Annotated in this window: 107 protein-coding genes, 3 tRNA genes, 1 other RNA gene, 2 pseudogenes and 1 riboswitch (1 of these 114 cut by a window edge); of the genes and pseudogenes, 78 read left to right on the forward strand and 35 right to left on the reverse strand. The window is 55.0% G+C overall.

Translation table 11 applies throughout. The features are described 5' to 3' along the window. Window positions 1-169 precede the first annotated feature (169 nt). The 41 genes from LHF31_RS11045 (at window position 170) to LHF31_RS11245 (ending at window position 46,619) form a co-directional block, all read left to right on the forward strand. Window positions 170-592, forward strand: coding sequence for a single-stranded DNA-binding protein (locus LHF31_RS11045; RefSeq protein ID WP_298008017.1), 423 nt, complete (start codon window positions 170-172; stop codon window positions 590-592). A 23-nt stretch (window positions 593-615) separates the two neighbouring features. Next, window positions 616-1,281 (forward strand): haloacid dehalogenase, encoded by a 666-nt coding sequence (locus tag LHF31_RS11050; protein WP_298008019.1) that lies wholly within the window; start codon window positions 616-618, stop codon window positions 1,279-1,281. Further along, window positions 1,253-1,498, forward strand: a complete 246-nt coding sequence (locus LHF31_RS11055; protein ID WP_298008021.1) for a hypothetical protein — start codon at window positions 1,253-1,255, stop codon at window positions 1,496-1,498. The genes LHF31_RS11050 and LHF31_RS11055 overlap by 29 nt, the downstream gene beginning before the upstream one ends. A 13-nt stretch (window positions 1,499-1,511) precedes the next feature. Continuing rightward, a complete protein-coding gene (cas4, locus tag LHF31_RS11060) occupies window positions 1,512-2,027 on the forward strand; it encodes a CRISPR-associated protein Cas4 (RefSeq protein WP_298008023.1) in 516 nt (171 codons plus the stop codon). Continuing rightward, a complete protein-coding gene (locus LHF31_RS11065; protein ID WP_298008025.1) occupies window positions 1,930-3,234 on the forward strand; it encodes an LCP family protein in 1,305 nt (434 codons plus the stop codon). Before cas4 ends, LHF31_RS11065 begins: the two co-directional genes overlap by 98 nt. A gap of 236 nt (window positions 3,235-3,470) precedes the next feature. After that, window positions 3,471-4,757: a Glu/Leu/Phe/Val dehydrogenase gene (locus tag LHF31_RS11070; protein WP_298008027.1), complete on the forward strand. Its 1,287-nt coding sequence runs from the start codon at window positions 3,471-3,473 to the stop codon at window positions 4,755-4,757. 155 nt (window positions 4,758-4,912) lie between these two features. Beyond that, window positions 4,913-5,416: a winged helix-turn-helix transcriptional regulator gene (locus LHF31_RS11075; RefSeq protein WP_303774225.1), complete on the forward strand. Its 504-nt coding sequence runs from the start codon at window positions 4,913-4,915 to the stop codon at window positions 5,414-5,416. Next, window positions 5,406-6,368 (forward strand): GDP-L-fucose synthase, encoded by a 963-nt coding sequence (locus tag LHF31_RS11080; RefSeq protein ID WP_298009335.1) that lies wholly within the window; start codon window positions 5,406-5,408, stop codon window positions 6,366-6,368. Before LHF31_RS11075 ends, LHF31_RS11080 begins: the two co-directional genes overlap by 11 nt. 36 nt (window positions 6,369-6,404) lie before the next feature. Beyond that, window positions 6,405-7,262 carry an ABC transporter permease gene (locus LHF31_RS11085; protein ID WP_298009338.1) on the forward strand — a complete coding sequence of 286 codons (858 nt, stop codon included), beginning with the start codon at window positions 6,405-6,407 and terminating at the stop codon, window positions 7,260-7,262. 1 nt (window position 7,263) lies between these two features. Then, window positions 7,264-8,520, forward strand: a complete 1,257-nt coding sequence (locus LHF31_RS11090) for an ABC transporter ATP-binding protein (RefSeq protein WP_298009341.1) — start codon at window positions 7,264-7,266, stop codon at window positions 8,518-8,520. Beyond that, on the forward strand, window positions 8,517-10,133 hold the full coding sequence (locus LHF31_RS11095) for a hypothetical protein (protein ID WP_298009344.1): 1,617 nt from the start codon (window positions 8,517-8,519) through the stop codon (window positions 10,131-10,133). The genes LHF31_RS11090 and LHF31_RS11095 overlap by 4 nt, the downstream gene beginning before the upstream one ends. Then, complete coding sequence (locus LHF31_RS11100; protein WP_298009346.1) at window positions 10,130-10,993, forward strand: class I SAM-dependent methyltransferase; 864 nt, start codon at window positions 10,130-10,132, stop codon at window positions 10,991-10,993. Before LHF31_RS11095 ends, LHF31_RS11100 begins: the two co-directional genes overlap by 4 nt. Before the next feature lie 4 nt (window positions 10,994-10,997). Further along, complete coding sequence (pseB, locus tag LHF31_RS11105) at window positions 10,998-12,005, forward strand: UDP-N-acetylglucosamine 4,6-dehydratase (inverting) (RefSeq protein WP_298009349.1); 1,008 nt, start codon at window positions 10,998-11,000, stop codon at window positions 12,003-12,005. A gap of 6 nt (window positions 12,006-12,011) precedes the next feature. Beyond that, window positions 12,012-12,947: an SDR family oxidoreductase gene (locus LHF31_RS11110; RefSeq protein ID WP_298009353.1), complete on the forward strand. Its 936-nt coding sequence runs from the start codon at window positions 12,012-12,014 to the stop codon at window positions 12,945-12,947. A 35-nt stretch (window positions 12,948-12,982) separates the two neighbouring features. Beyond that, window positions 12,983-14,050 carry an N-acetylneuraminate synthase family protein gene (locus tag LHF31_RS11115; protein WP_298009356.1) on the forward strand — a complete coding sequence of 356 codons (1,068 nt, stop codon included), beginning with the start codon at window positions 12,983-12,985 and terminating at the stop codon, window positions 14,048-14,050. Next, complete coding sequence (locus LHF31_RS11120) at window positions 14,051-15,193, forward strand: glycosyltransferase family 4 protein (RefSeq protein ID WP_298009359.1); 1,143 nt, start codon at window positions 14,051-14,053, stop codon at window positions 15,191-15,193. Further along, window positions 15,190-15,951, forward strand: a complete 762-nt coding sequence (locus LHF31_RS11125) for a glycosyltransferase family protein (RefSeq protein ID WP_298009362.1) — start codon at window positions 15,190-15,192, stop codon at window positions 15,949-15,951. The genes LHF31_RS11120 and LHF31_RS11125 overlap by 4 nt, the downstream gene beginning before the upstream one ends. A 7-nt stretch (window positions 15,952-15,958) precedes the next feature. Next, window positions 15,959-16,867 (forward strand): hypothetical protein, encoded by a 909-nt coding sequence (locus LHF31_RS11130; RefSeq protein ID WP_298009365.1) that lies wholly within the window; start codon window positions 15,959-15,961, stop codon window positions 16,865-16,867. A 3-nt stretch (window positions 16,868-16,870) separates the two neighbouring features. Next, window positions 16,871-17,827, forward strand: coding sequence for a glycosyltransferase family A protein (locus LHF31_RS11135; RefSeq protein WP_298009368.1), 957 nt, complete (start codon window positions 16,871-16,873; stop codon window positions 17,825-17,827). Further along, window positions 17,817-19,262, forward strand: coding sequence for a hypothetical protein (locus LHF31_RS11140; RefSeq protein WP_303774226.1), 1,446 nt, complete (start codon window positions 17,817-17,819; stop codon window positions 19,260-19,262). Before LHF31_RS11135 ends, LHF31_RS11140 begins: the two co-directional genes overlap by 11 nt. Further along, window positions 19,259-20,230, forward strand: a complete 972-nt coding sequence (locus LHF31_RS11145; RefSeq protein ID WP_298009375.1) for a Gfo/Idh/MocA family protein — start codon at window positions 19,259-19,261, stop codon at window positions 20,228-20,230. Before LHF31_RS11140 ends, LHF31_RS11145 begins: the two co-directional genes overlap by 4 nt. Before the next feature lie 27 nt (window positions 20,231-20,257). Continuing rightward, window positions 20,258-20,992 carry a hypothetical protein gene (locus LHF31_RS11150; RefSeq protein WP_303774227.1) on the forward strand — a complete coding sequence of 245 codons (735 nt, stop codon included), beginning with the start codon at window positions 20,258-20,260 and terminating at the stop codon, window positions 20,990-20,992. Window positions 20,993-21,006: 14 nt separating this feature from the next. Then, entirely contained in the window at window positions 21,007-21,741 is a 735-nt protein-coding gene (locus LHF31_RS11155) for a hypothetical protein (protein WP_298008243.1), read from the forward strand. A gap of 10 nt (window positions 21,742-21,751) precedes the next feature. Continuing rightward, window positions 21,752-22,576, forward strand: a complete 825-nt coding sequence (locus LHF31_RS11160; protein ID WP_298008241.1) for an SDR family oxidoreductase — start codon at window positions 21,752-21,754, stop codon at window positions 22,574-22,576. Further along, entirely contained in the window at window positions 22,570-23,805 is a 1,236-nt protein-coding gene (locus tag LHF31_RS11165) for an acylneuraminate cytidylyltransferase (protein ID WP_298008240.1), read from the forward strand. Before LHF31_RS11160 ends, LHF31_RS11165 begins: the two co-directional genes overlap by 7 nt. Window positions 23,806-23,824: 19 nt before the next feature. Next, window positions 23,825-24,697 carry an N-acetylneuraminate synthase family protein gene (locus LHF31_RS11170; protein ID WP_298008238.1) on the forward strand — a complete coding sequence of 291 codons (873 nt, stop codon included), beginning with the start codon at window positions 23,825-23,827 and terminating at the stop codon, window positions 24,695-24,697. A gap of 13 nt (window positions 24,698-24,710) precedes the next feature. Further along, complete coding sequence (locus LHF31_RS11175; RefSeq protein WP_298008237.1) at window positions 24,711-26,321, forward strand: hypothetical protein; 1,611 nt, start codon at window positions 24,711-24,713, stop codon at window positions 26,319-26,321. A 2-nt stretch (window positions 26,322-26,323) separates the two neighbouring features. Next, on the forward strand, window positions 26,324-27,019 hold the full coding sequence (locus tag LHF31_RS11180) for an acylneuraminate cytidylyltransferase family protein (RefSeq protein WP_298008235.1): 696 nt from the start codon (window positions 26,324-26,326) through the stop codon (window positions 27,017-27,019). Between the two features lie 8 nt (window positions 27,020-27,027). Next, entirely contained in the window at window positions 27,028-27,996 is a 969-nt protein-coding gene (locus LHF31_RS11185; RefSeq protein ID WP_298008234.1) for a phosphoglycerate dehydrogenase, read from the forward strand. A gap of 8 nt (window positions 27,997-28,004) precedes the next feature. Further along, entirely contained in the window at window positions 28,005-29,654 is a 1,650-nt protein-coding gene (locus tag LHF31_RS11190) for a hypothetical protein (RefSeq protein WP_298008232.1), read from the forward strand. Beyond that, window positions 29,632-30,408 (forward strand): SDR family NAD(P)-dependent oxidoreductase, encoded by a 777-nt coding sequence (locus tag LHF31_RS11195; RefSeq protein ID WP_298008229.1) that lies wholly within the window; start codon window positions 29,632-29,634, stop codon window positions 30,406-30,408. The genes LHF31_RS11190 and LHF31_RS11195 overlap by 23 nt, the downstream gene beginning before the upstream one ends. 11 nt (window positions 30,409-30,419) lie before the next feature. Then, window positions 30,420-31,223, forward strand: coding sequence for a 6-hydroxymethylpterin diphosphokinase MptE-like protein (locus LHF31_RS11200; RefSeq protein WP_298008227.1), 804 nt, complete (start codon window positions 30,420-30,422; stop codon window positions 31,221-31,223). Window positions 31,224-31,236: 13 nt separating this feature from the next. Next, window positions 31,237-32,172, forward strand: a complete 936-nt coding sequence (locus LHF31_RS11205; RefSeq protein ID WP_298008225.1) for a glycosyltransferase family 2 protein — start codon at window positions 31,237-31,239, stop codon at window positions 32,170-32,172. A gap of 2 nt (window positions 32,173-32,174) precedes the next feature. Next, window positions 32,175-33,674 carry a glycosyltransferase family 39 protein gene (locus tag LHF31_RS11210; protein ID WP_298008223.1) on the forward strand — a complete coding sequence of 500 codons (1,500 nt, stop codon included), beginning with the start codon at window positions 32,175-32,177 and terminating at the stop codon, window positions 33,672-33,674. A 22-nt stretch (window positions 33,675-33,696) separates the two neighbouring features. Next, the gene (locus LHF31_RS11215; RefSeq protein ID WP_303774228.1) at window positions 33,697-35,205 is read left to right on the forward strand and encodes a glycosyltransferase family 39 protein; all 1,509 of its coding nucleotides are present in this window, start codon (window positions 33,697-33,699) and stop codon (window positions 35,203-35,205) included. Then, a complete protein-coding gene (locus LHF31_RS11220) occupies window positions 35,206-36,633 on the forward strand; it encodes a DUF6056 family protein (RefSeq protein ID WP_298005541.1) in 1,428 nt (475 codons plus the stop codon). A gap of 9 nt (window positions 36,634-36,642) precedes the next feature. Then, on the forward strand, window positions 36,643-37,416 hold the full coding sequence (locus LHF31_RS11225; RefSeq protein WP_298005539.1) for a glycosyltransferase family 2 protein: 774 nt from the start codon (window positions 36,643-36,645) through the stop codon (window positions 37,414-37,416). Between the two features lie 122 nt (window positions 37,417-37,538). Continuing rightward, entirely contained in the window at window positions 37,539-38,441 is a 903-nt protein-coding gene (locus LHF31_RS11230; RefSeq protein WP_298005537.1) for a response regulator, read from the forward strand. Window positions 38,442-38,471: 30 nt separating this feature from the next. After that, window positions 38,472-45,431 carry a GAF domain-containing protein gene (locus tag LHF31_RS11235; RefSeq protein ID WP_303774229.1) on the forward strand — a complete coding sequence of 2,320 codons (6,960 nt, stop codon included), beginning with the start codon at window positions 38,472-38,474 and terminating at the stop codon, window positions 45,429-45,431. Window positions 45,432-45,440: 9 nt separating this feature from the next. Beyond that, complete coding sequence (locus LHF31_RS11240) at window positions 45,441-45,821, forward strand: response regulator transcription factor (protein WP_298003930.1); 381 nt, start codon at window positions 45,441-45,443, stop codon at window positions 45,819-45,821. 9 nt (window positions 45,822-45,830) lie between these two features. After that, entirely contained in the window at window positions 45,831-46,619 is a 789-nt protein-coding gene (locus tag LHF31_RS11245) for an alpha/beta fold hydrolase (protein ID WP_298003932.1), read from the forward strand. A gap of 78 nt (window positions 46,620-46,697) precedes the next feature. Here the strand turns inward: LHF31_RS11245 and LHF31_RS11250 are convergent, their stop codons facing one another. The 5 genes from LHF31_RS11250 to LHF31_RS11270 form a co-directional block, all read right to left on the reverse strand. Then, entirely contained in the window at window positions 46,698-47,516 is an 819-nt protein-coding gene (locus tag LHF31_RS11250; RefSeq protein WP_303774230.1) for an ABC transporter ATP-binding protein, read from the reverse strand. Next, window positions 47,509-48,516, reverse strand: a complete 1,008-nt coding sequence (locus LHF31_RS11255) for an ABC transporter ATP-binding protein (protein ID WP_303774231.1) — start codon at window positions 48,514-48,516, stop codon at window positions 47,509-47,511. Before LHF31_RS11255 ends, LHF31_RS11250 begins: the two co-directional genes overlap by 8 nt. An 8-nt stretch (window positions 48,517-48,524) precedes the next feature. Then, window positions 48,525-49,775 carry an ABC transporter permease gene (locus tag LHF31_RS11260; RefSeq protein WP_298007135.1) on the reverse strand — a complete coding sequence of 417 codons (1,251 nt, stop codon included), beginning with the start codon at window positions 49,773-49,775 and terminating at the stop codon, window positions 48,525-48,527. 2 nt (window positions 49,776-49,777) lie between these two features. Next, complete coding sequence (locus tag LHF31_RS11265) at window positions 49,778-50,797, reverse strand: ABC transporter permease (protein WP_298007138.1); 1,020 nt, start codon at window positions 50,795-50,797, stop codon at window positions 49,778-49,780. Window positions 50,798-50,911: 114 nt separating this feature from the next. Further along, window positions 50,912-52,828, reverse strand: coding sequence for an ABC transporter substrate-binding protein (locus tag LHF31_RS11270; protein WP_298007140.1), 1,917 nt, complete (start codon window positions 52,826-52,828; stop codon window positions 50,912-50,914). Window positions 52,829-53,330: 502 nt separating this feature from the next. After that, a riboswitch (TPP riboswitch) is annotated at window positions 53,331-53,444 on the forward strand. Between the two features lie 39 nt (window positions 53,445-53,483). Between LHF31_RS11270 and LHF31_RS11275 the strand changes: the two genes are divergently transcribed. The 6 genes from LHF31_RS11275 to LHF31_RS11300 all read left to right on the forward strand — a co-directional run bounded on the left by LHF31_RS11275 (window position 53,484) and on the right by LHF31_RS11300 (window position 59,452). Continuing rightward, complete coding sequence (locus tag LHF31_RS11275) at window positions 53,484-54,143, forward strand: thiamine diphosphokinase (protein ID WP_298007142.1); 660 nt, start codon at window positions 53,484-53,486, stop codon at window positions 54,141-54,143. Further along, window positions 54,143-55,222, forward strand: a complete 1,080-nt coding sequence (locus LHF31_RS11280; protein WP_303774232.1) for a thiamine ABC transporter substrate binding subunit — start codon at window positions 54,143-54,145, stop codon at window positions 55,220-55,222. The genes LHF31_RS11275 and LHF31_RS11280 overlap by 1 nt, the downstream gene beginning before the upstream one ends. Continuing rightward, window positions 55,219-56,910: an iron ABC transporter permease gene (locus LHF31_RS11285; protein WP_298007148.1), complete on the forward strand. Its 1,692-nt coding sequence runs from the start codon at window positions 55,219-55,221 to the stop codon at window positions 56,908-56,910. Before LHF31_RS11280 ends, LHF31_RS11285 begins: the two co-directional genes overlap by 4 nt. A 221-nt stretch (window positions 56,911-57,131) precedes the next feature. Then, the gene (locus LHF31_RS11290) at window positions 57,132-57,611 is read left to right on the forward strand and encodes a DUF2089 domain-containing protein (protein ID WP_298007150.1); all 480 of its coding nucleotides are present in this window, start codon (window positions 57,132-57,134) and stop codon (window positions 57,609-57,611) included. Between the two features lie 14 nt (window positions 57,612-57,625). After that, entirely contained in the window at window positions 57,626-58,045 is a 420-nt protein-coding gene (locus LHF31_RS11295; RefSeq protein ID WP_298007153.1) for a hypothetical protein, read from the forward strand. A gap of 126 nt (window positions 58,046-58,171) precedes the next feature. Continuing rightward, window positions 58,172-59,452 carry an MFS transporter gene (locus LHF31_RS11300; protein ID WP_298007155.1) on the forward strand — a complete coding sequence of 427 codons (1,281 nt, stop codon included), beginning with the start codon at window positions 58,172-58,174 and terminating at the stop codon, window positions 59,450-59,452. Window positions 59,453-59,511: 59 nt separating this feature from the next. On the opposite strand, the gene LHF31_RS11305 is transcribed toward LHF31_RS11300, so the two are convergent. From LHF31_RS11305 to LHF31_RS11325, 5 genes are read right to left on the reverse strand one after another with little or no spacing between them, the layout of a single operon-like run. Further along, the gene (locus LHF31_RS11305; protein WP_298007158.1) at window positions 59,512-60,789 is read right to left on the reverse strand and encodes a DapH/DapD/GlmU-related protein; all 1,278 of its coding nucleotides are present in this window, start codon (window positions 60,787-60,789) and stop codon (window positions 59,512-59,514) included. A 10-nt stretch (window positions 60,790-60,799) separates the two neighbouring features. Then, entirely contained in the window at window positions 60,800-61,354 is a 555-nt protein-coding gene (locus LHF31_RS11310; RefSeq protein ID WP_298007161.1) for a 4-vinyl reductase, read from the reverse strand. Window positions 61,355-61,358: 4 nt separating this feature from the next. Next, window positions 61,359-62,171: an alpha/beta fold hydrolase gene (locus tag LHF31_RS11315; protein ID WP_298007164.1), complete on the reverse strand. Its 813-nt coding sequence runs from the start codon at window positions 62,169-62,171 to the stop codon at window positions 61,359-61,361. Window positions 62,172-62,193: 22 nt separating this feature from the next. Continuing rightward, window positions 62,194-62,733, reverse strand: coding sequence for an ATP/GTP-binding protein (locus LHF31_RS11320; protein WP_298007167.1), 540 nt, complete (start codon window positions 62,731-62,733; stop codon window positions 62,194-62,196). Window positions 62,734-62,772: 39 nt separating this feature from the next. Next, window positions 62,773-63,603 carry a DUF4388 domain-containing protein gene (locus LHF31_RS11325; protein ID WP_303774233.1) on the reverse strand — a complete coding sequence of 277 codons (831 nt, stop codon included), beginning with the start codon at window positions 63,601-63,603 and terminating at the stop codon, window positions 62,773-62,775. A 163-nt stretch (window positions 63,604-63,766) separates the two neighbouring features. Here LHF31_RS11325 and LHF31_RS11330 point away from each other — a divergent pair, with 163 nt between their 5' ends. After that, window positions 63,767-64,654 (forward strand): homocysteine S-methyltransferase family protein, encoded by an 888-nt coding sequence (locus LHF31_RS11330; protein ID WP_298007174.1) that lies wholly within the window; start codon window positions 63,767-63,769, stop codon window positions 64,652-64,654. Between the two features lies 1 nt (window position 64,655). Here the strand turns inward: LHF31_RS11330 and LHF31_RS11335 are convergent, their stop codons facing one another. Beyond that, window positions 64,656-65,345 (reverse strand): response regulator transcription factor, encoded by a 690-nt coding sequence (locus LHF31_RS11335; protein WP_303774234.1) that lies wholly within the window; start codon window positions 65,343-65,345, stop codon window positions 64,656-64,658. Between the two features lie 225 nt (window positions 65,346-65,570). Next, complete coding sequence (locus LHF31_RS11340; protein WP_303774235.1) at window positions 65,571-66,029, reverse strand: MarR family winged helix-turn-helix transcriptional regulator; 459 nt, start codon at window positions 66,027-66,029, stop codon at window positions 65,571-65,573. 86 nt (window positions 66,030-66,115) lie between these two features. Between LHF31_RS11340 and LHF31_RS11345 the strand changes: the two genes are divergently transcribed. From LHF31_RS11345 to LHF31_RS11365, 5 genes are all read left to right on the forward strand, one after another. Further along, window positions 66,116-66,598 carry a cupin domain-containing protein gene (locus tag LHF31_RS11345; RefSeq protein WP_298002553.1) on the forward strand — a complete coding sequence of 161 codons (483 nt, stop codon included), beginning with the start codon at window positions 66,116-66,118 and terminating at the stop codon, window positions 66,596-66,598. A gap of 129 nt (window positions 66,599-66,727) precedes the next feature. Continuing rightward, a complete protein-coding gene (locus LHF31_RS11350; RefSeq protein ID WP_298002551.1) occupies window positions 66,728-67,333 on the forward strand; it encodes a bifunctional nuclease family protein in 606 nt (201 codons plus the stop codon). Window positions 67,334-67,453: 120 nt separating this feature from the next. After that, the gene (dnaB, locus tag LHF31_RS11355) at window positions 67,454-68,827 is read left to right on the forward strand and encodes a replicative DNA helicase (protein ID WP_303774236.1); all 1,374 of its coding nucleotides are present in this window, start codon (window positions 67,454-67,456) and stop codon (window positions 68,825-68,827) included. 4 nt (window positions 68,828-68,831) lie between these two features. Then, a complete protein-coding gene (locus LHF31_RS11360) occupies window positions 68,832-69,518 on the forward strand; it encodes a DnaD domain-containing protein (RefSeq protein ID WP_298002546.1) in 687 nt (228 codons plus the stop codon). A gap of 64 nt (window positions 69,519-69,582) precedes the next feature. Further along, window positions 69,583-70,863: an ATP-binding protein gene (locus LHF31_RS11365; protein ID WP_298002543.1), complete on the forward strand. Its 1,281-nt coding sequence runs from the start codon at window positions 69,583-69,585 to the stop codon at window positions 70,861-70,863. Here LHF31_RS11365 and LHF31_RS11370 read toward each other — a convergent pair. Continuing rightward, window positions 70,860-71,891 carry a D-2-hydroxyacid dehydrogenase gene (locus LHF31_RS11370; protein ID WP_303774237.1) on the reverse strand — a complete coding sequence of 344 codons (1,032 nt, stop codon included), beginning with the start codon at window positions 71,889-71,891 and terminating at the stop codon, window positions 70,860-70,862. The genes LHF31_RS11365 and LHF31_RS11370 overlap by 4 nt on opposite strands. A 223-nt stretch (window positions 71,892-72,114) precedes the next feature. On the opposite strand from LHF31_RS11370, the gene LHF31_RS11375 reads away from it, so the two are divergent. The 3 genes from LHF31_RS11375 (at window position 72,115) to LHF31_RS11385 (ending at window position 75,157) form a co-directional block, all read left to right on the forward strand. After that, on the forward strand, window positions 72,115-73,623 hold the full coding sequence (locus LHF31_RS11375) for an ATP-binding protein (protein ID WP_303774238.1): 1,509 nt from the start codon (window positions 72,115-72,117) through the stop codon (window positions 73,621-73,623). A gap of 114 nt (window positions 73,624-73,737) precedes the next feature. Next, on the forward strand, window positions 73,738-74,187 hold the full coding sequence (locus LHF31_RS11380) for a DUF3592 domain-containing protein (protein ID WP_298010492.1): 450 nt from the start codon (window positions 73,738-73,740) through the stop codon (window positions 74,185-74,187). Between the two features lie 250 nt (window positions 74,188-74,437). Beyond that, window positions 74,438-75,157 carry a carbon-nitrogen hydrolase family protein gene (locus LHF31_RS11385; RefSeq protein ID WP_298010494.1) on the forward strand — a complete coding sequence of 240 codons (720 nt, stop codon included), beginning with the start codon at window positions 74,438-74,440 and terminating at the stop codon, window positions 75,155-75,157. Here LHF31_RS11385 and LHF31_RS11390 read toward each other — a convergent pair. From LHF31_RS11390 to LHF31_RS11405, 4 genes are all read right to left on the reverse strand, one after another. Next, window positions 75,151-76,005, reverse strand: a complete 855-nt coding sequence (locus tag LHF31_RS11390) for an ABC transporter permease (protein WP_298010497.1) — start codon at window positions 76,003-76,005, stop codon at window positions 75,151-75,153. The genes LHF31_RS11385 and LHF31_RS11390 overlap by 7 nt on opposite strands. A 15-nt stretch (window positions 76,006-76,020) precedes the next feature. After that, window positions 76,021-76,860, reverse strand: a complete 840-nt coding sequence (locus tag LHF31_RS11395) for an ABC transporter permease (RefSeq protein WP_298010510.1) — start codon at window positions 76,858-76,860, stop codon at window positions 76,021-76,023. Continuing rightward, window positions 76,844-77,866 carry an ATP-binding cassette domain-containing protein gene (locus LHF31_RS11400; RefSeq protein ID WP_298010500.1) on the reverse strand — a complete coding sequence of 341 codons (1,023 nt, stop codon included), beginning with the start codon at window positions 77,864-77,866 and terminating at the stop codon, window positions 76,844-76,846. The genes LHF31_RS11395 and LHF31_RS11400 overlap by 17 nt, the downstream gene beginning before the upstream one ends. 136 nt (window positions 77,867-78,002) lie before the next feature. Beyond that, entirely contained in the window at window positions 78,003-79,718 is a 1,716-nt protein-coding gene (locus tag LHF31_RS11405; protein WP_298010504.1) for a hypothetical protein, read from the reverse strand. A 136-nt stretch (window positions 79,719-79,854) separates the two neighbouring features. Between LHF31_RS11405 and LHF31_RS11410 the strand changes: the two genes are divergently transcribed. Beyond that, window positions 79,855-80,898 (forward strand): Gfo/Idh/MocA family protein, encoded by a 1,044-nt coding sequence (locus LHF31_RS11410; RefSeq protein WP_303774239.1) that lies wholly within the window; start codon window positions 79,855-79,857, stop codon window positions 80,896-80,898. 80 nt (window positions 80,899-80,978) lie between these two features. Here LHF31_RS11410 and LHF31_RS11415 read toward each other — a convergent pair whose 3' ends face one another. The 3 genes from LHF31_RS11415 to LHF31_RS11425 all read right to left on the reverse strand — a co-directional run bounded on the left by LHF31_RS11415 (window position 80,979) and on the right by LHF31_RS11425 (window position 84,041). Continuing rightward, window positions 80,979-82,481, reverse strand: coding sequence for a carboxypeptidase M32 (locus LHF31_RS11415; RefSeq protein WP_303774240.1), 1,503 nt, complete (start codon window positions 82,479-82,481; stop codon window positions 80,979-80,981). Window positions 82,482-82,559: 78 nt separating this feature from the next. After that, on the reverse strand, window positions 82,560-83,504 hold the full coding sequence (locus tag LHF31_RS11420; RefSeq protein WP_303774241.1) for a hydroxyacid dehydrogenase: 945 nt from the start codon (window positions 83,502-83,504) through the stop codon (window positions 82,560-82,562). A gap of 90 nt (window positions 83,505-83,594) precedes the next feature. After that, on the reverse strand, window positions 83,595-84,041 hold the full coding sequence (locus tag LHF31_RS11425; protein WP_298004594.1) for an RpiB/LacA/LacB family sugar-phosphate isomerase: 447 nt from the start codon (window positions 84,039-84,041) through the stop codon (window positions 83,595-83,597). Between the two features lie 58 nt (window positions 84,042-84,099). Here LHF31_RS11425 and LHF31_RS11430 point away from each other — a divergent pair, with 58 nt between their 5' ends. From LHF31_RS11430 to LHF31_RS11450, 5 genes are all read left to right on the forward strand, one after another. Beyond that, the gene (locus tag LHF31_RS11430; protein ID WP_298004591.1) at window positions 84,100-84,480 is read left to right on the forward strand and encodes a hypothetical protein; all 381 of its coding nucleotides are present in this window, start codon (window positions 84,100-84,102) and stop codon (window positions 84,478-84,480) included. Between the two features lie 8 nt (window positions 84,481-84,488). Beyond that, the gene (locus LHF31_RS11435) at window positions 84,489-84,911 is read left to right on the forward strand and encodes a thioesterase family protein (RefSeq protein WP_298004589.1); all 423 of its coding nucleotides are present in this window, start codon (window positions 84,489-84,491) and stop codon (window positions 84,909-84,911) included. 15 nt (window positions 84,912-84,926) lie between these two features. After that, window positions 84,927-85,973, forward strand: a complete 1,047-nt coding sequence (locus tag LHF31_RS11440; protein ID WP_303774242.1) for a M42 family metallopeptidase — start codon at window positions 84,927-84,929, stop codon at window positions 85,971-85,973. 73 nt (window positions 85,974-86,046) lie between these two features. Continuing rightward, a tRNA-Ser gene (locus LHF31_RS11445) sits at window positions 86,047-86,131 on the forward strand. Between the two features lie 16 nt (window positions 86,132-86,147). Further along, window positions 86,148-86,242: transfer RNA gene (locus LHF31_RS11450), tRNA-Ser, on the forward strand. A 250-nt stretch (window positions 86,243-86,492) separates the two neighbouring features. Here LHF31_RS11450 and LHF31_RS11455 read toward each other — a convergent pair. Continuing rightward, window positions 86,493-87,410: an aldo/keto reductase family oxidoreductase gene (locus LHF31_RS11455; protein ID WP_298004584.1), complete on the reverse strand. Its 918-nt coding sequence runs from the start codon at window positions 87,408-87,410 to the stop codon at window positions 86,493-86,495. Between the two features lie 121 nt (window positions 87,411-87,531). Between LHF31_RS11455 and LHF31_RS11460 the strand changes: the two genes are divergently transcribed. Then, a tRNA-Lys gene (locus LHF31_RS11460) sits at window positions 87,532-87,603 on the forward strand. A 128-nt stretch (window positions 87,604-87,731) separates the two neighbouring features. On the opposite strand, the gene LHF31_RS11465 is transcribed toward LHF31_RS11460, so the two are convergent. Both LHF31_RS11465 and LHF31_RS11470 read right to left on the reverse strand, forming a co-directional pair. Next, entirely contained in the window at window positions 87,732-89,150 is a 1,419-nt protein-coding gene (locus LHF31_RS11465) for a LysM peptidoglycan-binding domain-containing protein (RefSeq protein ID WP_298004581.1), read from the reverse strand. A gap of 39 nt (window positions 89,151-89,189) precedes the next feature. Continuing rightward, window positions 89,190-90,065: a C39 family peptidase gene (locus tag LHF31_RS11470; protein WP_298004579.1), complete on the reverse strand. Its 876-nt coding sequence runs from the start codon at window positions 90,063-90,065 to the stop codon at window positions 89,190-89,192. Between the two features lie 269 nt (window positions 90,066-90,334). Between LHF31_RS11470 and hisG the strand changes: the two genes are divergently transcribed. The 9 genes and pseudogenes from hisG to hisIE all read left to right on the forward strand — a co-directional run bounded on the left by hisG (window position 90,335) and on the right by hisIE (window position 97,671). After that, window positions 90,335-91,351, forward strand: coding sequence for an ATP phosphoribosyltransferase (gene hisG / locus LHF31_RS11475; protein WP_298004576.1), 1,017 nt, complete (start codon window positions 90,335-90,337; stop codon window positions 91,349-91,351). A gap of 11 nt (window positions 91,352-91,362) precedes the next feature. Then, a complete protein-coding gene (gene hisD / locus LHF31_RS11480) occupies window positions 91,363-92,685 on the forward strand; it encodes a histidinol dehydrogenase (protein ID WP_298004574.1) in 1,323 nt (440 codons plus the stop codon). Next, the gene (gene hisC / locus LHF31_RS11485) at window positions 92,679-93,779 is read left to right on the forward strand and encodes a histidinol-phosphate transaminase (protein ID WP_298004571.1); all 1,101 of its coding nucleotides are present in this window, start codon (window positions 92,679-92,681) and stop codon (window positions 93,777-93,779) included. The genes hisD and hisC overlap by 7 nt, the downstream gene beginning before the upstream one ends. A 12-nt stretch (window positions 93,780-93,791) precedes the next feature. After that, window positions 93,792-94,262 (forward strand): annotated as a pseudogene (locus LHF31_RS14680) (DJ-1/PfpI family protein); the annotation flags it as partial. A 48-nt stretch (window positions 94,263-94,310) separates the two neighbouring features. Further along, window positions 94,311-94,934, forward strand: a complete 624-nt coding sequence (gene hisB / locus LHF31_RS14685; protein WP_363324756.1) for an imidazoleglycerol-phosphate dehydratase HisB — start codon at window positions 94,311-94,313, stop codon at window positions 94,932-94,934. 14 nt (window positions 94,935-94,948) lie between these two features. Continuing rightward, complete coding sequence (gene hisH / locus LHF31_RS11495; protein WP_298004566.1) at window positions 94,949-95,557, forward strand: imidazole glycerol phosphate synthase subunit HisH; 609 nt, start codon at window positions 94,949-94,951, stop codon at window positions 95,555-95,557. Next, the gene (hisA, locus tag LHF31_RS11500) at window positions 95,554-96,303 is read left to right on the forward strand and encodes a 1-(5-phosphoribosyl)-5-[(5-phosphoribosylamino)methylideneamino]imidazole-4-carboxamide isomerase (protein WP_298004564.1); all 750 of its coding nucleotides are present in this window, start codon (window positions 95,554-95,556) and stop codon (window positions 96,301-96,303) included. Before hisH ends, hisA begins: the two co-directional genes overlap by 4 nt. Further along, window positions 96,297-97,076, forward strand: coding sequence for an imidazole glycerol phosphate synthase subunit HisF (gene hisF / locus LHF31_RS11505; protein WP_298004560.1), 780 nt, complete (start codon window positions 96,297-96,299; stop codon window positions 97,074-97,076). The genes hisA and hisF overlap by 7 nt, the downstream gene beginning before the upstream one ends. Continuing rightward, window positions 97,073-97,671, forward strand: a pseudogene (gene hisIE, locus LHF31_RS14690) (bifunctional phosphoribosyl-AMP cyclohydrolase/phosphoribosyl-ATP diphosphatase HisIE). The gene hisF and the pseudogene hisIE overlap by 4 nt, the downstream one beginning before the upstream one ends. Window positions 97,672-97,693: 22 nt before the next feature. On the opposite strand, the gene ssrS reads toward hisIE, so the two are convergent. The 3 genes from ssrS to LHF31_RS11530 all read right to left on the reverse strand — a co-directional run bounded on the left by ssrS (window position 97,694) and on the right by LHF31_RS11530 (window position 99,137). Beyond that, window positions 97,694-97,869, reverse strand: a non-coding RNA gene (ssrS, locus tag LHF31_RS11520) — 6S RNA. A gap of 55 nt (window positions 97,870-97,924) precedes the next feature. After that, window positions 97,925-98,146, reverse strand: a complete 222-nt coding sequence (locus LHF31_RS11525) for a YtxH domain-containing protein (protein ID WP_298004550.1) — start codon at window positions 98,144-98,146, stop codon at window positions 97,925-97,927. Window positions 98,147-98,165: 19 nt separating this feature from the next. Continuing rightward, the gene (locus LHF31_RS11530) at window positions 98,166-99,137 is read right to left on the reverse strand and encodes a phosphatase PAP2 family protein (RefSeq protein WP_298004547.1); all 972 of its coding nucleotides are present in this window, start codon (window positions 99,135-99,137) and stop codon (window positions 98,166-98,168) included. Between the two features lie 69 nt (window positions 99,138-99,206). Between LHF31_RS11530 and LHF31_RS11535 the strand changes: the two genes are divergently transcribed. Genes LHF31_RS11535 through LHF31_RS11545 form a run of 3 tightly spaced genes read left to right on the forward strand, consistent with a single transcriptional unit; the run spans window position 99,207 to window position 103,878 of the window. Beyond that, window positions 99,207-101,525, forward strand: a complete 2,319-nt coding sequence (locus LHF31_RS11535; protein WP_298004544.1) for a transglutaminase domain-containing protein — start codon at window positions 99,207-99,209, stop codon at window positions 101,523-101,525. Window positions 101,526-101,541: 16 nt separating this feature from the next. Continuing rightward, entirely contained in the window at window positions 101,542-103,257 is a 1,716-nt protein-coding gene (locus LHF31_RS11540) for an adenylate/guanylate cyclase domain-containing protein (protein ID WP_298004540.1), read from the forward strand. Between the two features lie 9 nt (window positions 103,258-103,266). Then, window positions 103,267-103,878 carry a PHP domain-containing protein gene (locus tag LHF31_RS11545; RefSeq protein WP_298004537.1) on the forward strand — a complete coding sequence of 204 codons (612 nt, stop codon included), beginning with the start codon at window positions 103,267-103,269 and terminating at the stop codon, window positions 103,876-103,878. Between the two features lie 25 nt (window positions 103,879-103,903). Here the strand turns inward: LHF31_RS11545 and LHF31_RS11550 are convergent, their stop codons facing one another. Beyond that, window positions 103,904-104,407, reverse strand: coding sequence for a DUF456 domain-containing protein (locus LHF31_RS11550; protein ID WP_298004534.1), 504 nt, complete (start codon window positions 104,405-104,407; stop codon window positions 103,904-103,906). Between the two features lie 4 nt (window positions 104,408-104,411). After that, a complete protein-coding gene (serS, locus tag LHF31_RS11555; protein ID WP_303774243.1) occupies window positions 104,412-105,686 on the reverse strand; it encodes a serine--tRNA ligase in 1,275 nt (424 codons plus the stop codon). Between the two features lie 338 nt (window positions 105,687-106,024). Here serS and LHF31_RS11560 point away from each other — a divergent pair, with 338 nt between their 5' ends. Both LHF31_RS11560 and LHF31_RS11565 read left to right on the forward strand, forming a co-directional pair. Beyond that, entirely contained in the window at window positions 106,025-107,083 is a 1,059-nt protein-coding gene (locus LHF31_RS11560; RefSeq protein ID WP_298006253.1) for an ABC transporter ATP-binding protein, read from the forward strand. After that, the gene (locus LHF31_RS11565) at window positions 107,080-107,553 is read left to right on the forward strand and encodes a DUF402 domain-containing protein (RefSeq protein WP_298006256.1); all 474 of its coding nucleotides are present in this window, start codon (window positions 107,080-107,082) and stop codon (window positions 107,551-107,553) included. The genes LHF31_RS11560 and LHF31_RS11565 overlap by 4 nt, the downstream gene beginning before the upstream one ends. Window positions 107,554-107,595: 42 nt before the next feature. Here the strand turns inward: LHF31_RS11565 and LHF31_RS11570 are convergent, their stop codons facing one another. The 6 genes from LHF31_RS11570 to LHF31_RS11595 form a co-directional block, all read right to left on the reverse strand. After that, window positions 107,596-107,976 (reverse strand): hypothetical protein, encoded by a 381-nt coding sequence (locus LHF31_RS11570; protein WP_298006259.1) that lies wholly within the window; start codon window positions 107,974-107,976, stop codon window positions 107,596-107,598. Between the two features lie 20 nt (window positions 107,977-107,996). Further along, window positions 107,997-108,563 (reverse strand): DUF4126 domain-containing protein, encoded by a 567-nt coding sequence (locus LHF31_RS11575; RefSeq protein ID WP_298006262.1) that lies wholly within the window; start codon window positions 108,561-108,563, stop codon window positions 107,997-107,999. An 86-nt stretch (window positions 108,564-108,649) separates the two neighbouring features. After that, the gene (locus LHF31_RS11580) at window positions 108,650-109,678 is read right to left on the reverse strand and encodes a hypothetical protein (RefSeq protein WP_298006265.1); all 1,029 of its coding nucleotides are present in this window, start codon (window positions 109,676-109,678) and stop codon (window positions 108,650-108,652) included. A 26-nt stretch (window positions 109,679-109,704) separates the two neighbouring features. Beyond that, complete coding sequence (locus LHF31_RS11585) at window positions 109,705-110,460, reverse strand: PHP domain-containing protein (RefSeq protein WP_298006269.1); 756 nt, start codon at window positions 110,458-110,460, stop codon at window positions 109,705-109,707. Window positions 110,461-110,593: 133 nt separating this feature from the next. After that, window positions 110,594-111,520, reverse strand: a complete 927-nt coding sequence (locus tag LHF31_RS11590) for a 1-acyl-sn-glycerol-3-phosphate acyltransferase (RefSeq protein WP_298006272.1) — start codon at window positions 111,518-111,520, stop codon at window positions 110,594-110,596. Between the two features lie 115 nt (window positions 111,521-111,635). Next, window positions 111,636-112,427, reverse strand: coding sequence for a DUF2085 domain-containing protein (locus LHF31_RS11595; RefSeq protein WP_298006275.1), 792 nt, complete (start codon window positions 112,425-112,427; stop codon window positions 111,636-111,638). Between the two features lie 106 nt (window positions 112,428-112,533). On the opposite strand from LHF31_RS11595, the gene LHF31_RS11600 reads away from it, so the two are divergent. Beyond that, window positions 112,534-113,808 carry a DUF3048 domain-containing protein gene (locus LHF31_RS11600; protein WP_298006277.1) on the forward strand — a complete coding sequence of 425 codons (1,275 nt, stop codon included), beginning with the start codon at window positions 112,534-112,536 and terminating at the stop codon, window positions 113,806-113,808. Window positions 113,809-113,889: 81 nt separating this feature from the next. Here the strand turns inward: LHF31_RS11600 and LHF31_RS11605 are convergent, their stop codons facing one another. After that, window positions 113,890-114,880, reverse strand: the 3' portion of a protein-coding gene (locus LHF31_RS11605) for a DUF362 domain-containing protein (RefSeq protein ID WP_298006280.1). 173 nt of this gene lie beyond the right edge of the window; only the last 991 of its 1,164 coding nucleotides appear in the window; its start codon lies beyond the right edge, outside the window — the gene reads right to left on this strand; the stop codon is at window positions 113,890-113,892.

Raw genomic sequence — 114,880 nt, forward strand, 5'->3', positions numbered from 1 at the left:
TGGGGGGCGACCCCCTGGGAGAGTAGGTCATCGCCAAAAGACTTTTTCTTTTTAATTCAACCCGCGCTGATCGGTAAATTCCATCTGAATCATCGAACACGTTTTCAATAATTTCCTCTATAATTAATGACAGAAGTTCTCAACCTTTGGGTAGAAAGGTGTTTGTGCTATGACGTTCCATACGATCATCATTGTGGGTAATGTGGGGCGCGAACCTGAAATGCGCTATACCCCCTCCGGACAACCGGTTACCAGTTTTTCTCTGGCTTCAAGTCGTTCCTACACCACTCAACAGGGCGATAAAGTGGAGGAAACCATCTGGTTCCGGGTTTCCGCTTTTGGGAAGTTAGCCGAAACCTGCAATCAGTTCCTCCACAAAGGCAGTAAAGTGCTGGTAGAAGGGCGTCTCACCCCCGATAAAAACGGCTCGCCGCGCGTCTGGACGCGCCAGGATGGGACGGCAGGATCTTCTTACGAGGTTACTGCGACAACTGTGCGCTTCCTCAGCGCTCGAGGAGAAACGGGTGGTGAAGGAACAGGAGATTTGGCGATTCCCGATGTGGGTGACATGGGAGAGGATATCCCGTTCTAGGGGGAGGAGCCGTTCAAAAGCCCATGAATACTCTTCCTGAAATTGCCGAGCGCATTCATCAGGCGCTGGAAGCGCGCACGCGCGCCCGCGATCAGGCATTGAACCAGACGCGCGCCTTAACCCGCCATGCCGCTCACGCTATTCGCGCTGCCCATCGCGAGGAATGGGACATTGCTGGAGAGCAACTGGATCAGGCGCGCCATCTGGTGCGTCAGTTACAGCAAGACCTGGCGCCTTACCCCGAACTGTATTACGCCGGTTACACTCAGGACGCCATTAAGGAATTTGCAGAAGCCAGCATCACCTGTGCGATTATTCAAAATCACCCCCTTCCTTCGCCCGAAGAACTGGGCGTAGAAGAGGTAACCTATCTCAATGGTCTGGCAGAATCTGCGGGCGAACTGCGTCGCCGCTGTCTGGATATCCTCCGCCAGGGCTATTCTCAGGAAGCCGAGCGCCTGCTCTCTTGCATGGATGATATCTATGATGTCCTGGTTACCATGGATTATCCCGATGCAGTCACCAATGGATTGCGTCGTCAGACCGATGTCACCCGCAGTCTGCTGGAGCGGACGCGAGGAGACATTACCTTAAGCCAGCGCGAACAGCATCTGGAGCAGGTGATTCGCGAAGCCATTCAACGCCTGGAAGTCTCACCGCATGACTCGCAGGACGATTCGCGCCTCTGAAATCGGTGCTTATCTGTACTGTCGCCGGGCGTGGTGGTATCGCTTACAGGGGGTTGAACCGGAAAATCGCGAAGCCCTCGGCGAGGGCACGGCATATCACCTTCGACACGGAAAAGAAGTCTGGCTTGCCAGTTTGATACGGCTGGCAGGCTGGATTTTCTTAAGCGGCGCGCTGGTTTTTCTCGTGGTGGGGTTGACCCTGTACCTGCTTCCCTGAAAGGATCATTTTCATGCAGTGGATGGGGCTTGGGCTTCTGCTTTTGCTGCTGGCGGCGTTCTTGCTGTTCTGGTCTCGCCAGCGTTTGCAGTCTGCAGGGTTGCCGTTGGGCAGGATTGTCTCCACCGATACTGCCGGATGGCGTCCGCTGGAAAAGCCGCTCTACGACCCGGAAACCGGATTGACCGGCAAGCCCGATTATGTCGTTAAAGTGGGGGGAGCGCTGGTGCCGGTAGAAGTCAAAAGCGGTTGGGCGCCTGCCGAGCCGTATGACAGTCATATCTTTCAATTAGCCGCTTACTGTCTGCTTCTTGCGCGTACTTCTGGCAAGCGTCCCCCCTATGGATTGATTCATTACCGCAACCGCACTTTTGCTGTGGACTACACCCCCGCGCTGGAGGAAGCCCTGCTTGCCGTGGTTGAAGAAATGCATGCCGATCAACGTCGAACTGCCGTTCACCGCTCGCACGATGAACCGGCACGGTGTGCGCGGTGTGGCTTTCGTTCCGTGTGCGATCAGCGCCTGTAAGCCCGATTTTGATGGTATGCTTAACCCCATGAAACGTTTATGGCGAGCCGTGTGGATTGGCTTGCTTTGCCTGATAGCGTTGAGTGCCTGCACTGCCGGTGCAGAACCATCGGTGGGCAGGACTGCCAGTGTCTTGACCCCCACGAGGGAATTTCCTCTGAACCCAACTTCTACGCCTTCGCTTACTCCTCTGCCGCCGCGAACCACCGCGTTTCCCACACCACGTTTTACGTCTGTGACACCTGTCCCTCCACCCGTAGAATCTCTAGAATTGCCCGATGAGGTTATCGTCTATCTGCTGGCAGGGATGGATCGCACTCAGCCCTTTGTGGGACGAACAGATGCACTCCAACTGATTTTTCTTCATCCCCGCTTTGCCAAAGTTGCCCTGATCTCTCTTGCTCCCGATTTGTTCGTCTATCTGCCCGGGTACTCGATGCAGCGCCTTTCGGCGGCGTACCCACTGGGTGGAATGCGTCTGCTTCGGGAAACGCTGGCGTACAATTTGGGCGTCACGGTGGACGAATGGGCGGTGATGCGCATGGATGACTTTGCCTTCCTCGTGGACGAACTGGGGGGCATCGAAGTGCCTGTCCTGGAAGCCGTTCCGGGCGTGTGTGGAGATCGCATTTATCCGGGGCAGGTGTTCATGAATGGCGAACTGGCGTTATGTTATGCCCGATTGCGACAGCAGGAAAAGGAAACGGCTCGGGGGTTGCGTCAGCAGGCGCTGCTGGAACAAATCCTGCTCCGTCTGGCGCAGGGGGGAAATCTGGTGCGTTTGCCGGGCATTTTTGAGGTCATGGCTCCACGGCTGGAAACCAGCCTGAGCCGTGAAGACGTAGTCAGTCGCGGTGCTCTGGCATTGCGCTTGAGCGATACCCGTCGGCTGGGATATTTTCAAATCGGGGAGAATGCAGCCCGTGTGTGGGAGATTCTGGATAATCCCCGTACCACCGTTTTCCTGCCCGATGAAGAAGCCGTAAGGCGGGTGCTGGAGCAGGCTGTGGCATTTGTCAGCCGCCCGGAGGCATTTTCAGAACGGATTGCCACGCTGGAGTTTGAACTGACCATCTCTCCTACCCCGACGCCATTGCCTACCGATACGCCCATTCCACCCAGCACGTCTACGCCTCTCCCCACGGCAACCCGCACACCGACGCCGGTGGTGATTACGCCCACGAATACTCCCACTTTAGCGCCCTGACGAATTTCCCCCCAGAGCGGGAGGCTCATCATACCGGAGATGGATTTTCTTCGCTTGTTTCCCGGTGGAAAATTTGTTATCTTATACTTGTAAATCGTGGCGGGATGGAGAAGCCTGTGAGCAATCAACCCCACATAAACTGGCAAAACAAGCGGGCACAGTCCGTGGTGCCCGCTTATTTTTTTGCCCGCCGAATCCCATCTAATCCCTATTCTCATTTGTAGAGGAGTGTCCGCATGTCAGGAATGATCAATGAATTTGAAATGGCTCAGCGTCAGTTCGATCATGTTGCGAGTCTGATGCACCTCGACCCACAGGTGGCTGAATTCCTGCGCTGGCCCATGCGCGAGTTTCATTTCCGCATTCCCGTGCGCATGGATGACGGCACCATCCGCACCTTCCAGGGGTTCCGCGTTCAGCACAATGATGCCCGCGGTCCCAATAAGGGCGGCATTCGTTTTCACCCTGCTGAGACTATTGATACCGTGCGTGCGCTTGCCTTCTGGATGACGTGGAAGTGTGCCGTCGCTGATCTGCCGCTGGGCGGCGGAAAAGGCGGCGTGGTGATTGACCCGGCAACCCTCTCGACCGCTGAGAAGGAACGTCTGTGCCGTGGGTATGTAGATATCATGTGGCGCAACCTTGGTCCCCGCACTGATGTCCCTGCTCCCGATGTGGGCACCACCCCGCAAATGATGGGCTGGATGATGGATGAGTACTCCAAACTGGCGGGGCAGTACACCCCGGGTGTGATCACCGGCAAGCCGCTGGGAGGCGGCGGTTCGGCAGGACGCACCGAAGCCACCGGTTACGGTGTCATCTACACCGTGCGCGAAGCCATGAAGATGCTGGGTATTGAACCGCAGGGCACGATTGCAGCCATTCAGGGCTTTGGCAATGTGGCGCAATATGCCGCTATTGGCTTCGTGGAAATGCTTGGCGGTAAAGTTGCCTGTGTTTCGTACTGGGACCGCGAAGACCGCTGCGCTTACACCGTCTCGAAGCCGGGCGGCATTGATCCTCACTTCCTGATGTCCATTACTGATCAATATGGCACCGTTGACAAGAACAAAGCCGTTGCCGCGGGGTATCAGATTGAAGATGGCGATGCCTGGATCACCAAAGAAGCCGATGTGCTCATCCCCGCAGCGCTCTCCGGCACAATCAATGCCGAGACGGTCAAGGGCGTGCATGATCGCGTCAAAATTGTGGCAGAGGGCGCCAATGGACCCACCACTCCGGAAGCGGATGAGGTCTTCAAAGCCCGCAACATTTTTGTCATTCCCGATTTCCTCTGCAATGCTGGCGGCGTGACGGTTTCATACTTTGAGAGCGTCCAGAATGATATGAACTACTACTGGACGAAGGAAGAGGTGCTTACCCGTCTGGATACCAAGATCACCACAGCCTTCCACGGTGTGGTGGAGATGGCGAAAAAACAGGGCGTCTTCATGCGCGATGCCGCTTATATGGTAGCAATTGACAAGGTTGTCAAAGCCATGCAATTGCGCGGCTGGGTCTAAATCTTCAGGCTGAAAGGTCAAAGCGCCTGCCCATCCGGCAGGCGTTTTCTATTTTCCGATTCTCTTAAGGAGATCTTAAAGTGAATCGGATGGTTGCGCCTTGACCGCCTCACGGTTGGGGGTTATAATTCAACCACTGAATTTTGGATTTTCCTATGACCCTTCAGCCAGAAGCCGAGCGCGATCTCATCATTCTTGAACACATTGAACAAAACCCTGATGCCACACAGGCCACACTGGCGGCTCAACTGGGCGTTGCGGTCGGGACGATTAACTGGCATCTCAAACGGTTGATCGAAAAGGGGTATGTCAAAGTGCGCCGCGCCGAGCGGCGCAAATTGCGTTATATCATTACGCCGGAAGGGATTGCCCTGCGTGCCCGCCTGACGATGGATTACATCCAGACTTCTTTCCGCCTGTACCGTCTGGTGCGTCAACGCACCATGGAAGTCCTTGCGCAGGTGGAGGAACGTGGCGTTCGGGCAGTCCGTGTGCTGGGAGAAGGGGATGTGGCTGAGGTGTGCCGGCTGACCTGTCTGGAACGCGGTGTGCAGGTTGTAGAAGACGAGCTTGCGCCTGCGCTCACCATACAGGGGCTGAAAATTGTGCTGACGGGCGATGGATTTGACCGCAATGAGGAGGAAAACCATGCAAGTTGATTCGTTCTGGCAGGGCAAGCGGGTGTGCGTCACCGGTGGGGCAGGTTTTCTGGGACAGTTCGTGCAGAAAAAACTGCGCGAGCGGGGTGTCTCTCAGGAAAACATCTTTGTTCCCCATTATCCGGAGTACGATCTGGTCAAACCAGAGGATGTCCGCCGTGTGTTGGATGACTCCCGCCCGGATGTCATCATTCACCTTGCTGCCCATGTGGGCGGCATTGGCGCAAACCGGGAACATCCCGCCGAGTTCTTCTACGATAACCTGATGATGGGCGTGCAGTTGATGCACGAAGCCTGGAAGCAGGGCGTGAGCAAGTTCGTTGCAATTGGCACTGTGTGCGCTTATCCAAAATTCACGCCTGTGCCTTTCAAGGAAGATGACCTGTGGAATGGTTACCCGGAAGAGACCAATGCTCCTTATGGGCTTGCCAAGAAAATGTTGCTGGTGATGGCGCAGGCATACCGCCAGCAATATGGCTTCAATGCCATCTTCCTTCTGCCAGTAAACCTGTATGGTCCGGGAGATAATTTTGACCTGCAATCCTCTCACGTCATTCCGGCGATGATTCGTAAGTTCATCGAAGCCCAAGAAGCCGGGAAGAATGAGGTGGTGCTGTGGGGCGATGGTTCCCCCACCCGTGAGTTCCTCTATGTGGAGGATGCCGCTGAAGGCATCGTTCGGGCAACCGAAGCCTACGATGGCGCCGATCCGGTCAATCTGGGTTCTGGCTACGAGATTCGCATCCGCGATCTGGCAGAATTGATTGCCCGCCTGACAGGCTACTCGGGAAACATTGTCTGGGACACCACCAAGCCCAACGGTCAACCGCGCCGTGCACTCGATACCACCCGCGCGGAACGCTATTTTGGCTTCCGCGCCCGCACAAACTTTGAGGAAGGGCTGAAGCAGACCATTGACTGGTACCGCCAGAACCGCCACAAGATTGCTTAAGAAGAACCGTACCGGTAATTTGCCGGTGGAGCGAACATGACGACCGTCAAGAATCCATCCTATCCCATCACCTACCTGCGTCCCGCCAGTGGCTGGATGCCGCTGGATCTTGCTGCTCTGTGGGAATATCGTGAGTTGATTTATTTCCTTACCTGGCGGGATATCCGTGTGCGTTACAAGCAAGCCCTGCTGGGAGTGGGGTGGGCAATTCTTCAGCCGGTCTTTCACATGGTGCTGTTTACGGTCATCTTTGGACGCCTTGCCGGGCTGAAGCCCGATGCCGGCATTCCTGAGCAACTCTATCCCATCTTTTCCTTTGCAGCGTTGTTGCCCATGCAGTTGTTCCAGCAAGCCCTGCAGCGTTCCAGCATCAGTCTGGTACAGAACGCCAACCTGCTGACCAAAATTTATTTCCCGCGGCTGATCATTCCCCTTTCAGCGGTGGGTGCGGCGCTGGTAGATTTTTTCTTTGCCATGCTGGTGTTGGGCGGGCTGATGGTGGCGTATCAGGTGCCGGTGACTCCCCGCCTGCTCTGGCTCATTCCGTTGACCTTGCTGGCGGTGCTGGCGGCGCTGGCAATCGGGTTGTGGCTTTCAGCGCTGAATGTGCAGTACCGGGATGTTCAGCATATGATCCCGTTCCTCATTCAGGCATGGATGTATGCCTCTCCGGTAGCCTATTCCATTGATGTGATTCCGCAGTCGGGTATCTGGCGCTGGGTGTATGCGCTCAATCCCATGGCGGGGGTCATTCAGGGGTATCGTTGGGCATTGCTGGATGCCACCCCGCCGGCGGGGTTCCTGTGGGTTTCGGTTGCAGTGGTAGCCGTTTTGCTGATTTCCGGGTTGTATTACTTCCGCGCCATGGAGCGCACCTTTGCGGATATGGTGTAAGATGAGCGATTGGGCAATTCGAGTTGAGCGATTGGGAAAACAATACCGCATTGGAACACTGAACAGTCAGCGTTACCAGACACTGCGCGACGCGATTACCGGTGTGTTCGATCGTTCTGCGCGCTCGGCTGTTTCCGGGCGTATCTGGGCATTGAAGGATGTGTCCTTTGAAGTGCGTCAGGGACAGGTGCTTGGAATCATCGGGCGCAATGGCGCGGGCAAGAGCACCCTGCTCAAAATCCTCTCGCGGGTCACCCAGCCCACCGAGGGTTTTGGAGAAATCCGCGGGCGGGTTGGCTCTTTGCTGGAAGTAGGTACCGGCTTTCATCCTGAACTGACCGGGCGGGAGAATATTTACCTGAACGGCGCCATCCTGGGCATGAAACGGCGCGAAATCGAGCGCAAGTTTGATGAGATTGTGGAGTTCGCCGAAGTCGGCGCTTTCATTGATACCCCCGTAAAGCGCTACTCCAGCGGGATGTATCTGCGTCTGGCGTTTGCTGTGGCTGCACATCTCGAACCGGAGATTCTGGTGGTGGATGAAGTGCTGGCGGTGGGTGATGCCGAGTTTCAGCGCAAATGCCTGGGAAAGATGAGCGATGTGGCTCAGGAAGGGCGCACGGTGCTTTTCGTCAGCCACAACATGAGCGCCATTCTGCGCCTGACACAGGAAGCGCTGGTGATCGAAAAAGGTCGTTTGAAGTTGCGTGCGCCTACTGCCGAAGCCGTGGATTACTACCTCTCGCAGGGGTATTCGCAGGAAGGGCAACGCACCTGGGATGCCGATGAAATCCCGCCCGAGGCGGCGCCTTTCCGCCCTCGTGCTGTGCGTGTACTCAGCGCAGAAGGCAGGGTGACCGATACAGTGCGATCTACTGAGCCCTTCCATATTGAAGTGGAGTACGCTCTGGATGCGCCTATCACCGGCTTGCGGGTGGGCATTTACCTGATGAGTATGCGCGGGGAGTACATCTTCACCTCTTTCGATACCGATGATCCCCAGCGCTTTGAGCGTTACCCGGTGCGGCAGCCCGGGGTGTATGTCAGCCGGTGTACTGTCCCGGCAGACTGGTTGAATGAAGGGCGTTACGCCGTGGGAATCAATGCCAGTTCCTTCCGGGTGCGCCGCTATTTTCAGGATGATCAGGCATTAAGTTTTATGGTGGATGCTACCGGCGCTCCCGGCACGCAGTGGACGGAAGCACGGTTGGGTCCATTGCGTCCGCGTCTGGACTGGAAAATTGAGGTGAAAGCATGAAAGCGGCAGGCAAGCAAGTCATCAAACACTTTTTGGGGCAGATTCCATTCACTGCCGAACTGTACTGGCTCTTGCGTCAGAATGGCAAGCCTATTCGCACGCGCTTTAGCCTGAAGCACCTGCAAACTGAACTGCCCGAGATGGTGCGTCAGGCGGAAGCCATGCATCGGGTAGTGGGAACCAGCAAGAACGTCTTTATTTTTGCCACCCTCCATTACTGGATTGAACACACGGCTTTGTTAGGAATGGCGCTGGCGGCGCAGGGGCATCGGGTGACTCTCGGCTTTTTGCCTTATGCGGAGTGGCAGGAACCCATTAACCTGTTCGATTTGCGTCGGCAAAATGCCTATGCCCGTAAGGTGTTAAGCGGTGCAGAGCCCTGGCTCCATCCGGTTTCTTTCCTGAACACCCGCCCGACGGTGGTACGCCTGCCCGATGAAGTCATGGATGCAGTACGTCTGGTATCCAATTACGATGCTCAGTACACCCTGCAGGTGGAAGAGGTTGATCTGGAGAGCGACATTTACAAACTGCGCCTGGAGCGCAATACCGAAGCCGCCCGCACGCTGTACCCTTACCTCAAAGCCAACCGTCCGGATGTCATCATCGTTCCGAACGGGACCATTCAGGAACTGGGCGTAGCCTACCGGATTGCCCGTATCCTGAACATTCCTGTGGTCACGTATGAATTTGGCGATCAGCGTCAGCGGATCTGGCTGGCGCAAAATGCCGAGGTCATGCGGCAGGAAACCGATGCGCTCTGGGCAGCCCATCAGGGCGCTTCGCTGACCCCGGAGCAACTGGAGCGGATGCGGGCGCTGTTCATGGCGCGTCAGCGTGGGGCGTTGTGGGAAAACTTTGCCCGTCAGTGGCAGGGCACACCGGCACAGGGCGGCAATACCATCCGCCAGCAATTGCATCTGGACGAACGACCTCTGGCGCTTCTGGCAACGAATGTGCTGGGCGATAGTCTTACCCTGGGACGTCAGGTCTTTTCCCAGAGCATGGCGGAATGGATCGAGCGCACGGTGCAGTACTTTGCCGGACGTCCCGATGTGCAACTGGTCATTCGTATTCACCCCGGCGAGGTGCTTACCCATGGGCAGTCCATGATGGACGTGGTCAAGCGCGTTCTACCGCGCCTGCCGGAACACATCCGCCTGATTGGACCGAAAGAAAAGATCAATACCTACGATCTGGTCGAGGTGGCGGATGTAGGGCTGGTTTATACCACCACCGTAGGCATGGAAATGGCGATGTGTGGCTTGCCGGTCATTGTCAGCGGGCAAACACACTACCGCGGCAGAGGTTTTACCTTCGATCCCGATTCGTGGGTGAGTTACTACAAACTGCTGGGACAAATTTTAAGCAAACCCTCCGCGTTCCGTCTCAGCCGCCAGCAGGTGGAAAGCGCCTGGGAGTACGCTTACCGCTTCTTCTTCGATTACCCCCGTCCTTTCCCGTGGCATCTGGTGCGCGCATGGGAAGATTACAAAGCCCGCCCGCTTCAAAGCGTGTTGAGCGATGAAGGACTGGCGCAGTACGGCGATACCTTCCGCTATCTGGTGGGTGATGAAATCAACTGGGAACGCATCCTTCAGGAGAATGCATGAGCGGAGAACCGGTTCGTCAACAGGTGCGATCATTCTACGATGAAATTGGCTGGCAGAAGGAAGCCGATGGGCTGTATCAGAACGCCCGCTACGAGGATTTGCGTCCGGTTTCGGCGGAGTATATTCACCGCTGTCATCTGCGTGTCAATCGTCACCTCGCGCCTGAAGGGCGTTATCTGCTGGATGCCGGTTCAGGTCCGGTACAATATCCTGAATATCTCACCTACTCGCAGGGCTACCAGTACCGTGTCTGCGCCGATTTGTCCATCGTTGCCCTGCAGGAAGCCCGCCGCCGTCTGGGCAACCATGCGCTGTGCGTGGTGGCAGATGTAGCGCATCTCCCCTTTGCCCCGGAAGCCTTTGATGGCGTGGTTTCTCTGCACACCCTGCATCATTTGCCGCTGGAGGAACAGCCCGGTGCGTATCAGGAACTGTTCCGCGTGTTGAAGAGCGGGAAGAAGGGTGTGGTGGTCAACGGATGGACAGACTCGCCACTGATGAGACGCTGGGCGCCGCTGGTCACACTGGCGGAGCGTCTGGGGACATGGCTGGCGCGTCTGCGCGGACGGGCTGTGTCCGCAGAAAAGAAACCCGGAGCCACTCCCTCCCGTCCAACCGGGACGTTCGTGCGCAAACTGGATGCCGCCTGGCTCCGGGAACATCTGGAGGGCAAAATTCCTTACGAAATTTATGTCTGGCGCAGTGTCAGTGTGCGCTGGTTACGGGCTTTGATACACCCCATCACGGCGGGAAAATGGTGGCTCAAATGGCTGTACTGGCTGGAAGAGCGGAATCCGCGCTGGTATGGGGAAAACGGACAGTATCCGATGATCGTGATTTCGAAAGAACGCAGGAGTTAAGCGCATGGACTGGAGTCAAAAAGTTGTCCTGATTACCGGTGGTACCGGTTCCTTTGGCAAGAAATTCGTTGAAATCATGTTGAATGAGTATCATCCCGCCAAGTTGATTATTTACAGTCGGGATGAACTGAAACAGCATGAGATGCGACAGGCGGGGTTCGATCACCCTTCCTTGCGTTACTTCCTCGGCGATGTACGCGACAAAGACCGTCTGCGGCGCGCTTTTGAAGGGGTGAACATTGTGGTGCATGCCGCTGCACTCAAACAGGTGCCCGCCTGCGAGTACAACCCCATGGAAGCCATCAAGACCAACATCCTCGGTAGCAGCAATGTAGTAGACGCCGCTCTGGATACCGGTGTGGAGAAAGTGCTGGCGCTCAGCACCGATAAAGCCGTCAATCCGGTCAACCTGTATGGCGCAACCAAACTGGCGGCGGAGAAACTCATCATCCAGTCGAACGCCTATGCGGGTGGTAAGGTGACCCGCCTCTCATGTGTACGTTACGGCAACGTGGTTGGAAGCCGGGGGAGTGTGGTGCCGGTTTTCCTCAAACAGCGCGAGAACGGCAAAGTCACCGTCACCGATGAACGCATGACCCGTTTCTGGCTGACGCTGGAGCAGGGGGTGCGCTTTGTCATTCGCAGTATTGAACAAATGCGCGGTGGCGAAGTCTTTGTTCCCAAGATTCCCAGCATGTCCATTATGGATCTGGCGCGGGCAGTGGCGCCGGAGAATGACATTGAAATCATCGGGATTCGACCCGGTGAAAAACTGCACGAGGTGCTGGTTTCTGAAGATGAAGCCCGCCATACGGTGGAACTGGAGGATATGTTCGTGGTCATGCCTGCCGAAGCCATCTGGTTTGGGCTGGACTGGCATGATAAGGGCAAACCTCTGCCCGACGGCTTCCGTTATGCCAGCAATAACAATTCCGAGTGGCTGACCATCGAACAGATTCGCGAGATGATTCGCCCCATTGAAGAAGCCCACCGTAAAGGCACGCTGGAGTAGAAACGAATGGGAGAACGGCGTATACGTCTGCTGGTGACGGGAGCGAGCGGTTTGCTGGGCATCAACCTGTGCCTCGATGCAGTGGCTGATTTCGAGGTCACCGGGGTGGTGAACAGCCGCCGTCTGGCAGGCGCGCCGTTTCCTCAAATCCAGGTAGATTTCACACAGCCTGGTTCTGCGGCGAAGATCATTGAGGATATTTGCCCGCAATGGGTGGTGCATTGTGCTGCGCTGGCAGATCTGGACGCCTGCGAGAAAAATCCGGACCTTTCGACACGCCTGAATGCCCATCTGCCCGGAGAGGTGGCAGAAGCCTGCCGAAAGGTGGGAGCGCGCCTGGCACATATTTCCACCGATGCCGTGTTCGACGGCGAACGCGGCGGTTACAGCGAAGAAGACCAGCCCAACCCGCAAAGTGTTTACGCCCGCGATAAATGGCTGGGAGAGCAGGCGGTTCTGCAAGCCAATCCGCAGGCGATTGTGGCACGGGTGAATTTCTATGGGTGGAGTTTACTGGGTCAGCGCAGTCTGGCGGAAAAATTTTTCTATACCCTATCGGCGGGCAGGGGCATGATGGGCTTTACCGATGTGTATTTCTGCCCGCTGGTTAACCGGCACCTTGCACATATTTTGCTGGAAATGCTGGAGAAAGGGTTGGAAGGACTGTACCACGTCTTCAGCAGAGAATGCCAGAGCAAATATGCCTTTGGGGTGGCGCTGGCGAGACGCTTTGGACTGGATGCCGGGCTGATTCGTCCCGTGTCTGTACAGGAAGCCGGTCTTTCAGCGCGCCGCTCTCCCAATCTGACGATGCGTGTAGATAAAATTGAGGCGGCGTTAGGGCATCCCATGCCCGGGCAGGAAGAGGAACTGGAAGCGTTCTATCGTCTGTATCAGGAGGGCTACCCTCAACGATTGCGGACGATGGTTGCTGTGGAGTAAGGTCTAGGTTTGCAGGCTGGAAAGGAGAGTTTCACATGGATATTCAAATTGGCAATCGTCTGGTTGGTTTGAAGCACCCCACCTATTTCATCGCCGATATCGCCGCTAATCACGATGGGAGTCTGGAACGGGCAAAGCAGTTGATTCGCCTGGCAAAAGAAGCCGGAGCGGATGCCGCAAAGTTTCAGAATTTCCGTGCCCCAAAAATTGTTTCGGATTACGGTTTCAAGTCTCTGGGCGGGCAGAAGTCACATCAAGCCACGTGGCGAAAGAGTGTCTTCGAGGTCTATCAGGATGCGTCTATCCCCTTTGAATGGACGTATGAACTGAAAGCCGTATGCGATGAAGTGGGTATTGACTATTTCTCTTCGCCCTATGACTTTGAAGCCACCGATTTCCTTGTGCCTTACATGCCTGCCATCAAAATCGGTTCTGGAGAAATCACCTGGCATGAAGCGCTGGAACACATCGCCCGCAAGGGATTGCCCGTCATCCTCGCGACCGGCGCGTCTGACATTGGCGAAGTTGCCGCGGCAGTGCGTCTGATTCTCTCGATTAACCCGCAACTGGTGTTGATGCAGTGCAATACCAATTACACAGCCAGTCTGGAGAACTTCAACCATGTGCATCTGAACGTGCTCAAAACCTACGGGTTGATGTTCCCGGACGTGGTGCTGGGACTGTCCGATCACACCCCCGGACATGCTGCCGTGCTGGGTGCGGTGGCGCTGGGTGCACGGGTCATTGAAAAACACTTTACCGATGACAACAACCGCGAAGGTCCCGACCATAAGTTTGCCATGAACCCCGATACCTGGGCGCAAATGGTGGAGAACACCCGTCAGTTGGAACGGGCACTGGGCTCGGCGGACAAATTCGTTGCCGAAAACGAGCAGGAAACGGTGGTATTGCAACGGCGGTGCCTGCGCGCGGCGCGGGATCTGCCTGCCGGAACGGTCATCACCCGTGAGGATCTGGACGTTCTGCGTCCGGCGCCCCGTGATGCCATCATACCCTATGACATTCCGCGCGTGCTGGGCAAACGGCTGATTGTGGATAAAGTTGCCGGGCAGGAACTGCGCTGGACCGATCTGGGAGAGTAAATGCGCGTATTGTACTTCACCCGCGCCTACACCCCCCATGATCACCGCTTTCTTTCAGCACTGGCTGAAAGCGGACAGGAGGTGTTTTACCTGCCGCTGGAAAATGATGGCAAAGTGCTGGAAGACCGCCCGCTTCCCCCGCAGGTGGAGCGTCTCCACTGGCGGAGTGGGACGGGACGTTTCCGCTGGCGGGATGCGCCGGCGCGGGTGCTGGAATTGCGTCGTATGCTCCGCGCGTTAAAGCCGGATGTGGTTCACGCAGGTCCGGTGCAAACCTGTGCCTTTCTGTCGGCGCTGGCAGGGGTACACCCGCTGGTGACCATGTCCTGGGGTTCGGATTTGCTCAGAGATGCTTACTCCAGCGGGTGGATGAAACAGGTGACCCGTTTTACCCTGCGCGCCAGCGATGTGCTGGTGGGCGATTGTCTTGCTGTCCGTGATGCCGCTGTGGAGTTTGGCTTTTCTCCTGAGAATGTGGTGCTCTTCCCCTGGGGTGTGGATCTGAATCGCTTCAAGCCTGCCGAAACGCCCTCTGCCCTGCGCGAGCGGCTGGGCTGGCAGGATGCCTTTGTGGTGCTGTCCCTGCGTTCATGGGAGCCAATCTACGGGGTGGAGACGGTGGTGGAAGCCTTTGCGCAAGCCATCCAGGAAGAACCGCGTCTGCGTCTGATTTTGCTGGGGCAGGGTTCGCTGGCGGGGCGCATTCAACAGCGCCTGCATCAGAAACAACTTCATGATGTGGTGTATCTGGGCGGACAGGTCAATCAGGAGGATTTACCACGCTTTTATCAGGCGGCAGATTTGTACGTCAGCGCTTCTCACTCCGATGGCTCTTCGGTCTCGTTGATGGAAGCGCTGGCAAGTGGATTGCCCGTGCTGGTTTCGGACATCCCCGGCAATCGCGAGTGGGTTGTGCCGGGTGAGGTGGGCTGGCTCTTCCCCGTTGACGATGCATACACGCTGGCACAGGGCATTTTGCGGGCAGTGCGTGAGCCGCAAACGTTAGCAGAAATGCGCCTCCGCGCCCGCCACCTTGCCGAAGAACGCGCCGACTGGCGGAAAAACTTCCCGAAACTGCTGGATGCCTATTGCATGGCACTTCGGCGGGTGGGAAAAATGGTGGAGGAAAAGCAAACCGCATGAGCAACACAGTCATCATCATTCAAGCCCGTATGACATCCAGCCGGCTGCCCGGTAAAGTCCTGCTGGATTTGGGCGGACAACCCGCGCTGATGTGGTGTGTGGAACGCTGTAAGCAAGCCCGCTCCGCACAGCGGGTGGTGGTAGCCACCACGACCAATGAATCAGATGAACCTGTGGTAGAACTGTGCCATCAACGTGGCTGGGAGGTCTTCCGCGGCAGTGAATTCGATGTGCTGGATCGTTTTGTGCAGGCGGCGCGTTGGGCAAATGCAGATGTGGTGGTGCGCGTGACCGCCGATTGTCCGCTGATTGACCCTGCCGAAGTGGATCGGGTGGTGGATGCCTTTTTTGCCACCGGCGCCGATTTTGCTGCCAATCGCCTGCCGCCTCCGTGGAAGCGCACCACGCCCGTGGGGCTGGATACTGAAGTGTGCAGGATGACCGCACTGGAACGGGCATGGCGTGAAGCCACCCGGAAATTCGAGCGCGAACACGTCATGCCTTACCTGTATGATGAGCCAGGGCGCTTCCGCGTCCATATTGCCGACTGGGAGCGGGACTTAAGCCATCACCGCTGGACGCTGGATACCCCTGAAGATTACCAGTTCCTGCGCGAGGTTGTCCGCCGGCTGGATCATCGCATGGATGTGCGCTGGCAGGATGTGCTGGCTTTGCTGGAAGCCGAACCTGAATTAATGCAGATCAATGCAGGTGTGCGCCATAAGTCTGGTCTGGAACACGATGCCCGCATGAAATGAGTGTCCGATGAGTCTGATTACCATTTTCACTGCTCCCAAACCCTTTACCGACCCACACATTGCGCTGATTCAGCACAATGCCATCCGTTCCTGGCTGGCGCTGGGTGAGCAGGTAGAGGTCATTCTGCTCGGCGAGGAAGAAGGTCTGGCGGAAGCGGCGGCGCTGTATGGCGTCAGGCATCTTCCGCAGGTGCAACGTACCCCTGCCGGCACGCCGCTGGTCTCGTCCATGTTTGCACTGGCGCGGGAACATTCCACCAGTCCTCTGTTGTGTTGCGTGAATGCCGATATTCTGCTCACCCCTGACCTGCTCACGGTCGGGCAGACCATGCTGGAACGATATGCGCGCTTTTTAGTGGTAGGGCAACGCTGGGATCTGGATGTGCGCGAACCGCTGGATTTTTCTTCAGGTTGGGCGGGGCGCCTGCGTCAGCGTGTTCAGCAGGAAGGCAAGTTGCACAAAGCCACCGGTTCGGATTACTTTCTCTTCCCGCGCGGATGCTTTACGGATATGCCCGCGTTTGCCATTGGACGGGCAGGCTGGGACAACTGGATGATCTACTCCGGGCGCGCTCAGGGCTTTCCGGTGGTAGATGCCACTCATGACCTGTTCATTGTTCATCAGAATCACGATTACCGCCACCTTCCCGGCGGACAGCCCCACTATAAACACCCGGAGACGCTGGAGAACGTGCGTCTTGCCGGTGGCAGACGAGCCATTTTTGAACTCCCTGATGTCAGCCATCGGCTGGTAAATGGGAAACTGGTACGTCCGCCGTTGACCTGGCAACGCTTCTGGCGTGAGGTGGAGGTTTTCCCGCTGGTAAAATGGCATTCGTACCCACTGGCGGTAGGGATGTACTTCTTGCTCCACCCGAAAAAAGCCTACCGCGAGTATCGTGAAGGGAGACTATAAAGCATGCGTATTGGACAGAATCCTGCCAAATTTGTCAAAGAGGTAGCACGCCCGGAGCGTATTACCGTGGCGGTCTTGAACTACATTCCCTTTCTGAGTGGGTTTTACGCCGAAGCGCTGGATGTGCTCAAGGTATGCCTGGAGAGTGCTCGCAACGATCCGGGACTGCCCTTTGACTTAATGGTGTTCGACAATGCTTCCTGCGAAGAAGTGCGACAGTATTTGCTGGACGAGCATCAGGCAGGACGCATTCAGTATCTGTTCCTCTCCGAGAAAAATCTGGGCAAGGGTGGCGCGTGGAACATCATTCTCGCTGGCGCGCCGGGGGAAATCATTGCATACGCCGATAGCGATGTGCTCTTCTTGCCAGGATGGCTCAAACGGTCGGTTGAATTACTGGAAACCTATCCCCGCGTAGGGATGGTTACAGCGCGTCCTTTCCGCACCCGTGAAGAATACATGACTGCCACACTGGAATGGGCTCAACGCACGCCTGAAGTTCAGGTGGAAGAGGGACAACTCATTCCATGGGAAGTTTTTCTGGAATTTGACCTGAGTCTGGGGCAGAGTGAAGAAGAAATCCGCCGGCGCTATGAAAGCACCCGGGATGTGCGCCTGACCTACCACGGCGTACCTGCATTTGCGGGCGCTTCACACTGGCAGTTCACGGCGTGGAAGACTACTTTACAGAACTTCCTGCCCTTCAGCATGGATCGTCCCATGGGACAGGTCAAACAACTGGATGAGCGCATGAATGCGGCTGGCTTCCTGCGCCTGATGACTCCCGAACCGCTGGCAATGAACATGAGCAATACCCTGCGCGGTGTTCAACGGGCGGGTTCTGCACCGGTATCCCAGCCGGTTCGCAGGAAAGTTTCCGCTCTGCTGGAATTCCCACCAGTTAAAAAAGGGTTGCTCTCACTCTACGATTCCATTTTCCGCTGGTATTATGACCGATAAAACGATTTTCATCTCTGCCGATCACGGGCTTTCGATTGTCTATTTTCTGCAAACGGATGTCCTGCCCACGTTGCTGGAAAGCGGCGCTCGTGTAGTCGTCCTGACCGATGACGGTATCCGCGATCAGATTGCCGCCAGGTTTGCCCAGCCCAATCTGATAATCGAGGGGTTGCGCTTCCGTCAGTGCCGCGAGTATTTTGAGAAAAAGGATCACTCTCTGCAGTACTGGGTGCATTTCCTGCGCTGGATGGGTGGTTCCAATCGCATTAACACCAACGCCATGGACGGGCATCTGCGCCAGATGGGACATGAGGCATCGCCACGCGCCAAACGTCTCATGCCTGTCATCCGCGGCTTGACTTACCTTCTGCGCCGTTCCCGGCTTGCCCGGCAGGCTCTGGTCAACTTTCAGCGCCGCTACACGCCCAATATCTATGCCGATTTATTTGAGAAGTATCAGCCGTCGCTGGTGGTTGCCAGTACCCCGGGCTGGCGCTGGGATCGTTACCTGCTCCGCGAAGCCGCCGCGCGCGGTATTCTTACCGCGGCAGTGATTGTCGGCTGGGACAACCCGTCCAGTTACCGGTTGCCAGGTGCACCGGTGGATTGGATCACCTGCTGGAGCGAGATTCAAAAGCAGGAACTGGTGCTGGGTTCGGATTGGAAGCCCGAACGGGTTCATGTGGGTGGCATTCCTTCTTATGATGGTTATTTCCGTGGCACGTGGAAAATGTCCCGTGAGGAATACTTCCGCCTGCATGGGCTGGATCCGAACCGGAAACTGCTTTCTTATGCCTGTTCGTTTGTCACCTTCTCACCCAACTTTGCCAATATCCGTGCGCTGGCTGAACTGGTGAATCAGGATGCCCTGGCAGAACCGGTGCAGTTACTCATCCGCCTGCACCCCAATCATTTCCAGCCGGGGTCGTTGTACGAGCAGGAAGCCAACCGCGTTCGAGAACTGATACGCGACATGCCCCATGTGCATCTGGTGGAGCCGGTGCCGCTGGGCGGAGAACTGGGGTATTATTCCGGCGAGGATATGCCCGAAAAAGCCTCCATGATGGCGTATTCGGATGTCTTTCTGACGGTGTATTCCACCATGGTGGTGGAAACCGCCATTCACGACCGACCCATTGTCAGTGTGTGTATTGACGAGCCGGGCGGATGGAACACGCCGGGCAAATTTTCGCTTTCTTTGCAGGAAATTGGGGAATGGCCCACTCACCTGCGTTTCCGTGCTGCGGGGGCGGGCAGGGTGGCATACAACGCCGGGCAGTTGAAAGAAATCCTTAATCTGTATCTGCGTGCGCCCGAAACCGATTCTGCCCAGCGCCGTCAGTTTATTCAAGATGAATGTACCTTTACCGATGGTTCGGCTGGACGGCGCACGGGGGAGTTTCTTTGCAGGTTGTTGGAAAGAGGTGAGGCATGAAAGTCCTGATTGCCGGCTTTGGTTCAATTGGCAGACGCCACCTGCGCAATCTGCGCGCGCTGGGTGTAGAGGATATTCTGCTTTTGCGGTCGCACCGCAGTACCCTGCCTGATGATGAAATTGCCGGGTTGCCTGTCGAAACCGACATCCATGCAGCGCTGGCGCACCGCCCGGATGCTGTGATTGTTGCCAATCCCACGGCACTGCATTTGCAGGTTGCCATTCCCGCCGCGGAGCAGGGGTGCTCCATTCTCATGGAAAAGCCCATTGCGGACTCCACCGAAGAGATTCCTGCCCTGCGGCAGGCGCTGGAAAGCGGTGGGGGGCAGTTGCTGGTGGGCTTTCAGTTCCGATTTCATCCCACGTTACAGAAGGCGGCGCAGTTACTGGCGGATGGGGCAATTGGACGGGTGGTCTCGGTGCGTTCACACTGGGGAGAGTACCTGCCCAACTGGCATCCATGGGAAGATTATCGCCAGAGTTATGCTGCGCGTCCTGAACTGGGCGGCGGGGTGATTCTCACCCTGTGCCATCCATTTGATTATCTGCGCTGGCTGGCGGGAGAGTATGTGATTGCCTGGGCGGGAGGTGGTACTCTGGGCGATCTGGAATTACAGGTTGAGGATTGTGCCGAAATCGGGTTGAGATTCCACAGCGGCGCGGTGGGCACTCTGCATCTGGATTACCTGCAGCAACCCCCCAGCCACACACTGGAAATCATTGGTACGATGGGGACATTGCAGTGGGATAATTCAGATGCCACCCTGCGGGTCTTTCGTGCGGGCGAGAGCGACTGGCAGGTCTTCCATGCGCCGGAAGGGTTTGAGCGCAACTGGCTCTTCCTGGAGGAAATGCGCCATTTCCTGGCAGTTGCTCGCCGGGAGGTGGTGCCGGTGTGCACGCTGGAAGACGGCGTGCGCGCACTTCAACTGGCGCTGGCGGCGCGTGAAGCCCTGAAAGCAATATAATAGCCTGCCGAAAAGGAGAGACTCGGTATGAAACATGTACGACTTCGTGGGTGGATGGGACTGCTGATGCTGGCAATGCTGTGGTTAAGTGCCTGTGTTTCGCCTGCACCGACAGCCACGCCTGCCCCTCTGCCCACCGATACCCCTCAACCTACGGTGACGGTCCCCCCTACCGCTACTCTCACGCTCACCCCAACCACCACCACAACGCCAACGTTGACCCTGACCCCGACGCTGACCCCTACCCTGGCGCCGTCCTTTGAGCAGGCGAAGGTCATTGAATTGCGTCTGGGGGTTGGCGGATATCAGATGGTTGTGGTGGTGCCTTCTCTCCATGTACCATATAACCTGATTCTGGGCGGAATTCAATTTACCTGTACATTTGATGAGAAGTATGCGGAGCGTTTGTTCTGTTTCGGGCTGGCAAAGCCACCGCTGGATCAATCGCTCACTCTGGCTTTCCTGGACCCCGAAACGGGAAAAGTGGTTTATCAGGGTAAAATCATTCTCGATTCGCGTGCCTTGCCCACGCCGGTGCCTTCTGGATACAGTCAGTATGATTGCCCGGACCGCGGCAAGAACGTTACCTGTGAAATGGAGTGTCGTATAGCACCGGATGGCAATCCCTGTGTGGTTGCCACCTGTTTCGATGCCTGTGGCCCTTACTACTCGGTTCACACCTGTCCGGAGAATGTTTCTCAGTGGACGCTGTGTGATGATAATCTCTGGCGGGAGATGAAATCCCGCTATAACATCCCATAAAAAGGTAGTTGGCAATGAAGAAGTTGTGGGTGATGTTTGTTTTGATTGTGCTCTTCCTGCAAGCCTGTCAGCCTCAGGCAGTGGCAGTGCCTTCTCCGCAGTCGCCAGAACCAGCGGCAACGCTTCGTCCTTCGGCAACTGTTCTCCCTTCGGCTACGGCAACATGGACGCCTACCATGACGCAAACACCCACCCTGACCCCCACCGTTACGCAGATTCCCACTGCCACGCCGGTGGCACAGTTTGAAGATTTGAAAATCCTGGTCCTGGAAAACAAACTGGGCGGCTGGAGTATGCAATGGGTTCTCCCGGGTGTGCAGGTGCCGCTGAAAATGATGCTGGACAACCGCGAATACACCTGCTCGGTGGATGCGAAATATCCCGATCGGTTGTTCTGTCAGGGACTGGCTCAGCCCGCGCTGGATCGTCCGTTGACGCTGGTTTTTCTGAATCCGGAATCCGGTGTAGAGATATACCGTACGAGTTTTATCATTCCAGCGGCGCTGATGTCCCCTCCTACTCCAGTGGGATATGCTCAAACCAATTGCCCTGACCGGGGAAAGAAGGTATCCTGTGAAACAGAATGCCGGATTGCCCCGGATGGCACGCCCTGCATTGTAGCAACCTGTGTGGATGCCTGCGGTCCGTATTTCTCGGTGCATTCCTGCCCCGACGACATGCCGCTCCCCTCGCCTTCATGTAATGCTGAACAGTGGGCGGCGATGAAAAAGAAGTACCAGATTCCGTAAAAGAGGAAGCATGAGCGATATCTTTGAAAAGTTCAGTCTAAAAGGACGCGCTGCCATTGTGACCGGCGGCGCAGGCTTGCTGGGTGTGGAATTCTGCCGCACGCTTGGACAGGCAGGCGCTGCAGTGCTGGTGGCAGACCTGAACGCGGAAGCGGCGTATCAGACGGCAGAAAGCCTTCGCGCCGAAGGCTTGACGGCTTTGCACGCTGCTGTGGATGTCACCCAGCCCGAGTCGGTGCAGGCGATGGTGGAAGCCTGCGTTGAGGAATTTGGATCGCTGGATATCATCGTCAATTCTGCCGCCATGGATCCCAAATTTGACGCTTCGCAGGCGGGCAGGCATACCAATGCCTTTGAGGATTATCCACTGGAGATGTGGAAGCAAGCCCTTGATGTCAACCTGACGGGGGTTTTCCTGTGCTGTCAGGCGGCAGCGCGCCAGATGGTGGCGCAGGGTGGGCGCGGTTCGATTATTAATATTTGCTCGACATACGGTCTGGTGCCCCCCGATCAGCGCATCTACGAAAAGCCCGGTCATCCTAAACAGTTCAAACCCGCTTTTTATACCGCCACCAAAGCCGGCGTGTTGGGGTTGACCAGGTACATTGCTGCTTATTACGCTGGTACGCAGATTCGGGCAAACTGTCTGACTCCTGGCGGCGTGTACAATCATCACGATGAGACTTTTGTGCGCAATTACTCCTATCGCACCATCATGGGGCGCATGGCACAGCGCGATGAGATGAACGGCGCTTTGCTCTTCCTTGCCTCCGATGCTTCTTCTTACATGACCGGCGGTAACGTCATCGTGGATGGGGGGTGGACAGTATGGTAAGCGCAAAGCCCGAAGTCCTGGCGATTATCCCGGCGCGGGGTGGTTCTAAAGGCATCCCCCGTAAGAATATCAAATTGTTCGCCGGACACCCTCTGATTGCGTATTCCATTGCCGCAGGCGTGCAGGCAGAGAGCGTCACCCGTGTGATTGTCTCCACCGACGACGAAGAGATTGCCGCGGTAGCGCGACAGTACGGTGCGGAGGTGCCCTTCCTGCGCCCTGCAGAACTGGCACAGGATCAGACGCTGGATTTACCAGTTTTTCAGCATGCTTTGCGCTGGCTGGAAGAACGCGAAGGGTACCGCCCTGAGGTGGTAGTGCAATTACGTCCTACATCACCGGTTCGCCCGCCTGCGCTGGTGGATGAAGCCGTGCGCATCTTGCTGGAGCACCCCGAAGCCGATTCGGTGCGCGGGGTGGTTCCGGCGGGGCAGAATCCGCATAAGATGTGGCGTATTGACCCGCAAACCGGAGTGATGAAAAATCTGCTGGATGTGCCGGGGGTAGATGAGCCTTACAATGCGCCGCGTCAGATTCTTCCGCCGGTGTACTGGCAAACCGGACACATAGATGCCATTCGCCCGCGTGCCATCCATGCTGGCTCAATGAGCGGAAAAATCATCCTGCCGGTGATGGTGGATCCGGCGTACACGGTGGATATTGACACCCCCAAGGACTGGGCGCGTTCGGAATGGCTGGTGTGGTACAGTGACCTGGAGATTGTCTATCCCGGACGCAGGCGCCGACCACTCCCTCAACGGGTGGATCTGGTGGTGCTGGACTTTGACGGCGTGATGACCGATAACCGGGTCTGGGTAAACGAAGAAGGGCGTGAAATGGTCGCTGCCAATCGTTCGGATAGTTTAGGGCTTGCCTACCTGCGCCGGGAGGGGGTGAAGGTGGTAGTGCTTTCGACCGAAACCAATCCGGTGGTGGCGGCGCGCTGTCGCAAGTTGAACCTTCCGGTATATCAGGGTGTGAATGACAAAGCCGCGGCATTGCCCGGAATTTTGCAGGAGATGGGGGTATCTCCCGAGCATACCATTTACGTTGGCAACGACAGCAATGATGTTCCCTGTTTCCCGCTGGTTGCCTGTGCGCTGGTGGTGGAAGATGCGCAAACGGCGGCACGGCGGGCGGCAGATATTATTCTGACCCGCAGGGGTGGTCACGGCGCGGTGCGGGAAGTCTGTGATATCCTGCTTCAGCGTATGGGAAAGTTTGTATAAATTCAAAGAGGAGTGAAAAATGGCACGAGAAGTAAAAATCGGCAACCGCATGATCGGAGATGGACATCCTACCTACATCGCGGCTGAAATTGGCATCAACCACAATGGCGACCTGGACATTGCCAAGCGCATGATTCTGGAAGCCAAACGCGCCGGAGTGGATTCGGTTAAATTCCAGAAGCGCACCCCGGAGATCTGTGTGCCGCGCGATCAATGGGATATCATGCGCGAAACGCCATGGGGCTACATCAGTTACATTGAATACCGCCGCAAGATGGAATTCGGTCTGGAAGAGTACAGAGAAATTGACCGGTACTGCAAAGAGGTGGGCATTGACTGGTTTGCTTCGGTATGGGATGAGCCTTCGGTGGACTTTCTGGAGCAGTTCGATCCCATTGCGTACAAAGTGCCTTCGGCGGCGCTGACTGACCATGGCTTACTGCGTAAACTGCGTGACATTGGGCGTCCGGTGATCCTCTCAACCGGTATGTCCACCATGGAACAGATTCGTGCCGCGGTGAGCCTGCTGGACATGGATAAACTGGTCATCACCCATGCCACCAGCACTTATCCCTGTGACCCGGAAGAGTTAAACCTGCGCGTCATCGAAAAACTGCGCGCCGAATTCCCCTGCCCGATTGGTTATTCTGGACACGAAGTGGGCTTGATTCCTTCGGTGGTGGCGGTGGCGCTGGGCGCCTGCCTGGTGGAGCGTCACATTACACTGGATCGCGCCATGTGGGGGTCGGATCAGGCGGCTTCGGTTGAGCCACAGGGTTTTGAGCGCCTTGTGAAATACATCCGGGTGACCGAGGCGGCGCTGGGCGATGGCGTCAAACGGGTTTACCCGAGCGAACTGTCCTCGTTGAAGAAACTGCGCCGCTTCCAGTAAGGGAGAGACAGAGTTGAAACGTCTGGTGAAACGCATTGAACACGGCTTGCGCCGCCGCTGGGTGCACGGTCAGGCAAATCTACGCCTGACTGCGCTGGATGAGGCGGTGCGCCGTGCTTCTCCGCGGGACATCGCCACTGCGCCGGTGGTGTTTTTCAATGCTTCTACCCGTCTTCAGGGGTTGAGTCTAAACGCCGGTTTCCAGCGGGTCACTGCCTGGGCGATGCAGATGGCGGGGGTGCCGGTAGTGCATTTTGTCTGTCAGGGGGGGATGAGCCGCTGTGTGTTAGGCACTCAGCCTGATAACCCATCGGCGCTTCCCCCTTGCGCGGAATGTATTGCCCAGTCCCGCGCAGTCTATGCTCACAGTGATGCGCGCTGGTTTTTACCCGCCCCAGAGGAAGCGCTGGCACGGGTGCTTGTCGGTTTGAGCCTGCCAGAGTTGATGAGTTTTGAGTGGCAGGAAGTTCCCCTGGGCGCGCTGTGTCTCCCGGGGTTGCGCTGGGCGTTGCGTCGTCACCATTTGATTGATGACGAGCCTACCCGTTTCCTGTACCGTGAGTATATCCTCTCCGCGTACCGGGTGGCGCAGGCATTCCGCGCTCTGCTGGATGAAGTTCAACCGCAGGCGGTAGTGGTGTTTAATGGGATGTTTTATCCGGAGGCAACCGCCCGCTTTGTGGCGCGTCAGCGTGGCTTGCGGGTTATCTCTCATGAAGTGGGATTGCGTCCGTTTACGGCGTTCTTCACTACCGGTGATGCGACTGCCTATCCCATTGATATCCCCGCGGATTTTTCCTTATCTTCGGAGCAGGAACAGCGCCTGGATGCCTACCTGGAACAGCGACTGCAGGGCAACTTCACCATGGCAGGGGTGCGTTTCTGGCCCCACATGCGCGGGCTGGAGGCGGACATGCTGGAAAAAATTGCCCGTTTCCGTCAGATGGTGCCTGTCTTCACCAACGTGATTTTTGACACCAGCCAGCCGCACTCCAACGTGCTTTTCTCGAACATGTTTGAGTGGCTGGATCGGGTGCTGGAGGTGATCCAGCGACACCCGGAGACGCTTTTTGTCATTCGCGCCCACCCGGACGAGTCCCGCCCGGGAAAAGCCTCGCGGGAAAGTGTGGCACAGTGGGTTGAAGCGTGCGGTGTGAGGCAACTGCCCAATGTCCATTTTGTGGATTCGCACGAGTACATCAGTTCGTATGAGTTGATTCAGCGCGGGAAGTTTGTTGCTCTCTACAATTCCACCATTGGACTGGAAGCCTCATTGATGGGTGCGCCGGTGCTGTGCGCCGGGCGGGCGCGTTTCACCCAGATCCCTACTGTGTTTTTCCCCGCTTCGGCAGAGGAATACCTTTATCAGATGGAGGACTTCCTGCAAGCCGAGTCCATTGCAGTCCCACCGGAGTTCCGCCAGAACGCCCGCCGCTTCCTTTACTATCAACTTTACAAGGTCTCTTTGCCGTTCGATGAGTTTCTTGAGGAAGACGGTATCTGGAACGGCTATGTGCGCATCAAAGACCTGCCGCCGCAAGCCTTTGATCCCCGTCAATCGGCGGTGTTGCAGGTCATCGTCAACGGGATTTTACACGATACCCCCTTTGTGCTGGAAGGATGAACATGACGACAGGATTAAATCGGGTTGTGGCACTGGTGCCCATGCGGCATCACTCTGAGCGCGTACCGGGAAAAAACTATCGCCCACTGGCGGGCAAGCCGTTGTACCGCCACATTCTGGATACTCTGCTGGCGGTTCCCGAAATTGCCGAGGTGGTCATTGATACCGATAGCCCGGTGATTCTGGACGGGCTTGCCCGTGATTACCCGCAGGTGCGCGCCATTGAGCGTCCCATCCATCTGCGGGATGGCGCGATTCCCATGAACGAAATTCTCATGCATGACACTTCGCTGGTGCCTGCCGATTTGTACCTGCAAACGCACAGCACCAATCCGCTTCTGCGTGCGGAGACGCTCTCCCACGCTATTCGTACCCTGCGCGGTGTTTATCCGGCGTATGACTCGCTCTTTGGCGTGACGCGCCTGCAGGTGCGCCTGTGGGATCAGTTAACCCGCCCGATTAATCACAATCCCGCCATTCTTTTGCGCACCCAGGATTTGCCGCCGGTGTACATGGAAAATTCCTGCGTGTACCTGTTCACCCGGCAAACGCTGGAACAGCGCCGAAACCGTCTTGGCGAGCGTCCTTACATGTTTGAAATTCCTCAGGATGAGGCCTGGGACATTGATGAAGAAAGCACGTTCCAGATGGTTGAGTTTCTTTTGCTGGGCAGGCAGGCAAAAAATCAACAAGGATGAGGTGATTCATGCCCACGGTGTTACTCTCTGCGCCTTACATGATCCCGGTGGTGGATCGTTTCCGCCCGGTATTTTCCCATTATGGGGTGGAGTTGATCATTCCGCCGGTGCGAGAACGCCTTGAAGAGGCGGAATTGCTCGAATATGCTGGACAATTTGATGGTGCGATCTGCGGTGACGACCGCTTTACTGCCCGCGTGATAGAACGCTGTCTGCCCCGTTTGAAGGTGATTTCCAAGTGGGGTACGGGTATTGACTCCATTGACCGTCAAGCCGCTCAGCGCCTCGGGGTGCAGGTGCGCAATACCCCTAATGCGTTCACCCTGCCTGTCTCCGACAGTGTCATGGGCTACATTCTGGCGTTTGCCCGGCAGATTCCCTGGATGGATCGAGCGGTCAAAAGCGGCATCTGGGCAAAACTCCCCGGCTATTCGCTTAGCGAGTGCACATTGGGCGTCGTTGGAGTAGGGAACATTGGTAAAGCAGTGATTCGCCGTGCCCGTGCCTTTGGCATGAAGATTTTAGGGAATGACATTGTGCCCATTGCGCCGGATTTCATCCTTGAAAACGGCGTGGAGATGACTTCCCTGGAAGATTTGCTTGAGCGCAGTGATTTTGTAAGCCTCAATGCAGATTTAAATCCCACCAGTTATCATCTCATCAACGCCGGGACTCTGGCGCACATGAAACCCACAGCCGTACTCATTAACACGGCGCGCGGTCCGCTGGTGGATGAACCTGCGTTGATTCGGGCGCTGGAAGAAAAGCGCATTGCTGGCGCGGCGCTGGATGTGTTTGAAATCGAACCACTGCCGGAGGATTCTCCTCTCCGGCGCATGGAAAACGTTTTGCTGGCAGCGCACAATTCCAATTCCAGCCCGGCGGCATGGGAACGGGTCCACTGGAACACCATCCGCAATTTGCTGGATGGATTGGGCATTCCTCACGATGATCTTGCGCGCTGGATGAAGTCTTAAGAGCCTTTATGCCTCGACGTCTTTCCGATGTCTTCTTCCTCTTGATTGTGCTGGCATACCTCGTTTATGGCGTGGTATTCCTGCTCAAGATGGTTGTGAACATTAATGGTCAGACGTATTTTCTGCTCTTTGATGACGCCACCATTTCGATGACCTATGCCCGTAATCTGGCGCAGGGGTATGGACTGGTGTGGAATCCCGGCGGGGAACGCGTGGAAGGCTACACCAATCTGTTATGGGTGCTGTACATGGCGTTCTTTCATCTGTTCCCCATTCCCGAAAACTGGATGGCGCTTCCCATTCAGGTAACCGGTCTGGTGCTGGTGATTGCCAATCTCTTTGTGGTGCGGCGCATTGCCGGTCGGATTGCTCCTGACAATCCCTGGGTGATGGTGTTGGGAGTGGGGATGACGGCTTTTTATTATCCTCTCACCAACTGGTCCTTGATCGGCACGGAGGTGGGGGTAATTCTGCTGGGGGTGAGCGTTTCGGTCTGGCTGGCGCTGGAAACTCTTGAAGATGGACGTTTCCGCCCGTGGCTGTACCTGTGGATGGGCATTTTGACGCTGGTGCGCATGGATGCGGCGGTGGGCTACCTGACTGTGTGGGCTTTCCTGCTCTGGTTCGATGTGCGCAACCGGCGTTCGCATCTGCTCTGGGGGGCAGGAATGCTTTTCCTTTTTATGGGCGGACAGACCCTCTGGCGGCGCTGGTATTACGGAGAGTGGCTGCCGAACACCTATGTGCTCAAAATGGAGGGGTTGCCAGCCTGGGCGCGCATCCGCCGCGGGGTAATTGCCTTTTACCATTTTGTGCTGGGAATGTTCTTTCCTCTGGTGCTGTTCCCGCTTGCCCTGCCGCTTTTTCGCCGCGATCGGCGGGTGCTCTTGCTGGCGCTGGTCTTTCTGGCGCACTGCGCGTACAGCATCTATGTGGGCGGAGATGCCTGGGAACACCGCGGGGGCGCCAACCGCTTTATCTCGCCGGGAATGCCAGCGTTTTTCCTGCTCTTTGCTTTGACGGCATGGCACTGGGCAGAGTTTCTACTCAAGCAATTGGGGACTCTCTTCCAAGGACTTAAACGACTTATGCCTCTTTTGATGGGTGTAGGTCTGGTGGCATTTGCTGTGCTGTCCCTGCTGATGATGAACCGGCTGGTAAACAATGGCTGGGTGGGCTCCAACCTGCGTCACCCGGAAAAGGGTGCACTGCGCTTTTTCCTGCTATATGAGCGTTCCATTTACGTCCCGGGCAGTTTGCGCTATGCTAAAGATGGTTTGCTGATTCGCGAGATAACGAATCCCGGGGCGAGCGTGGCAATGGTGACGGCGGGGAATATCTGTTATTTTTCCCATCGAACCTGTATTGACCTGCTGGGCAAAGCCGATAAACGCATTGCCCGTTCACCCATTCAGGTTCCCCCGGATGCCGACTGGCAGGTCCTGCGTCCCGGGCATATTAAATTCGATTATTCGTATTCCATTGGTGCCCTCAAGCCCGATGTGGTGGTAGAACTGCTGGAAAGTACCTATGATATTGGAGAGCGGTTTTTAATAGAGTACGAAAAGGTAAAATTGAACGGGCACTGGATGTATTTCCGTAAAGATTCAAAGGCTGTAAACTGGGAGAAGTTATATGCCATACGAGAAGACAGGTGAGACACGTTACATGCTCATAACCGGCGCCGCCGGTGGAATTGGGCGGGCAACCGTCAAGGTGTTTGCCGAAGCCGGATGGGTGGTGATTGGGGTAGATCGCCGTCCTTTTGGCGAGGATTTCCCAAAGAACGGTCTGTTCATTCAGGCGGATATTGCTGACCCGGAAGCCCTGCGGGGAATTTACGATCAGGCGGCGGCATTTACCCATACGCTGGATGCGGTTGTCAACAATGCGGCGATTCAGATTGCCAAACCGCTTCTGGAAACCACCGCAGAAGAATGGGATCTGGTCATGGCTTCTAACCTGCGTTCTGTGTTTTTAGGCGCCAAACTGGGATATCCTCTGCTCAAGGCGGGCGGCGGTGGGGCAATTGTCAACGTATCTTCGGTCCATGCCATTGCCACTTCAGCCAATATTTCTTCCTATGCTGCCAGCAAAGGCGGTTTGCTGGCGCTGACTCGTGCCATGGCAATTGAATTTGCTCCAGATAACATTCGGGTCAATGCCATCCTGCCCGGGGCAGTGGATACCCCCATGTTGCGGATGAGTATGCAACGCGGCAGTCTGACCGGTTCGGATGTGGTGGACCGCCTTGAAAATCTGGCGCGCAAGACCGTTAATGGGCGGGTAGCACAGCCAGAAGAAATTGCCCGTTGTATTTACTTCCTTGCCGACAGCACCCAGTCTTCGTTCATGACGGGGCAGGCGCTGGTGGTGGATGGCGGAGCCACCGCTCGACTCAGTACCGAGTGAGGGAAGCGACCATGCTGGATACGATGAAAAAAGCCATTCCTGTCCCTGTGCGCCGCGCCATTGGCGAGATGCTGGATGCGGTTGACCGCACTGCTCAGATGCCTGCGGCGATGTTTCACCCCTGGAGGCGGGATACTATGGAACGTCTCAGCGCCCTGCATAACCGCCACAAGGGTGAGCGCTGTTTTATCATTGGCAACGGTCCCAGTTTACGCCATACCGATATGAGCAAACTCCGCGGCGAGTACACCCTGGGCATGAACCGTATTTACCTGATGTTCCCAGAACTGGGCTTTCAGACTACTTACTACCTTTCTGTAAACGATCTGGTCATCGAACAGTGTGCCGCTGAAATACAAACCCTGAAGATGCCGCGGTTTGTTTCCTGGAGGGCGCGCCGCTGGCTTACTCCTGAACCTGATCTGTACTTCCTCTGGACCACTTACACCGGTCCCAAATTTGCCACTGATTTGCGCGGCAGACTCTGGGAAGGTGCCACGGTGACCTACACTGCTTTGCAAACGGCTTATTATCTGGGGTTTTCTGAGGTGATTTTGATTGGCGTGGATCATAATTTCACCACGCAGGGGAAGCCCAACACCACAGTGGTTTCTCAGGGCGATGATCCCAATCATTTCTCACCCGCTTACTTCGGCAAGGGCTTCCGCTGGCAGTTGCCCGACCTGGAAACTTCCGAGCGTGCCTACCGAATGGCGCGCGAAGCCTTTGAGCGAGATGGCAGACGGGTGCTCGATGCTACCGTTGGCGGCAAGTTGACCGTTTTCCCCAAAGTGGATTACGAGACCCTCTTCTAGGAGATCATCTCTCATGCCCCCGCTGGTCTCAATCGTCACCCCATCCTTCAATCAGGCGCTCTATCTGGAGCAGACGTTGCGCTCGGTGCTGGAGCAGGATTACCCTGCCATCGAGTATTTTGTGATGGATGGTGGTTCGACCGATGGCAGTGTGGAGATCATTCAACAATACGCCCATCGGCTGGCGGGGTGGGTTTCTGAACCCGATCGGGGACAGGCGGATGCCATCAATAAAGGCTTTTCCCGCGCGCGGGGAGAAATTGTGGCATGGCTCAATTCGGATGATCTCTATTTACCCGGCGCGGTGCGCGCTGCCGTGGAAGCCTTTGAGCGTCATCCCCAGGCGGGGATGGTGTTCGGGGATGTCATCTCTATTGACAGCGAAGGAACCCCTGTCCATGTGATGACCTTTGGGGATTGGACGCTGGATGATTTAATGCAGTTTCGCATCATCAGCCAGCCGGGGGTATTTATCCGCCGTGAGGTGCTTGAACGGGCAGGATTTCTGGACCCCTCTTATCATTTTCTGCTGGATCATCATCTGTGGTTGCGCTGTGCACAGGTTGCGCCGATGGTGTATCTGCGCCAGCGCTTAGCCAGTGCCCGCTTTCATCCGCTGGCGAAGAATGTGGCGCAGGCGGCTCGCTTTGGTCAGGAAGCCTATCGTCTGGTGGACTGGATGGCTCAGGAGCCTGCCCTGGCGGAACGGTTTCGCCGTCTGGAAAAGCCCATTCGGGCGGGAGCGCACCGCCTGAATGCCCGCTACCTGCTGGATGCGGGGCAGATCCGCCCTGCCGCGGCGGCATATACGCGCAGTTTACTGACCCATGCTCCCACAGCGCTGATGGAATGGCGGCGCATTCTGTATGCCTATGCCCGTCTGCTGGTCAATGTGGAAGGACTGAAGCACCTGTATCTGCGTGCCCGGCGGCGGCGCATGAGGTTGTAAACATGGCTCACCGATTGAGCGCCGGGTGGCAGGATCTGCGGGCGGTCTTTTCGCTATCTCCGCTTTCGCGAGATGAACGATGGTACCTGTTGTTCATCTCGCTGGCGGGAATGCTGGTGCGCGTGCCTTTGCTCTCGCGTCCCATGGTGCATGATGAAGCCTACACCTACGTGGCGTTTGCTTCGCGTCCTTTCCTGGCGCTGATTTCCGATTACCATCTTCCCAATAACCACATCTTTCACTCTTTGCTGGTGCACTGGACGACGATGGCGCTGGGAACGCACCCGTGGACGGTGCGCCTGCCCGCCTTCCTTGCCGCAGGGTTGTGCATCCCTGTGCTGGCGGTGCTGGGCGCGCGGATGTACTCCTCCCGCACGGGACTGCTGGCGGCGACTCTGCTGGCGGGTTTGCCGGTTCAGGCTCTCTATGCCACCAATGCGCGCGGATACAGTTTTTATACCCTCCTGACCCTCGTGCTTTTCCTGCTGGCGCAGGCAATTGTGTCTCGTTCCAGCCCTGCCCGTTGGATTCTCATGGTGCTTGTGGCTGGGCTGGGGTTTTGGACGGTGCCGTTCATGGCATATCCCTTTGTGGGAGTGATGCTCTGGCTTTCCCTGGTGCTTTGGGATCGCGAAAACCGTTCCTTTGCTGTGTGGATGCGGAAATTTTCACTTCCGCTGATGGGCGTGGTAGCCGCTACGGGGCTTTTTACGGCGCTGGCGTATTTGCCTGTCGTGTTATGGGGTACGGGGTGGCGTTCGCTGGTGGGGAACGGTTTTGTTCAGCCGCTGGACTGGCATGCCTTCTTCCCAACTGTGCTGGTTCGCCTGCAGGAAACCGCCGATGAATGGACTCTGGGGCTTCCCTCGTGGGTGGGCTGGGTCATCTCAGCCGGAGCGCTCAATTCAATCCTTTTTCACGCCCGTGTCAGTCGAGAACGGTTTTCTCCCCTGTTGATTGTGATGATTGGCGCGGCAGGGGTGGTAATGTTGCAGCGGGCAAATCCCATGGCGCGCCTGTGGACGGCTCTGATCCCGTTCTGGGTGCTGGGCGGGGCGGTTGGATGGTGGCAGGTGTGGAATGTTCTCCGCGGTAAATTGCCCCGCCTCTCCCGCTTTGAATGGATCGCTGGTGTAGTGCTTCTGGCACTTTTGATGACGACTTCTCTTCGTACTGTTTCGCATCTTCACCCGGCGGATGTGCAACCGGTTGCTGACCTTTTGGTTAATGAGAGGGTGGCAAAGCCCTTTGTCGTGGCAGGTACGCCAGATGATGCTCCTTTGTGGTTTTATCTCATGGAAGCGGGGGTGGGGCGGGAGTGGTTTGAAAGCAAACGTATGCACTCGCCCGACACAATATTCATTGTGGTGCGTCCTTCTGAGGGACAAACGCCTCAAAGTGTTCTTGCCGAGCGTGGTCTGGATGATTCGCTTTGCTCACCTTTGCGATTGAGCCTGTGGAATCAGGTGGGCGGTTTACTGGTATTCCGGTGTGAGCCATAGGGATGAGAAAAGGATGCCAGGTATGAGAAATGTCCTGAAGCAATGGCGGAACTCCCGGACAGGAGAAGTTCTCCTTGTGCTGATGTTGCTGGCGGCAGGGCTGTGGATTCGCCTGTATGATCTGGACGATCCGCCGCTGGATTTTCATCCTACCCGGCAACTGCACTCGCTCATTCTGGCGCGGGGGATGTATCTTGCTGACGCGCCCGGTGTTCCCGAATGGCAGAGAGAACGTGCCCGCCTTCAAGCCCGGGCGGAGGGGATCGTTGAACCTCCTGTCATGGAGATGCTGGCGGTGGGCGCCTATCGTTTGCTGGGGAGGGAAGTGCCTCTGGTGGGCAGGTTGTATGCGCTCATGTTCTGGGTGACGGGGGCGCTGGGCGGGTACCTGCTCATGCGCCGCTGGCTTTCTGCGCCGCTTGCGGCTGTGGGGCTGGGTTTCCTGCTCTTTTTCCCTTACGGGGTCATTGCAAGCCGCTCTTTCCAGCCTGATCCGTTGATGGTGGCGCTGATACTCTGGTCTTTGTGGGCATTGACGGGCTGGTGGCAGACGCAATCCTGGCGCTGGTGCATTGCCGCCGGGATTTTGAGCGGGCTGACTCTGCTGATTAAAGCCACCGCTGGGTTTATGCTCTTTTTCCCTCTGGCAGTACTGCTCTGGACTGAAAGGAGTCGCTTTTCCCGCCGCATGGGGGGGCAACTGCTGGCTTTGGGTGGACTGGCGTCTCTTCCCCTGCTGGGGTATTCCCTGTATGGGTGGTTTGTGGTGGGGTATCTTCAACAGCAGATGAGCCTGCGCTTTTTCCCACAGTACTGGATGGATGCGGTGTTTTACCTGCGTTGGGCAAGCCTGCTCACTCAAACCTTTGGACTGGCATGGATGGCGTTTGCCCTGCTGGGGACAATGGTTTTGCCTGTGCCTCTGCGGGCGATCGCGTTTGGAGGATGGATGGGATATGTGGCGTTGGGGCTGGCGCTTCCTCATCATATTTCCACGCACGACTACTACAGTTTGCCTCTTCTTCCCTTCATGGCGCTGGGAATGGCGGGAATGGTTTCAGTATTCCTTCAGCGGCTTGCTGAGCCGCGTCGTCTCTGGCAGGCGGGTATGGCGCTGGTGCTGCTGGGAACTGCGGTCTGGATGCTCTACGAAACCCGCAATACCTTAAGGAAGTCAGATTATCGCGCCGAGCCTGCTTTCTGGCAGTCTCTTGCCGAACAGATGGGGCGCGATGCCCGCGTGATTGGATTGCTCCCCGATTATGGCGCGCGGCTGACCTACTGGGGATGGATCACCCCAACTGCCTGGTGGACGCAGGCAGAGATGGAATTGCGCCGCCGCGCGGGTCAGGATGTAGATGTTCAGGCGTTACTGCAGGAGCAAACCCGTGACAGGGATTATTTTGTCATCACCTTGATGGATGAATGGCAACGTCAGAAAGCCCTGCAGGATTTTCTGGTACAGTATCCTCTGATTCGACAAAGTGATACCTGTTTGATCTTTGATTTGCGCACAAACCGGGGGAACTAAATGGACCCACGTATGAGTCGTCGTACTGGATATGATGCTACCCGCGCGGTGCAGTGGCTGGCTGTCGGTACTTTTTTCATGGCACTGGCTTTTCTGGGCTATCTGGGTACGTATGCGCGTTACTGGGCAGATGATTACTGCTACGGGCTGGTGGCGCGCCAGTCTGGTGTATGGCGGGGGCTGGCGGAGTGGTACACCCTTTCAGGGAACCGCTTTTCGGCATTTGCGCTGGTGGCGTTGCTGGAGCCGCTCGGACTGAATGGCGTGCGCTTTCTCCCTGCGGCGGTGCTGGTGCTATGGGGAGTGAGCACATACCTCTTCTTGGGGGAACTGTTCTCCTTCTTCCGGGTCACCTTTTCACGTCGGGTGATTCTGTTGCTTGCCCTGATGCTGGTGTTCTACAGCGCGTTTCTGGCGCCTGACCGTCTGCAGACGCTTTACTGGCGGATGGGTACGCTCCATTACACCCTGCCTCTGCCCTTGATGTTTCTGACGGGCGCGGGGCTTTTGCGCCTTACCCGCACAGAAATTCCGGGAAAGGGACAGGGGTTATTACTCCTCTTCCCAATGATGTGGTCGTTCTTCATTGGCGGATTTTCGGAGACTACGGGGGCGTTGCAGGTGATGTTCCTTGTCCTGTTAGGGCTGACGGTGTGGAGGAAATCTGCTTCTCTGGAAACGCGCGTCTGGTGGGGATGGCTCTCTGCGCTGTTGGGGGCTGTGCTGGCGCTTGGGGTGATGTTTCTTTCCCCTTCCAATGCCTGGCGGCAGGCAGAACTGCCCCCTCCGCCCGGAATCTGGGAACTGGCTGCCTTTACTTTACGCTATACCCTGGACTTCATCGGATATTCTCTTCGTGGTTTGCCCATCCCCCTTGGAATGCTTGTGCTGACGGTTTGGGGGCTGGTCCTCCTTCAACCGGGGGATCGCATCCCCCTTTCGAAAATGCTAATGGGAATTGGCTTGATTCTGGTGCTTGGGGGAATTCTTCTCCTTGCCAGCATGGCGCCCAGCGTGTATGCTGGATTGCAGTATCCTACCGGGCGAGCGCTGATGCCGGCTCGATTTGTGTTGCTCTCTACCGGTATGGGGGTTGCCATAATGCTGGGATTGGGAATGCGTTCGCCCTATCCTGCGCGAGGGATGTGGCGCTGGCTTGCGCTTGGCGTATTGCTGGCTGGGGCTATTTATCCCATGCGTGGGGTGTTGAACCTGCAGACAGAGTACCAGAACTTGAGCGTTCGCGCGCAACGCTGGGATGAACGTCAGGCACTCATTCTGCAAACCCTTGCCCGTGGAGAACGCTCTCTCATCGTCCGTGAAACCGATGTGGTCATGGGCTTGGAAGACTGGAACGCAGGAGGTAACTGGGTGAGTACCTGCGCAGAACGCTATTATGGTCTGGAACACCTCGAAATTGTGCGTTAAGGAGGGGAGATGACGCTGGTCACAATCGTAACACCTTCGTTCAATCAGGCACGCTTTCTGGAGCAAACCATGCTTTCGGTGCTCAATCAGGACTATCCTCATATCGAGTACATTGTAGTGGATGGCGGTTCTACCGATGGCAGTGTGGAGATCATTCAACGGTATGCCAGTCGGCTTTCCTGGTGGGTATCAGAACCCGATCGGGGACAGACAGATGCTATCAACAAGGGGTTTGCTCACGCACATGGTGAGATTCTGGCATGGCTCAATTCGGATGATACTTACGAACCGGGTGCAGTACGTGCCGCTGTGGAGGCGCTCGAAAAACACCCTGAAGCCGCCATGGTTTATGGAGATGCTCATTACATAGATGAAAACGGCAGGGTGATTGGACGTTTTCCCGCCGCACAAACCGATTACCGCCGGTTGCGCCAAGGATATGTGCACATTCCCCAGCAGGCGGCTTTCTGGCGGGCTTCTTACTGGCGCCAGGTAGGTCCCCTTGACCCGAGCTTTTACTTTGCCATGGATTACGACCTGTGGGTGCGGCTGGCGGCGCTCGCTCCGCTGGTGTATATTCCCGGGCAGGTCTGGGCGAACTTCCGCCTGCATTCGGACGCCAAGACAATTTCAGCGGATGACCGTTGCTGGCCTGAGATGCTGCGGGTGCACCGGCGGCTGGGTGGGGGATGGTTTGCGCCGATTGTCTTCAAGTATTATCTGCGTCGTCTGGTTGCTCCTCTTATCCGCTGGAGAAGAAGGCGCTTATTTACAAACGGCTAACAAAAACCATTTGGTGGGTATAAAATGGTTTTCGATCCTTCGGTCTTATAATACAATACAGGTGGTGCCCTCAGTACATCCGCACTGATAGACTGTCATGCCTGTTCCAAAGGGAGGCTCGCATGGGTAAAGCCCGTCTTTTGATTGTAGAAGATGATGTAGATATCTCCAATATGTTGAAAATCTACTTCACCAGTCAGGGCTATGAAGTAGAAACCGCTTTGCGTGGTAGTGATGCGCTGGAAAAGACACGGCAAAACATGCCCCATTTGATTGTTCTGGACATTATGCTCCCTGATATCAACGGGTACGAGGTTTGCCGTCAACTGCGCACCACCACCCGCACCAGCCATATTCCGGTGATCTTCCTGACCCAGAAAGACGAACGCAGTGACAGACTGCAGGGGCTGGAACTGGGCGCGGACGATTACATCACCAAACCCTTTGATATTGATGAACTGCGCCTGCGCGTTCAGAACGCCATTTCCCGTTCGGAACGTGAGAGTTTGACCGACCCGCAAACAGGGTTGCCCGCAGGACGGATGATCGAAGATCAACTCCGCCAGATGATTCGTCAACCGCGTGGTTGGGCATTCCTTGACGTGCGTATCAATTACTTTGAACCTTTCAAGAATGTCTACGGGTTCATTGCTGGTGGGGATGTTTTACGCTTCACTGCCATGTTGTTGGGCGAGGTAGTGGATGAACTGGGCACTCAGAATGACTTTGTGGGGCATGCGGGCGGCGATAACTTTGTCATTCTCACAGCAGAAGACCGCGCTGAAGTCATCAAACAACGTGCCAAGGAACGGTTTAAAGAGGAAGTTCTCACCCATTACAACTTCATGGATCGTCAGCAGGGCTACATTCTGGCGCCCAACGAAGAAGGAAAGATTGAAACCACCCCGCTGATGACACTGGCGGTGGGTATTGTCTCGCCTGCAACGCACTATTTTGCCGATATCCGGGAAATTACCGAACTGGCGGCAGAAGAGCGGCGGAAAGATGCCGCGAATGAGCGGTAAATCCTTACAGTTGAATGTTTGACGGTTGCAGTGAACGCATTTGATCTGGGGCTGATTTTTATCATCACAGGACTGGTTTTTTTCGGCGTGGTGCGCCTGCTGGCGCAAACTGCCCCGAAAATGCGTCCAGTTCCGGAAGGCGATTTGCTGCACAGTCCCGCCGGCAATGGCGAGGAAGCCGTTCTGGTCGTTGAAGCAGGGGGAAGGGTGCGTTCGCTTAACGAGCGTGCCCGGCAGGTGTTCCAGTTGCGGGAAGATGAAATCCCCGATCTGGAACGTCTGGTGCGTCATGCCCGCCCAGTGGATGCTTTGATGATGTTATGCGCCGGAGAGGGACGGGCGCGTTTTGTCTTAAACGGGCGTTTCGTGGAAGGGGTTTCGTATGCCCTGACCTTTCAACAGGATAAACTGGTACTGGTTTCCCTGCGCTTTCCTGAATTGACCGGATTGACAGAAGGCGGTGAGCAGGGTTTATCGTCTCAAACCCTGCAAACCTTTACCGAACTCACCCGTGCCATGGCGGCGAGCCTTGATCTGGAACAAACCCTCACTGCCGTTCTGGAAGGTGTGGAGAAAATAGTTCCCGCAGATTATCTTGAAGTAGGGGTTTGGGATAGCGAACTTCGCCGATTTGTTTTCTTCCAGTTAAACTGGGTTTCCAGCAGTGAACGGCGTCTGGAACAGGACCCCGTAGGAGGCGCTCCGGGTGAGGGATATACAGGCTTTCTGTATCAGGAACGTGTCCCTCTGCTGATCACTGATATCTCGCGGCGCATGGATGTGCGCCCCGCTGAAGGACGTATGCCGGGCATCCGCTCGTTTATGGGGTTGCCTCTTATGGCAGATGGCGAATTTGTCGGCACACTGGAACTGGGTTCGCGGGTGATCGGCGCATTCCGTGAAGAAGATTTGGGACTGATTCGCCTGCTTGCCGAACAGGCCGCCCTTGCCATCCGCAATGCGCTGGTTTTTCAGGAAGAGAAAAAACGCAGTACCGAATTGAGCCGTTTGTCGCAACTGACGCAGGCTTTTGGCTCCATGCGAGACCCCAAAAGCCTGTTCTCCCGGCTGGTGGAGAACGTTGCCCGGTTGATTAAAGTCCACATAGCGGGTTTTCTGCTCTACCAGGAAGCCCAACGAGTCCTGGAAGCGCAGATTCCTTTCTACGGGTTGCCCGACCAGATTACGGAACTCTACCGCGTCAATGTTGGTATCAACAGCCCGCTGGAAAACGCCCTGCTTGAGCAGGATGTTCTCCTGACGGAAGATGCCAGTACTGACCCGCTGTGGGAAAACCTCGGACTGGCGTTTGTGGCACAAGCCGCCAGTTTACATGAGACGGTGCTGGTGCCTCTGCAATCCGGCGGACGTATGCTTGGCTATCTGCAGGTCTCTAACCGGTTGGAAGGCGGTTCCTTCACCCAGTCTGAGTTAAACCTGCTGATGATTGTCTCCAATCAGGTCGCTTCCATCATTGAGAATGCGCTGCTCGTTCAGCAGTCCCGCCAGCGCGCTCAGCGCGCAGAAGCCTTGCGCCAAATTGTCAGCCTGACCAGTTCTGCTGCCAACCTGGATGAAATTTTGCAGTTCTCCGTTCAGGAACTGGCGCGTTTGCTCCGCGCAGAGGTGGGTGCCGTATTCCTGATGGATCAAGCCCGAACGACGCTCAGTCTTCATCGCAGTTCGTTTGTTGGTCCCGCAGTAGATTTGCCTGAGCGGGTTACCCGTTTACAGGTAGATGATGCGCAATTCCCCTTTACCATCACTGAATCGCAGGAAGTCCTGCGGGTTGGTTTGATTACCGACGAGGTGCCCATCATTCCCTTCTACCGGCACCTGTTGAGTCAGTGGAATGTGCACTCCGTGCTGGCGGTTCCGCTGGTGGTACGCAGTTTGGGAGTGGGTGAATTATGGTTTGGAAATTCCGGAGAAGATGCCTTTGATGCCCTGGATGTTCAGTTAGTTGCCACCGCGGCAGGGCAACTGGCGGGTGCGGTAGAGCAAATTTTCCTGCGCGAACAAACCGACGAAAGTTTGCGCCGCCGGGTGGATCAACTGATGTCCATCACCCGCATCAGCCGTGAACTGAGCAACTCGCTGGACCTGGATGCCATTTTACGGGTCATTCACAGCGAAGCCGTGCGTATCACCGGCGCCGATTGCGGTTCCATTCTGTTCTTCGACCCCAGGCAACCGGAAGAAGGGCTTCCGGTTGTCCGTCGGGTATATGGCGATGCCCACAGCGGTGAATTGACTTCGCTGGAACTGCGGGCTGTGGAGAATCTGCAAGGGGTGCGGGAGGAAGACTTTGTTCAGGCAGGGTTAAACCCGCCCCATGTGGGTGTCCGTTCGGGTCTGGCTGTCCCGATTCTGATTCGGCAGACGCTGGGCGGGGTGATTTCCCTGCACGGATTGCGTCCTGCTCAGTTTGATGAGAATGCTCTGGAGATGGCGCAGTCGTTAGCCGTGCAGGCGGCGGTGGCGTTGCGCAACGCCGTGCAGTTTGAGGATGAGAGCCGTCGCAGCGCTTTGCTCAAGCGCGAACTGGATACCCTGGCGGAACTGCTCGAAGTATCCCGTTTCCTGCGTCCCAATTTGCCGCTGGAAGAATCGCTGGTGGCGATTGGCTCTGCGATTCGTCAGGCAACCCCGTTCCAGGTGAATGTTATCAGTGTCTATGAGCCTTCCGATGGAACGCTTCGGCGGGTGTGTGCGACCGGCTTGACGCTGGAACAGTGGGAAGAGTTGAAGTCGCACGTACAACCGTGGGAGAGCCTGCGTTCTCTCTTGCGTCCCGAGTTCCGTGTGGGCAGTGTGTACTTCATTCCGGCAGATCGCTCTCCGGCAATTCCTGCGGATGTGCACGTGCTGGAATTCGACCAGCCCGTCAGCGATCTGGGAAAAGACGCCTGGAATCCGGAAGATTTCCTGCTCGTCCCGTTGTACGACTCGGCGGGCAACCCGCTGGGCTTGATCAGCGTAGATATGCCTTCCGATGGACGCCGACCTGACCGTCCCACTTTTGAAGCGCTGGAAATCTTTGGCGTGCAAGCCGGTTTGATGATTGAAAGCCACCGCCGCGTTTCCTCGCTGGAAGCGCGTCTGAGCGAACTGGAAGGCGAGCGCGAGCGTCTGACCCGAGCGGCAGAGGCGGCGCGCCTCAACATGCCGGTGCTCTTGCGTCGTGATCTGGAGCACACCCTCGAATTGCAGGACCTGAACCGCCGCATTGAGCGCATCCGCGCCTCGCTGGAAATTGCCGCCCAGGCGAATGCTCAGGACGATGCCTTTGCCGTGTTACGCACGCTGGCGCAGGGACTGCTGACCCGCTTTGCTCTGCAGGTAGCGTTAATCGCCGAGCGCACCCCCTCTGGAGTACGGCTGGTGGAAACGCTGGGTACTGTCCCGGAAGGGTGCAATGTCGAAGCCCTGTTTGGTCAGCGAAATCCGCTCCGGCATTTGCTTCAGACGGGCACAGAGCAGGGCAATGCTCTGCTGGTTGCCAGTGTGGATGCTCACCCGGACTGGCATCAGAGCGCCCTGCTCAACGGGCTGGAAGCAAGAAGTTTTGTGGGATTGTACCTGCCGGGGAGAAGCGGAAAACGCTACGGAGTACTGGTGGTTGGGCGCCGCACGCTGGGCGCATTCTCGGAAGAAGATCGGCGCATCTTTGAACAGTTATCGCGACAGGTCAGCACAGGCTTGCAGAACCTGCAATTGCTGGAAGAGATGCGGCGGCGTCTGGAAGAGGTCAACTACCTGCTGGAGTTCAGCCTTAAACTGAGTACTCTCAAACCTGAAGAAATTTATCGCTCTCTGGTGGAGAGCGTCCGCGAAGTCCTTCCGCAGGCGCAGGCGGGCTGGGTGGGTTTATTCGATCCCGAACGGGCATTGATTCACCCGCAGGTGGCTTCTGGCTATGTGGACAATGAAGCCGCCCTCAAGACTACTTACAGTCTGGTCAGTACCACCGGTTTGCTGGGAGATACACCGCGCCTGCTGATGTTGCGCGTATTGCGCACAGGTGAACCGTTGCGTGTAGCCGAAGTGGATTTCCCGACTCAGTACCACCTCTCTCCAGAAGATTTGTTGAGTTACCGTCAGGCTACCCGCGGACGGTTGCCCATTTCCTGTATGATGTTGCCCTTGCGCCTTGCTGATAAGGTCAGCGGTGTGCTGGTGCTGGAGAACTTTGAACAGCCTGACGCCTTCCATGAAGAAGATGAAGCCCTGGCATATTCTTTCACCCAGCAGGCAGGACTGGCACTGGAGAATGCCCGTCTGTATCAGACGGTAGAGGTGCGCGCTACCCAACTGCAAAGCTTGACGCAGACCTCCAGCCGCCTGACTTCCAGCCTGAAGCGCGAGGAACTGGTTGCGCAATTGCTCGATTTGCTTTCCTCTGTGGTGCCGTACGATACAGCCACCCTCTGGTTGCGGGAAGGCGACTGGCTGACCGTGTTTTCGGCGCGGGGTTTTGAAGACGATCAAAGCCGCATCGGGCTTTCTGCTGCGGTGGAAGACAGCCTGCTCTTTCGCGAGATGGTGGAAACGGGGGCGCCGATTGCCATCAAAGATGTGCGTTCAGATGCCCGCTTCCCCGCACTGGTGCCACCCGATCGTCTCTCATGGTTGGGTATCCCGCTCATTGTCAAGGGTGAAGTGATCGGGCTGATTGCCTGTGAGAAAAAGGAAGCCGGGTTCTTTACCGATGAATATCTTCAGGTGGCGACGACCTTTGCCGGACAGGCGGCGGTGGCGCTGGAAAATGCCCGCCTCTTTGAAGAATCGGTGCGCCGTGCCGCCGAACTGGATCAGCGGTCCCAGCGCCTGGCGTTGCTCAACCGTCTCTCCGGGGAACTGGGACAATCCCTCGATATCCCTTACATTTTGCGTGTCACCGGTCAGCATCTGCAGGAAGCGCTCCGGGCGGACATTGTTGCCTTTGTAATGGCATCTTCTGATGGAGAGAATCTCCTCGAACTGGAAGAGCCGCTTCAGCAGGATCTTACCCTTCCGGTTGTGGTGCAAGATGTGCCCTTACTCAAACATCTGAAAGACACGCAGGGTATTTTCAATTCCGATACCCTGTCGGCGGAGACTGAACTGGGCGACTGGTATGGGCAGTATTTTGAGAAGCGGGGCATTCAGTCGTTGCTGGTTGTGCCGTTGATTGCCGCCAGCACCCTGCATGGCTGGATTCTGTTGCAGAAGCGGGAAGCCTACCGTTTTGCAGTGGCAGAGATCGAACTGGCGCGCACGGTGGCGAATCAGGCGGCAATTGCCATTCAGAACGCCCGCCTGTTTGAGGAAACCCGCAGTCTCACCGAGACGCTTGAAAGACGGGTGGAGGAGCGCACCAGCGAACTGCGCCGCGAGCATCAAAACTCGCAAACCCTGTTGCGGGTCATCAGCGAACTCTCCACCAGTCTGGATATGGATCTGGTGCTTAACCGCGCTCTGGGTGTCATTAACGAGTCGCTCGGTTCGCATGAGAGCCTTGCCTTCATGTTGCAGGGTAATGGAAAGCCGTTCCGTGCAGGCGAAAATCTCGTTGCCGCATGGGAGAGTGCCGGTCGAAAGGTAGCGCTGGAACGCGAGATCACCATGCTGGTAGCAAAAAACCGCAAGGCGCTCCTGCTTTCTGATGTATTAGCCGATCCGCGCTGGCAAATTCCCGCTTCGGAAACGCCCACATACCGCAGTGTGCTGGCGGTTCCCATTATTATGGGCGAGGAGGTGCTTGGCGCGCTTTTGCTCCTGCATCGCGACCCCGGTTACTTCTATGAGAATCAGATTCCGCTGGCAGAAGCCACCGCGCGACAAATTGGTATTGCCATTAATAATGCGGAACTGTTCAACTTGATTCGGGATCAGTCGGAGCATCTGGGCAAGATGTTGCGCGAACAGCAAATTGAAGCCAGCCGCTCGCGCGCTTTGCTCGAAGCCATTGCCGACGGGGTGCTGGTCACCGATGGCGAGGGTAAGATTACCCTCTTCAACGCCTCTGCTGAACGCATACTGGATCTCAGAGCGCAGGATGTGGTTGGGCGTCCGCTGGAGCAGTTTTCCGGTCTGTTTGGACGCACCGGCACCAACTGGTTGCGCACCATCCGGAACTGGTCGAAGGAACCCAAGTCCTACGGTGGTGAATTCTTTGCCGATCAGTTTGATCTGGATAACGGCAAAGTCATTGCGGTGCATCTGGCACCGGTATTCTGGCGTTCTCAATTCCTCGGCACGGTGAGTATCTTCCGCGATATCACCCATGAGGTACAGGTAGATCGCATGAAGTCTGAGTTTGTCGCCAATGTCAGCCATGAACTGCGCACACCGATGACCTCGATCAAGGGCTATGTGGAAATCATGCTGTTGGGTGCTACTGGCGAACTGACCCCGCAACAGCGCCACTTCCTGGAAATTGTCAAGAATAATACCGAGCGCCTTGGGGTTTTAGTTAATGACCTGCTGGATCTGTCACGCATCGAGTCGGGGAAGATCACCCTGAACATGACCGATTTGAACCTGCGCCTGCTGGCAGAAGAGGTGATGGAGTATGTCTCCCGCCGCTCTCAGGAAGAGGAAAAGCCCATGAACTTCTCCCTGGAGGTGGCGGATGATCTGCCGCCCGTGCGTGGAGACGAAGAACGCATCCGTCAGGTGCTGACCAATCTGGTGGTGAACGGTTACAACTACACGCCAGAAAATGGGCACGTGTGGGTGCGGATTTTCCGTAATAACGGTGAAGTCCAGGTGGACGTACAGGATGACGGCATTGGCATCAGCATTGAAGATCAGGACCGCATCTTTGAGCGCTTCTACCGCGGCGAAGATCCGCTGGTGTTGAAAACCGCTGGCACCGGCCTGGGGCTGGCGGTGGCAAAGACCATCGTCACCATGCACAACGGACGAATCTGGTTCAAGAGCAGTGGGATTCGTGGTGAAGGCAGTACATTCTCTTTCACATTACCGATTAATTCTGTGGAGTGAGGCGAAAGAATGGCGAAGATTCTGATTGCCGAAGATGAACCCGATATTCGCGATCTGGTGAAATTTACGCTTGGTTTTGCCGGGCATGAAGTCATAGCGGTGGGGAATGGCGAGGACGCCGTTGAGGCGGCGCGCGCTGAGAAACCCGATTTAATCCTCATGGATGTGCGTATGCCGCGCATGACCGGATATGAAGCCTGTGCCGCCATGAAAGCCGATCCTTCCATTGCCCATATTCCTGTGGTGTTCCTGTCTGCAAAAGGGCAGGAATCAGAAATTCAAACCGGGCTCAGCGTGGGGGCTTCGGAGTATTTGCTCAAGCCGTTTGCTCCCATGGAACTGGCTCAGCGGGTATCTGAACTGCTGGAAAAGTACGCAAGTAAAGGATAAGGGAGAACCATGAGCGCAATCCTGCTGGATGGGCAGATGGTGCATTACGAGGTGCTGGGGCGGGGTCGCCCGGTCATCTTCCTGCACGGCTGGATTGGCTCCTGGCGTTACTGGATTCCCACCATGCAGGCGGCGTCCATTGCCTACCGCACCTATGCGCTGGATTTCTGGGGCTATGGCGATAGCGCCAAGGTGCCCGAACGCTACAACCTGGATGCGCAGGTTAACCTGCTGAAAGGGTTCATGGATCAAATGGGTATGGGGCGGGTTGCGCTGATTGGGCATGGATTGGGGGCTACGGTAGCGGTGATGTTTGCTCTGCGCAACCCGGACGTTGTCGATCGCGTTCTGGCGGTATCTTATCCGCTGGATGAGTCCCGCCTTCACCCCCGTTTGCGTACCCAGTCTCCCGAAGAACTGGTGGACTGGCTGCTGGAGCGCAATCCTACCACCGAGCCGGTGCGCGTTGAAGCCGCCAAGACCGATCCGCGAGCCATTCAGGACTCGCTGGAGGGTTTAGCCACCATTGAAGCCCACGAAGCCAGTCAAAAACTGACCTGTGCCTGTCTGCTGGTGTATGGCGAAAAAGATCCTGTTGTCCCGGCACCATCAGATGAAGTCTTCCTGAGTCTGCCGTTCCAGACCCATGGGATTGTGTTTGACCAGTCAGGACATTTTCCCATCCTGGAAGAAAGCAGTAAGTTCAATCGCCTGGTGATGGATTTCCTTTCGCTTGGGGTGGGGGAGAGTCCACGAATGTTGCAGTTGAAGGAAGAATGGAAACGCCGTGTGCGCTAAAGCAAGCCTCTCCAGAAAAATCAAACGCCCTCTGCCTTGCAAAGACCAGAGGGCGTTTGATTTACCAGAGGCGTGTTTTTATAAGCCGGAATAGGTTACGGTTGAGAGATCCCAGGCTTCGTGAATCTTCGGCACATCGCTGATCAAACGCCTGGTGTATGGGTGATGGGGGGTGAGGATAACCTGATCGGCAGAGCCGGATTCGACAATTTTGCCGCGCTCCATGATGTAAACGGTATCCGATACGTAATACGCCAGACCAATGTCGTGGGTGATGAAGATGATGGTCATGCCCACTTCGTCGCGCAGTTTCATTAACATATCCAGAATGGTGGCGCGCGAACAGGCATCAATCATCGAAGTGGGTTCATCGGCGATGAGAATCTTGGGCTTCAGCAGGAAGATGCGGGCAATCATCAGGCGTTGCATTTGCCCGCCCGAAAGTTCGAAGGGGTACTTGTTGGTCAACTCTTTGTATTCCAGGTTGACGAAACTGCATGCCTCGCTCATCAGTTCGATCTTCTTCTCGCGGGGTAACCAGAAATCCCCCCGCATGCGGATACAGTCCAGCAGAAGGGTATCAATCTTATTGAAGATGTTATAGGCGGAATAGGGGTCTTGAAAGATTGCCTGAATGTTCTTCCAGTACTCCCGTTTCTTCCGCTGGGTGCTGATGTCCCGCTTCTTCCCCTGGAAGTAAATTTCCCCTTCGGTGGGGTTGAGAAGCCCTAAAAGCATTTTTGCCAGGGTAGTCTTGCCGCTCCCTGATTCGCCCACGATGGAACACACCTCGCCTGCACGAATTTCAAAATTCACGTGGTCTACCGCAATGGTTTTCTGTTTCCCCCAGCCGAACACTTTGGTCAGGTTTACCCCTTGCAAAACAGTGTCATTCATTTTGGTACACCTTTCTTAATTGTTCCTCAGGAAAGATACAGCGGTAAGCCCGGTTGTTGGCAGCCTCGCGCATATAAATGGATTGCACCCGGCATTCTGCCTGCACGTACTTACAGCGGTCGGCAAAACGGCATCCTTGAGGTGGACGCTTGAGGTTGGGCGGGGCGCCTGGAATGGCGGTTAATTTCACATCCCGCACTCCGCTTTCGGGTACGATGATGGAGCCCATCAAGCCTTTGGAGTAAGGGTGCAGCGGATCAAACACCACCTGTTGAGCTGTCCCCTGTTCAACAATTTGTCCGGCATACATCACCATGATATCGTCGGTGACATTGTAGAGCAGGGGCAGTTCGTGGGTGATAAAGATCATCGCCTTGACCAGTCCCTTCTCCATCATGTCTTTCAGCATCTTAATGACCATTTTCTGCGAGGTCACATCCAGAGCCGAAGAGGGTTCATCGGCAATCAGGACTTTCGGCGAAAGGATAACTGAGGTGGCAATCACCGTGCGCTGTTTCATCCCGCCAGATAGTTCCACCGGATATTTTTGAAGTACCTCAGCAGGCAATCCCAGTTCCTCGAAGCGCTGCCGAGCCATATCGTGGATTTCTTTCTTGGGCACTTTGGGATCGTGAGCGTGAATAACATCCTCAATGAAGTTGATGATCTTCAACGTGGGGTTGAGTGCGTTCATTGCCGCCTGTGGGATATAAGCAATTTCTTTTCCCAATATTTTTCGGCGCACTTCATCAGGGTGCATTTTGGAGATGTTTTGCCCGTCAATGATGATATCGCCGCTGATGTAATGAAGCGGGGCAAAATAATATCCCATCAGGCTCAGGGCAAGGGTAGATTTTCCACACCCGGATTCTCCCGCAATCCCTAAGGACTTGCCTTCTTCCACCTTCAAGGAGACCCGGTCTACGGCATACACATTTTCCCCAAAGCGGGTGACGTACTTTGTGGAGAGTTCTCGAACTTCCAGAATAACTTTTCCCATGTCAACCTCTATTCCCTCAATGCAGGATTGAACACCTGATCCAGACCGGTGTTCATCAGGTTCATCGAGAAGGTAATCAGCGCAATGGTCACCAGTACGGGGAGGTATGCCCACCATTTGCCTAAGACGTGCGCCTGATAAATCATCGCCCAGTTCATCATCAAGCCCAGGGTTGGCACCTCTGTGGTGCGCGGTCCCAGCCCCAGAATGGAAAGCCCCGCTTCTGCCAGAATGCCGGAAGAAATTTGCAGAATCAGCGCCATTACCACGTAGGACATGATGTAGGGCAGGATGTCGTTAAGGATGATGTAAACTGTTGAGTGTCCGGACAGGCGGGAAAGGTTGACGTGGTCGCGGTTGCGCAGGGAGAGTACCTGCGCGCGCACGGCTCTTGCCGTCCACACCCACGAAGTGAACCCGATCACCGTTGCGATGGTTATGGCGCCGCGTTTATCCTGTCCAATGCTGAAGGAAATGAGAATCAGCAGAACGAACGAAGGGATGACAATCAGCAGGTTGGTAAAGAACATGATGATATCATCCACCATGCCGCCAAGGTACCCTGCCAGCAATCCCAGTACCAGACCAATGAGGGTGGCAATCAATCCTGCCACAAAACCGATTTGCAGGGAGACCCCTGCGGCTTTAACCAGTTCGGTCAACACATCGCGGCCAAAGTTATCGGTTCCGAGCGGCAGGACGCGCACGTTAGGCACTTCATTTATATTGGCATAATCGGACTGTTCAATGACCTTGACCTGTTCTAACTGCCCGGTTTGAGCGTTGGGGAGAGCCACAATCAGTCCTTCTGTTGCCAGTAACCCTTTGAGCGAATTGTTAAGCCGCTGGTAATAGCGCATTTTCGCCAGGGTCATTCCCTCGATGTTCTTGTTGGGGTCATAGTTCTTTTCCCATAAATCCAGCAGTTTGGCGGTGTCTTCAATGTCTATTTCCTCTTCGGGAATACCTGCTGCCAGTAAAAATTCCTTCATGTCCTGACGCTCTTTTGGCCCCAGTTTGTCGGCAATGCGTTTGGTGGTGGCATCAGGCAGGTTCAAAGTGTACGGAGAGACGTTCACGGAGTCGTACACGTTGACATAAATTCCGGGCGGGAAGAACGTACCTAAACCAATAATCGCCAGCGGATCATCCGGAACAAGCAGGGGGTAAATCAGCACAATCAGCAGTAAACTGACAAAAATGACAAACCCTGTTACGAATTTTCCGGAACGAAAGACCTGTCGAAGGGTATGGATCATGGCTATCCTCCTTGTTCTTCCGCCTGGGCGGCTTTGATGCGCGGGTCAATGATCCCGTAGAGAATTTCTATCAGGAAGTTGGCAATCAGTGTCATGATGGTGATAATCAGCGTCACTGCTGAAATCAGCGGGTAGTCCTGTCCCATGACGCCGTTGAGCATGGTGTAACCCAGCCCCGGGTAACTGAAGACAATTTCCGCAACCAGCGCGCCGCTTACCATCGTGCCGATGGAAAGCGCCAAACCCGTAATCTGAGGAAGCATGGCGTTGCGGAAGACATAGCGCACAATCACGCGGTCTTTAATCCCGAGGAAGCGCGCATACTTTACATAATCTGCATTCAGTTCATAAATGGACATGGAGCGCATGCCAATGGCTTGCCCCCCGATGATGATCAACACAATGGACCAGAAGGGTAACTGGTAGTGAACAATAACCGACCAGATGAACTCCCAACTGAAATTGGGGATCAGGTTGTATCCGTACCCTCCGGATGTGGGGAACCATTTCAGGTTCACCGCAAAGATGACCATCAGGATGATCGCCATGCCGAATGCAGGGAAATTGCTCACGAAAATGCTGATGGGCATAAGGACTTTATCAAAGCCCTTTTTCAGATACGCCGCCATCGCTCCCAGGGCGTTTCCAATGATCCACCCCACGATGATGGCTGGAAACTGCAGGGCAATCGTCCAGACGATGGAAGCGCGGATAATATCTGCCACCGGTCTGGGATACTGGCTGAAAGACGTCCCGAAATTCCCCTGCAGAATGTTCTTCATGTATATGAGGAACTGCTCGTGGATGGGTTTATTGGTGCCAAATTGCTCGGCGTACCGCTCGTAAACCTCTTTCATGCCGGTGGTATTGGACATACCCTGGGCAATTCTGGCTGTAATGGCGGCTACCGGGTCGCCGGGCATGAGGCGGGGAAGGGTAAAGTTCAAAATAAACGCAAACACAGCGGTGACCAGCAACCAGGCAAGTTTGTTCAAAAAATACCGCAGGTAACTCTTTGACACAGGGCCTCCTCTTTCACCACTCACTCAATCACTCATTTCATTACATATCCATTATATAGTGAACAGCCATGTTCTGGGTTAACAGAACATGGCTGTTCCTGAGGTTATGATTGTTTACGGATTGACGAGTTTGAGGTTATAGAGACCGGCGATGCTCCAGCCATCCGTCAGATTCAACGGTGGAACGGGCGGGTTGGTGCCGTCACCCTGGTGCGGGAAGTTGGTCCACACACCTTCGTACACCGTATGGAAGGACTGCGGGCGATACATGAGGGTGAAGGAAGGAACGTCGGTCAGGTAGATCTCAACCAGGCGCGTGTAGGCTTTCTTGATTTCTTCCTGGTCGGTCATGGTCGGGATCTTCTTGATCAGTTCATCCACCTCGGGGTTCTTGTAGCCGCCCCAGTTGCCGGTCCAGTTGTTGGTGGTCTCGGCGAATTCGGAGGACAGCAGGTTGCGGATGCGGCCCCAGGGCATGGTGGGTCCAGCGCCGGCGCTCCACATCATGAAGATGTCGTAACCCGTCTCGGGCAGCGGCCAGTTGGTGACCACAGTCTGATACACCGACCATTCAGGATAGTTGGTGGTGATGTCAATGCCGATCTTCTTACCGGCGGCAGCAACCACCTCGATGGCGGCTTGCCAGTCAGACCAACCGTTCGGGCAGGTGGCGACGTACTGCAGTTTCTTGCCGTTGTACTCGCGCCAGCCATCGCCGTCGGTGTCCACGATTCCAGCCTCATCCAGCAGTTTCTTGGCGCCTTCGATGTCATTGCCTTCCCACTGCAGGCTCTTGACGGCTTCGCGGTCATAGAGGGCCTGTTCGCCGGGGGTCGGGTTCATCAGTGAGCGCGGAACCTGCTTGAAGGTTGCCGACTGATTGGTCATGGCGTTCGCCACGATGGTGTCGTAATCCACTGCGATGGCAATGGCTTTGCGCACGGCTACCTGATCCAGCCCGTAAGAGCGCAGGTTGTAGAAAGCGGTGGGCAGGCTGGCGCCGATGTTATAGGGCGGTTCGGGCAGGTAGGTGGAGATGGGCAGTCCGTCCTTCAGCCACAGATCCTGGACGTTGGAGTTGAACTGCTGGCTGACATCCACTTCCCCGGCTTTCAGCGCGGTGGTGCCGGCGGCATTGTCCTTGAAGATCACATGGGCGAGGTATTTCGGAGCCGGCAGTTTGCCCCACATGGAGGGATCTTTGCCCCAGTAATTGTCATCGCGCACGAGGACAACCTTGGTTTCATCCGTGTAGAACTTGTGATAGGGACCAGAGTACACCACATCCTCGGCGGGATCGGTGAGGAATTTCGCCGGATCGCCACCGGTGCGCTCTTCCAGTTTCTGGGTCCACGCCTTCTGGAGAACGTAGTTGCTGCTCACGTAAGCCGCAACGATCAGCGGGTTGACGGCTTTCCCGTCTGCGTCCAGTTTGGCTTTGATCACCACCGTCTGAGGATCAACCGCTTCGATGGCTTCGATGTAGTCCTTGTTGGAAGCGCCGGTGGAGGTGTTGTACTTCACATGGGCGTACCAGGTGTAAGCCACGTCTTCAGCGGTCACCGGCGTGCCATCGCTCCAGCGGGCGGCGGGTTTAATCTTGAAGGTGATCTCGGTCATGGCGTCGTTCCAGGACCAGGGCCCATCCGCCAGCAGGGGGTACTGCTTGCCGTCCAGCATGTTGTACAGGTACGGCGTCTCAAACATGGTCACGCGGGCATTGTCACCCTGCGAAATCGCCATGGCGTTGTTGCAGGATGAGGAATACGGGTTCCAGCACACCACCGGACCCCACTGTTGACCGTTGAAGTACAGGGTCTCCTTGCGGGGGAGGGCGGCGGCGATTTCAGCCGCGGACAGTTCCTTGGTGGGCTGCACTTCCGGCGCCTTGGTGGGTTCCTCTTGAGGAGCCTGAGTGGGCGCGGCAGTGGGCTCAGCGGGCGCCGCGGTGGGGGTTGCCGCAGGGGCGCACGAAGCCAGGAGCATGCTGAGCATCAGCAATGCAGACAAAAACCAGGTCAAACGTTTCATGTTCTCTTTCTCCTTCTTGAAGTCAAGTTAAGAAATGGTTGAATTGTTTAGATGAGAGAGATTCGGCTATTTTCTCGGGAGTCCATCACCTCCTTTCATCAGGGAGTAGAAAGCAAAAAGGTTTCCATCTCCCATTATCCGCAGGGAGTATTTTCTGTTAAGGATAACAGAAAACAGCCCTTAAAAATCTTCGCCTGTGTCTGGGAATGGAAAAGGTTTGCCATTTTGCCAATTCAAAATTGAAACGGAAAAACACTCAATGCAGTTTTGCTGTCTTGAATAGACAACCAGATTTCCACAAGATGCCCTGATCCTCTTCAAAAAATGACCCGAAAGGGTATTTTCATCTGAGTTTGTGGAAAACCTTCTAGGATATGTTACACCCTCTCCTGGAAAAAGTCAACAGAATCGCTGGAAATTTGAGTTTTAAAAAAAATATCCTTCGCGCGAAATTGTTTTGAATACACACACTTGACAATCCAGGCGTCTGTAACTATACTGAAAGTGCAAAACGGGGAGCCCGGCGCACCGGGCTGAGAGGAAGACAGAAACGGTCTTCGACCCGCAGAACCTGATCCGGGTAATGCCGGCGGAGGGACGAGCGAGTTGTTTTCAGCGATTTTCCCTTGCCCTCCGCCAGTGGAGGGCTTTTTTGATGGTCTCACAACGCGCTTTAATTGTGGTTTCGGGCACATCCTGTCAGGAAGATGCCCTGCGCCGTTTTCGCCAGCCCGATGATGTCATCATCGCCGTTGATGGGGGAGCGCATCACTGTTTGCGTCTGGGCTGGCGCCCTCATGTGGTTATCGGAGATTTCGATTCCCTTTCCCCCGAATACTTGCAACAGTTTGAACAGGAGGGGGTGCTTCTGCTCCGTTACCCACCGGAAAAAGACGAAACCGATCTGGAACTGGCGCTCCAGTATGCAGTCCAGCGAGGGTATCGCCATATCCGCATCCTTTGCGCGCTGGGAGGCAGGGTGGATCAGACGCTGGCAAATCTCTTTCTGCTGGGCTTGCCTGTGCTGAAAAACCTCGATGTGCGCCTGGAAGATGGAGAGGTTGAAGCCTTCCTGATCGACTCTGAAGCCGAATGGCAGGGTGTACCGGGGGAGACGGTTTCGCTCATCCCGCTGTTTGGTGTGGCGCAGGGAATCTGGACGGAAGGACTGCGTTACCCTCTGCGCGGCGAAACGCTTTACCCGGAGCGGTCGCGGGGAATCAGCAATGAGATGGTGGATCATCAAGCCCGGGTACGCCTGTCTCAGGGGGTATTGTTATGCATCCATTTTCATTCTGATACAGGAGGTTCATGATGTTGCGAATAGTCTGGCTCTGGATACTGGTATTATTGATCGGGGTTACCGCCTGTACACCTCAGACAGCAACTCCGGCGGTAACGTCCGTCTCTCCTGCCGGGCAGCCGGTTGAGTTGCGGGTGATGACGCATGATTCTTTCGCGGTGAGCGAGGATATTGTGCGTGCCTTTGAAGCCGCGCATCAGGTTAAGGTCACCTTCATCAAGTCCGGAGATACTGGTGCAGCCCTCAACCGCGCCGTGCTGACCAGAGAAAATCCCCAGGCGGATGTCTTCTACGGGGTGGATAACACGTTCCTCTCCCGCGCGCTGGATGAGGATATCTTCGAGCCGTATGCTTCCCCTCTGCTGGAAAAAATTCCTGCCGAATTTAAACTGGATCCGACCAATCGCGCTCTACCGGTGGATTATGGGGATGTATGCATCAACTACGATAAAGCCTATTTCAGGGAAAAGAATTTGCCCGTTCCCCAGTCGCTGGAGGAATTGACCAGACCCGAGTATCGCGGATTACTGGTGGTGGAAAATCCGGCGACCTCTTCACCGGGGCTGGCGTTTCTCTTTGCCACCATTGCGCATTTTGGAGAAGAGGGATATCTGGACTACTGGAAAGCCCTGCGCGCCAATGAGGTGGTGGTTGCCAGCGACTGGGAAAGCGCCTACTATACCTACTTCAGCGCTTCATCAGGAAAAGGTCCTCAGCCCATGGTGGTTTCGTATGCATCCAGCCCGGCGGCAGAGGTCATTTTTGCTGAGAAGCCTCTGGAGGATGCGCCTACCGCTTCCCTCACGGCTCCGGGAATGTGTTACCGGCAAATCGAGTTTGTCGGTATCCTCAAGGGCACCCCTCAGCGGAAACTGGCTGAGGCTTTTGTGGATTTCATGCTTGGAAAGACCTTCCAGGAAGACATGCCCTTGCAGATGTTCGTCTTCCCGGTGAATCCGGAGGCGGTGCTCCCCGAGGCTTTTACCCGGTACGCGCAGGTTGCTGAACAGCCCGCCACGCTGGATTCGGCACGGATCGCCGCCAGACGGGAAGCCTGGATCCAGGCATGGACTGAGGCGGTTCTGCGGTGAACGCCGCTCTTGCGCAGTCCTTCCGAAAGTTCCTCGGAGCAGGGTGGGTGATTCTCCCCCTGCTCTTTCTGGGGGTGTTTTTTCTCTATCCGTTAGGCGCAATTTTGGCGCTGGCAGGCAAAGCCGGGTGGCTGGAAGGAATGGGTGAGGCGGTCTGGCGGCAGATTGCCCGCCCTTTAAGTTTTACGGTGTATCAGGCTAGCCTTTCAACGCTCCTGACCCTTCTGCCGGGTTTGCCCATGGCGTGGGTGTTTGCACGTTTCCGTTTTCCCGGCAAACGTTTCCTGCGGGTGTTGATGACCCTGCCCTTCATCCTGCCCACTGTGGTCGTCGTTGCGGGGTTCACCGCTTTGCTCGGTCCACGCGGCTGGTTAAATCTCTGGCTGATGTCCTTCCTGGGGGTTTCAGAGCCACCCATTCGTTTCCTGAACACCCTGGGAGCCATCTTAACGGTGCATGTGTTTTACAACCTTTCGGTGATTGTGCGTGTGGTGAGTGCAGCATGGGCAGGGCTGGATGTGCGCCTGGAGCAGGCGGCGCGTACGCTGGGGGCTTCGCCGTGGCGGACTTTCTGGCGGGTCACCCTTCCTTTGCTTCTCCCTCACATTGCCGGTGCAACTTTACTGGTGTTTCTCTTTGACTTTACCAGTTTTGGCGTGGTGCTGTTGCTGGGGGGACCGCGTTTTGCCACACTGGAGGTGGAAATTTACATCCAGACCATGCAGTTTCTGAATTTACCGCTGGCGGCGGTGCTTTCGGCAGTGCAGTTGCTTTGTACGCTGGCTGTGCTGGCACTCAGTCAGCATCTGACCGCTGGCGCCGGGGTGAGTTTGACCCCGCGGGTTAAGGGGGAGGGTATTTACTTTCCGCGCACCCGGGTACAGCGTCTGGCGGTGGCGTTTTCCGTGCTTTTGCTGATCGTTCTGGTGCTTTTTCCACTGGGGGCGCTGGTGACGCGCTCGCTGGTGCGTCTGGAAGCCAGCCGCGGAGAACGGGGAACAGTCCAGACGGGAGTGACTCTGGATTACTACCGTGAACTGTTCGTTAATCGGCGTGGCTCGCTGTTTTATGTTCCACCGGTAAAAGCGGCGGTGAATTCGCTGGGCTATGCCTTTGCCACCATGTGGATTTCACTGGGGCTGGGATTTCCGGCAGCGTATGCTTTGAATCGGCGGGGGGCAAGCCGGAGGCTACTGGATGCCCTGCTGATGCTGCCTTTGGGCACTTCAGCGGTTTCACTGGGTCTGGGGTATGTGGTGGCATTTCAACGCCCGCCGCTGGATGTTGCCTCTTTTCCGTTGCTGATTCCCATAGCCCACAGCCTGGTAGCGCTTCCTTTCGTGGTGCGCACGCTTCAACCGGCGCTGGCGTCCATTCCGCGCTCCCTGAGAGATGCGGCGGCAGTGCTGGGCGCTTCTCCATGGCGGGTATGGTGGCATGTGGATTTGCCCATTGTCGGGCGGGCGGTGCTGGTCGGGGCGGTGTTTTCTTTTACAGTGTCCATGGGGGAGTTTGGGGCAACGGCGCTGTTAGCGCGTCCCGAAGCCCCCACTTTGCCGGTTGCCATTTACCGTTTTATCTCTCAACCCGGCGCGATGAATTATGGTCAAGCCATGGCAATGTCCACTCTGTTAATGGCGGTGTGTGCACTGGGGATGCTGGCGTTGGAGCGACTTCAACACGATTGAAAACCTTGTATCCAGACCTGATTCGCGAATTTTCGGAACTGCCCGCTATTTGCAGGCGGTTCTTTTTTTTGGGGGAATTCAATAAAATAAAAGTTTTTATTAAAATTATTCAAAATTCTATTGACAAAATTTAATTATGTGCTATACTCTCTTTAGAAACAACAAAGTTGTCAAAATGAATTTCAAGTAGATGGGAGTGGATTGAGGATGGAGGTGCACGCATGAACCCAATGTTGACCAAATGCCCGGTATGCGGCGGAGAGTTGATCGTGACGCGGTTGACCTGCCCCTCATGTGAAACCACGATCGAAGGTCATTTTCAATCTACCGGTGGAGGGCTACAGGGAGCGTTTTCTGCCGAGCAGTTGCGCTGGCTGTTGCCGTTCACCCGTCTGAGTAATGAACAGATGCAGTTTATTCTAACCTTCATCCGTTGTGAGGGGCGATTCAATCGCATGGAAGAAGAACTGGGACTGTCCTATCCGACCCTGCGTAACCGCATGAACGAAATTCTGCGCACAATGGGTTATGAGCCCAGCCGCGAGGAAGGACAACCTGCGCCGGTCAAACTCAGCCCTGAGGAGCGCAAGCGTATTCTGGATGATCTTGATAAGGGCTTGATCACCTTGCAGGAAGCCAAACGACGGCTGAAGGGCATTCGCGAAGAGAGTAAACGCGAAAGTGAAGTGGCAGAGGATTAATGGAGAGGTGAGTCATGGCGACAAATGAAGAACGCATGAAGATTTTGAAAATGGTGGCTGAGGGCAAAATCACCGCAGAAGAAGCCGATCAACTGCTGGAAGCCCTGGAAGAAAGTGAGCGTACATCCGGCGGGGGACGCCCGGGTGTTCCTCCAGTGCCTCCTGCTCCCGAACCACCTTTGTCCTCCGGTCGCAAGCCCCGCTGGCTGCATGTGCGCGTCACCGATACCAACACCGGTCGTGCCCGGGTGAATGTGCGCCTGCCGGTTTCGATGATCAACATTGGTTTGAAGATGGGGAGTAAATTTGCCCCTGAGGTTGAAGGACTCAACATGGAAGACTTGATGCGCATGATTGAACTGGGCGAAATTGGACAAATCGTTGACGTCCATGATGAGGAAGATGGCGAGCACGTAGAAGTGTATCTGGAATAAAAATCCTTACCGTTTCCTCCCCTTTCTTAAAGCAATCTCCTTCCCCACAGGAAGACCCGGTCTTGCGTTCTGCTGTATGACCCTGACCGGGTCCTTTCTTGATGCTCTTTGTGGTTGAGGTGTGTGATGACAGATATTCGTGAAGACTCCAACTGGAAACGCCCCTTTTTTACCATCTGGGTGGGGCAGGCATTTTCGATTGTGGGTTCCATTCTGGTGCAGTTTGCGCTGGTGTGGTGGCTTACTCGCGAGACCGGCTCTGCCACTGTTCTGGCAACAGCAACCATTTTCTCCATGTTGCCCGGTATTTTCATTGGACCATTTTCGGGGGCGCTGGTGGATCGCTGGAATCGGAAAACCATCATGCTGGTTGCCGATAGCCTGATTGCACTGGTGACGGCAGGGCTGGTACTGGTGTTCTGGTTGGGGCAGGTGCAGGTCTGGCATGTGCTGGTGGTGATGTTGATTCGGGCGCTGGGCGGCACTTTCCACTTCCCTGCCATGCAGGCATCCACTTCGCTCATGGTGCCAGAAAAGCACCTCTCGCGGGTAGCGGGCTTGAATCAGGCCTTAAACGGGGTGTTGAATATTGCGGCTCCGCCTCTGGGGGCGCTTCTCATGAGCCTCCTGCCCATTTATCAGGTGCTGGCAATTGACATCCTCACCGCTACCGTGGCAGTCGGTACGCTGGCATTGATTCGCATTCCGCAGCCCGAACGCCGCCCTGAAGGTGCTCTGACTCCTCGCGCGCTGTTGAGCGATGTGCGCGATGGCTTCCGCTATCTCGCCCACTGGCCCGGTATGTTGATCTTGCTGGGGCTGGCTACGCTGGTGAATTTATTGATGAACCCTGCGTTCAGCCTCATGCCCTTGATGGTCACGCGAATTTTCCATGGAGAAGCCATGCACCTTGGGGTGATGAACTCGGCGGAAGGATTAGGGGTGATTCTGGGCGGGCTTGTATTGAGCGTTTGGGGCGGTTTCAAGCGTAAAGTGCACACCTCCATGGCTGGCTTGATCGGAATGGGGCTGGGGGTCATTGTGCTGGGCTCGGCGCCTGCTCAGATGTTTGGGGTTGCCCTGCTGGGAATCGGCATTGCCGGGTTTATGAATCCCATCACCAATGGTCCTTTGTTTGCGCTTTTGCAGGCAAAGATTGCTCCTGAAATGCAGGGGCGGGTATTCAATCTGGTAGGCGCCCTGGCTTCTGCCGCCAGTCCGTTAGGGCTGATGATCGCAGCGCCGGTTGCCGATCATCTGGGCATCCGGTTCTGGTTCTGGATTGCCGGAGCATCCTGTCTGCTGATGGCAGGGGTGGCGCTGTCCATTCCGGCGGTGGTGCATCTGGAAGATCAACCTGCAATGAAGCGGACCGGGATGCCTTCTGCTCTTCCGGTTCAGGAATAGTCCATCCCTTTCCCCAAAATCAACCCCCCCGCAGGCGCTCTTCCTGCGGGGGTTGCAATTTACCAGCTTTCACTCCCCTTTTCCCCGGGGCGGGGGTACAGTCGGGGATGCAGGTGAGCATTGGGCAGGCGCAGGTGGTCGCTGTCTTCATAGTACAGATCGCGATCAATCACACGCCGCTCCTTGGTGGAGAAGATCACTACGTCCGACTCGATGGTGCGGGCAGGGTACACCAGCATTCCCGCGCCAATCCGGCAGTTGTGTCCCACACACCCACCCAGTACAATGCGGTTGGAGTTGCGCAGGGCGCCCGTCCCATCTCTGGCTTTGATGGGAGCCGAAAGCAGGTTAAAATCCGTCCAGGTAGATCCTGCCCCGATGAAGGTATTCCGTCCGACCACGCACATTTGCAGACAGGTGTTTTGGGCGATCAAACTGTTTTCCATTACCGTGGTCATGAACAGCGAGGCGCGGAAGGGCAGGAAAGTGCCATCGCCCACAACCGAAAGCATTAACTGACATCCCTGGGAGATGTTAACATTATCGCCAATGATGCAGTTCTCAATGACGGCATTGGCACCAATGGTGACATTATCGCCGATCGTGGTGGGACCGTGAATGATGGCGTCGGGGTCAATGACGCAGTTGCGTCCGATTTGCACCACTGCTGAGGAACGCAGTAATTGCCGCCCTTCATACAGGGCTGTTCCTAACACCTTTAATTTGAACCATACATCGCGGTTCAGGCGTTCCTCAAAACGGGCTCCCCGCCCGAATAATCCAAACACCTCGTCGGCAATGAAAATGTGTACCCAGGAGTCGATTGCCATCAGACTGCGCAAGGGCACCTGATAAACCAGGTCTCCCTGCGAGGGTGCCATATACAACGGGATGTGGTAGTAACCAATCTCGCGGGAGAGCAGGTCAATCACCAGCGGCTCAGCGCCAGGCTCTGGACCGTTGGGATAGTACCATAAATCGGCAAGGTAAAGATTTCCCGCCGGGGTATAAGAGAGCGAGAGAGGAAGGATGTGTTCTCGAAAGCAGGGATCACTGGCATTGAAGGCGGCGCGCACGGCTTTCCCGCGTTTGCGGGCTTCCTGAATGAAGGCTTCCATGTAGGGAGCATCAAAAAACAAATTATCCCGATAGACGATGCAGGGCTCGTGGACTTGCGGCAGGGGCGCGCCGGGGGGGAGTTCGATTTCTCGGGTGGTGTATGGGGCAAGCACATCCCGTTGAAGCAGCCACAGCGGTTTATTCTGAATGCGTAAATCGCGCGCCGGTTCGTTGAACGGCACGATATGTTGGGGGTTCCGAAGGATGATTTTCAACATGCTCGTTTAATTATTCCAGCGGTTTGCGGGAAATTTCAAACCGACAGCAAGGCGCACCTTTTGTCCTGCACAAAGTTTCGCGGACGGGAAAGAACCGTCCACTGCCCACCCACTGCATGAATTCCTGAAACATTCCGGTGAGCAGGTAGCAGGTGATTGTGTTTGAATGTTCAGCGCATGCAGGTTTCTGAGTGACTTCAATCACCCAGAAATTGTCCTCTTCGCAAATGCTCATCCGCAAGGGCGCCTGTTCTTCCAGAAAACGGGCGATTTGTTCCAGTCCGACCTTGACGCGGCGATTGAAAGGCAACAGGCGATACTCCAGTGAGTACAACCCGAGTGTCTCTCCCCAGCGGCGCAGACCGGTCTGGAATCCACTCCTGCCCATGCGGATTGCCATGCCCTTACCTGTCAGACTGCCAAACCGGTCGTACAGAACACGTTCCAAGGCCTGTAAAAATTTTTTATTACCCGATAGGAAAGCCTCTTGCGGCTCAATGCCAGATACCTCATGCATGCTTTCTACCAGGATTTGATGGATTTCAGATGAAAGAATGGTCTCCATAACCTCATGACTCTGCGGGAGGGATGGGCTCTGCCGGGGCATCCAGAAATTCTTTGATCTTACTCATGCACTCTTTGGGTTCGTCCAGCATGATGAAATGCCCTGCTCTGGGGAAGCGCTCAATGCGGGCATGGGGAACGCCTTTTTTGAGAGGCTCCCACTGACGGGGATGGACGATATTGTCACGGTCTCCGTACATTCCCATCACCGGAATACGAATTTCATTCAGACGGGGGCGCAGGTCAGTGCGCCGCAGGGTGGCAATGCTGATCAGGAAGGATTCCAGCGTCGTCTGGGAGAGGTCGCGATCCATCATATCCGGAAAGCGCGGATCTTTGCAGATGGTGGGGGAGGCAATGCGCATGGCAGCGCGGAAGAGGGGGAAGAAGGTGAACAACAGCCAAGCGATGGGACGGTACCCTGCAAACTTCAGTGGTAATGCCAGCGAAGAACCCGCGATGGGCGAACCAATCACCACGACCTTTTGTGCCAGATGGGGATACTGAATCGCAACCGAAAGGCTCACTGTGCCGCCCATGGAATGCCCGATGAGCGGGGCAGAGAGGATACCCAGTTGATCCATAAATTGAGCCACCAGGCTGATGAAATCCTGCACGTTGTAGGTGTTGCGTTTGGTGCCCGATTCGCCAAATCCCCAGAAATCCAGCGCATAGGTGCGGTAATACTGTCCCAGAAAGGTCATGGTTTCCTGCCAGAGTCCCCACGAACCCAGCCATCCGTGTAAGAGGATGACGGGACGTCCACGCCCATACACTTCATAGTGAAGGATGCCCTGATCGGTAGTGATGGATGACAAGGTCCCCCCTTTGGAACAGGAATTACTTCCCGCCCTCTTCCATTTCAGCCAGAATGGAGTAAAGCAGTTCCAGCAGGACGTTCTTGACCGATTCCTTCTTGTGGGCTACACAGGGGAGGAGTTTGGCTTTGGGTTCCAGACGTAACGCCAGGCGCATATCCTCCAGGTCCCAGGCGTCGGGCAGGTCCTGCTTGTTGGCGGCAACCACGTATGGGGTGGGAGCATAGGCGCGGAAGGTTTGCAGGATACTGCGTGCTTCGCGGAAGGTTTCGGGACGGGTGCTGTCTACCATGACGATAAAGCCCAGCATCCCTTCTGAGAGAATTTCCCACATGAAATCAAACCGCCGCTGTCCCGGTGTGCCAAACAGGTAAAGCACCAGATCGTCATCTACGGTGATGCGTCCAAAATCCATGGCGACGGTCGTGGTTTCTTTGACGCGCTCGGCATCCGAAGAAATTTTACGCTCGGTGGAGACAACATCAATCTCACTGACCGACCGGATGAAGGCTGTCTTGCCAGCGCTGAAGGGACCTGTGACTACCATCTTAACCGTTTGCATGAGTGCTTATCCTAACTCCATGATGAATAGAATAAAGGATTATAAGGAGCGAATCCGGTTGATCAACCGATTCACCAGTGATTTCTGTTCTTCTTTGTCCGGGGTGGGGAACTGGCGCACCGTTTGCTGTGCAGGGGGGCGGGGTGCCGGCGCACCTTCCGGTCGGACAATTTCCACCAGCCCGGCTTGAATTAATCCATATACCACCCGGCGAATTTCCAGGTCGTTCATCTTGGTGGCGCGGGCAATTTGCCGGATGGTATTCCTGGGGTTGACATACGAGACAACCCGCCACTCTTCCAGGCTGAGGTTGACTTTTTGAATGTTGGTGCCGGGGCGGTCTGTAAATTTCAACGCCATATCCAGACTGGGAATTTCTTCCTGCAATTGCTCCCACTCGCGCAACTGCCTTGCGCCTTCAATGATCAGGTTTTCCAGATCCATGCGGATGGTGATTTTGCCATCCGGTGGGGTGACATCCTGATCGAAGCGGAAGAAGCCTTCAACCCACGTGAACAACCGGCGCACCACATCAATGAAATAGGTCTGCAAACTGGTGAGGATGTCATCCTGCGTCAGGTAACCGGCGTTGATGAGAAGCAAACCGAGTTCTTTATCGGTCATGCTGGAGGCGCGTTCCAGCAAGAGGCGGTACTGGCTCTGGGAGATTTTGCGAGTCTTGTACAGAATGGATGCCAGACTGCCGTCCTCGTTGCCCAGTTGGGCATAAGCCAGTTTACCCTGCCGGAAATTGATCCGGGCTGTTTCACCGGGTCCTTCAATGACCAGGAGTCCGGTCTTTTGAGCCAGATTAATCAAATTGAGCAATTGGGTAATGGTAAAATCGCGCAGGTTTCCTTTTAACGCCATAGCGCCTCGTTGAGGTTGGGGCTTGCTTCAATTATATCTGATTTATGCAAAATGCCCATTACGATTGCCTTACAGAAAATTGTCCTGATACCGATGAAAGATGTTTTTTTTTATCATACAATACCGGTAAGCCGACTCTCTGCGGGAATGGTTGAGGCTGGAGATGAAACACTCTTTTTCTGAGGTATGGCAAAAACATGTTCCGGTGATTCTGGACGGAGCAACAGCCACAAATCTTCAACGGCGGGGGTTGCCTCTGGGCGTTCCATCAGACCTGTGGACGCTGGAGCGCCCCGATGAAGTCCTGCGCCTTCATCGAGAATTTCTGATGGCGGGGGCGCAGATCATCTTGACCAATACGTTTGGTTCATCCCGTTTCCGGTTGCGACAGGCAGGCGTGGAGGATCGTTTTGAAGCCACTCTTCAAAAAGCAGTGGCGCTGGCACGTCAGGCAACCCGGGGGGGTGATTTCGTCTGGGTTGCCGCCTCTCTGGGTCCGCTGGGGGAATGGCTGGAGCCTGTAGGGTCCTTGAGCCCTGAACAGGCCCGCGTGTTTTATCGGGAACAGGCGCTGGCGCTGGTACAGGCTGGGGTGGACATGCTGGTGATCGAGACTCAAATGGATTTGCGGGAAGCGCTTGTTGCGGTGGATGCCTGCCGTTCGGTGGGAGAGATCCCGGTGGTTTGTTCCTTTTCCTTTGATGCGCATGGGTGCCTTCTCTCGGGTGAACGTCCGGCGCAGGTGGCGCGGGCTCTGGAATCGAGCGGGGTGTTGGCATTGGGGGTCAATTGCGGATATGGTTTGGAAGGAAATTTACAAGTCCTTGAGGAGATGCGCGCTGTCACCGCCTTGCCGCTCTGGTTCAAGCCCAATGCGGGTTTGCCAGTGCTGGACGAAAAGGGGCAAATCGTGTATCCGGTCACGCCGGAGCAAATGGGGGCATGTGCCCGGCGCGCGGTTCAGATTGGCGCGCAGTTTGTGGGTGGGTGTTGCGGCACCACGCCGGACCATCTTCGCGCCATTGCGCAGGCGCTGAGAAAAGCCCGATGAATCAATAAGGAGAGGTTTCTTCGATATCCAGCCGGTAGCCGACGCCGCGAATAGTTTTGATGAACTGGGGGTGGCGGTAGTCTGTCTCAATGGCGCGGCGAAGCCATGAGATGTGCACATCCAGGGTGCGGGTGTCTTCAGTGTAATCGGTGTTCCAGGCTTGCTGGAAAAGGCTGTTTCGTTCGATGACCTCGCCGGGGTGCTCCATCAAAATCCGCAGGATGGTGACCAGCCGGGGGGTTAAACTGGTCTGTCGGTTGCCCACCCGCACCAATCGCTGGGCGGGGTCCAGCCAGATGGGACCTGCCTGAAGGACGTGTTTGCTTTGCGCGGGAACGAGGGGGCGCAGACGGTTGAGCAACTTCTGCAGGGAGAGAGGAGTGGTCAGCACCACATCTGCCAGCGATTCGCGGGGATTTTTCCCCCCAGATTGCGGGTCTACGATGAGCAGGATGGGGATATCTCCGGCGTGCAGGCGGATAGCATGGCAGATGCGCTTGCCACTGGTGCGCATGGAAGCGGCATCAATGAGAATGACATCGGGGTCAAAAGATTCGATTTGCTCCAAAGCCGCAGAACCATTAGGAACACTTTCAACATCATAGCCTTTGCGGGTTAAACCCGGCAAGAAGGAAGGATGATCGGACCGTTTTCCTTCAATCAGGAGAATTTTGGCTTTATCGGGACTCACAGGTTCTTTTTTCTCCCATGTCGAAGCAAAGTTATGTGCCCTTGCACCCCCGGGCTATCCAGACGGCTTGGCATTGGAGCGTTCAAGGTTGTCCAGACCCAGTTTCATGGCATTATAATCGAAAACCTTAAAAAAATCCAAAGAAATGTTTCCCAATTTTTTAAGATAACCACAGGAGATTTTGTAAACCTCGCTTGCAGGTTTCAGCGCAATCGTGAGACTTGCTTACTTTCTGGTGTTTTCTTCTTCAATCAGTTTAATAATCGCATTCAGCCCTTCTTTGATGGCATTCATTTGAGTCCATCCGATTTGACTGCTCCATTCGTTTTCGATATCTTGAAGAACTTCACGCGCTGCATGATTTAGAGCCTCACCTTTATTGCTTAATCGGACAATACTGGCTCTCCGGTCTTTAGGATCCGGTTGTCGTTCCAGGTATCCCCTGGCTTCCAGGTAGTTCACCAGTTCACTCATGGATTGTTTGGTCATTTGCGCCCGTTCTGCCAGTTCGGTAATGCGCGAACCCTCTGGGTGGATATGCTGGAACACGACAAAATGAGCTGGTCTCAGGTCTGTAAATCCCTTTGCCCGCAATCCGGCATCAATTTTTGCCACAATTGCCTGGAAAGGGATGCGTAACATTGCTCCAAGCATGCGCGGATATTCCTGATTGCTTTCCATCATAGAAAATTCCCTCTTGACAATATAGTCAGGATACCTTACTATTTAGTCAGTTAATCTGACTAAATTGTACTACAGGAGATATAGAGATGGAGTCAAAAACGGGTTTCTTTTTTTCAGAAAGAGGGCAGGGGGTAACCGTCTGGTTCTTGGGTACCCGGATGCAGTTAAGGGCAAATGGCGATCACACCAATGGATCTTTTGGACTCATTGAACAGGTTCTTCCCCCGGGCTTTTCCCCTCCAGTTCATGTCCATCATGGGGAAGATGAAGCCTTCTATCTACTGGAAGGGGAGGCTTCTTTTACCTGTGGCGATGAAACTGTTCACGCTCACCCGGGTACCCTGATCTTCTTTCCTCGTGGTATACCCCACTGGTTTCGAATCACAGGAGACCAGCAGGCACGCTTGATCCAGTTTAATTTCCCTGCAGGGCTCGAAAATTTCTTTATCGAAGCGGGCGAAGTATGCGAAGATTCCAAACCTCATCCCATTACACAGGAAGGCATCGAAAAAATGCTTCACACCGCCATAAAGTATCAGATTGAAATTCTGGGACCTCCTCCTCAGTAGATTCCGGGTAGAATACCCTCCTCAGACCGTGTAATCTTCGCCGGATAGCAGTTGCATCCCCCTTGACGGCATGATAGAATATGCATAGCACTCCTTAGTTAAATTTCCCGTTTGAGGAAGGGTGATCTCATGTCTAAAATGGTTGAGGTGGTCATAGATAGCGTGCGGGTGAGTTTAACGAACCAGCAACGCATCGTTGTCTTACGTGAGGTGAACACCGAACGATATTTACCGATCTGGATTGGACCATACGAAGCAGAAGCCATCACCATTGCCCTGCAGGAAATTGAAGTTGCCCGTCCTCAAACCCACGATTTATTGAAGAACGTCCTTACTGCCCTGAACGCGCGTTTACTGCGCATTGAAGTGGTTGCCCTGCGCGATGAAGTGTTTTTTGGAAATCTCGTGGTAGAAGTCAATGGACGCATTCTGAATATCGACTCTCGCCCATCCGATGCGCTGGCGCTGGCGGTGCGTGCTCATGTACCCATCCTGGTTGCCCGCGAAGTGATGGATGTGGCAGGGGTGACCCCGGAAGATGATCTGCGCAGTGCCACCTCGCGCACCTCGTCGGCTCCGCTGGCTCCGCCCAGCCCGTCTTCAACTGCCGAAACTGAAGTGGATGCCAGTGAAGAGCGCCTCTCCGTGTTTGAGGATTTTCTGGCAAATCTCAATCTGGATAAACTGGAAGATGAAGAGGATGAGGGCGACGAGGACGAAAAACCGGATAAATAACAACAGTCGGTTTGAAACGTGCGCCCCACAACCTTTGTGGGGCGTTTTTTCACCGGAGATGAGAATTTCATCTGGAGCGCCCAAAATCCGATACAATCAAAGCGGGTAAAGAGAGAAATGATGTCTGACTGGATGCCAGAAGAAGATTCTTCAAATCAAATACAGGGTCCGCCCCACAGCCGCGAAGCCGAAGAAGCGGTTCTGGGCGCCATTTTAATTGATCCTGAGGCGTACTACAACATTGCCCAGTTTCTGAGGGCGGAAGATTTTTATCTGGTGCGCAACCGCTGGATTTGGGAAGCCTACACCCGCCTGCATGAACGCCGCATTCCGGTGGACCTGCTCACCCTTCAGCAGGAACTGGAACAGCAGGGCAGGCTGGCAGAAGTGGGGGGATTGCCCTATCTGATGTCGCTGGTCAATCAAACGCCATCCTCCATGAATGCCGAAGCCTATGCCCGCGTGGTCGAAGAACACTCACTGCGCCGCAAGATGATTGCCGCCGCCAATGAAATGGCGCAAATGGCATACGATCGCCGCACCTCGGTGGATACGCTCATTGATCAGGCGGAAAAGTCCATCTTTACGGTGAGTGAGCGCCGCGTGCGTCGGGATTTACAGCCCATCCAGACGGTACTCAGCGAGGTGTACGACCGGGTGGATAAACTCTCCCAGCGCAGTGATGAGATCATGGGCGTGCCCACTGGTCTGGTGGATCTCGACCGCCTCCTGGGTGGATTGCAAAAGTCTGATCTGCTGATTGTCGCCGGACGTCCGGGCATGGGTAAAACCGGCTTTATGCTCTCGGTGATGAAAAACGCCGCCCAGAAATACAAGAAGCATGTTGCCATGTTCTCGCTGGAAATGTCCAACGAGCAACTGGTTCAGCGCCTCATTGCGCAGGAAACCGGCATTGATACCCAGCGCTTGCGTACTGGCAAACTTAACGAAGATGAATGGCCTCGTTTCATTCATGCCATTGAGGTGCTGTCCGAAACCCATATCTTCCTGGACGATACCCCCGCCATCACCCCCATGCAGTTGCGCACCAAGTGCCGCCGTCTGCACATGGAGTACGAACTGGATCTCATCATCGTGGACTACCTGCAGTTAATGAGCGGAGATGTGCGCACCGATAACCGCGTTCAGGAAGTTTCGTACATCTCCCGCAACCTGAAAATTCTGGCGCGCGAACTGAATGTGCCTGTGCTGGCGGCGGCGCAGTTGTCTCGCGCTGTCGAACAGCGCGCTGACAAGCGCCCGGTGCTTTCCGACCTGCGCGAATCGGGTAGTCTGGAACAGGATGCTGATGTGGTCATGTTCATTCATCGCCCGGATGCGCTGGACAAAGACAGCCCGCGCGCCAATCTGGCAGAGATCATCGTTGCCAAGCACCGCAACGGTCCAACTCACGGCGGCATTGAACTGGTCTTCCTGAACAATCTGGCACGTTTTGAAAATGCCGCCCCCGCTCCGGGAGCAGGAAGGAGATAATCCCATGGCGTTTCAAGGCTTTCCATCGGGTAAGGTGCGCATGGTGCCCATCCCGGAGCCGTTCTTTACCGAACTGCTTCCGCAGGTGGATCATCTGGGCGAATTGAAGGTGATTCTTTTTGCGCTATGGTATGTTTCACGCATGGAAGCCCCTATTCGTTTCCTTGCCTACCAGGATTTTGCCCGTGATGAAATGCTGATGCACACACTGGGCGATTGGCATCAACTGGATGATGCGCTTGAGCGGGCGGTGCAGCGTGGCGTGTTTCTGCGGGTGCTTCCAGAGGGACGGGGGCTCAAAGAAGCCCTTTATTTCCTCAACACCCCGCGTGGACGCGCCGCCGTTGAAGCCATCCAGCGCGGTGAATGGCATCCTGAAGAGGAGCCCCATCCGACGGTTACGCTTGTGGTGGAGCGTCCCAACATTTACCGCCTGTATGAAGACAATATCGGTCCGCTCACCCCACTGATTGCCGATCTACTGGAAGAGGCTGAAAAAACCTATCCGCACTCGTGGATCGAAGAGGCGTTTCAAATTGCCGTGGAACGCAATGTGCGCAACTGGAAGTATATCCAGGCAATACTCAAATCTTGGCAGGAGGAAGGTCGGGATGGAGAAAATAGACGGTCCTCTGAAGAGAATCGCCGACGCTATATCGAAGGGAAATACGCCGACTTCATCGAACACTGAACCTCAGCCTTCCACCATGTATCGCGGGGATCCCAATTGCCCGATTTGTGGTGGAATCGGATATGTGCGTCGCGACCTTCCCATTGACCACCCGGATTTCGGGAAGGTGGAAATTTGTTCCTGCCGTTCCGCTGAGGTGGTTCGGGCAACCTTCCAGCGTGCCTACCGCGCCAGTAATTTGCAGGCGCTGGAAAAAATGACCTTTGCCACATTCAATCCGCGGGGGCGACATGGGCAGGGTGATGCCATGGTGCGCTCGCTGGAAAATGCTTACGAACAGGCGCAGAAGTATGCTCATTCGCTCAATGGCTGGCTGTTGCTCATTGGCGGTTATGGGGTGGGGAAGACCCATCTGGCGGCGGCAATTGCCCACGAGGCGGTATCTCTGGGCGTGCCTACCCTTTTCCTCACCGTCCCCGATTTGCTGGACTGGCTGCGCTATGCTTACGATGCCCCCGATGATACATTTGAAGCCCGCTTTGAGGAAATTCGCAACATTCGTTTGCTGGTGCTGGATGATCTCGGAACGCAAAACGCCACTGCCTGGGCGCAGGAAAAACTCTATCAAATCTTCAATCACCGCTACATTCACCGCCTGCCTACGGTGATTACCACCAATCAGGCGCTGGAAGAAATTGAAGGGCGCATTCAATCTCGCCTGCGCGATGTGGAACTGGTCACCACAGTGCGCATTGAGGCGCAGGATTATCGTCAGCCTCTCGAAGATACCACCAGACCGCGTCTGTCTGCTCTGCCGCTCTACAGCCGGATGACCTTTGGTACTTTCCACTTCCGCGAGAAAGAAAAGGGCATCACCCCTGAAGACCGCGCCAACTTGCGCAAAGCCTTTGAGATTGCCTACGAGTTTGCCGAACATCCCCGCGGCTGGCTGGTGCTTTCGGGCGACTATGGCTGTGGCAAGACCCATCTCGCTGCGGCAATTGGCAATTATCAAGCCAGTCTGGGAAATCCCCCTCTGTTTGTGGTGGTTCCCGATTTGCTCGATCACCTGCGCTCTACCTTCAGCCCCACTTCCAATATCTCTTATGATGAGGTGTTTGAAGAGGTGCGTTCGGCTAAGTTGTTGATTCTGGACGATTTGGGTACGCAAAGCGCAACGCCGTGGGCGCGCGAAAAACTCTATCAGATCATCAATCACCGTTACATTGCCGAGTTACCCACCGTGATTACCACCTCCAGCAAGCCCGATGAGATTGATCCGCGCATTCGCAGCCGTATGCTGGATCGCCGCCTGTGCACGTGGTTTGCCATCCAGGCGCCTACTTACCTGCCCTCAGAAGAACGTCGCCCGGTGCGCGGACGGAAGCCTTCCTCTTCCGGCTAATAGCCTCTTTCTGGTTCGTATAGATTAAAGAGTTTTTCTCCCTGAATGTATCGCCGGAGATTGGCGGCAAACAGTGCCATGGCACGTTCGTCATAATGCGCACTGAGCCCTGCAATGTGTGGGCTGATGATGAGGTTGGGGGCTTTCCACAGAGGGCTGGTGGGTGCCAGCGGTTCTTCGGCAAAGACATCCAGCGCCGCGCCGCCCAGCCGTTTATCCTGCAAGGCTTCCAGAAGGGCTGTTTCATCCACTACACCGCCTCGCCCAATGACGACCAGAAACGCTCCGGGTTTGAGCGCCGACAGTTCGCTGGCGCCGATCATCCCCCGTGTCTGAGGGGTAAGTGGCACGGTGATGACCGCAAAGTCGCACTCCCGGAACATGGTTCGCAGTGCCTGATAGGGATAGAGGCGGGTGAAGTAAATTCCCTGAGGATCTCCCAACCCTTCGGGGATGTACTCCTCATCTTGAGGGTGGCGCACATCGCGCTTGCATGCCAGTACCCGTACACCCAGCGGTTGAAGCAGGCGTGCCAGTTCTCGCCCGATGGAGCCATACCCTACAATGCCTACCGTGCTGGAGCGCAGTTCCACGGGACGAAAGCGTTCCCAGCGGTCATGTGCCCATTCCGCGCGGTTTTGAGCGCTCATTAATGCCGGCAGGCGATGCGCCAGTGCCAGCATCATGGTGAGGGCAAACTCAGCGGTCTGTGCCGCCGCCGCGCCGCTGAGGTTGGTGACCTTTAACTCAGGTTTCTGCAAAAGGGGGGAATCTACCGCAAAATCAATGCCGGCAAAATGAAATTGAATCCATCGCAGGGAGGGTACCTGTTCGGGCGCAGGCAGGACGCGGTCGGTGTACAGTACTTCAGTTTTTGCCCACACCTCGGCGGGGATATCCTCCGGGCGGCGGGCTGGTATGATAGAAAGGTTGACGTTGGGGCTGAATTCTCGAATGGGTTCCAGGACCTCTTCCCGCAGAGGGAGGGTGATCAGGATCTCGATGGGGGCACGCAGGTTGATCTCCATGTTTTGATTATACAATTGGAATCGCCTTGAAGACGGCGCCCAGGGAACAGGTTTGGGAACAGCCGGCTTTTCTGAAGACATTTTTGCAATTTTTGGGTAACTTTTCTGTTTTCAAAATATGCTATACTCTCAAAAAGGGGTTGGAAGAGTGCCATGGATGAAACCTCGCGAACCACGCTAACTGCTGTACAACATCAGCCGGGAACTCACCTCGGATCTGGATTTGCGCACGGTGCTTTCGCGGGTGCTGATGCTTTCCAGTCGCCATGTGGGCGCAGAGCGCGCCAGCATCATTGTTCTGGATGGCAATCAGGCGGTGGAGGGGGCGCTCATTGTCAACGATTTTCTTCTGGAGCGCAGCGTTGAGCATTGGAACAATGTATTGCAGGATGGTCTGGCAGGGTGGGTCTTGCGTAACCGCCAGGCAGTGATGCTCAGCGATACCAGCCGGGATGAGCGTTGGGCGCAGCGTCCCGATGATGCGGCTAGCCGAACAGGAGCAAAATCGGCTATTTGTGTGCCTGTGATGGCACGCGAGCAGGTTGTGGGGATTCTCACCATTGTTCACCCCAAACCGCTTTTCTTCAATCAGGAGCATCTCGCGCTGGTGCAGTCTATCGCCGATCAGGCGGGGATTGCCATCTACAATGCGCGTTTGTATAACTCTTTGCAGGCGGTCACCCGCCGCTATCGAGAACTGTTTGACGACAGCATTGATCCGATCTGCATAACCAGTTTGAACGGACAGATCCTGGAAGCCAACCGCCAGGCAATTTCACTGACCGGCTATCCTGCTGAAGTGCTGGCGGAAAAATCCATTCTGGAATTGCTTAAACTTCCCGCCGACTGGTTGAGCGTGAACGCCGAACCTCTTGGGGCAGGGCAGACTTTGCGCCAGGAAGGGTTGCTCTGGACAGCAGATCAATCGGCTGTACCGGTTGAGGTGCATGTGCGCAAAGTGGCGTTTCCCAGCGGAGATGTCCTGCAGTGGATTTTGCAGGACATTACCGAGCGCAAGCAACTGGATGCCCTGCGTGATGACCTGATGGCAATGGTTTATCACGACCTGCGTTCTCCGCTTTCCAATATTATTTCCAGTTTGGAAATGCTGAATATGCTCTTACCGGTGAGCGATGATGAGAACCTGCGGGCTTTGCTCAGCATCGCCATCCGCTCCACCGGGCGTATGCAACGGTTGATTAACACCCTGCTGGATATTTACCGTCTGGAAGCCGGTCAACCTATCACCAATCGAACCAGAACCGAGGTGGCTCCGCTGGTTTATGAAGCGGTGGATACCATTCTGCCGGTAGCCGAGAACAAAGGCCAGCAGGTGGATGTCCAAATCGAACCTAACCTGCCGCCTCTGGATATTGACACGGATATGATTCGCCGTGTGCTGATTAATTTGATGGATAATGCCACCAAATATACCTCCTTCAAGGGAAAAATTTTCCTCTCGGTGTGCCGGAAAGGGGATCGGGTGGAGTTTTCCGTTTGCGATAACGGTCCCGGCATCCCTCCCGATGCGCTGGAAGTCATCTTTGATAAATTTGCCCGTTTGCAATCTGAACGTTTCCCGAAAGGGATTGGTCTGGGACTGGCTTTTTGTCGCCTGGCAGTTCGCTCGCATGGGGGAGAAATCTGGGTGGAAAGCAAAGTGAATGAAGGCAGTTGCTTTACCTTTGCCCTGCCCGTTTCACCCGGTGATGGCGAATCGCCTTCCGGTTAACTGACCTTTGACCCTCTGTTTTGGGGACGGATCCCAGCATATACCTTGCTGTTAAGAAAAGGATTTCTCTCTATGGATCTCCCTTCTGTTTACACCCCCTCCAATTGAACCGGTATGAACACGCAAGCCTCTCTTAAGAAAATTTTGTTAAATGATTATGGCGCTTTTTTAGGCTGGGTGGCTCCCCTTTTTTACCTGGGGGTCATTTTCCTGCAGTTCTTCCTGGGAGAAAATCTGGTCACCATTCAGAGTCTGGCGCTGGTACTGCTTCCGGTTTCCCTGATTTTTCTCGCGGTGCTTTTCTGGCGTGTGTATACCATTCGCCGGGTGTTTGAGGAAGGCACCCAGGTATCTGCTACGGTGGTACGGGTTTCTTTTTATCGCGACCGCGGCAGGGTAGAAGTGGTGTACATGTTTCAGGGCGAGCGATATCTTTCCCGGAATATAGTCGTGAAGAATAAAACGACCCGTGCTCTGGTTGAGGGAATGCCGGTAATCGTACTGGTGGATCAGGGAAACCCGCGCCGTGCATTTATTCGAGAATTGTATGCAGGAGATGAATAAGGATGGAAGTTCGGTTTCAAGGGCGTTACACACCGATATCCATTTTACGAGGGGCTGTTTTACTCTCAGGGTCTTCACCAGTCTGGTATTTTCTGCGTCTGGCGGCTTTCGTTGCATTTCTGGGGCTGTTTGTGGTTTATGGGGTGGACGTATTGACCGCACCGGGAGACTCTTCTGTCCGCTGGATGCGTTTATTTTTCAGGGATAAGCCATTTGCCGGAGTAATTTCTCATCATTTTTTGAGGTGTGTATGCGTCTGGCGCTGATTCCGCTTGCCATTACCCCCCGCAAACGGGAACAGAATTTTCATCGGTTTGAGTGTATTCTGGAAGATGTCCTCCGGCACCAGCCCGATTTGATTTGTCTTCCGGAGTGCGCCTTCACGGGTTATCTCTATGAAGAATCTGACCTGCGCGAATTTGCCGAACCGCTGGATGGGGTTTCCATCTCTGCAATGGCGAATCTTGCCCGCCGGCATGGGGTCTTTCTTGTCTTTGGTTTCCTGGAGCGCACACCCGATGGGGTATACGACTCGGCAGTTTTGCTGAATCCTTTGGGGGAAATCTGCCTGATTCATCGCAAGGTGATGGAACATGCTCCCTTTTTACGTGGGAGGAATGCTTCGGTTGCTGAAACCGAAGTGGGCAAACTGGGACTGCTGATTTGCGGAGACCTCTTTCATGAAGAAGTGCTGGCAACCCTGCCCCGGGATGTGCGCCTGTTACTGGTGCCCATGTCGCGGGGATTTGATGGACGCTCTCCCGACATGCAGCGCTGGGAAAACGAAGAGCGTGCTGCCTACAGCGATGCGATTCGACAGGCAGGCGTACTCACGGCGCTGGTGAACTGCCTGGAACAGAATACCCCTGAAGGGGCGTTTGGCGGGGCAATGCTGGTGAATGCACAGGGCAGGGTGCTGGCGGAATCGCCACACGGGAGTGATATGCCTCTGATCGTGTCTCTTCAGTAATTGGTGGTGATGTCCAGATTGCCTCGCTCGCGGGCGATGAAGTCACAGCGGCGGAAGATGAACACTGAAGCTGTTCCAAACACCAGTGATGCCGCAATCAGCACCAGGAAAAGGGTTTCGTTGGAAAGCGCTGCAAATGTTGGAAAGGCTTGTGCCACTTCTCCCACCAGCGCGCGGCGGAGCAGTTCCAGCCAGTAGGTGATGGGTAGAGCGTACCCCACCGGTCTGAGCCAGACAGGCAGGATCTCCAGTGGAAAGATGGCGCCTGTAAAGAGGAACAGCCCTCCTGCCACCACATCTCCAATATAGTAGGAATGGCGCGCCGTCAACAGGGTGATACCCGCCAGAATCAATCCCAGAAGCGCCATCATGATAATGCCCAGCGCCAGCGAGAGCAGGAACACCCCCCAGTGCACCTGCGCCCAGTTAATGCGGACGTGCAGGAAGAGCACTCCCGCGGCGATGGTGATGATCACCCCGATTGTGGCGATGATAAACTTGGCAACAGCCCGCCCGAACAGATAAAACGGGATGTTCACCGGTGCGACATAGATGTACTTGAGCGTGCGGTAGTGTTCCCGGTCATCAATGATGGTCCACGAAACGCCGCTCAGCACCGCCGGGACATACTGATAAAAGGCATTTCCCAGAAACAGATAGGCAAATACCGGCGAGTCAAACTGTCCCTGGGTGACAATGGCGTACATGATGACCAGAATTGCCGCACCTGCCACTGGCTTGATGATGGAATATGTGGCAAACAGGAAAGGATCCGTCCAGTTGGATTCAATTTGCCAGCCCAGCCAGGCGGCGGTGAGGAAAGAGCGCAGAGGAATCGAACGGTTCATGAGACCTGTATCCTTTTACCGGCGGTTTTCCGTCAACCGCCCTTCCTGAATGGCAAGTTTTTCGATAAACGCCAGTAAATAGCGCGCGCCAATCAGGAATACCACACTGAGCACAATCAGCACGAGGATTTCCACCTCTACGCTGAGAAAGCCCAGTGCCGCTCCGTTGACGAAGATCAACTGGCGCATGGCATCCAGCCCCAGAGTCAACGGGATGAGCGAGGCTCCCGCCGCCGCCCAGAAGCCCAGATTCTTCACCGGAAAGTACATACCCGTGACCAGATAGACGGGTTCCATTGCCAGATTTGCCAGGTGCCACGCTTCCCGGCTGAACAGCAGGAACAAAGAGGCGCTCATCATGCCCAGTCCGTACAAAGCCACCATGCTCAGCGAGAACACTGCAAACAGTTTCCAGAAGGAAACAACAGTGTATTGCACCTGAAACAGCCATGAACCAATCCATAAAATTGCCACTGCGCGGAGCAGGGTTGCCACCAGCCCGCCAATTGCCATGCCCAGCAAAATTGCCATCATACTGGCAGGGGAGATGATGTACAGCGCCAGATTGCCCTGTTCCTTTTCCCAGTACAACTGGCTGGACATGCTCCATAGAATGTTCATCCAGAACGCTGTCATGGCGCCGCCCAGCACGACGAAACCCACATACTCTTCCGGCGCGCGGATGGCGCGGTACACGAAGACGTACGCCGCCACGCTCAGCAGAGGCAGGAAGACATCGAAGAACACCCACGAGCGTTCCCTCTGCATGCCCACCACACGGGGATAGGCTCTGCCCCACACGGTCATCCAGAAAAGACGCGCTCCGCTGGCACGCCGCTCAATCGGCGGGAGCATGGGATTCACCTTCCACCTCCTCCAGACGCTGTCCCACCAGATGGACAAACACATCTTCCAGTGTGGGTTGACGTTTCTCCAATCGCAGAATGCGGGCTTGCGATTCCACCAGCCGGTTCAGCACCGCGGTTAACAGGTTTTCTTCATCCAGAATGAGTTCAAGGCGCAGGGCGCCGTTTTCAAAAGTCTGGTGAAAATGGCGCAGCCCCCCAAGGGTTTTAAATGCCTGTTCTTCCAGAAGGTTTTCCCGCTGTACCCATACCTGAAAGATGGCTTCGTGCTGCAATTGTTGTTTCAGGTTGCCGGGTGTGTCGCATGCCAGTACCCGCCCCTGGTTGATAATCGCCACCCGATCACACAACTCTTCGGCTTCTACCATATAGTGCGTGGTAAGCAGAAGGGTGCGCTGTGGGTTTTCGTCCATCCACCGACGGATGAAGGCACGTACATCGCGCGAGGCGCCCACGTCCAGTCCCAGGGTAGGTTCATCCAGAAAGAGAACCTCCGGGTCGGTGAGGAAACCGCGCACAATGTTCATCTTCTGGCGCAGCCCTGTGGAAAGGTCGGCTGATTTGGTGTTCAGGCGGTCTTTCATGCCCACGATTTCCATCAACATGTCAATACGCCGGTAGGCTTCTTTGCTTTCGATGCCGTAAAACTGTGCGAACATCCACAGGTTTTCACGTACGGTCAGTAAACCGTAGCCCGAGGTTTCACCGCCGGACACCATGTTGATCCGCTTGCGCACTTCTCCAGCCTGAGTGAGCACGTCATACCCTGCCACGCTGGCTTTACCGCTGGTAGGTGCCAGCAGGGTGGTGAGGATCTTAATCAGGGTCGTTTTTCCGGCGCCGTTAGGACCCAGTAATCCAAACAGTTCTCCCCGCTGGACCTCCAGGTTGACATCCTGCAGGGCAACCAGTTCGCGAAAGGCTTCTTTGCGGTTATTGCGGATTTTGTACACCCGCCCGAGGTGTTCGGTGCGAATTGCAGAAGGTTCTTCCATTTCCATTCCGATTCATGAACCCAGTAATGATACGAATGGGGCGCATTCTCGCGCCCCGATGACGCCCGGTTTTCTTTCCATGAGAGATTGTAGAATTTATGTTCTGAATTGTCAAGGTTGAAAAATTACCCTGCTTTCAAGGCGCTATCCGTTCCAGCACCAGCCCCTGGGAATCACGGTATACGATCTTCCAACGTTTCCAGAAATCTTCCGATGGCTGGAAAGGGTCTCCGTGAGGAATCACCACCAGATATTGCGGATCCAGTTGAGGTACCATGTGTTCCCGTCCCAGCGGATACTGCCTTTTGGTGGGGAAGTTGGTGTATCCGGGACCATACAGGTAGTAAAATACGCCGCCTTCAACCTGAATCACTTTATGACGAAGGTTGCGTTGCACGAAATCGTAGGCGCTGTGATATCCATCCACTCCGACCGACTCGCGGAATTCATCTCGCAGGACGATGGCATTCTGGGGGTTCAACCGGTACAGGTCGCGGGTGTAGATGACCAGTCCACACGCAATGAGGATGGCGGGAACAGCAATCCACACCGGCGGGAGACGCTTGAGGACGGCGTTCAGGAAAGGCTCGATCAGCGCCAGCAGGACAACAACCTCGTATGCCACCAGGGCAATCCCCAGCCGCCATGCGGTTTGTGTGGGCACCTGGGTGGTCTTCATAAAGCCCGATTCGGGGGTGAAAATGAACCCGATGAACAGGAGCAGGAAAGCCACAGGAATGCGCCAGTACGGCTTTTTCCTCAGCAGGGTAAGCGCAAGGCTGACGCCGAGGACAACCAGCAGGAAGACAAAATTGCGTGGCAGGTAGTTGTAAAAGTAAGGGTTGGTCAGGTTGTTAGCAATGCTCCATTCATTCATCTCCCATACCCCTTCAGGGAAGATGGTGTGAATGATGAACAGGTTGCGCACTGCCCATAACCCTCCGGGGATGATAAACAGCGCAGAAAAGCCCAGTTCGCGCCAGCGCGGTGTGGTTTTCCATCCTTTGAGCCATTCCCACAGCACTGCAAGCCATAGTGGGGCGACTGCAAACATGCCTCCCGGCTTGGTTGCCAGCACCAGCAGTGTGGCGTATACCAGCCCGGGCAGATGGATACGGCTGTTCTGTGGGGTGCGTCCCAGCGGGGCATGGGCGAATGCGGCAATCACCCCCGTGGCAAGAAAGAGGTCATTCTTGCCGATCATATGGGATTGATCCAGAAAAATATAGAAAGGGTTCCCCCGCACAGTTATGGCTTCGCTGACGAAAATCAATCCGGCAAGAAACATTAAAACCCCATCCGGAAGGGTGGTAGCCCGCCGCGCCAGAAGCCACAGCCCCAGAAAGGCGGTCAGTGCTGTGAGTGCATGGATCAGCCCGAAGAAAGTTTCTTTCCCAGCCAGCAGTAGAGCAAAAGAAAGCATGGATTCATATCCAAATGGAAATTCCCCGTAAGGAATAGACAGATCCCAGACATTGCCGCTTTTGTACAGTTCCACTGCTTTGGGGAAGTGGTATGCGCCGGCATCCCAGTGCAGGGTCTCGCTGACCGGCGAGAGGGGCCAGAGTGCGGTGGGGATAACGGCAATTGCCAGCACCAGTAGTATCCCCGCTACAGCCAGAACGTGGTTAGCCCATGCGGGTAAGGGGCGTTCTTCAGGAAGTTGGGCGAGAAAAGCCTCTCCTCCCCAGCGCCAGTAAATTCGCACTGCCAGAACGGTCAGTAAAACGGTGAGGGGAATGACAGCAATGGCGCGGTAAATCCCGGCAAGCCCCAGTACCTGCGCAGTGAATACCTGTGCAAAGAAGAATGCCAGCAGTCCAGCATAGAGGCTGAGGAAAAAGCGTCTCACAACAATCCTCCTGTGGTTCTGGAAGAAATTGAAAAATGGTACTTTTTCTCAAGCATGATACCACGAAAATCCTTTCCTTCTACAGGAGCAGGCGTAAAATGGAGATGTTTCCCAACGTTTTTTCAAGGAGGATTGCATGGATGAAGTACGCATTGGTGTGATCGGTCTGGGGATGGGGCGCAACCATGTGGCAGGATTTCAGAGCCATCCCCGGGCGCGGGTGGTCGCGGTAGCAGACATGAATGAGCGCTTGCTTCATGAATTGGCTGACCGTTATGGTGTGGAAAAGCGGTATACCAGCGCCGAAGAGATGCTGGAAATGGAGCGTCTGGATGCCGTGAGTATTGCCACGCCGAACAAATTCCACGCACCGCTGACACTGGCGGCACTGGCGGCAGGGTGTCATGTCCTTTGTGAAAAGCCGATGGCAATGAGTGCTTCAGAAGCACGTCAGATGCTGAATGCCGCCCAACAGGCTGGCAAGCGATTGATGATTAACTTTTCTTACCGCTTTACCGAGCAAAGCATGGTGCTCAAACAGCAGGTTGATGCCGGGGTACTGGGTGAAATTTACTTCGGGCGTACTGTCTGGCATCGGCGGCGCGGTTTACCCGGTTTTGGCGGCTGGTTTGGACAAAAAGCCCTTTCAGGTGGAGGACCGCTGATTGATCTGGGAGTGCACCGCCTGGATTTAGCCCTCTGGCTGATGGGGTATCCCCAGCCGGTCTGGGTGATGGGAAGCGCCTATCAATACATCGGTGCAGAACTGGCGCAAAAACAGGGCAAGACCTTTGACGTGGAAGACCTGGCTGCAGGGATGATTCGCTTTGAGAATGGAGCAACCCTGATACTCGAAGCCTCATGGGCAGCAAACATTAAAGAAAGCGAATTCATGGAAACCCGCCTGTATGGGACGCGCGCCGGGCTGGTACAGAGGAATCTGGATGAGGGGTACCGCTTTGAGGCAGAGATTTTCCTTGAGAAGGATGGTGCACACTTTGATATGAAACTGCACCCGCCCTACCCGCCGGTGACCTCGTCGTATTACCATTTTGTGGATTGCCTTCTCACTGGCAAGCCGCACATTGCCACCGGAGAGGAAGGCTTAAAGGTCATGCAGATTCTCGATGCGCTGTATCAAAGCGCCGCGGCGGGCAAGCCGGTAAAAATTGAGAATTGAGAACAACAGAGAGCCCAGATGGCAAACAAAAAACCGGCTTTCTTTGATGGAAGCCGGTTTTTTCCCTCTATATTCAGGCTTTACAACCCGTAAATTTCTCTGTATTTGCTTTCCAGATAACGCAGATACGGCTGGGGCGTGATGCGCGAGCCGGTCACCTTCTCAACCAGTTCCTGCGGTTCGTATAAACGTCCCCAGCGGTGTACGTTGTCCCTTAGCCAGCCCAGCAGGGCGCTAAATTCGCCTTTTTCAATTTGTCCATCCAGGTCGGGAATATCGGCGTGAATCTTTTCCCACAATTGCGCCGAGACCAGATTGCCCAGTGCGTAGGTGGGGAAGTAGCCAAAGTACCCGCTTGACCAGTGAATGTCCTGCAGAACGCCCAGGGCATCGTTGGGCGGGGTGAGCCCCAGGTAGGACTGGAACTTTTCGTTCCAGGCGGCGGGCAGGTCTTTCACTTCCAGACTGCCTTCCAGCAGGGCAATTTCCAGTTCCAGCCTCAGCATGATGTGCAGGTTGTAGGTGGCTTCATCGGCTTCCACGCGGATGAACGAAGGCTGGACTTTGTTAATGGCTTTATAGAAGGCTTCCAGCGGCACGTTGCCCAGTTGAGTGGGGAAGTACTCCTGCAGGCGCGGGTAGAAGAAACGCCAGAACGGTAGAGAACGCCCGACCAGATTCTCCCACATGCGCGATTGAGACTCATGAATTGCCATTGAAGCCCCCTGGCGCAGGGGAGTGCGGTGATAGGCAGGGTCCAGTCCCAGATCGTACAGGGCATGACCGCATTCGTGCATTGTGCCAAAGAGTGCTGTCCCCAGCCGGCGGGTATCCACGCGGGTGGTGATGCGCACATCACCCACGCCAAAACTGGTGGTGAAGGGGTGCGCTGCTTTATCCTGCCGTCCCTTCTGCCAGTCGTAGCCAAAGCGGGTGATGACTTCCACGCCGAAATCCCACTGGGCTTTCTCGGGAAATTCCTGTTGCAGGAAGGAATCATCTACCTGAGGGTGGGCTTGAATGGCTTTGAGCAGGGTAACCTGCCTCGGGCGCACTTCATCAAAGATCGCCTGTACTTCAGCAGTTTTCATGCCCGGTTCAAAATCATCCAGTTGCGGGTCGTACACATGGGTGTATGGTTTGAAGAACTCCGAGTACTCACGGCGCATTTCAACGATGCGTTCCAGATGCGGCTGGAACTGGCGGAAATCTGCCTGCTGGCGGGCTTTCACCCAGGCTTCCTGTGCCAGGGTGGTCACCTCGGTGAACTCTGTGACCCACTTTGCCGGCACACGGGTGCGTTTCTGGTAGTCTCGCAGCGTCACTCGAACCAGGGCCCGCTCGAAAGAATCGGCGGGCAGGTGAGCCGTTTCTTTTTCGAGGTCAGCGAGTAATTCGCCCATCTCGCTGGAAACCCAGCGCTCATGCTCCAGACGCGCCAGCAAAGCCAGTTGACTGCCGCGGTCTTCAGCGCCGCCGGGGGGCATGTAGGTCTGCTGGTCCCAACTGAGGATGGCGGCAGTGGCTGTCAGGTCGGTAATTTCACCTAACAGGGTCTTCAATTTTGCAAGTTTTTCTTCCATGGGACACCTTTCTAAATAAACTGAAGTTGTAAATTTGTCTTCCGCCTTTGGGGTGGAATTCCATTCAAAGGAAGGCGCTCAGGCGCACTTCCAGCGCAGGGGGTCACCCTTCAAAGCGGCAACGACCTCGGTTGCAATGTCATACCCTGCCCGTGCCTGGGCTTCATGAGTCTGGGCGCCCATATGAGGGGTGCAGATGACGTGCGGGTGCATCACCAGCGGGTTGTTTTCGCTGGGCGGTTCGACTGAAAAGACATCCAGGGCGGCGCCGGCAACTTTGCCAGAGTTGAGTGCTGCCAGCAGGGCTTCTTCGTCCACAATGCCGCCGCGCGCAGCATTGATCAGATAAACGCCGTCTTTCATTTTCGCAAACTGTTCATGGCTGAGCAGGTTTCTGGTTTCAGCGGTCAGGGGCAGGTGCAGAGAGAGGAAATCAGAGCGTGCCAGCAGGTCGTCGAGTTCTTCGACCGGTTCACTGCACTGGCACAGTTCGTCTTTGGGGCGGAAACGATCGAACGCCAGCACATGCATGCCGAAAGCCTGGGCGCGTTCGGCTACCGCAGAGCCAATCCGTCCACACCCGATAATGCCCAGGGTTTTCTGATAGAGTTCGTGTCCTTCAAACTCTTTCTTCAGCCATTTTCCCTGTTTCATGCTGGCATCAGCGCGGGGAATTTCGCGCACCAGCGCCAGCATCAATCCCATCGCCAGTTCGGCGACGGAAACGGTGGTTGCCAGTGGAGAGTTGACCACAGTGACGCCGGCGGCGCGGGCAGCGTTGAGGTCAATGTTGTCCACACCAATGCCGGCACGTCCGACTACTTTCAGGCGTTTGCCCGCTTCGAATACGGCCGCATTGACTTTGGTGCGACTGCGCACGATGAGCGCGTCAACCTCGCCCACTTCTTTCAGCAAATCTTCCGGTGAGATGCCACTGCGATCGATCACTTCGGCATGTTCGCGTAAATAGGCTTTGCCTTTTTCTGCCAGCCCATCGGTGATCATGATCTTAAAAGTTGCCATGAGACACTTCTCCTTGGGATGATTTCATCGAGGGGAGTTCCCCGTTTGATTGTACCCTGAGTTGTGTCATAATTCCAATCCGGTCTTTGCTCACTCTTTCCCGAGGTCCAGATCCTCGATAACTTGCAGACAGGCATCGTCTTGCGGGTTGGGCTGGTACAAAGTGCCAAACCAGGCATCCAGAATTTCCACTGCTACTGGCTCGCTGGTCAGACGCATGGCCAGGCATAACACATTGGCATTGTTCCACTTTCGCGCTCCTCGGGCGGTCTCGGCATCTGCGCACAGCGCGGCGCGAATGCCGCGCACCTTATTGGCGGCAATGCTGACTCCAGTACCTGTCCAGCACAGCAGGATGCCCTCGTCAGCATCCCCGTGCGCCACCGCCCTTGCGGTATCGCGCGCCACCGCTGACCACTGCCAGGTTTCTCCGACTGGCGGTCCAAAGGATTGAATTTCGTGCCCATGCTCGGTGAGGTAAGCCAGCAGACGATCTACGATAGGCAGATGTTCATCCCAGCCTATGGCAATTCGCATATTCCCTCCGGGTTCATGTGATAGACTGATTATAATAAGCATCGGGTTGAGGACGAAAGTGGAATCAGCGCATCTTGTTGAGTACATCCGGCAAAAAATGGCTGAGGTGGAAGCCAGTTATCAGCATCAGTCGGCAGGTTCTTCGTTCTGCCAGATCCAGAAAGATGGACGCGTATCCGGTGGTTTGAAGTACGAAGAAGGGCGTCTGGTTGCGTTGCAGTGGGTTTTGCGCACGCTTCAAAAGCAGGGAGATGCAGGGTTTTTGGCTGTTGCAGCAGAACGGGATCACTGGTTGAAGGCGCTGGCTGATGTGCAGGCAAAATCTCCTCCTCCCATCCTCTGGGTTGCCTATCGCCAGGGCGGGGTGGATGCTCTGACCTGGGTCATGGAAATGATCCGGGCGGAGAAAAGTTTTCCTGAACAGAGCGATGAGATATAATCTACTGCATGGCTGAATTTCGTTTTTCCATCCCCCTTGAAACTCGTTATGGTGACCTTGACCCGCAGTGGCATCTGAATAATGCGCGTTTCCTGACCTTTTTTGAGCATGCCCGCATGGCATATCTGGTGCATCTGGGACTGTGGGACGGCAAGGATTTCTTCAAACTTGGCTTGATTGTTGCCGATGTGCACGTTTCTTACCTGGCGCCAGTAGAAATTTTCCGCAAATGCCGGGTAGAATTGCGCGTTTCCCGTCTGGGCAACAAAAGCATGACCTTTGAATACCGTCTGGTAGATGAAGAGGACGGCACCCTCTACGCCACTGCTGAAACGGTGATGGTCTCTTACGATTATTATGCCCGCAAGAGCATTCCCATTCCTTCCGAATGGCGCGAGAAAATTGCTGCCTTTGAAGGCTTGACCGTCTGAAGAAAGGAACCCGGCATGACTTTACCTGCAATTGATACTGCGGATCTGGTAAGTTTTCTTACCCGATTACTGAACACGCCCAGCCCGACGGGATTCACCCATCGAGCCATCAGCGTGACTGAACAGGCACTGGAAGGGTTGCCCGTTACTCTTCGGCGCACGCGTAAAGGTGCGCTGGTGATTCGCTGGGAAGGCGAGCGCAATACCGCTCCCCGGGGCTTAACCGCGCATGTGGATACCCTTGGAGCAATGGTCAAGGAAATCAAGCCTAACGGACGGCTTAAACTGACCAAAGTGGGCGGGTTTGCCTGGAACACGGTAGAGGGCGAGAACTGCACCGTTTTTACCCGCGGTGGGCGGGAAATCCGCGGGACTCTGCTCCTTACCAAAGCCTCGGCTCACGTGCACAGCAGCGCCGTAAATGACACAAAACGGGAAGATGATGTCATGGAAGTGCGTCTGGACGAGCGTACCACGTCTGCCAGTGAGACCCGTGCGCTGGGAATTGAGGTGGGCGATTTTGTGGCATTCGATCCCCGCGTGGAGGTGATTAACGGGTTTGTACGCTCGCGTCACCTGGATGATAAAGCCTGTGTGGCGTGCATTGTGGCAGCCTTCAAAGCCCTGTATGCTGCCGGGAAGAAGCCCACCCAGACCACCATCGCGCTCATCAGTAATTATGAGGAAGTGGGGCATGGTGCGGCTGCCGGCTTCCCGCCGGAGATGAGCGAACTGCTGGTGGTGGACATGGCGGCTGTGGGGGAGGGGCAAAATTCGGATGAATTTCATGCCTCGCTGTGTGTTAAGGATTCACACGGTCCCTATCATCATGAGATGAGCAACCGTCTGCGAGAGATTGCCGAGGCGCACCAGATTCCCTACAAAGTGGATATCTATCCCTACTACGGTTCGGATGGAGAGGCGTACTGGTATGCGGGTGGTGATGTGGCAGTGGCGCTGATTGGTCCCGGAGTAGACGCTTCCCACAATTATGAGCGCACTCACATCGAGGCGCTGGAAGCCACTGCACGCTGGGTTCTGGCATACCTGCTGGCGGAGTGAGCCATTTTTTGCCAAAGAACGAAGATTTTATGATATAATCGCTGTGCGCTGAGGGAGACGCCTCGCGCCCTCAGGAGGGATGGCCGAGTGGCTTAAGGCGCCTGTCTTGAAAACAGGTGTGGGGCAACCCACCGGGGGTTCGAATCCCTCTCCCTCCGCTCAAAAGATGCACCCGGGGAGGTGCCAGAGAGGTCGAATGGGGCCGCCTGCTAAGTGGTTGTCGGGAGCTAAACTCTCGACCGCGGGTTCGAATCCCGCCCTCCCCGCCAGGAAAAATACACCCGCCGATTCTGGCGGGTTTTAGTTTGGCTGTGCGGGTTCGAACCCCATTGAGGGACACGTCCCGCCCTCCCCGCCAGGAAAAATACACCCGCCGATTCTGGCGGGTTTTAGTTTGGCTGTGCGGGTTCGAACCCCATTGAGGGACACGTCCCGCCCTCCCCGCCAGGAAAAATACACCCGCCGATTCTGGCGGGTTTTAGTTTGGCTGTGCGGGTTCGAACCCTATCTCCTTTTCATTTACGGCAGCGTATTACCGGCTGCCAGATAAATCTCATACCATTCTTCACGGGTAAGGTGGACCTCTGCGGCTTTTACGCTGTCTTTCAACCGTTGCAGGTTGGTCGTACCGATCACCGGTTGCATTCTGGCTGGATGGCGCAACAGCCAGGCGATGGCAATAGTCGTGCTCGATACGCCGTACCGGGCGGCAATTTCATCCATTTTGGCGTTCAGAACCGGGAATTTTTCGTTGCCTACAAAAACGCCTTCGAAGAACCCGTACAGGAAGGGCGACCAGGGCTGAATGGTGATGTCGTGCAACCGACAGTAGTCCAGAACGCTGCCATCGCGGTCATACGCTGCAGGCACATCCATGTTGACGTGCATCCCGTTTGCAATCATGTGAGCATGCATGATGCTCAATTGCAATTGATTGGCGACAACAGGTTGTTTAACAAATTTTTTCAACAGCTCAATCTGCATGGGTTTGTGATTGGATACGCCAAAATACTTCACTTTCCCTTTTGATTGCAGGAGATCAAATGCCTCTGCCACTTCTTCTGGTTCAACCAGTGCATCCGGACGGTGGAGCAGAAGCACATCCAGATAATCGGTTCGCAGGCGCCTGAGAATGCCGTCCACAGAATTAAGAATGTGTTCTTTGGAAAAGTCGTAACAATCCCTGCGGATGCCACACTTGGATTGCAGAATCACCTTTTCACGCACCTGTTCATTCATGTGTATCGCCTGAGCGAAAATTTCCTCACAGGCGCCGTCACCGTAAATATCGGCATGGTCAAAGAAGTTTGCGCCCAGATCCAGAGCCGTCTGGACGAACTCTTCGGCCTGTCGGGGTTGTAATTGATTGATGCGCATGCATCCGATTGCCACCACCGGTACTTCCAGATCGCTGGACCCCAGTCTTATTTTTCTCATATTGCACCTCTCTCTGATCAGTGGAAAAGACTGTCTTTATTGTATATGCTGTTCGTTGTCTGTGTGCGTTTTTCTCAAAACATTGACGCTGATTCAAGGGCGTGATAGAATTTGCTCCGTCGGGCGTGTAGCTCAACGGCAGAGCAGTGGCCTTTTAAGCCATTGGTTCAGGGTTCGAATCCCTGCACGCTCACTTTTTATTTAACGAGGGAATGGTTCATGTAAAAAAGGGGGACAGAGCATTCAATGAGGTGTTGAGATCTGGCTCTGTCCGCTCCTTTTATCTCGAAACGGTTTACTTTTCTTTAGAAACTAATTCTGTCAGGCTCTTTTCCTCGAAAAGAGCCACACCAGTCCTCCCCCTGCCACAGCCAGAATCAGGAATACCCACAGCCACGGCGCAGATGGAGTGCTCTGGGGGCTCGCTTCAGGGGTAGGCGTTGCCACCACGGGTGTAGGCGTTGGGCTGGGGGTAGCGGTAGGGGGATGCGGGGTAGCCGTAGGCGGTAGGGTCGGGCTGGGGGTGAAGGTGGGGGTGACCGGTGGAGTGACCTGTAGCAGAATCCGGTCACCGGGATGGATGATAGACGTGGCGTTCAGCCCGTTCCATACCATCAGGTCGTTTAAACTTACCTCATACAGTCTGGCAATCCATGCCAGGGTTTCGCCACTCTGGACGGTGTGGTAATATTTGCCGTCACTGGCGGGGGTGAGTTTTTCGATGGGCGTCAACGGGCGCGGAGTTGGGCTGGGGGTGATGTTTCCGGGATAGATGATCAACTTTTGCCCGATTTGCAGGGGCCAGTCTGCCTGAATGCCGTTATATGCCAGCAGGGCATCTATGGTAGTACCGTAAGCCTCAGCGATTCGTATCAGAGTCTGATAGGCTTTGACTTCATGAACAATTCTTCCATCGGCATCGGGCGTGGCAATCTGGATCATCCATGCGGGTGTAGGAGTGGCATATCCCGCTGTATTACTGCCGGGGATGAACAACTTTTGTCCTACCTGTAAAGGAGCGTTGCGGGAGATGTTGTTCCAGATTTCCAGGTCCCGGATCGTTACTTTGTATGCCACGGCAATTGCCCACAGCGATTGCCCGTTTTGCACCACGTGAAACACCTTTCCGTCAGCATCCGGTGTAGCCACTTTGACCGGCACGATAATTTGTGGAACACCCGCGTTTACCGGCGTTTCACCCGGTTTTGGGGTGTAATTGGCGGGCGGGCGGTACTCGCCGCAGGATCTCCCTGCCACATAAGCCGCCTGAAGCACATAGTACGTCATGCCATTTGCTGCTTTGGCAACTCCTGCACCTACATGACAGTAGGCTGGATTGACAGCCGGAATCATGTGGTCAGGGTCTGCCCATGCCAGCATAATTTCGTCAATGGTGAATGTGCTGCCGACAGCAAAATTTTCGGTGGCGTAAACTTTCGCGCCCCCGCCATATCCTGCTGATTGCAATCGCCCGGACACGTTACCGATATGCCAGGACATCTGATTCGCTGCCATGATTTCAGCGGTTGCCTGGGCTACGGCATTGATGATGGGGTCTTCAATCAGGGGCGATAGTCCATTCGACACCCGCAGAGTATTCATGGCAAGAATCAGATCGTAAGCGGTAACGCTCGACTGCGGGCTGAAGTTGGCTTTTTCTGCCTGAACCGGCACCGTTGAGTGAAACGAAGCCGCCAGGATGCCAGAGAGAAGGATCAAGCGTATCCAGATGGTTTTCACGCCGTAATTATAACGGGAAAGTCAAGGCTTTTTCGAGCCTCAGTCATGGTAATAAATTGCCATGTTGCCGAGTACCTTCCAGGAGTTTTCGAATACCTCAATGGGAACATCGTAAAACGCGCCATTGCTGATATACCGAAGGTGTGTTTTGCTGTAACCCGTGACCAGAACCGCATGCTCGTATGCCGCCACGATGACGGTGTTGCCTTCTTTGTCGGTATACTCATAAGGCACGCCCCCAACCACATTGCCAATCACCCAGGCAATCACCGGTTGATCGTTTGCCAGTTCGGCTTTCATTTCCTCTACGGACCAGCCTTTCACCGCGCGTGCGGGAAGACCATAACGGTTTAATAAAGCCGCGACCGGTGGAGCATGGACACCATATCCGTAAGGGGGAACCTGTCCCCACGGCGCGTTTACATCGCCTACGAAGCCTTTTTCTGGATTATCCGATCGGGGTAACTCAAACTGAAAGTTGTACTCCGAGATGGTTACACCAAAGTATGCCGCCCAATCGGTAGCGACCGCCGCTTCACAACTCAATGAAAAATATTGAGGATGTCCGGAAATTTTGCGGATGAAATGCTCTTCGGGTAGCGCTGGCGGGGGTGGTTCTGTGGCTGTGGCAGTTGGGGTAGGAGATGGAGGAATGGGAGTGGCAGTCGGTGGGATGGGCTGAAAAGGCGTTGCGGTTTGTGTTGGGCGAGGGGCAAGGGTTGGGGTAGAAAACATTCCCAGTAACGAGGCTCCCGCACCCATTCCGCCCTGCAGGCTTGAACCAGGCAGGGAACCATTTCCTGCCGGAAATCCCAGAGAAGGTTCGCGGGAAGCCGTTTCCATTCCGGTGCAGGTGGTCAGGAAGAGACATATCAGAACGGAGAGGAAACAACGGAATGGGATTGGTTTGGGCATATCCTTCGTGGCGTTCTGAGGAATGAGTTGACCCTTTCATTGTACAGGATTTATCCCGGAGGAGAAGGAAATTTTTCATTGACAAAACCACCTTTCATGGGTAACATTGTTGTCATGATGAATATTCGTTTTGCGCTGCATCATCATACCAGCCTCCACGAACCTTTGGGCGGAGGTCGGTAGCGCTTACCTGTTATACCCCTGAAAGCATACCCCCGGTCCGCCGGGGGTTTTTTTATTCTTGTAAAAAGAAATTGAGGAGTTGATGAATGAATGCGAGGCAATCGAATCAAAATGCAGTGAGGCTTTCTTTACCTTCCAAAGGGAGGCTCGCCGAGGATGCGCTGGCTTTTTTACAATCGTGCGGTTTGAGGGTATATAAACCCAATCCCCGTCAGTATGAAGCCACCATTCCTGCTTTGCCGGATCTGACTGTCCTGTTTCAGCGCCCTGCCGATATTGTGGTGAGTGTACGCGATGGCAGTGTGGATTTTGGAATTACCGGTATTGATGTCATCGAAGAGCGCCGGGGAGAGAACGGCAATGTGATGGTGCTCCATGATGCGCTGGGGTTTGGCGCCTGTGCACTTTGTCTGGCTGTGCCGGAAGCCTGGAGCGGAGTAGAAACTGTGGCGCATTTACGTCAATATGTGGAGCAGTTGGGGCGTCCTCTTCGGGTTGCCACCAAGTATCCGGTGCTGACCGCCCGGTTTTTGCGCGAGGCTGGTATTTCTCATGTGCTCATCTCCGCAGAGGGGACGCTGGAAACCGCTCCCGCCATTGGATATGCGGATATGATCTCGGATCTGGTCTCTTCCGGTCAGACTCTGCGAGATAACCGCCTGCGTCCGCTAACCGATGGCGTGATTCAGCCTTCTCAGGCAGCCCTGATTGCCAATCGTTCCTCACTGCAACGTTCTCCCCAGGCACTGCAAATTGCCCGCCAGTTGCTGGAATACATTGAAGCCTACCTTCGCGCTCGCGATGAAGTTGCCATTTTTGCCAACATGCGGGGCACCTCGCCCGAGGAACTTGCCGCGCGTATCTTTACCCAACCCACTATTGCCGGTTTGCAGGGACCAACGATTTCCCGGGTCATTGTGCGTTCAGGAGATCCTAACTGGTATGCGGTTAATGTGATTGTCCCGCGATCGCGTTTATTCCAGGCCATCAGCGAACTCCGCGCAATTGGCGGAAGCGGCGTTGTGGTGGTGCCGGTCAACTATATTTTTGAAGAAGAACCACCACGTTATACTGCCATGCTCAAATCGCTGGAAGAATTGTAGAGGAGGAAGATATGTTGAGAAAATTAAACGTAGCCGAAGCCCGGGAGACCCTGCTGAAACGGGCTTCACTGGATGAGGTTGAAGTTTCTCCGGTAGTTCTGGAGCGTACTGCCGGGTTATTGGGTGAGCCTCTTTCGCCGGAGCAAGCCGTGACCCGCATTTTGAAAGATGTGCGCCAGCGCGGGGATACTGCCCTGCGGGAGTGGATGCAAAAACTGGATGGCGTGACATTGAACACATTCCGCGTTCCAAAAGAAGATATTCAATCTGCACTTCAGACCCTGAGCGATGCGCAGTTAAATGCCTTGCGCCTTGCCGCCGAGCGCATTCGCCGGTTTCACCAGGCACAGCCGCTGACTTCCTGGTTAACCCAGTCCCTTGGAGGTACACTGGGACAACTGGTGCGCCCCATTCGCCGGGTAGGAGTGTATGTGCCGGCAGGGAGTGCGCCGCTTCCCTCTTCCGTGCTGATGTCTGTCATTCCGGCACAGGTTGCCGGTGTGCCGGAGATTGTTGTGGTGGCTCCCCCTGTGCGCCAGACCGGGAAAGTGGATCCTGTCATTCTGGCGGCATGTGCGCTGTGCGGGGTGGATGAGGTGTATGCGCTGGGAGGCGCGCAAGCCATTGCTGCTCTGGCTTACGGAACTGAAAGCATCCCTCCGGTAGATAAAATTTTCGGCCCCGGCAACCTCTTTGTGACTCTGGCAAAAAAGCAGGTCTTTGGGGTGGTGGGCATTGATGGACTGGCGGGACCCACGGAGACAATGGTGATTGCCGATGACTCCGCTAACCCGGAGTGGGTGGCGGCAGACTTGCTGGCTCAGGCGGAACATGATCCGCTGGCTTCTGCCATTTTGCTGACCCCCTCAGAATCCCTGATTGCTCAGGTTCAGGAAGCCGTCACCCGTCAATTGCGGGAACGCCAGCGCGCAACTATCATTCAGCAATCACTGGAGTTCCGCAGTGGCGCTGTTCTGACCATTGATCTGGAAGAAGCCGTGCGCATTGCCAATGAGTTTGCCCCTGAGCATCTGTGTTTGTCGGTACGCGATCCCTGGGCGCTTGTCCCAAAGATTAACGCCGCGGGTGGCATTTTTGTTGGCGAACACAGTTTCGAAGTCCTTGGGGACTATGTAGCAGGTCCCAGCCATGTCATGCCTACCGGCAGAACTGCCCGCTTTGCTTCTCCATTGAATGTGTGGGATTTTGTCCATCTGATTCACCTTGTGGCTCTGGATGAAGCCACCACGCAAGAAATTGCCCCGGCAGCATCCGTGATTGCCGAGCGGGAAGGGTTAGATGCACATGCTTTCTCTGCGAGGTGCCGATGTTAAGAGGCTCTTCCCGCTTCAATGATTTTCCCCCTTATACCCCCATTGAGCCGTATGAGGTTCTCTCGGCGCGCATGGGCATCCCGATGGAACGCATTGTCAAACTGGATGCCAACGAGAACCCTTATGGACCCTCGCCAAAGGTGCGGGAAGCGCTGGCGTCTTTGCCGTTTGTGCATATTTACCCGGACCCTGAAAGCCGTTCCCTGCGTCAGGCGTTGGCGGATTTCACCGGAGTACCTGCGGAAAATCTCATGGCAGGGGCAGGCGCTGATGAACTGATTGACCTGATTTTACGGGTCATGATTGAGCCGGGTGATTGTGTGCTGACCTTTCCGCCCACTTTTGGCATGTATGCTTTCGATACCCGTCTGAACGCAGGCCAGGTGGTGGAAATTCCCCGCCGGGCAGATTTTTCCATCGACCTTGAACGGGCGCTCGACGCAGTCAGGCGATATCGCCCGCGGGTGATTTTCCTGACTGCGCCTAACAACCCCGATGGGCAACTCCCCCGTTTCGAAGAGGTGGAGGCATTGCTGGCAGGCGATGCTCTGGTGGTGATTGACGAAGCCTACATCGAATTTGCCAGCGCGGGCGGCAGGCTGGGTGAGCGCTTGAGCCGCATTCGGCAGGTGGTTGAGCGGGAAAATCTGGTTGTGCTGCGCACCTTCAGCAAATGGGCGGGGCTGGCGGGGTTGCGGGTTGGTTATGGCGCTTTTCCAAACTGGCTCCTGCCAGTGCTGTGGAAAGCCAAACAGCCCTATAACGTCAACGTTGCCGCCTCTGCTGCCGCGCTTGCCTCATTGCAGGATCTGGACTATCTGGCGGAAAATGTGGAAAAGATTCGCCAGCAGCGTCAGGACCTCTTTGAGCAACTATCTGCCGTTTCTTTCCTGCAGCCTGTGCCTTCAGATGCCAATTTCATCCTTTGCAGGGTGGAAGGAAAAGATGCGCGCGGACTGAAGCAGTCCCTGATGCAAGGGGGAATTTTCATCCGTTATTACGATACCCCTCTCTTGCGGAATTTCATCCGTATTTCTGTCGGACGTCCACAGGATCATGAGGTGTTGATGGACGCGCTCCGCCGATTGGCATAACAGGAGGAACTTATGAAATGTGCCATTGTAGTTTTTGAAGGCTTTTCCAGTCTGGATTTTTACATGTTCGTAGAGCCGCTTCTTTCCCGCAAAAACACGGCTCTGAAAGCGCTGGATATTTGTGCCCGGGTGGGGGAGGTATACGACTCCAGTGATTTGCACGTCTTTGCTTCCCGAATTGCTCCGGATTTGTCCGGTTACGATTGGGTGGTCGTCCCCGGCGGGGAAGGGGTCTGGGCGTTGCTCGACAACCCTGCTTTCCTGCGCTGGTTGGGCACAGCCGCCGATGCCGGGCACATTGTTGCGTTCCGGGAAGGAATTTTGCTGGCATCAGCGGCAGGGTTAATGAGAGGCAAAACCGTTGCATCGCTTCCCGGGTGGGAGGAGCGGCTTCGGCAGTCAGGCGCGATTCCCGTGGTGCAATCCAGCACCATGGATGCCGGTTGCCTCACCGCCGTAGACCGTCAGGCAGTGCTGGCGCTCGGGGAAGCCATTGCCTCGTCCATTGCCCTGAATCAACCTCTCCGTCTGATTCAGGGCGGCTCGGGTGAAGCTGTCTTCTCCTCACGTGAAGTCACCGTAGAGCGCAAAACGGGCGAGACGCAGGTACAGGTACGCCTGAATCTGGATGGCAGTGGAAAGTGCCAGGTCCAAACCGGGTTGGGTTTCTTAAACCACATGCTGGAGCAGGTTGCCGTTCACGGTCTGTTTGATCTGACGCTTCAAGCCAGCGGTGACTTGCAGGTTGATCCGCACCACACGGTAGAAGATGTCGCACTTACGTTGGGCATGGCATTTCAGCAAGCCCTGGGGGAACGGAAAGGCATCGTGCGTATGGCATCGTTTACAACACCGATGGATGAAAGCCTGGCGTTTGTGGCGCTGGATTTTTCCGGCAGACCATTCTGTGTCTTTGATACCGTCTGGACTGCCCCGGAGGTGGGCGGAATTCCTGTGACATTAATTGAACATTTCTTCCAGAGTTTTGCCCAGATGGCTCGCTGTACCCTGCATGCCCGGGTACAGTATGGAAAAGATAATCATCACAAAGCCGAAGCGCTTTTCAAAGCCTTTGCCCGGGCATTAACCCAGGCTGTCCAGGTGGATGCCCGGCGTCAGGGTAAAGTGCCCTCCAGTAAGGGGATGCTGGTTTAGGGGATGGAGGGACAATGTCCGAAGTCATTCTGATTGACGCGGGAACGGGCAATTTGCGTTCTGTTGCCAATGCCCTGCTCCGCCTGAATGTCTCCCTTCGGGTAACCCAGAGCCCTGCCGATTGGAAGGGTCAGCGAGCAGTATTGCCGGGGGTGGGAGCCTTTTCAGCCTTCATGGAGGGTTTACGTCAAAACGGCTGGATTGAGGTGCTGAATGAACATGTTCAGCGCAGATATCCACTGCTGGGAATTTGCGTAGGGATGCAGGCACTTTTTCAATGGAGTGAGGAGGGCGGACAGGTCGCCGGACTGGGCTTGTTGCCCGGACAGGTGAAGCGTTTTCCCTCCCTCGAAGGATTGAAAATTCCTCACACCGGCTGGAATCAGTTGCGGTTTTGCCGTCCTTCGGGTTTGTTTCAAAACCTGACTGAAGGCGAGTATGTGTATTTCAACCATTCTTATTACTGTGTGCCGGAGCGAGAGGAAGATTGCATTGCCCGGACAGATTATGGCTTAACCTTTTGCAGCGCAGTGCAGCGAGATGCTCTTTGGGGAGTGCAGTTTCATCCTGAAAAGAGCCAGACCGTTGGTAAACAGATTCTGGAGAATTTCTTGAGCCTATGAACGCATCCTTCACTATTTTTCCCGCCATTGATTTGCGCGCCGGACAGGTGGTGCGGTTGCAAGAAGGCGATCCGGCGCGCCAAACCGTGTTCAGCCATGATCCTGCAGAAATGGCGTATCGTTTCCTCAGCCAGGGCGCGCGCTGGCTTCACGTGGTCAATCTGGATGGAGCATTTGGTGAGGAGCGCTCGGCGCGCCAGAATCTGCGTGCCATCGAACAGATGCTGGAAATCACACCGGAATTTTCTGCCAGTTTGCAGACAGGCGGGGGCATGCGTTCGCTCCAGTCCATCCGAGAGTTGCTCGTCCGTGGCGTTCGGCGGGTTGTGGTTGGAACGATGGCAATGGAACGCCCTGATTTGCTGGAACAAGCCATCCGGGAATGGGGAGCCGAACGCATTGCCGTCAGCCTGGACGCGCGCGGCGGAATGGTGTATGTACGCGGATGGCAGGAAAGCGGGGGAATTTCAGTTGAAGATGCTGCCCGTCTCATTCAATCCTGTGGGGTTCGCTGGGTGGTGTTCACCGATATTTCCCGGGATGGTATGCAAACCGGACTGGCGCTGGAGCAGGCGAGCGCTCTGGCTGACAGGTTTGGTTTTCAGGTGATTGCCTCAGGGGGAGCGCGCAGTCTTGAGGATGTGCGCCAGGCTCGTGAGCGGGGACTGGCTGGGGTAATTCTCGGGCGCGCGCTTTACGAAGGGGCAATTCTGCTGGAAGAGGTATTGCAGGAGGAAAGATGTTAGCCCGACGCATCATCCCGTGTATGGATATTGCCAACGGACGTATTGTCAAGGGGGTGAACTTTGTTAACCTGCGGGATGCCGGAGATCCGGTGGAGCAGGCACAGATCTATGATCAGGCAGGCGCCGATGAACTGGCGTTTCTGGATATTTCTGCCACGCAGGAAGGGCGGGAAACCGTGCTGGACATGGTGCGCCGTGTTGCCGATGTTGTTTTTTTGCCTTTTACCGTGGGGGGAGGTATCCGCACGGTGGAAGATGTCCGCCGCATCCTGCTGGCAGGCGCCGATAAAGTGACCATCAACTCTGCGGCAGTGCGCAACCCGGATTTGATCAGCGAATGCGCCGACCGCTTTGGCAGTCAATGCATTGTTCTGGCGGTGGATGCCCGGCGGGTCACTCCACTCGCGGAGCCCCCCCGCTGGGAGGTGGTGATTCAGGGAGGGCGCGTGCCCACTGGCAGAGATGTTCTGGAATGGGTTGTAGAAGGGGTGGAACGCGGCGCAGGGGAAATTCTCCTGACCAGCATGGATGCCGATGGCACACGTCAGGGGTTCGACCTTTTACTCACCCGCCAGGTGGCTGAAGCAGTCTCCGTGCCGGTCATTGCCTCTGGTGGGGCAGGAGCCATAGAGCATTTTGCCCGGGTATTGACCGAAGGCAAAGCGGATGCTGCGCTGGCGGCTTCGCTCTTCCATGATGGGTTTTTGCGCATTCCTGAATTAAAACAAGCCCTGTGGGAACAGGGTATTCCCGTGCGGAGGGTCCAGGGATGAAGGAAATTCGTTTCGATGAACGTGGGCTTATCCCTGCTGTTGTGCAGGATGCCCGCACCGGTCAGGTGTTAACCCTGGCGTACATGAACCGCGAATCGTTGCAGAAGACCCTTGAACTGGGTGAGACGGTGTTCTGGTCGCGCAGTCGCCAGCAATTATGGCACAAAGGGGAAACTTCCGGGAACACTCAGCGAGTGGTAAAAATTATGCTGGATTGCGATGGCGATGCGCTACTGGTTCAGGTCATCCCATCGGGACCGGCATGTCATACCGGGGCGGTTTCGTGCTTTTTTCAAAATCTGGAGGGAGAATGAACATACAGGAACTGTACAGGATTATTTGTGAGCGCCGCGATCACCCTGTGCCGCAATCCTATACAGCAAAGTTACTGGCGCAGGGGGAAGATGAAATCCTCAAAAAAATTGGGGAAGAAGCCGTCGAGGTGATTCTGGCAGGAAAAGCCCAGGGAGATCAGCGGTTAATTGAAGAGATTGCCGACCTGACTTACCATACCCTTGTTTTACTGGCAAGCCGGGGACTTACCCCTCAACAGATAGCCAATGAACTGGAGAAACGTCATCGGACTCCCCGTTGATGGAGTACCGCATCGGGCAATAAAAGACCCCACCGTGCCGTGTGCTGCGAAGTTTTGAACCTGCTTTCGCAGGTGGGAGCCGCCCCGGTGGCTTTGCCTTGGCCTAAGCCTATCGCATCGCGCCCGTGAGATTGGCTCCCTTTTTATAGGTGTTGGCTCAAAACCGGTTTTGCGGCATCACGAGCACAGCAGGGCTGATGTAAAGATACCACAATTTAACGGGTTTGGGTAGGTAAAAATTAAGAGCGTCAAGTTACTCTGAGCGAATTTCTCCCCGTAAACGCGCTAATTGCAATTCCAGTTCCTCGCGGCGTTTCTGTGCCGCTTCTTCGACTTCGCGCTTGACCTCTTCTACGTATTCACGGGCTTCTTCGCGAAGTTGTCGCCCAGAAGCCGGGGCTAACAGCAAACCCAGCGCAGCGCCTAAAACCGCGCCGGTTAAAAATCCTAAAACAAGGTTAACTGCTCGGGACATATGTACCACCTCCTCATTATTATTTTACCAAATTCAGTTTGCGAAAGAGAACAGGTGCGAATACGGAAACCCAACTGCCAATCAAAGCATAACGGATATACCGCAGTATATAACTGATGGCGCTGGCATCATCGGGGAAAATTTTACCCAGCCCGTACCACAGAATGATTAAGCCTGCCAGTCCCAGCAGGTATCGCAGAAGGCGTTGTTCCCAGGTGCCTCCGGCAGGTATCCTTCCCCGGCGAATGAGCCATGCCGAGCCCGTTCCAAACCCAAACAGGATTCCTCCCAGCGTGAATCCACCTTCGATATTGCGTGGATCAATGGGAGTGTCGGGAGTTTGTTGTTGTGCCGTCTTCACCCATTCGGCAGGGAGCGTCCAGTCTCCTAACAGGACGTTGCTCAGGGTGATTCCGGCAATCACCACAAGGGAAGCAAGAAAAATCACCATGCCAAGATTGCGCAGGGATTGGCGGCCTGCCCAGCGGAGAATCGCGGGTTCCAGTCGAACAAACAGCCAGACGAGAACAGCCCCAATTGCCCAGCCAGCCAGCACATCCCCGGCAAAATGCATTCCCAGATAGATGCGTGAAAGCCCGATTAATACGATGATTGCGAGACTCAACCACCGAAACCAGCGCCAGATGACCTGTGTGGATGCCAGCCCCCACAGAGCCGCGGCGTTCTGGGCGTGCCCTGAGGGCATCCCGAAGGAGGTCTCGCTGGAAAGCGCTTTCACCTCGGTGCTGACCCAGTACGGACGCGGCGCATGGAATGCCAGTTTTGCCATCCCGTTCACCCAGTTGGTCAGTACCAGCATCCAGCCCAGTCGCATGCCCAGTCTGGGGTCAACGCTCCAGTACAGCGCCGGCATAACGATGAGAAAAAATTCTTCTGTCCCCAGGAAAGAGAAAAACTGCATGATCGGGGCAAGCCATATACCCAGCGACTGAAAGAACAGATTAATGGGGATTTGAAGGTTTTCTAACATGGGATGTTTCCTCAGCAGAGATTGTCTAAGTCGTTGACGGAACCGTTTAACGTATTGTACACTGAGAATATGCGTGAGACGAAAGAACGGATGTGGGATTTTCCGGCAGGCGTGCTGTTCTGGCTGGCGCTTTTCTTTGCGGCTGTGCGGGTGCAAACCACCAACTGGACGGTGAATCTGGGATTAATTCAGGTTGAAGTCTTCCTTTCTGTGACGATCGGTTTAGCCCTGGGGGCAAGCCGTTTTCATCCGCGTTGGAGCACCCTGATGGGGTTTATCTATACCATAACAATTCTTCCATGGACGCTGGCGGGGCTTTTACGTGCGGAAACCTGGCTGGACCGGGTGTTAATCATGGGAAGCCGCCTGCAGAGCGCCATCGTATCGATTGTTCAAAACCAGCCGGTGCGCGATCCTTTCTTTTTTCTGGGATTGATGTGTTTGATTTTCTGGCTGGCGGGAATCATTGGGGGGTATCAACTTGCCCGGTATGGACGTCCCTGGGTGGGATTGAGCCTGGCAGGGATCATGGTGCTGATCGTGGATTATTCCTTCGAAATGTATGCCGCACCCGATACCGGTTCCGCGTTCAGTTTTCTGTACTTTCTGGTAGCGCTGATCCTCATTGGACGGGTCTTTTATGTGAATGCCCATTCCGAATGGAAACGGCGCGGTGAAATGGTGGAAAGCGAAGTGGGTTTTGATATCAGCCGGGGGGCGGCGCTGGTGGCGTTGTTGCTGGTTTTAATGGGCTGGTACAGTCCTGCAGTGGTAAACTCTTTCATCCCCGGAACCAGAGAACAGCGCGAACTCTCCCAGCGCTTCAGCCGATTCCGCGAGCGCATTTCCAACGCGGTATTTTCGCTTAACAGCCCGGCACCGGTGTATGTCGAAAGTCTGGGAGAAACGCTGGCGCTGGGGCAGGGTTCTGAATTGAGCGATGATGAAGTCCTGCGCATCAAAACCGAACGCGGCAGGCTGGCAGGAGGGCGTTTTTACTGGGCGGGGCGCATCTATGATTCCTATCTGGATGGACAGTGGGTGGCAACCGATGTTTCCCCTCAGGGTTTCGGGGCAGGGTATGCGCTGGCTGAATATAACTGGGAAGGGCGTACTGAAATCGGGGTTGACATCACTAATCGCATTTCTCTTTTGCGTACGCTGTATTTTCCGGGTGCCCCCGTGTCTATCAACCGGGTGGTCACGGCAATGGTGGGCCCGGATGGCACAGATGGGCCCGATATCACCGCCTTGATTCTGGATCCACCTCTGGGGGCAGGTGAGTCTTACTCTCTGCGGGTCTCAGTGCCGGTTCCTACTCAGATCCAGTTACAAGCCTCAGCGGATCTTCCTTACCCCGATTGGGTAAAAGAACGCTTTTTGCAATTACCTCCCGATTTTTCGCCGCGCATTCAGCGTCTGGCGATGCAGATTACTGCGGACGCGAATACTCCCTTTGAAAAAGCAGATGCCATTACCCGCTGGTTGCGCACCAGCATTAACTATCAAACCGTCATCCCGCCGATTCCCGAAAATGCAGATCCCATGGAGTGGTTTTTGTTTGATTATCGGGCGGGATTTTGTAATTACTATGCCACTGCTGAGGTATTGATGCTGCGCGCTGTGGGAGTGCCAGCAAGGATGGTGGTGGGTTATGCCGAGGGTACGTATCTGCGCGATGAAGAAGTCTTCTCGGTGATTGGCAAGGATTATCATGCCTGGCCCGAGGTGTATTTCCCCGGCGTAGGATGGGTGCCTTTCGAGCCTACGGCATCACAACCCGAGTTGCGCTTTTCTCTGGGGGAAGGTGAACCTTCGCCGGGAGGTGCTATCATCCCGCCCACGCCGGTTATCCCCAGCGGAGCAGGTCCGGTGGGTGAGGTTGAGCCTCCGACTCTTCTCGAAGAACCGCCTACCCCTGCAGAGGTAGCAGGGCGCTGGTTGAGCGTTCTTCTGGGAGTGGCGGCGGCAACCGCGCTGGCACTGGGTCTGCGCCGCTGGCAAACCACCATTTTGAAAGAAACCCCCTTCCCGGTTTGGCTGGAACGGGTGCTGGAAAAACGCGGTTTCCACCCCCCTGCATGGCTGAAACGCTGGTCAGAGCGTGTTGTACGCACGCCCATGGAACGGCTTTTTGCCGTTGTCCCCGAAATGTTGAGCGTATGGGGAATCCCCCCGAAAGTCGAAATGACCCCTGCCGAGCAGGTGGCGCGCCTGAAAAATGTTTTACCAGAACTGGCTGAACAGGCTCAGGTGTTGCTGGAGGAATATCAGTTCGCCATGTATAGTCAGCGGAGATATAATATATCTCGGGCTCGTCAAGCCGCCGCAACATTGCGGTTACGCGGGTATCAACGCTGGATTGCGCGGCTGATGGGAATTCAGTGAAGCGGAGAGGTCTTCCTTGATTAGTTCTCTGACAACATCCACACTGGTATCGCTGGATGCGCAGTTAGCCGCGCTTATCGCGCTGTTTAATGAAGTTCATTCCTACATTTCCGTACACCGCCCCGCTTTTATCCCCGACCGTGTCTATCAGGCGGTGGGGGAGATGGCGAAAGAACTCCCTGAATTACGCAAACAGGTCAACGCGCTGGAAGGGGAGTGGCGTAACCTGCGCGCTCTGGCGCAGGTGGGACAGGTAGTTAATTCCTCGCTCGAACTGGATCAGGTCTTGCAGGTGGTGATGGACACCATCATCCGCCTGACCGGTGCGGAGCGGGGCTTTTTGATGATGCGCAACGCACACTCCGGCGAACTGGAAGTGCTCATCGGGCGAAACTGGGATCGGGAAACCCTCTCCAAATCTGAGTTTGCTGTCAGCCGCACGATTATCAATCGGGTGATCCGGGAAGGACAACCCATCCTGACCACGGATGCGCAGGAAGATCCCCGCTTTCACACCCAGGATAGCGTTATTTCTCATAATCTACGGGCTATCCTGTGCGTGCCTTTGTGGGTCAAACAGGAACTGGTGGGAGTTATCTATGCCGATAACCGCGTGCGCAGTGGGGTGTTTACCCGCCGTCATCTTGAATTGCTCACGGGATTTGCCCATCAGGCGGCGGTTGCCATCGAGAATGCCCGTCTGTTTGCCTCGGTTCGCCAGACCCTGGATCAGGTTACCCAGTTGAAAACCCTGATGGACAATGTCCTGGCGTCCATTCCCAGTGGAGTGATTACCACCGACCCGGATAAACGCATTTTGCTGTGCAACCGCGCTGCCGCAGAAATTCTTCACCAGCCCATATCTGCTCTCGAAGGGGCAAACCTCACCACCATCTTGCCCGCGCTGGATGAACATGTTCATCAAGTGTTACGGTTTGGACACACCGTGATGGGTTTAGAGATTTTCCCCGAATTGAAGGGCAAAGGACGGGTGGCATTGCGGTTTAATCTCTCCCCTTTACGCAATGAACAGAAAGTTTTACAGGGTGTTGCCATTGTAGTGGAAGACCTGACCGAACAGCGCCGCCTTGAAGCCCAGCAGAGGCTGTTTGAACGCATGGTTTCTCCAGCGGTGATTGAACAGATTGACACTGAAGAAATCAAGCCCGGCGGGCAGAAGCGAGAAATCACTACCCTTTTTGCCGATATTCGCGGATTTACCAGTTATGGCGAAATGGTCTCGCCGGAAGAACTGGTGCAGGTGCTTAACCGTTATCTGGGGCTGGCAGCGGAGATCATTCTTGCCGAAGGGGGCACGGTGGATAAATTCCTCGGCGATGCTGTCATGGCATGGTTCAATGCCCCTGTGCCTCAACCCGATCATGCCTTACGGGCGGTTCGGGCGGGGCTTCGTCTGAAGGAAGCCGTGGAACGGTTGAATCGAGAAATGCCTGTGGCGGCAAAACTCTCTTTTGGTGTGGGAATTCATACAGGCGAAGCCGTTCTGGGGTTGATCGGTACCGAAAAACGCATGGACTACACTGCCATTGGTGATTGTGTGAACACTGCCAGGCGTATTCAGGAAAACGCCAGTGCGGGGCAGGTGCTTATCAGCCGCAGTGTGTACCAGCGGATTGCCGATTCTGTCGAGGTGGGTGGGGTTTTCCCCATCCAGGCGTATGGGAAGCGTCAACCGGTAGTGGTAGTAGAAGTGTTAAAATTAAAGTCGTGAGGGTGTGGATTGAAAATAGATTTACATGTTCATTGTAGCGAACGTTCCTCTTGTGCGGTCAGCGATGCAGACAGTCAAATTCGCGCCGCAATTGAAATGGGGCTGGATGCCCTGGCATTTACCGATCATTTTCGGCTGGTTCCCCCCGATGAGTTAATTGCCCTGAATGAGCGCTTTGCTCCCTTTCGGGTATACAGCGGGATTGAAATTACCGCAGATAAAGAAGACTGGCTTGTCTTTGGCATTCAAGATCCAAAAATTGAACGCCGTTTATGGACTTACCCGGATTTGTGGAATTTTGTACGGGAACGTCAGGGTGTGATGATTTTAGCCCATCCCTTCCGCTGGGAGCCGCTCATTCACGTGGATCTGGCGACCTATCCCCCCGACGGGGTGGAGTTTCGTTCGCACAATACACCTGCTGAACGGGAAGAGGAAATTATCCGGCTGGCTTGCCAGTATGGTCTGGGGCTGTTTCAAAATTCTGACTCTCACCATGTCCGGATGATTGGACAGTTCTACAATGACCTTCCCGGCAGACCGGACAGCGAATCATCTCTGCTGGAAAGTTTACGGGCATTAAAAGCCCTGACCCCCTGTGCAGAAAAGCAACGGAGATGAGGGGGATGCCTCATCTCCGTTGAGGTTAGAATCGCAACGCCCAGATCAGCCACAGAATGATCATCACCACGCCGATACCGGCGCGAATCAACACGGCGCTGCCGCATCCCAACGCCATTCCCGTGGTAGTGTCCAGGGCTTTCCGCCAGTCCCGTTGTCGGTAGTACTCCAATCCGAATAACCCCAGCAGGGCAGCAATCACTCCGCCGAAGGGGGGAAACACAATACTGCCCACAATGCCTAAAACCAGTGCCACCAGGATAGTCGTCCAGGGAGCGCCTTTCTGTCGGGCGCTGGCGCCCATGATGAAGTTATCAATGACGCTCCCCACCAGCATCAGCACAGTCATGACTGCAAAGAAAACCCATCCGGCTGATGAGAAGCCCTCAACGATGCCAAACACCAGCGCAGCAACCCAGATGATAACCAGACCGGGCAGGATGGGAATAATCAGTCCCATCAATCCGAAGAGCATCACCGAGAGGATGATGGCGTAGAAAGAGTACCTTAACAGTTCGTTGAATTCCATAGGATTATTCCGGGCGGATAATGTCCACCCCGCCCATCCATGGACGGAGCACTTCGGGAACAACGATAGAGCCGTCGGCTTGCTGATAGTTTTCCATTACCGCAATCAGCGTGCGCGGTAAGCCCAGCCCCGAACCGTTCAACGTGTGCAAAAGGCGCGGTTTTCCGCCATCTTCCGGGCGGTACTTAATGCCCGCGCGGCGCGCCTGGAAATCTGTATCGTTTGACACCGAAGAAACTTCCAGCCACTCGCCGCAACCGGGCGCCCAAACCTCTAAATCGTAGGTGATTGCCGCGCCAAAGCCCAGATCGCCGGTGCATAATTGCACCACGCGATAAGCCAGCCCCAGTTCGGCGCAGGTTTGTTCGGCATCTGCCAGCATCTTTTGCAATTCGTTCATGGAGTCTTCCGGCTTGCTGTAAATGTACATTTCCACCTTGTCGAACTGATGCCCGCGTTTAATGCCACGCACATCGCGTCCGGCGCTCATCTTCTCCCGGCGGAAGCAGGGGGTGTAAGCGGTGTAGCGCAGAGGCAGTTGTTTTTCTTCCAGCACTTCACCCATGTGCAAGCCCGTCAGCGGAACTTCAGCGGTGGGCACCATCCACAGGTCTTCCTCGATGTCGTGGTAAAGGTTGTCGCGGAACTTGGGGAGTTGTCCGGAGGCGTACAGGGTATCGCCTTTGACCATGAAGGGCAGGTAGGCTTCGCGGTATCCCTGCCGGATGTGCAGATCGAGCATCCAGGCAATCAGAGCGCGTTGCAGGCGCGCGCCTGCGCCGCTCAGCACGTAGAAACGCGAGCCAGTAATTTTTACCCCGCGCTCGAAGTCCAGGATTCCCAGTTTCGGTCCCAATTCCCAGTGGGGCAGGGGGGTGAAGTCAAAAGATTTAGGGGTTCCCACGGTCTTAATGACCTGATTTTGATGTTCGCTTTCCCCGATGGGAATCTCTGGCAGGGGGAGATTGGGAATCTGCGCCAGGGTGCTTTCCAGTTCTTCTTCAATCTTACGCACCGATTCGTCCAGGGCAGTGATTTCATCGCCAACCCGGCGCATGGCTTCGATTTTTGCCTGCCGTTCGGCAGGGTCTTTGGTTTTGCCAATTTCTTTGGATACACTGTTGCGTTCGGCTTTCAGCGCTTCTACCCGTGTCAGCGTGGCACGGCGTTGCTGGTCCAGTTCAATCACACGGTCCACGATGTCCGGGTCCATTTGACGATGGCGCAAAGCCTCACGGACTACTTCCGGGGTTTCCCGAAACAGGTTGATATCTAACATCAGCACCTCCGCTTAAAAAGGATGGTTGTAAATCAAACGCCCCCATCGCGTTGCAGGACGAGGGGGGCGCTCGTGGTGCCACCTGCTTTTGCTGTGAGAAAAGTCACAGCCTCTTTGTGCCGATAACGGGATGCGCCGGTCTTCTTACAGCCCTTCGGGCTCCTGCGAAGACGATCTGTCGCTGAAAGTTCAGCGACTGCCGGGGTGGAGAGTGTTTCCCATCCTGCCGCTTCGCACCATCCGCGGCTCTCTGCAAGGTGGGGCAGACACGCTGTCTCCGGGCGGATCTTTCTACCTGATTATATCACGACTGCAAGGGCTGTTTTATAATTGCTTTCATGCTTGAAGTACGGGAAATCACCAAGCAATATGAAGGCAAACCCCTCCTTCATGGGGTGAGTTTTTCCCTTTCAGAGGGAGAAACCCTGGCGTTGCTGGGACCTTCCGGTAGTGGAAAAAGCACCCTGTTGCGCATCATTGCCGGTCTGGAAGAAGCCGAAGGAGGACAAATCTTCTGGAACGGTGAAGATCTCCGGCATGTTCCGGCGCATCGCCGTGGTTTTGGGTTGATGTTTCAGGACTATGCCCTCTTTCCCCACCTGAATGTCTTTGAGAATGTGGCTTTTGGATTGCGCATGGCGGGGTTGCCGCGTGAAGAAGTCCGGCAACGCGTTGAAGAAGCCCTGAGTCTGGTCAACATGAGTGCGTTTGCAAACAGGCGGGTAACCGATCTCTCGGGTGGAGAACAACAACGGGTGGCATTGGCGCGCGCGCTGGCGCCGCGTCCGCGCCTGCTGATGCTGGATGAGCCTTTAGGGGCTCTGGATCGCACCTTGCGCGAGGAGTTGCTGGAAGACTTGCGTCATCTACTTCATACCACCCGTATCCCTGCCATTTACGTTACCCACGATCAGGAAGAAGCCTTTGCTCTGGCAGACCGGCTGATTTTGCTTCACGAGGGTAAAATTGAGCAGGTGGGTACCCCTCAGGAGGTGTACAGTCACCCGGTTTCTCTGTGGGCGGCGCGTTTCCTGGGACAGGCAAATGTGTTGCCGGGAAGGGTGATTCAGGTGGATCCTCTGGTAGTTGAAACACCGGAAGGGCAGATGGGCGGGGTTCCCGCAGATGGACGTCCATTGAGAGAGGGAGAACCGGTGGTTGTGCTCCTTCAAATGGTGGGGGTCGAACTGGTTGAGCCTCAAAACCCACAAGCGTTGTTCCTCGCTCTGGTGGAAGATGTGACCTTCCGGGGGGACAGTTTTCGGGTGGAACTGATTACCCGGCACAACCGGCGGCTGCTTTTTCACGTCTCTCATGGGGTGCGTGTTGGCGAGACGGTGGGGGTGAAACTTTCCCGACAGGCAATTCGGATATATCGAGAGGATGGAAGTCAATGAAGCGTGTCATCATTCGAAAACTGGAACCGTCCGGTGAGGAAAAATGGCGTTACCCTGCTATCGTCCTGGAAGAAACGGAAGAGACGGTCCTGGTGGAAGCCACTTTTGACCGCCCGTTATGGCGGATAAAAGATATCTATTTGAACCCTGGAGACCGGTTTGTTGAATTGTATTACCGGCAGCGCTGGTACAACATTTTCCAGGTTCATGCAGGCTCAAGCCAGGCTATAAAGGGATGGTACTGTAATGTTTCGTATCCGCCGGAAATGGTGGATGGGGAAATTCGCTATGTCGATCTGGCGCTGGATTTACTGGTGTACCCGGACGGCACACAACAGGTGCTGGATGAGGATGAATTTGAAACGCTGAACCTGCCCGGGGAGGTCAAAGAGCAAGCCCTGAAAGCGCTGGAGGAACTCAAACGGCTGGTGAATCCGCTTCAAGGGTTTCGTATCGAAAAAACAGGGTAGAGGAAACATCTCTACCCTGTACACAGTCTCAATAAAGGGGGATTAAAGCACCGGGAGCAAGAGGGCAGAGATGGCTCCGCTTTCCTCTAACATCCGGTAAAGTCCCCAGCCAATCAAGCCGGTGGCAACGCAGCAACAGCATAACACTACCAGCACAATCAGCACAATGACCCACCACGCCAGCCCTTTTTTGGGTTGCGCAGGCGGCACTGAGGTACCTGCCGGCGCCGCTGCAGGTTCCGGCGGGGCAAAAGGCGTCTCGACGGGTGCAGGTTCTTCCTGGACGGAGGGCGTGTAAGGCTCCGAACTGGCATCGAGCGGCGGTGGGGTGAACAGTTCCGGGGTTTCGGATTCTCCGGATTCTGGTTGAGCCGGGGGTTCTTCCGGTGTCAGGGCATCAAGCGGTTTGGGTTCGTCACTCATAGGGGGACTCCTTTAATGGTCTAGGTCTTGGGTGCAGATGAAGCCGTGCGGATTTTCCGAAGCCACATCCAGAGGATGGTGGTTGTGATCAATATAAGTATACATGCAATCAGTACCGGCACGACCACTGAAAGGATAGAAAGGATGGTGGAGATAATATCTTCGGCGATGCTGACGGGTACGTTCGCTGTTCCACCACTCACCGCTGTGACTGCCGGGCGAAACACCAGCGATTTCGCAGCATGGACTCCACCAGCAACCAGTATTCCGGCACTAATCGCCAAAATGGGATGTATTTCTTTAATCACGCTGGTGGAGGCGGCAAAGACGATAGCGCCAGCGGCAGGTCGAATGAAGGTTTGAAGGATGTCATTCACATGGTTTACGGCAGGAATTTTATCGGCGAAAAATTCGATGATGGACAGCACTACCAGCAGTCCAATGACCCACCAGGAAGTGAGGGCATCCCATGGCTCATTCAGGCGAAGCCACGGGGTAAATTTTGCCAGCAGGGCAACCATGAGTAAGGGGATATATGCGTTCAACCCCGCGCTGGCAGAAAGCCCGAAAGCCGAAAAAATTTCCATCTTCCACCCTCTTATTCAGAAAACAGATATAAAGAGATTATACCCTTTTGTTTTCTGGATGGATGAATGGTGAAGAAGCACGAGAACTAAAAGAAGGGAGGGATTTTCCACTGGGGGGAGAGGTAAGGTTTGATGCTCTGTTTTTCCAGTTCATGAAGGGGTGTGGCAAGTAACTGGCGGGCAACTTCCGAGATCCGCTCTGCTGATTTTCCTCCATTTTGCAACGGGAGAAGTTTCTTGAGGGTATCCAGATCCATATCGCAAATCACCGGCTTTCCCAGGGCAACTGCGGTAAAAATGGCAGAGGTATTTTGAGCGATTAACATATTGCAGTTGGCAATCATGTGGTGGATATTTCCATCGGTGTAAATGGGGGCATCTGGAAAAAACAGACGGATCTCACGTACTGCATTTGCCACATTTTCGTTGGGATGCAACTTAAATAAGACAGGTTTTCCCTGGGCGTGTTCTTTGACTTTCAGTAAAAACTTCAACCGGTTATGGTATCGCATTGTTTCGCGAGTGGCAGATGTGGCAACCAGAATGTAACCATGCCAGGGAAAATCATTGTGGGTATAAGAAATGGCGTTGTCGAAATTTGGGATACCCGTCACAATGATTTTGGCAGGGTTTACCCCTTTCCGAATAAATACTTCGCGATACCCGTTAGAGGCGACACAAAACCGATGGTAGGCATTTGAGAGCCCTGTAGCGGCAGTGTTGGCAATAAAGCGAGGCAACTTCAGCGTCCGCATCAGGTGGTAACGCCATCCCTCTGGTTCAATCATCCCTTCCTGTACAAGAAGGATGCGTTTTCCGCGGAGATTGCGCTGGATGATCAGGTCCGTTCCCGTGATGACAAGATCGTAATTCCGGGATTTCCCCCCAAAATCTACGGGGAGTTTTTGGGATTTGAGGTAATGCTCCGTATCCCGGCGATGACGTCCCCCCAAAATGGTGAAATGAACCAGTCCCAATTTGCTGAGCAATCCCAGAAAACCATCCGCATAAAATGGCGTGTAATACACATTGCAATCGGATAGGTGCTTCCCAATCTGGTGCATGATGGTTGTCTGGTTGAGAGAACCACCGATCAAAAGGACATTGGGTTTCATAGTTCTCCCTGCGCGGTGTAGAGATGTTATTGATTGCTCATGACACGGGATAATCGTTCAAGCCGTAAAGGATCCTGTGGGTGGTGATTGTGCGTGACCCAGCCAAATTTTCTCAAAAAGAAATGGGGAAGATAATCCCGCATGACGTTAATTCCGTTTAATCCGTTTCCTTTGTAAACGCTGGTGGTTTTGGCTTCAAGGGCGTACCGTAATTCCTGGGCTGTGTTTCCTGAAAAAAGAGTTGCGCCTTGACCAATCATTCTTAAAATATGGGCATCACTGTTACCTACCTGAGCCAGAGGCAGGCTCTGAGATTGTTTTTCTACCACAGGGTTTTGTCGGGTATAAACCAGACCTCCATTGAACGACTCGACACCTACCAGAATGCGACGCACGTCAGGATCCTGAAGTGCATTCCAGATGTCCTTGAAGTCCAGGCTTGAAGTTCCCGGCGCAGTAGGATGTGCGGCAATGCAGATTCCACCCTGCTCCCCTACCCGAAGAACGGTTTCTTTCAAGGAGAGGTGGGGCGGGATGGGTTTCTGAATGAAAAGCGCCAGTACATGCCCGTCTCGTGAAGAGACTTCACATCCCGGAATCACTTCCAGTTGATATTTGGGGGCAAGTTCTAAAGCCTCTAACGCACCACGGATGGCATCGTGGTCGGTGATAGCAATGACATTCAGGTTTGTTTTCGTCTTTACATGTTTGAGGACTGCCGGCACAGAACAGGTGCCATCGTAACTGTAAATGGTGTGAATATGCAAATCTGCTAATCCCATACTTTTTATCCTGATTTTAAGGATTTCATTCTTCTATGAATGTACCCGGTTTTGGTTAACCGGTTTTTAATGCCAGGATAAAGATTGGTATGCATTTGATTAAGATCAGCGAAACATTCTTACCAGTGAATGGTTAATGGGTTTGAGGAGGAAGCAGATTGCACTCCAGGCGGATAAGATTTCGGGCAATGCTTTGGACGGCTTTCAAAGGGGATTCCTCGTGAAGCAATTGCAACTCTTTCAGGGAAAATACAGGGCTAAAGGCCACCCTGGGTGTCAGGGAGGGGATTCGTTTAAACTCCATTTGAGTCCAGATTTGCACAACTTCTGCCGCAATTCGGGCTTTGTAGGGATCTTTCTGGAACTTTATCAAAGGGTGAGCCAGGGCTTCTGGGGTGATCAGATTGCTCAACACAGCCACCTGGACTTGAGTGGCGGGTGCTCTGGAGAGAATGACTTCAATGCTGGGTGACCATTCCTGGATGGTTTGTAAGGCTTTTTCGGGTTCACGGGCAGGATCTGGCTCCAAACGTCCTGCGGCAAGCAGGAACAACACCCCTCTGGATTGCAAATGTTGGATGGCCTGGCGAACAACGTTGGCTTTTGCCAGACGGTCCACACGGCTGGAAAAGATCAAATACGTTGAAAAGGCGGATAATGCCCGGAAAAACGGGCGGTCACTTGCCACAATTTTGATATCGTCTCTTGGAATTTTGGAAAGAACGAGTAAAGCATCAAATGTCCCCGGGTGGTTGGCTATGAGGAGAAGTGGACCTTGCAGGGGAATTTGATCTTCGCCTTTAAAAACCGGGGGGCGCGTTAATCGGGGAAGGAAACGTTTTGTTGCCTCGTGTAACCCAACCCGCTGAATTTCGCTATCGAATGCCCGGGCAAGGGAGGAAATTTCCCGAACGGATGGAGTAAGCAAACGGGTGAGCACCGCAGTAAGCCATTTTGAATTTGCAGAGGAGATTGAGGAAGTGATATCTTCCAGTAAGAGACGTTCAAGAGATGGTTCTATGTTTTGAGGGTAGAAAGGGACAGTTTGTTCTGTATTCATATCCTTAACCTGTCACAACGGGTCCTGCTGTTTCTCAGTATAACCATCCAGGTAATCGTTATGGAAAACAACAGGTAAGTGACAGGTTAAGAGGTGTTAATCCTTAATCACAGTTCTATGGAAGCGGAAATCCTTCCCAGGTACCTGTAAGCCAGAACCGTCCGGCATCTACCAGGGTAATTTGAAGAAGAGCGGTCAGGAATCCCAGTAACAGGAATACCCACAGTTCTTTCCACTGGCTGAAGCGGTTTTCATTTTGTGCGAGCAAAATCCACAGTAATGTATATGCCATACTGAGCAAACCCAGTACACTCAAACCGCTCAATACCGAGAGGGGGTATAGCAATAACGGGATTTCGCTTATGATGGAGAGATCGATGAGGAGCGCCAATCCTGTCAGCGTTGCCCATTCCCGGATGTCAGCCAGAGCGGGTTGCGGAAGGCTTTTTTCCCACACGGTTTGATGAAAAACCGCCCCCAGCACGGTCCCAATACCCATTCCCAGCAGAGTGCCGCTGAACAGACGTATCAGATTGTTGGGCGGGTAGAGAGTGGGCAGGACGGGAAGCACGCTGAAAAAGGAATTGGCGCCATCCACAATAAAGAATAAACCAAACAGGGCAAACAGGATCATCATCCAGCGGGGAGGGAACAGAGCCCGTCTCCCTTTGAGAAGGATGAACATCAGGCTCAAACCGCTTCCAAGAAATGTCCCCGAACAGCGCGCGCAGACCGGAGCAGGGCGGTCGTCCAGCCAGAAGGAACGAGCCGGAGCGCGGTGGCATACGGCGTAGCCAATGGCATCCATTTTTCCCAGCAAACCGGGCGGCGTTTTCACCAGCCAGGTCAGCAAAAGGGCGGCGGTGGCGGCAATCAGCGCAATTTTCCAGCGCAGGGATATGGGCATGGGATGGATTATATCAGAGGCTCTTTCTTAACCAGCAAGACTCTTTATTGGCAGGATTTTGGTTTAAGGGGTATGATAAAGCCCAGTTTATCTCTGAGGTTTTCCTATGGATTGGAAAAAGAATCTTAACCGCATTGTTTTACTGGGTATTGTCTGGGTGTTATTGACCGCCTGTGGACAGGCAACTCCTGCACCGGTTTCTTCCACACCGACGCGGGAACCAGTGGCAACTTTTACGCCTTCTCCTCAACCGCCTACCGCCACGCTTGCTCCCAGCAGTACTCCTGAACCCGTTGCAACAGCAACCCTGATTCCGAATTACCCCCCTGAGGGGTACGGTCCCGGTGGTTTCCCTGCCGACGTTAATCCGTTGACCGGGTTGCGAGTGGCAGATCCAAACCTGTTAAACCGGCGTCCGATTGTGATTAAGGTGGAAAATTTACCCCGCGAGCACCGCCCCCAATACGGGTTGAGCCTTGCGGATCTGGTGTTTGAGTACTACACCGAACAGGGGACAACCCGTTTTGCGGCAGTTTTCTACGGGCAGGATGCTGAAAAGGTGGGTCCCATTCGCTCGGGACGCTTTTTTGATGTTCATGTTGTTCAGATGTACCGGGCGGTTTTCATCTTTGGGAGCGCCTACTCGGCGGTTTTCAACCGTTTTGCCAGTTCCGATTTTGCCTCCCGCATGGTGCTGGAAAATCCCCAATCCTGTCCGGCGTTGTGCCGTTTTGAGCCAGAGGGACGCAATTTCTTAATGGCAAATACCCGTGAACTGGGGGCTTACCTGAAGTCCCGCAATGTGGATAACTCCCGTCAGCCTCTGGATGGGATGTACTTCAATCTGCAAGCCCCTGCAGGTGGTGAGGCGGGTGAGCAGGTCTATGTGCGGTATTCTGGCGCTATTTACAACCGCTGGGACTATGATCCCGCTACCGGGCGATACCTGCGCATTGTGGACGCCAAAGATGATGTCAATCGGAATAACCCCCAGTATGTGCAACTGACCGATGCGCTGACCAATCAGCCTGTTGCCGCCGATACCGTAGTGACCCTGTGTGTTCCCCATGAATACTTCTTCAAGTCGACTGAAATTGAAGTTCTGGATATGAAAATGGATGCCTCCGCCGGTTCCTACCGGGGTTGTGACGGGCAGATTTATTCCGGTGGCACAGGGGCGGCGTATGTTGCCAGAGACGGAAAAATCTACAAAGCCCAGTGGAGTCGTCCCAGGCAGGATGCCCCTTTGACCTTACTGGATGAGCAGGGCAATCTCTTCCCTTTCAAACCGGGGCAGACCTGGTTTGAAGTGATTGGCGCCTCTTCCAAAGTGGAGAAAAGCGACAACGGGTACCGTTTCACCTTTGCCATTGCTCCATAAAATTCTGAAGACACAAGAACATCCCCCTGTGAGCGCTTTACAGGGGGATGTTTTTTTCGAGAGATGGAACAAGAGGGGGGGTTACTTTGCCGGGATGTATGTGACCGCAGTGCGCTGGAACTGTTGAACCGGGAGTACATCAATTAACTCGTACTCGCGGGAACCCAACCCCAGTTTTTCGCCGTATTCCACCACTTTGTAAGGGTCTTTGTGGGGACCGTGGAGCCAGCGCAGAGGATGTCCCTCGCGGGTATGGACTTCCATGGAGGTGGGCACGTTTTCCTCGATGAGGGGTGTTTTGGCGGTCATATCCAGCACTGCCTGATCAATGGCGACGATATCGTCCGAGCCAAAAATGCCCGCATCCGGCAGAATGGGCATGCTGGTAAAGCCGAAACAATCGCATACCGGCGTCATGTGGGTGGCAAGGACGAAATGCACAACTTTCCCGGGTTCAAAGGTCGAGAGAGTAATGCTGGTGCTGATAGCGCAGGCTTCCTGGAAACTGTGGAAGTTGACCGGATCAATCTTCAAACTGCCGGGAGGGGCAACATTCAGACAGCGCCCGCACTGATTGCAGCCTTCGAAGTGCAGGTGTAACCCATCCGGGTTGTCACGGTCCTGGACAATAGCGCCAAACGGGCATGACTCAATGATGGCTTTGCGGGTGGCTTCATCGGGGCAGGCTTCGGGGAACCAGTACTGGTCATAGTGCATCACATCATGCATGGCAGACCGTGTTTTCCCGGACATACATCCCAGCGCCAGGTTTTTGAACGCGCCACCGTACCCGCAGGAGGGATGTCCTTTGGCGTGGGCAAAATTGATAAGGAAGGTGGCGTCCTGAATCAAGCCGCCCAGACGCCATTCTTCAATGCTTTTATAAGGTCGGTGGTGGACGTAGTAGTACTTATCCGCCGGTCCGGATACCGGATAAATCGGGCATCCCAGCGTTTCGGATGTATAACCCCGACTGTGAGAGGCATGCACATCCCATTCTACATCGGCAACGATGGGTTCACCGCCGCCATCCTTCACGGCTTGAACCACTTTTCGAATAAAGACCGGATGA

It is taken from the genome of Anaerolinea thermophila, from assembly GCF_020723905.1.
GTDB classification, from domain to species: Bacteria; Chloroflexota; Anaerolineae; order Anaerolineales; family Anaerolineaceae; genus Anaerolinea; species Anaerolinea thermophila_A.

Bases quoted from the DNA above. Each gene is read 5' to 3' on its own strand.
- LHF31_RS11100 (WP_298009346.1), top strand. From the start codon at position 10,130: ATGAGCGGAGAACCGGTTCGTCAACAGGTGCGATCATTCTACGATGAA.
- LHF31_RS11320 (WP_298007167.1), bottom strand. From the start codon at position 62,733: ATGCAAACGGTTAAGATGGTAGTCACAGGTCCCTTCAGCGCTGGCAAG.
- LHF31_RS11470 (WP_298004579.1), bottom strand. From the start codon at position 90,065: ATGCCCAAACCAATCCCATTCCGTTGTTTCCTCTCCGTTCTGATATGT.
- LHF31_RS11170 (WP_298008238.1), top strand. From the start codon at position 23,825: ATGGCACGAGAAGTAAAAATCGGCAACCGCATGATCGGAGATGGACAT.
- LHF31_RS11550 (WP_298004534.1), bottom strand. From the start codon at position 104,407: ATGGAATTCAACGAACTGTTAAGGTACTCTTTCTACGCCATCATCCTC.
- hisD (WP_298004574.1), top strand. From the start codon at position 91,363: ATGTTGAGAAAATTAAACGTAGCCGAAGCCCGGGAGACCCTGCTGAAA.
- LHF31_RS11595 (WP_298006275.1), bottom strand. From the start codon at position 112,427: ATGCCCATATCCCTGCGCTGGAAAATTGCGCTGATTGCCGCCACCGCC.
- LHF31_RS11360 (WP_298002546.1), top strand. From the start codon at position 68,832: ATGGCGTTTCAAGGCTTTCCATCGGGTAAGGTGCGCATGGTGCCCATC.
- LHF31_RS11345 (WP_298002553.1), top strand. From the start codon at position 66,116: ATGGAGTCAAAAACGGGTTTCTTTTTTTCAGAAAGAGGGCAGGGGGTA.
- LHF31_RS11300 (WP_298007155.1), top strand. From the start codon at position 58,172: ATGACAGATATTCGTGAAGACTCCAACTGGAAACGCCCCTTTTTTACC.
- LHF31_RS11185 (WP_298008234.1), top strand. From the start codon at position 27,028: ATGCCCACGGTGTTACTCTCTGCGCCTTACATGATCCCGGTGGTGGAT.
- LHF31_RS11070 (WP_298008027.1), top strand. From the start codon at position 3,471: ATGTCAGGAATGATCAATGAATTTGAAATGGCTCAGCGTCAGTTCGAT.
- LHF31_RS11110 (WP_298009353.1), top strand. From the start codon at position 12,012: ATGGGAGAACGGCGTATACGTCTGCTGGTGACGGGAGCGAGCGGTTTG.
- LHF31_RS11435 (WP_298004589.1), top strand. From the start codon at position 84,489: ATGGCTGAATTTCGTTTTTCCATCCCCCTTGAAACTCGTTATGGTGAC.
- LHF31_RS11250 (WP_303774230.1), bottom strand. From the start codon at position 47,516: ATGAATGACACTGTTTTGCAAGGGGTAAACCTGACCAAAGTGTTCGGC.
- LHF31_RS11195 (WP_298008229.1), top strand. From the start codon at position 29,632: ATGCCATACGAGAAGACAGGTGAGACACGTTACATGCTCATAACCGGC.
- LHF31_RS11385 (WP_298010494.1), top strand. From the start codon at position 74,438: ATGCGTCTGGCGCTGATTCCGCTTGCCATTACCCCCCGCAAACGGGAA.
- LHF31_RS11280 (WP_303774232.1), top strand. From the start codon at position 54,143: ATGTTGCGAATAGTCTGGCTCTGGATACTGGTATTATTGATCGGGGTT.
- LHF31_RS11225 (WP_298005539.1), top strand. From the start codon at position 36,643: ATGACGCTGGTCACAATCGTAACACCTTCGTTCAATCAGGCACGCTTT.
- hisF (WP_298004560.1), top strand. From the start codon at position 96,297: ATGTTAGCCCGACGCATCATCCCGTGTATGGATATTGCCAACGGACGT.
- LHF31_RS11190 (WP_298008232.1), top strand. From the start codon at position 28,005: ATGCCTCGACGTCTTTCCGATGTCTTCTTCCTCTTGATTGTGCTGGCA.
- LHF31_RS11220 (WP_298005541.1), top strand. From the start codon at position 35,206: ATGGACCCACGTATGAGTCGTCGTACTGGATATGATGCTACCCGCGCG.
- LHF31_RS11395 (WP_298010510.1), bottom strand. From the start codon at position 76,860: ATGCTCCCGCCGATTGAGCGGCGTGCCAGCGGAGCGCGTCTTTTCTGG.
- LHF31_RS11180 (WP_298008235.1), top strand. From the start codon at position 26,324: ATGACGACAGGATTAAATCGGGTTGTGGCACTGGTGCCCATGCGGCAT.
- LHF31_RS11275 (WP_298007142.1), top strand. From the start codon at position 53,484: ATGGTCTCACAACGCGCTTTAATTGTGGTTTCGGGCACATCCTGTCAG.
- LHF31_RS11165 (WP_298008240.1), top strand. From the start codon at position 22,570: ATGGTAAGCGCAAAGCCCGAAGTCCTGGCGATTATCCCGGCGCGGGGT.
- LHF31_RS11585 (WP_298006269.1), bottom strand. From the start codon at position 110,460: ATGGGATTAGCAGATTTGCATATTCACACCATTTACAGTTACGATGGC.
- LHF31_RS11575 (WP_298006262.1), bottom strand. From the start codon at position 108,563: ATGGAAATTTTTTCGGCTTTCGGGCTTTCTGCCAGCGCGGGGTTGAAC.
- LHF31_RS11325 (WP_303774233.1), bottom strand. From the start codon at position 63,603: ATGGCGTTAAAAGGAAACCTGCGCGATTTTACCATTACCCAATTGCTC.
- LHF31_RS11580 (WP_298006265.1), bottom strand. From the start codon at position 109,678: ATGAAACCCAATGTCCTTTTGATCGGTGGTTCTCTCAACCAGACAACC.
- LHF31_RS11400 (WP_298010500.1), bottom strand. From the start codon at position 77,866: ATGGAAGAACCTTCTGCAATTCGCACCGAACACCTCGGGCGGGTGTAC.
- LHF31_RS11135 (WP_298009368.1), top strand. From the start codon at position 16,871: ATGCGTATTGGACAGAATCCTGCCAAATTTGTCAAAGAGGTAGCACGC.
- hisC (WP_298004571.1), top strand. From the start codon at position 92,679: ATGTTAAGAGGCTCTTCCCGCTTCAATGATTTTCCCCCTTATACCCCC.
- LHF31_RS11160 (WP_298008241.1), top strand. From the start codon at position 21,752: ATGAGCGATATCTTTGAAAAGTTCAGTCTAAAAGGACGCGCTGCCATT.
- LHF31_RS11205 (WP_298008225.1), top strand. From the start codon at position 31,237: ATGCCCCCGCTGGTCTCAATCGTCACCCCATCCTTCAATCAGGCGCTC.
- LHF31_RS11310 (WP_298007161.1), bottom strand. From the start codon at position 61,354: ATGGAGACCATTCTTTCATCTGAAATCCATCAAATCCTGGTAGAAAGC.
- LHF31_RS11080 (WP_298009335.1), top strand. From the start codon at position 5,406: ATGCAAGTTGATTCGTTCTGGCAGGGCAAGCGGGTGTGCGTCACCGGT.
- LHF31_RS11425 (WP_298004594.1), bottom strand. From the start codon at position 84,041: ATGCGAATTGCCATAGGCTGGGATGAACATCTGCCTATCGTAGATCGT.
- LHF31_RS11090 (WP_298009341.1), top strand. From the start codon at position 7,264: ATGAGCGATTGGGCAATTCGAGTTGAGCGATTGGGAAAACAATACCGC.
- LHF31_RS11340 (WP_303774235.1), bottom strand. From the start codon at position 66,029: ATGATGGAAAGCAATCAGGAATATCCGCGCATGCTTGGAGCAATGTTA.
- LHF31_RS11230 (WP_298005537.1), top strand. From the start codon at position 37,539: ATGGGTAAAGCCCGTCTTTTGATTGTAGAAGATGATGTAGATATCTCC.
- LHF31_RS11210 (WP_298008223.1), top strand. From the start codon at position 32,175: ATGGCTCACCGATTGAGCGCCGGGTGGCAGGATCTGCGGGCGGTCTTT.
- LHF31_RS11085 (WP_298009338.1), top strand. From the start codon at position 6,405: ATGACGACCGTCAAGAATCCATCCTATCCCATCACCTACCTGCGTCCC.
- dnaB (WP_303774236.1), top strand. From the start codon at position 67,454: ATGTCTGACTGGATGCCAGAAGAAGATTCTTCAAATCAAATACAGGGT.
- LHF31_RS11155 (WP_298008243.1), top strand. From the start codon at position 21,007: ATGAAGAAGTTGTGGGTGATGTTTGTTTTGATTGTGCTCTTCCTGCAA.
- LHF31_RS11290 (WP_298007150.1), top strand. From the start codon at position 57,132: ATGAACCCAATGTTGACCAAATGCCCGGTATGCGGCGGAGAGTTGATC.
- LHF31_RS11125 (WP_298009362.1), top strand. From the start codon at position 15,190: ATGAGCAACACAGTCATCATCATTCAAGCCCGTATGACATCCAGCCGG.
- LHF31_RS11065 (WP_298008025.1), top strand. From the start codon at position 1,930: ATGCCGATCAACGTCGAACTGCCGTTCACCGCTCGCACGATGAACCGG.
- LHF31_RS11570 (WP_298006259.1), bottom strand. From the start codon at position 107,976: ATGAGTGACGAACCCAAACCGCTTGATGCCCTGACACCGGAAGAACCC.
- LHF31_RS11330 (WP_298007174.1), top strand. From the start codon at position 63,767: ATGAAACACTCTTTTTCTGAGGTATGGCAAAAACATGTTCCGGTGATT.
- LHF31_RS11140 (WP_303774226.1), top strand. From the start codon at position 17,817: ATGACCGATAAAACGATTTTCATCTCTGCCGATCACGGGCTTTCGATT.
- LHF31_RS11370 (WP_303774237.1), bottom strand. From the start codon at position 71,891: ATGGAGATCAACCTGCGTGCCCCCATCGAGATCCTGATCACCCTCCCT.
- hisA (WP_298004564.1), top strand. From the start codon at position 95,554: ATGAACGCATCCTTCACTATTTTTCCCGCCATTGATTTGCGCGCCGGA.
- LHF31_RS11535 (WP_298004544.1), top strand. From the start codon at position 99,207: ATGCGTGAGACGAAAGAACGGATGTGGGATTTTCCGGCAGGCGTGCTG.
- LHF31_RS11455 (WP_298004584.1), bottom strand. From the start codon at position 87,410: ATGAGAAAAATAAGACTGGGGTCCAGCGATCTGGAAGTACCGGTGGTG.
- cas4 (WP_298008023.1), top strand. From the start codon at position 1,512: ATGCAGTGGATGGGGCTTGGGCTTCTGCTTTTGCTGCTGGCGGCGTTC.
- LHF31_RS11260 (WP_298007135.1), bottom strand. From the start codon at position 49,775: ATGATCCATACCCTTCGACAGGTCTTTCGTTCCGGAAAATTCGTAACA.
- LHF31_RS11245 (WP_298003932.1), top strand. From the start codon at position 45,831: ATGAGCGCAATCCTGCTGGATGGGCAGATGGTGCATTACGAGGTGCTG.
- LHF31_RS11050 (WP_298008019.1), top strand. From the start codon at position 616: ATGAATACTCTTCCTGAAATTGCCGAGCGCATTCATCAGGCGCTGGAA.
- LHF31_RS11255 (WP_303774231.1), bottom strand. From the start codon at position 48,516: ATGGGAAAAGTTATTCTGGAAGTTCGAGAACTCTCCACAAAGTACGTC.
- LHF31_RS11560 (WP_298006253.1), top strand. From the start codon at position 106,025: ATGCTTGAAGTACGGGAAATCACCAAGCAATATGAAGGCAAACCCCTC.
- LHF31_RS11075 (WP_303774225.1), top strand. From the start codon at position 4,913: ATGACCCTTCAGCCAGAAGCCGAGCGCGATCTCATCATTCTTGAACAC.
- hisG (WP_298004576.1), top strand. From the start codon at position 90,335: ATGAATGCGAGGCAATCGAATCAAAATGCAGTGAGGCTTTCTTTACCT.
- LHF31_RS11200 (WP_298008227.1), top strand. From the start codon at position 30,420: ATGCTGGATACGATGAAAAAAGCCATTCCTGTCCCTGTGCGCCGCGCC.
- serS (WP_303774243.1), bottom strand. From the start codon at position 105,686: ATGTTAGATATCAACCTGTTTCGGGAAACCCCGGAAGTAGTCCGTGAG.
- LHF31_RS11525 (WP_298004550.1), bottom strand. From the start codon at position 98,146: ATGTCCCGAGCAGTTAACCTTGTTTTAGGATTTTTAACCGGCGCGGTT.
- pseB (WP_298009349.1), top strand. From the start codon at position 10,998: ATGGACTGGAGTCAAAAAGTTGTCCTGATTACCGGTGGTACCGGTTCC.
- hisH (WP_298004566.1), top strand. From the start codon at position 94,949: ATGTCCGAAGTCATTCTGATTGACGCGGGAACGGGCAATTTGCGTTCT.
- LHF31_RS11440 (WP_303774242.1), top strand. From the start codon at position 84,927: ATGACTTTACCTGCAATTGATACTGCGGATCTGGTAAGTTTTCTTACC.
- LHF31_RS11120 (WP_298009359.1), top strand. From the start codon at position 14,051: ATGCGCGTATTGTACTTCACCCGCGCCTACACCCCCCATGATCACCGC.
- LHF31_RS11055 (WP_298008021.1), top strand. From the start codon at position 1,253: ATGACTCGCAGGACGATTCGCGCCTCTGAAATCGGTGCTTATCTGTAC.
- LHF31_RS11420 (WP_303774241.1), bottom strand. From the start codon at position 83,504: ATGGCAACTTTTAAGATCATGATCACCGATGGGCTGGCAGAAAAAGGC.
- LHF31_RS11130 (WP_298009365.1), top strand. From the start codon at position 15,959: ATGAGTCTGATTACCATTTTCACTGCTCCCAAACCCTTTACCGACCCA.
- LHF31_RS11415 (WP_303774240.1), bottom strand. From the start codon at position 82,481: ATGGAAGAAAAACTTGCAAAATTGAAGACCCTGTTAGGTGAAATTACC.
- LHF31_RS11410 (WP_303774239.1), top strand. From the start codon at position 79,855: ATGGATGAAGTACGCATTGGTGTGATCGGTCTGGGGATGGGGCGCAAC.
- LHF31_RS11380 (WP_298010492.1), top strand. From the start codon at position 73,738: ATGAACACGCAAGCCTCTCTTAAGAAAATTTTGTTAAATGATTATGGC.
- LHF31_RS11215 (WP_303774228.1), top strand. From the start codon at position 33,697: ATGAGAAATGTCCTGAAGCAATGGCGGAACTCCCGGACAGGAGAAGTT.
- LHF31_RS11590 (WP_298006272.1), bottom strand. From the start codon at position 111,520: ATGAATACAGAACAAACTGTCCCTTTCTACCCTCAAAACATAGAACCA.
- LHF31_RS11145 (WP_298009375.1), top strand. From the start codon at position 19,259: ATGAAAGTCCTGATTGCCGGCTTTGGTTCAATTGGCAGACGCCACCTG.
- LHF31_RS11305 (WP_298007158.1), bottom strand. From the start codon at position 60,789: ATGTTGAAAATCATCCTTCGGAACCCCCAACATATCGTGCCGTTCAAC.
- LHF31_RS11095 (WP_298009344.1), top strand. From the start codon at position 8,517: ATGAAAGCGGCAGGCAAGCAAGTCATCAAACACTTTTTGGGGCAGATT.
- LHF31_RS11150 (WP_303774227.1), top strand. From the start codon at position 20,258: ATGAAACATGTACGACTTCGTGGGTGGATGGGACTGCTGATGCTGGCA.
- LHF31_RS11350 (WP_298002551.1), top strand. From the start codon at position 66,728: ATGTCTAAAATGGTTGAGGTGGTCATAGATAGCGTGCGGGTGAGTTTA.
- LHF31_RS11600 (WP_298006277.1), top strand. From the start codon at position 112,534: ATGGATTGGAAAAAGAATCTTAACCGCATTGTTTTACTGGGTATTGTC.
- LHF31_RS11045 (WP_298008017.1), top strand. From the start codon at position 170: ATGACGTTCCATACGATCATCATTGTGGGTAATGTGGGGCGCGAACCT.
- LHF31_RS11270 (WP_298007140.1), bottom strand. From the start codon at position 52,828: ATGAAACGTTTGACCTGGTTTTTGTCTGCATTGCTGATGCTCAGCATG.
- LHF31_RS11115 (WP_298009356.1), top strand. From the start codon at position 12,983: ATGGATATTCAAATTGGCAATCGTCTGGTTGGTTTGAAGCACCCCACC.
- LHF31_RS11295 (WP_298007153.1), top strand. From the start codon at position 57,626: ATGGCGACAAATGAAGAACGCATGAAGATTTTGAAAATGGTGGCTGAG.
- LHF31_RS11565 (WP_298006256.1), top strand. From the start codon at position 107,080: ATGAAGCGTGTCATCATTCGAAAACTGGAACCGTCCGGTGAGGAAAAA.
- LHF31_RS11390 (WP_298010497.1), bottom strand. From the start codon at position 76,005: ATGAACCGTTCGATTCCTCTGCGCTCTTTCCTCACCGCCGCCTGGCTG.
- LHF31_RS11530 (WP_298004547.1), bottom strand. From the start codon at position 99,137: ATGTTAGAAAACCTTCAAATCCCCATTAATCTGTTCTTTCAGTCGCTG.
- LHF31_RS11240 (WP_298003930.1), top strand. From the start codon at position 45,441: ATGGCGAAGATTCTGATTGCCGAAGATGAACCCGATATTCGCGATCTG.